Source organism: Paenibacillus sp. sgz302190, assembly GCF_059820445.1.
Genome location: NZ_JBZYAO010000013.1, coordinates 57,672 through 173,014 on the forward strand (window position 1 = coordinate 57,672; position 115,343 = coordinate 173,014).

Genomic DNA, 115,343 nt, shown 5'->3' on the forward strand with positions numbered 1-115,343 from the left:
CCTGTTTCCGGGCGAACAGCATGCCATGTATATGCGGCACTTTTTTGACTATATATTTGATAAAAGTTTTTTATTGAAAGAAACGCTTCTCGGCATTGCGGAAGAAGGCGTGCCGATTGGCGCGGCCAGCGTCGAACAGCCGAACCGGACAAAGGGTGCGGGATTTCTGCTGAAGCCGTCGTTCATGTGGCGGTCCATACAACTTTCTTATCAAATTCCGAAGCGATCGTTCGCTTTCATCCAATCCTACATGCAGTTCACCGAATCCGTCCGGCCGAAGGAGCCTCATCATTACCTGGTATGCATTGGAGTCGACCCCTGGTATCAGGGCAAAGGGATCGGCAAAATGCTTTTAAATCACATCCACGAGCTCGCAGACAACGACCCGTCTTCCACAGGTAACGGCCTTGATACGGAAAATCCGGAAAACGTCAAGCTGTACGAGCGCTTCGGATACCGGGAGGTCGACAGCAAAAAAATCGGAGACATAACCGTTTACTGCATGTTCAGGCCCAAATCATAGAGCTCGCATGCGGTTGTTCCTCGGGTTGTGCTCGACCTCAGCCAGTCCCAGCTCTTCGAGCAAAGGAGGCACATACATGCCAAAGCGGCCGCGAAACCCTTTTTTCAAGCCGTACCAGCCGCCGATCGGATTGTCGGCCGAACGGCCCCATGCTTCGACGGTGCCTTCTTTGGCGGGCTTTTGCTCGTCCGCGCTGCCAAGTTCCATCCAGTCACCGTGGTTTTTAAGCATCGCGTGCAGATCGGCAATGCAGCGGTAGTCATAGTGCAGCACTGTTTTGCCGACTGTGCAAACTAAAATTTCGCTGCCGTCCTTTTCGGCTTTGTACATTTCATATTCGGATGTTTGGGGTGGAGTTTGCAGCTTCCACGGATTTTCTTTCGTTCCTTTTTCAGCGGACATGTCGTTTCTCCTTTAAGAGGCGTTTTCAATCTTCCATATTATACAACATTTGAAAGACCTCAAACAGGCGGAGGCCTGACCGGATACAAGAAACGGAGGCTTCCTTTCGCATATCTGGACTGATCGTTCCGTATATGGTAAGCTTAATGGCAGAGGAGGTGAAATCCATCGCCAGGACAAAAGAATTTGACAAAGACCAAGCGCTTCACCAAGCCATGCTGCTGTTTTGGAAGAAAGGATACGAGGCGGCAAGCATCCCCGACCTGCTGCAAGCTATGGGGCTGAGCCGTTCCAGTCTTTACGACACTTTTTCCGACAAACACGCTCTGTACATTGCCGCGCTCGAACATTACAAAAAAATCAGCTTCGACAAGCGGGAAATTCTTGAACACGCATCCGGCGTGAAGGAGGGAATCAGGCAATTTTTTGCGCGGCACATCGCAATGGCATTCGATCCGGGCCGTCCGGGCGGATGCTTCGTCACGAATACGGCAATTACGATGGACTCGCCGGATGAGCGGATAAACAAGCTGGTCAAAGAAAGCTTTGTAAATTTGGAGCAATCTTTTTACGAGCTTCTGCAAAGGGGACAGCAATCCGGGGAAGTCGGCGAAGACACCGACATTCGGGCGCTAGCGTGCTTACTGCTTCATCTCAATCACAGCATTAATGTGATGGCCAGGGTGGATGCCGATGAGCAAGCCATTAAACAAATGATCGATATGGTTATCAGTAAGCTATAATTTTTTTGGTTATTCAGGAATGGTCGTTCCGTTATTGGGCGTACAAAAAGAATGGAGATGATGCAAACATGAAAATAGCATGTATCGGATTTGGCAATATGGGCTTTCCTATGGCACAAAACTTGCTGAACGCAGGCCACGAATTAATCGTATACAATCGTACTTATGCCAAAGTGGAGCCCTTCATTGCGCAGGGGGCCCAGTATGCCGAAACACCGCGGGAAGCGGCAAAAGAGAGCGATATAGTCATCACGATGCTTGCCGATGATGCCGCTTTGGAGCAGGTCGTGATGGGGCCGGACGGAATTATGCACGGACTGCCGGAAAAAGGCGTTCATCTGTCCGCAAGCACGATCAGCGTGGATATGGCGAGGAAGTTGACGGCGGCGCATGAAGAGAGGTCGCAATATTTTGTATCCGCGACAGTGCTCGGACGCCCGGATGCGGCCAAGGTGGCCAAACTGCGGATCATTGTGGCCGGCCCTGAAGAAGCGCGGCAGCGTGCGATTCCGATATTGGAAACGTTGGGGCAGGAAATATTCGTGATCGGCGATCAAAGCGAAAGCGGGAACGCCGTCAAAATCGGCGTGAACTTCCTTATCGCGTCCATGCTGGAAGCTTTGTCGGAAGCGCATGTAATGGTGCAAAAGCACGGCGTAGAGCCTGCCGCATTTATGAACGTCGTGAATGCGCTCTTCCAATCACCGGTGTATCAAAATTACGGCGCCATCATGACGGAACGCCGCTTCGAGCCAGCCGGCTTCAAGATGAAGCTGGGCTTGAAGGACGTCGAGTTGGCCGTCAAGGCCGCCGCTGCCGTCGATGCTCCGCTGCCTTTGGGCCGTCTGCTGCAGGCGCATTTTGGCGAAGGCATAGCCCGCGGCTACGGCGAATTGGACTGGACGGCGCTGATCCGCTGCCTGGAGGAGCCTTGACTTTGCTCCCCTTGTACGGGGATGCCGTCAACCTCCAAATTTCTCAGGCTCTTCGACTTTCCAAGAAATAACTTCGCCGCATGCCAAGCAAACCGTTGCGATTAACCTGGATCCGATAGTGAAAAACTTATTTACGGGATAAAGCCTTGCATCTCCTTTTAGCTCGCCCAAACCGACGGACTTCCCCCCGCATCTAGGGCAACCATCATTTTCTTTCATGGATAGTTCCTCCTTAGGGTACTATTTCTTTAAAATTCGCTTTTTCCGAGCCGCCTCAAGCCAACTTGGGAATTCCTGGAGCAACCTGTCATATAATTCGTCATCGCTAATGGAATCGAAGTCATCCAGAGCAAAAAAACTGGCGTTATCAACCACTCTTCCAGGCAAGTTGTCCAGCTCTTCCAAGACTCCGTAATATCCGTATCCTAAGCCGACGAACTGCCAAAATATGTTGAACTTCGAGCTTTCAATTAATATGCTGGAAATTCTTCTTGTCTCATCTATGCCTCCGTCGCTGAAAAAAATAATATATGCGGGCAGCTTTTTGTTGCGTGATTCTACAGTATATTTTTTTATGACATCTTTCATAACATCAGGTTCATTATTTCCAAATCCGAGACTGCCCGATCTATGGGTGCGGATAATGTAATTTTGATAATCGGCTGCCGTTACGCTGCCTGCCCGCTTGTATGTATCGGCAAAAAACCAAACATCCAGCTGTCCGTCATCATCCATACTCGCAGCGATGGCTAATATTTTTTCAAATGCCCGTTGGACAACCCCGCTCTCATACAAATGTTGCATGGAACCGGAATCGTCAAACACGACCGCGACGCGGGCTTTTTGTCCGGCAATATTTTTTTTGCCAAGAGATATGTTAACCTTCTCTTTAAGCAGATCGATTTTACTTAAATTTATTGTGGGTTCCGGTTTAGGCGGAGCGGCAGGGGGCGGCGGGGCAGGAGAGGCCGGCGGGGCCGACGGAGCAGAAGACTCGACCTCTAACCCGTAATTTGTACAAAGATCGGCTAACCCGCCAAAAAAGCCGCTGCCAATCGCGTTGAATTTCCACTCTCCGTTATGGAGGTAAAATTCCCCGACAACTACAGCAGTTTCCCGAGTCAGCTCGGACCCAAACTCAAAGGTGTAATGAGACTGGGGATTTGCTGCATCCCTAATTTCCAGGCGGATTTGCGATATTTGATCAAAATAATACCCTAATTGATCGCCTTCATGGATAGTCAGGGTGATAGCGATCCTATGGATGGGGGATTTTAGAATTGTCCAGTTAATATTAAAACTGCCTTGCTCTGCGTGATCGTGCTTGGTATAAGAAACCGCCAAGTCCGCACTTAAAGGGTTTCCGTAAAATATAAAATTCTCATCCCGCTCACACTTTCCGGAGCTGGACAACAAGAAGGCGGAAGCATCGACTTCCATGTTCGGATTTCTTGAATTCCAACTAAGCCGCACAGAAATATCGTTAAATCCCCATTGTTTTGTAACATCGACTTTTTGTCCTTTTTGCAAGTTCATCCATTCAATCTCCCAAATAGTTCCCCATCGGTTGGGGTACTGGCTATAGCTGGTCGGTCTTGTGGCCTATGGGTTCATTGCAATTGTTACAATAGTAAAATTATACCACAACATCATGAAATCTCGCATCGGAACGAGAGAAACATTGGGGAATTTGTCGAAAATTCCCTGAGATCGTCAATGAAAAAAGATCAAACCCCGCATGCGGGATCTGATCTTTTTCCTGAATGTCATCATTTCTTTTTCAAAATGCCTAAATATTCTATCCAAGGCCCAACGTCCGTCCTGTACCTTTCAGCCATGACCCGTACGATCTGAGCCATGTGCGTTAGATCATGAACGACCCACGTAGAGAGCAGCTCTCTTAACTTCACTACACCGAACGCAGGGTGGTAACCCGTCAATTCAAAATGCAGCTCAGGATCGATAAGATCCTTAAGCTTGGCTATGTTCGAGGCTCTAATCGTTTTGAATTCAAGCAGCTTCTGTTCAAACGACCTTTCAGAGCTTTCATTTAAGTGAGAATAACGATCGAATGGGGGAAAGGGCTTGCTGTCGCCTTCCTGCAAAATAAATTCCAGCCTTGGCATCCAATTTAATTCCTCTCCCTCAATGAGGTGCTCAATCACTTCAGAGACGTTCCAGGTCCCGTCGCCTTCATTGCATTGCAGCCATCCATCGGACAAACCCGATAAAAAATACTCCAACGTTTGCGGCGTTCGCTCCAGAACCTCAATAGCTTCTTTCATATTAAGATTCATCTAACTGCTCCTTTCTTGCTAAAAATTACACTCATCTGTCGTATTGGTTAACTCCGCCCATCTTGCCGATAACAGCTTCGCATAATCCAAAGAAAATAATCCGTAATGCCCTAAGGAGTACCCGTCATTAACTTCTACTAATAATGTTTTCTTTTTTATCATCAGATAGCTCATGTATATTTTTAAAATATTGAATTTCAAATCCCATCTGTTTAAATCCATCAAAAGCTGCATAAAAATTATGACTTGCAATCTCGTTATCAAAACTTTTTCTAATGTACACCTTCATAAAAAATCACCTCATGGTCATCGAGATAACCTTCAAGCCGCTTCTTTACGTCAGGCCATTCCGAGTCGATAATGCTATAAATGATGTAGTCGGTATTGTTATATTTTTTTCTGAATAGTCCTTCTTTGGTTGCCCCAATACGTTCAATTGCACGTTGCGACCTGATATTATCAGGTGTTGTTATGATTTCTACCCGCACTACTTTTAAGCATTCAAATGCATAGTTTAATAGCAGATATTTGGTCTCTGTGTTGACCCTTGTCTTCCATACTTTGGGGGTATACCAAGTGAATCCAATGCTCAAGTTATTATTCTCATCCGAAATTCGCAGATAACGCGTAGAGCCGATGACTTCTTTCAATTCTTTATCATAAACGACGAACGGATATTGATCTTTTTTGTCTCGTCCCTTAATTGCTGTTGTAACAAAAGATTCCATCTCATCTATTGTTTTTATTTCAGCAGGATAATGAGCCCATATTTCCGGATGACACGCGCACTCGTACAATTCTTGAATATGTGCTAACTCCATAGGAATAAGACTAATCCGTACGCCTTCTAATCTGCCAAAATGCATGAGATTCAATTCCCCTCATTATCGATTATGTTGCAGAAAGTAGATAATCTACTGCATTACTGTATCTTTTTAATCGCTCAAAATCTTTTTCCGAAAGGTTTTTAATTCTCCTAACGTCTCTGTTATCTTCTAAATCTAAAAGTTTCACATACCGCGCCAAAGGATTTGGTTTTATTCGTTGAAGGAATTCTTCATAAGTCTCATTACTTCTGCGGGTCAGACAATCAAGCGCTTCTAAAATAACATTAGAAAATCCTTCTTCTTTAAGTTGTTCCAACGTTACATCCGAATCTTCGATTGCATCATGCAAAACGGATACTATTTTGGAGTCATTGTCCGGGGCTAGCAGCATCAAACGCAATGGGTGCAGTATGTATGAATTTCCACCCTTGTCCACTTGGCCTTCATGAGCCTGAGTAGCAATAATAATTGCTTTAGATAAAGTCGACATGTAGTTCCCTCATTTCCATTACAAGAATTGATACAATCATTCGTTCAGATTAATAATCGCTAATGCCCTCATCCTCAGTATATATTCACGACATCAAATTATCCATTAAACTCCTGCCAAAGCTACAGTTCACGAAATAACTTTCCAGCCCCTCCTAACAAAATTAGCATACACACACTTGAAGAAGGGAAGGGGAGAGACACTATGGAAGATGGGCATGAATGGATTGTGAAGGGTTTGTTAGAGGTTCAAAAACAAGCGGATGAATCTGTTTGGAATATTGCTGGAGTGAGAGGCAGATCATTATCAGTAATCAGCTAAAAAGAAAGAGTGGCTTTATTTGAGAGGTGGAAGGAAGGCATGGGTGATCATGAAAAGCGTGGTGGCATGAAATGATATTATTGCATTAAATCTCTATTCACATGTCCCATATAATTATCTGCCGCAGATCGTCACGTGAAGTTTGTTATGTCTTCAGTCTCTTCTTTATCATTCTGATTTGACCTCTGTGATTGATTTCATCTTCAAAAACGTGAAACCACATAAAATAATGATTAGCTTGTTTTTCATACCAGAACTTTTCTTCTTTATATAACCAGTCATCATCAACGCTTTTGAATAATTCAAATGTTCGATTTCTGACTTTATTCAATTTATCTACATAATAATTCAAGTCGTTTCCCTTAATCTGTTCCCGTCCTTCTTCACCGAGATTCAAGGCCGCTCCCCAGCATGTTTTCCTCCGCCACACAATATTAGCCAAACTCCCGGTGCATTTCTTGCCATTTTACCATGTTATAATTTTGACATATGCGCCTGAGTTCATCCCGCACTTCCATCAAAGCGAATCCCAACAAGTTCTGACCCTTCCATTCAAAAGGATTGTTAACTCCCTTATCCTCGGCTGACATGCCAATTCCCCAAATTCTATCATATGGGCTGGCTTCCACTAATATTTTGTTTTCTGTCTCCAGTAGAAATTGCATAAGCTTTTCGTTTTGAAGAAACTTGGCAAAATTACCGTTTAAAACAATGTTGTATCGTTTACTTGACCATATGGCTTCATTAAAGTTTCTTACTTTCCTTCCCAGTTCCTTTATTTCTTTCGGATTCTCGTTCTTCAAAATTTTTGCTTCTATCTCTTCATCATCAAAAAGCCTTGCTTTCTCAGCCATCATATATTGCTCCATACAGCAATAACTATTTATGTCAATAGCAAATTCCGCTTTCCACCATTGGCTCAAACAAGCTTTTGTAATAGCACCGTCTCTACTCGGTTGGTGCCCCCAGAAAAACAAATACTCAAATTTTTCACCTTTCCGTAAATTCTCGTTTATCCAATCAAGGGAATAAGTTGGTTTTCCATCTATATTCCAAAGCAGATTCCCGTCATCATCGTAAATGTCTTCATCAAGAAATTCTTCTTCATACCAACCAAGCCAACCTTTTGGAGGAGGAAACATGTGATGAAACTTATTCTGTTCCTCAATATTAAGTGTAGAAAACCATTTTCCAAATTGCATAATATAATGCTCTCCATATCCCATTCTCCAGCCTATACTGTATCTTCCTATGTAAGGATACATTAGCCATGGAGGACCCATAGGATTATCTATATCAAATGGTACATTCAAACTCATCACTCCCTGAAACATTCAATTAAGCCCCAAAATCGTGTAGCCACCATTTAAAGATTACTCCAATTTAAGACAAGATGACAGGAAAAAATTAGTTATAATCAAATTTCCGTTGTCGTTTACAAAACAAAAAAGAGTCAGATCACAGAAGATGACCTGACCTGTACGGCGGCTTGTAATTGGCGGATTTAATTAGTATGGTTTCAAACCAAAACTTCCTGCCAATTCAGATCATTTCCTCTTGTCAATGTAGCTTAGCAATGTGAGTATAAACAACCCAAATGCAAACATGATTGAAAGAGATTGAAATATATCCATGCTCATAGCCTCCACCTTTCCAGTAAGGTGTCCGCCTCTGTACAAGTCGTCTTATTGTAAATTATAAAATAAAATGGATAAAAGTGGAAGTGTCCTTCGAACTAGTTCTTATGACTTTGCGTTGTCTACATATTTCGATTTAAATGACTGTTCCAAAGGGATTGTGACAAATTTCACATAAAAATTTTGCGAAATGTGCAAACATTCCATTGAAATCACGAAGCCATGAACTTGGTGTTTGTCGAATACATGGAAAATGGGCAATTTCCCCAGATGAGAAGGGGAATTCACCGTTGGAAACGCGTTACGGATGTCGCTAATGAGCTGCTTCGTGTATGATAAAACTCACATTTATAGAACAAACTCATTAGATCATTGGCCTAAATAGCCTTAACTCCCAAATAACCCACATTTATACGCTATAATAAAAAATTCTGTAAACGCGTATTCACATACATAAAAAACCTCCGCCGCGTGATGGGGGAGGTAGAGATTAATATTCGGCTTAATTCAGATTCACTTTACCTTCCGCAGCATTTCTTATATTTCTGACCGCTTCCGCAAGTACAAGGGTCATTGCGACCGATCTTCACTGAAGCCTTTACTTCATTCACACTGTCGGAGTTATTATCTTGAATCTTGGTCTGGCGTTTAAACAGCTTATAATGTCTTTTGAGTCTGTTCACATAGTTATGGTCTCTCAAAACATCATTACGAACAACATCCAAAATTAATGATTGCAACTAAGCTTCTGTTCTCCGCTGATAGGACATGGAGCATCACTCTTCTGCAATCACATTTCGGATCCTTGCAATAATATTCCACCAACCCGTAGTGTCCTGATGGAACATTATTTGTGGAGCCTGCATCTAGCCAAATCGACCTGGTTTCTTTGTCGGCAATTTCCGGCAAATATTCATTTAATGATGCATAATGCACGCAATATCGCCTCCTTTGTACTACGACATATTTATTTTAACCCATTACTTCCCGCAGCATTTCTTATACTTGATCCTCCCGGCATATTAGGCATTTTTATTATATCAAGCTTCCTGCTCACTTCAATATCGTTTTCTTTTCCTAAATCAATCCTCAATCTCCTTCTTCATTAAAAAAAGAAGCAAGAAGTAGAAATCAGCGGCAAGTGCCAACATCGCGATTATTAGATTATTTATTTTTAGCATTGTAGAAAAAAGGGTGGCTGAAAGAAGCAAACTGATGATGATCATGCGATACAGCACCGTATCTTTAAAAACGATTTTCTGCTGACTAACAAATGTAAAGCCCCATCTCTCCCGCGAAATTTTCATAACAATTGCTGCAGTAATGACAATAGAGATAAATTGTACTAATAAACTGGAAAACCCAATTCTAGTAACATCTTCTATTGATACTATCTCTACAGCAACAAAAAGGTTTACGAGAGCGATTTGCAAAAATCCATATCCAACATATCCTACTATTGTTACGAGCAATGTTGGCAAGATACGAAGGCCAAATAAAAATTTTACGGATAAGAAAAACAATAAGTACATAAGCATGGGTTTGAAGGACTCCAGCGGAGGTGTAAGTCGAATGTATAAAGAAACGATGCTCATCGGAATCGCTATATAAAGAAGCGGCAATAGATTAGGGAGAAGCTTGAAACGAAACAAAGAAAGCATAAAAGCAAATATAGATACGATCTCAAGGTAGACATAGAAATACAGAGCAGATTATCGATCATTTCAAGCGCCGTTCTCCTTCACAAACCAACTGTTTGAACTCTTTCAAAGATAAAACATCCATTCATCATTTCAGACGATTAGTCACTAATACCCGCATCCTCAGTATATATTCCCGGCTTTAAAATATCCATTAAATTCCCACTCGAAGAAGGGAAAGGGGAGAGGGACTATAGAAGATTAGTGGTTTTGCTAGAGTGGGAGGAAACGATCGGGCTGAAAAGAAATGGCTTTATTTGAGAACGGTAAGGTCTTTTGGGTTTTGCCTCTATTTCGATTTTTAAGTGCATATTCCCACGCAGAATAGAATTCAGAAATGGATGAATACCTCTTATCTCTACTTGTTTCCACTGCCTGTACTACTACGTCATAAAGTTCTTTCCCTGCTTCCCATTTTTCAAATGAGCGATCTAATTCCCCACCTAAAAGACAGAAAGCTACGGCACCCATATTAAAAACATTCGTCTTTGAATCAATTACTGCATTTAGTTCAAATTCTTCTGGCGACATAAATCTTGACGAACCCCAAAGCCTACCCATTGAATTTATATATGGCTTTCTCTGATATAAATCTATATCACAAATTTTCGTTATGTTGTTTTTAAAATCGTATAACAAGCTGCCGTCGTAAAAATCAACCGCAACAAAATCTTTGGATTCAACATGAACATGAAAAGAAAAAATGCTATCTAAAGATCGTAATCGTAGTTCAATTGGTAATTGTTTGTAACGAAAAAAAGGGGACTCGGGATGAACATACTTTGCAGGTGGCGGAAAAGACCAATGCGGGTGGAGGCATTCCCCGTCAAACCATTCATAAATAGCAGCGCAGCCATCTCCTACTTCAAAGAAGTCAAATAATTTGACTAAGTTTTCATGATTTAATTCCCGGTAAAGAGAAGTTGCATGTTTTAGGCGTTCAATTGCTTCTTGCGGTTCGCCAGAATACTCTAATGTTCTTGCACCGGCATATTTAACAAACTTTTTTATACCGTGTCTTTTGACACCAAAGCATATATTCCCTGAATCTTGTTCGTCAAATACGGTAAATACTTCGCCAAGTGATGCCAGCCAATCAAAATCATGATTTTCTTTCAGGCGGAAAGACACATTATCTATACTGATTGTAGTTGAACTCATTATTTACCCCCAATTTTAGTATTCAACATTTCCATTTTATTGGATTTTTTGGCTGCTTCCTATGGGGACTTTATGTTTAAATGAACTTTCCTGTTATATAAATTCATGCTTTCATTTAGTGCATTAATATACTCTCATATTATTGAAAATACGAAAAAGACATTCAAATCAAGTCCTCATTCAATTAAAATCATTCTTTCGTTGCTATCTTAATGGCTCCCCGAAAGCTATATGAAAATGCAAATGCTTGGAATCTTGATACTTACCAAGGTTAGTTAGCACACGACAAGCACCATTTTTGCTTGTTACATCTGCCGCCACTTTTTTGATTACCTCCAACAACTCTAACAAAAGAGCATTATCACTATCTTCAAGCGCAATTAATGATGGAATATGCTTTTTCGGAATTACTACGATATGAACAGGGTAATAAGGGCGAGTATGATGATAAGCAAGTACATGATCCGTCTCTAAAACCTTCTCAACTTCTGTTTTGCCGTTCAATACCTTTTCACAATAAAAGTCCTCAGACATACATCAACCTCCAAGCGATGAGCATTTCCCTCATAATCCAACTTGGTACATTATACCATTAAATCCAACGAAAAATGCTTTAGTATCGAATTAAAATGAACTTGTCATCCCCTCCCGTTAGAGTTAACATACACACACTCGAAGAAGGGAAGGGGAGAGGCACATGGAAGATTGGCTGGGATGGATTGTTAAAGGTTTGCGTCAGAGGTTTGATGATGTATCGCTCATCGTTGAGCAGCAGGAACACATTATTCCAATAATCGAGAAATCATCGAAATTACTGCCGAATTTGAAAAGCCAAGTAGATGAATCTGCTTTAGTGATAGTGATGGAATGGGAGGAGGCTGTTCAATATCAGCAATCGGCTGCTTGAGACTGTAGACTACTCGATGATTTCCTCAATCTCCAGTCCGCTTTTCAGGGTAAAACAAAATGCGCCGGCGAGAGAAGGGTGATCTTCTCGTTTGCGAATAGAAAATAACCCTCTCTGTGATCAGGAGGGCTGAGTAAATATGGTATGCTAGGGTCAAATTAATTTGATTGTTTTAATGAATTTTTCGCTCCACATTTTGGACAGCGATCATTGTTATGTTTGTAAGTATATGTTGCCCCTTGTTTAATAGCCTCTGCTATTGCCAAGAACATTACATCATGCTCTTTGGTCTTATAGTTACATTTATCGCAATAGATATAAACTTTCAACACAGATTCCTCCAATATTGTATTTTTAACAAATCCCGCTGTGTAACCAAATCGTCCTTAGACAGCGTGACACCTTTATCCATTTTCTCAAGGTCAGGCGAATGGATATTTTGCATGGGGTACTAACACCGAAAACATTACTAGCGGTTATTTCCATTGTAGTGAGCGTACAGCGGCGGATAAAAGAAGTCCCAAGAGAGTGTCAACTCGCTTGGAGTGAAGTTTAATAAACTACTATTTAACCCCCTCAATATAGCCCTCTCTGCGATCAAGAGTGCTTCACAACCTAATAGTCTATTCAGTTAATCTTCCCGATATATCCTTACCACGCACTCGACATGTGTCTCATTGAAGCCATCTCACTTTTATATGATAAAAGAATTGTTTTATCACTAAAATGTTGCACCTGTTCAAAATAACTTACTTTAATTCTTTTAAAAGGTTTTCAAATTTTTTAGGACTCAATATCTCGTGTGTGATGAATCTTCCATTATAGAAAACACTAAAAGTTGTCCATGCACTTGGTGCCTTTTGAGCCTCTTCCCTAGTTTGGAAACAGTAAGTATAAAAATTAATTCCTCCATTAGTTGCAACTTCCTTTAGTTCTTCTAATACGCCAACAGCAAATGGACATTGTGCTGTATAGTAGATCAGAACTCCATTGGTAATAGAAGCTTGTGAAAAGATGTTGAATGATGGGGTAGCGGCAGAATCATTCCATCTCAATGCCATTAAATCAAAGTAAGGCTCTGATTCATCCACCACTTCAAAACCCATGTATTCAAAGTATCGCTTATCACTTAAAAAAGGATGTTTCTTCTTCCCAACAATATGTACAATGCCATCCATTCCAGACGCCATTGCATCTTCCTTGCATTTATTTAATAATTGTTTTCCATATCCTCTGTTCTTATATCTTCCAGAAACCCATAAACAATTGATATACATGTAGTTAGGTGCCTTGATTGGTATCCACGCTTTTTCCGCTGGAAGGTACTCTATAAATACCTTTGCACGTTCATTTAAACGATAAAACGTTAACCCTTCTTCCATCCGATCCTTAAGCCACTGTTTCTTTTCAAGCACGGCTTTTTCGTACTGGCTGGCTCCTAATGCACAACAAATGTGTTCTCGATCAATATTTTGTTTTGTTATTTCCATAAAACTCATTCTACACACCTCCTTGATCACTCCTTTATCATTCACCTGCTCGTTAAACAATGAAAGTATTATTTTATCTCAATTAATCTGGAACATCGATGTACTCCGATACTCTAGACTGCCGTGCGACTTGCCTTTCCCAAAGTTAGTTCCTCCACATTCAGGACAATATTCTTCGTTTCTCATCTCGAACCTCCAATTTAAGTGATTGCTGACTTAAAAGTTGTGTGCCTCCGACTCTCACGTCAGAGTAATAATATTGTTGTCTAATTGGCATTATTTTCTAAATGTTCTTTCATAATCCTCAAAACGGATCTTCCTTATCTGTTTACGATCAAAAGTGCGTACGATAATTCCTTCGGACTTTCCACTCGCATCGATTCCAACTTTTGTGTTCTCAAACTTCTTTAAAAATGAAATTGTACTTTCTAGAGAGATAGGGAAATCTGAACCCTTAATATTCTCAACAAGTGGAGCAAATTCCAAGTCTAGACTCTCAACAAACCTCTTCTTTTCATTCTCATCGTAAAAAGGTTGGTTGCCATGATCACGCCACTCCGCAATCTTATCTAGAGGCAACTCAAGAATCTTATTTAATTCATCTTGAGTTAAAGAGAACACATCGAATACTCGATATCCTTGAGTTTTATTGTCTGTATAGTTCTTTGCTGCTTTCGTCTTACCACCGTATGATTCCTGATAAATTACAATTAAAGCCCAATCATCATTTAGGAACACATCTGAAATAATCTTCTCAGCAAGTGGCTTTAAGAATTCTGCGATATTTCCATAAGGATTACCAACTCTATCTCCTTTTGCAAACAACAATTCTTCTCTGGAACCAATTAGATAATCGATCTCATTGTATTTATCTTTTAATAGAATAATTCTTGAATTCTCACCATCGACTTTTTCATAGACGTATACATCGTCTATATCAGTAAAGCCTCTTGACTCAGATAATCCGTCCATTAAACGTCCTCTATCACCCAATTGATGGTATGTAAGGATACTTGGATACTTAGTTAAAGAGTTAATTTTTTTCAAATCCATCTATTGTCATCTCCCTTAAAATTATCTTTTTATTTGATTATCAATAAATTTTAAATTACTTTTGTGTCAGGAAACTTTTTCAAAATTTGTTTAGCCAGATAATAAGGGATTTCCTTTATGTTTTCTTGAACACTCTCTCGATTCTCAAATTTATTAATAAACTTTTTTGTGTAATCTTCAAATCTATCTAATCCATGATCCTGTTTAAGAAACATATCTATTAGTGATCCAATCCCATTCGGAGGTAATTTTATGTCTTCTTTTATAAATTCTTTCTTTATTGCAAAGCCAATGCTTGTTTTACCTGCCAACTCACCTAGTACCCACTCTTTTCGCTTCTTAGTATTATCTTTTATTATTTTATTAATATCGTCTATTGTTACTGTATTGTCCCCACCCTTTTCATAATTGTAGCCAAACCTGTGATTATTGGTTTGAAACTTGTTAATATAATACACTTCAAGACAATTTAGTGTTTCTTGTAACTGTTTTCGATAAAGTTCCAGAGTTATAGAAGATTCACCCAATAAGTTTACGTTAAGTATTTTTTCAAGTATGAAATACTGGAAGTTTTCCGAACCATATTTATTGTAATCCTGTTGCAGAGATTTTTTGAACATTGTACCTAATCTTAATTTTTCTATTCGTTCTTTTCTGAGGTATCTTTCAATATATTGACTGGTTTGACCAATGTACATCTTTCCGTTCACCGCATTTATAATTGCGTAAATCCCACTTGTCCTATGTTCATTTGGATAGAACATCTTTGCTCTTTCATCTAAAAACCTTAAAGTTCTCAGTCTTTTTTCAACATTTTCGTCCACGTTATCACCTTTTTGTATGTTCGATGAAATTAAACCTTTCAATGCTGTTTATACAAGTTACTATATTTCTGCTCTAAAACCAATATTGTTAGTTTCGTTTATATTGTTCAAGAAATTGAATCATTTTCTCAGAATTATATGATTTCGCAATATCTATTGGGGATAATCCACGATTATCCTTTATATCGACATCAGCTCCATTGTCTAGTAGATACTCTATCATGTCCACAAGTTCTTCCCCTTGCTTCCCTCCAGTTTGAATTGTTCCATCAATAGAAGCGTCTACAGCTTGATGTAAAGGAGTCCATCCGCCAAAACTTTGAAAATTTACATCAGCTCCATGATTAAGCAGTAATTCAACCATTTCTTTTCTTTCATTTTCTACCGCATACATCAGTAAAGCCCAACCCGTTTCCTCACAATATTCATATCCATACCTTTTGATATAGAGTTTTCTATATATTCGATGTCGCCCACTGCAGCAGCCGTAAAAATATTGTAATTTTTATTATTCATACCAGACCTCCTGCATTATTTTTTCTTGAACGAATGCAAGTTATTCTTATACCCCCTACAGTAGAGCCCTGAAAAGAACCTTCGAATCAATGAATATTCTCTTTTATCAAACATATTACAAACTTCTGAATGCAAGGTCTAAAGCAAGTCAGATCTTACACTACGAACAACCTCAATTATGTGGTTAACCTTTTCTGTTGATTGAGTAACTTCAATCATGTGTCCTGCTTCGTTAGTCATGAATTTTCGTTTCACCTTATATTGTACCCCTTCAAACATAATAAGCTTTCCTGCTTCCAAATTCTCGTTTGACTGAACTTTTATAAAATTCTTTTGCTTGGGAAGTTTTAGATTATAGCCTATCAATTAGGGACTTCCTTTCATTCTAAATCTACAAAGGGCATTCCTTAATCAAATCCATGTTTATCTACATTTTCCCTTGTTTTTATCCAAGATATTATTCTAAAAGTACCAAAAAGAGCAACAAATAGTAGGATTATCATCATTACAATCCATATACCTAGACGATTTATGTCATTCAAAGTAGAAGCATTAATAAGTACAAATACACTAGTCACGACAAAGGCAATATACATACATATGTTAGGTATCATCCAAGCTCTTCTTAACTTAATTCTTCATTTGCTTGAATCCCTTCCTATCCATAAAATTGTTCTTCTATCTGTATTCTAAAACAGTATCATCCCAAACTTGTGCTTCTATATATCTTTCAGGTGCCAATTTACCATCATTATTCCAATCTTGAGGCAAACCATAAGTTTCAATCAATTCTGGAAGTTCCTCTAATGTGTATACTTGTCCTCTATAGGGTTTACCATCTTGAAAACGCATGGCTGGAAATGAATCACCGTAAGTGAAACTGATTGATTTCGAATTGAGCAAAGTTAGCGGTATTTGAATTAAACTGCCTTCTATATACCATTCCTTTAACCAAGCGCATAAGCCTAGTGTCATGTAATAGGGAAACTTAGTTCTAGGTTCGCCACCCTTTTGAATAAACAACTGTCTAATCTTGCTCTCCAACTCAAAGCGTACTTCAATATAATTATCTGCTCTTTTACTTGCGAATGTATTATTTTTTTGACGTATTCCGTTAAGAACTTTCTCTGCTTCGCAAACTGATAAACTTAATAAGCTCTTGAATGCCCCTTGGGATTTCTCAAAATAGTGAAAAAGATATTGAGGTACTGAATTGGTCATCAGTTCATTTACCTACCCCTTCATTAAAATCGTGCTTTCATTGAAAACAGCCGAAGGCTAGTTCCTTGACTATTGTTATCCGTTAGTTGAGCGGTTTAACGATTAAAAAAACAATGGATTGGCTCCAACGAATCGTTTGATAGTGACTGCCAATAGATGCGAACACTGTTTCTTACTCGATGTTAATTAAATTCAACTAGGATACCGTAAATTTCATACCTATCGTTTGTATTACATTTCCGTCAATCTCAATAAAGCCTTCCTCTACAGCGACAAGAATATCTAGTGATGACATCAGCTTTGCCCAGAATTTAACGGCTTTTGCATTCGATTTGAACATCCCCACATCGTACCGACCCGAATAAAGGTTAAATATTTGCATGACAGCATCTTTGGCAATATTCGTGCCTCTATATTTGGGCAATACAAATAATTCCTGTACCGAATAGTCCACTTCTTCTGCAACATAAGGAGGGGAAGTAATCAGGATAAACCCGACGATTTTTTCATTAATCTTAATGAAGTAAGGATGCAGTCGTTCATCCCTATAATATGGCGAGATATCTTCCATTTCGAATGTACCTTCTGTTCCGATATCCTCATGTGAGTAAGCTGACAGCTCATAGAGATAATAATTAAATAAGTTTACAAATTGTTCTTTGCTAGCATCTGTTATTTGTTGAATTTTCGTCGTCATCGTACATCCCCCAAAATAAACTCCTCATTATATACTTATCTCCCGTTACTTCAATAAAATCATTCTTTCAATTTTCAAAATCACTAATAACCCACATATGACCACATCCTCAGTATATATTCCCGGCTTCAAATTATCCATAAAATTCCTAGAAGAAAACTTAATTCACGAAACAACTTGCCATCCCCTCCCATCAGAGTTAACATACACACACTCGAAGAAGGGAAGGGGAGAGGCACATAGAAGATTGGCCGGAATGGGTTGTTAAGGGGTTACGCCAGAGGTTTGATGATGTATCGCTCATGGTGGAGCAGCAGGAGCACATTGTTCCATTAATCAAGAAATCATCGAAATTGCTTTCGAATTTGAAAAGCCAAGTGGATGAATCTGCTCTGGTGATTGTGCTGGAATGGGAGGAGGCTGTTCAATATCAGCAATCAACTGAAAAGGAATGGCTGCATGTAAGAGGGGTTAAGGATGGCATGGGGATGATGAAGGAAATAAATCTTTATCTGAGCAAGAATCGATTGGAATTCTAACAAGCAAACAGCATGGAATCGACCCATGCCATCTGTCGCTATTGGTTACTTGAGACTGTAGGCTACTTGTAAGATTTGTAAACTCTCTTTGCTGTTAAAACAACTTAACTTCTTCAAATTTTATGCTTGGTAGCTTGGCCCCTCATTTTAGTTTTTCAGCTTCAATCTCCCATTGTTCTTTGCTTCCTAGAAAAAATCTAAACACAGTTGGGGAGTCTTCTCTTCGGCCGTCTGCGTAACCTATACTATAGCTACTCGTGCCTATTGAATGAATAGACTCCTCATAACGACCAGTTTCCGTAAGATTGCCGTCGCTGTCAAGATAGAAAACCTGCATGTCTCCTGATTTCATCGGGGAAGATGTTTTTAGTTTTCCGCTAGACGGAACATGGTACACGTAAGTTCGGTTTTCTTTCTCAAGTGCCGGAAAATCCACTTGGTCAAACGTTACCTCAATCCAGCCAGTATAGCCCTCTGGAACAATATATTTGTGATGTTCAGGTGACACAGTATACATCCAGATTGCACCTAACAAAGCGACAAAAATGATGGGAAGAGTAAGTGATGTTTTCATTTTCTTCACTTTCTATCTTAGTTAATTTTATGTCTACCTTATTAAACGAGAAGAATGGAAATAAGTCGCAGTATTTATTCTACTCATTCGTATAGTTGACTGATATTTGTTGCAAGTGATCCATCCATTTTAGCTCCTGTCAATTCATAAATTCTATCCTGTTCCAAGTCATTAAATACTATATCTCTTTATAATATCCATTATTTTTTCTGACATTTGTTAAGTAGGTTTCTGATCAAGCTTTTCTTTAGTAGCAATCAACAAATCCTGTAGTCCAATACCTTTATACATAAACATCCTTATGAAGTTGTTTTATTTAAATAAGCCCGCCCAATCGGGTGGTTCACCTTTATCAACTTTTTCCTTCCATTGTGCTCCTCCATAAAGAAATTGAAAATTAACTTTCTACAAATTTTACCATCATACGCTATATTTTCACAATGATCGTGCTATAATTTTCTTACTACTTATTAAGGAGAATAGGAACTATGATCTATGTTTGGATTGCTGTTATGATCGTCCTTATTATCATTTTAAAATCACCGGTAGTAAAAGGTAAAATAGGTGAAAAATCAGTCTCCTATCAATTAAACAAACTTGATACAGACAAATACATTATTCTAAATGATATAACCATTCCAACAAGCTCTGGTAAAACTACTCAAATCGACCATATCGTTGTTTCGACATATGGCATATTTGTTATCGAAACGAAGAACTATCGTGGATGGATCATGGGCGATGAAAAAAGTGAATATTGGACACAAGTTATATATAAACGTAAAGAAAAATTGTATAATCCAATACGCCAAAACTACAGTCATGTGATGGCGCTCAAAGGACTACTCCCTGAACATTCAGCACCCCCATTTATACCCATCGTATGTTTTAGCTTTCGAGCTGACCTTAAGGTAAATGTTAATTCAGAAGTGATTTATACTTCTAGATTGGTGAAAACAATCAAAAAATACAATCAAGAAGCTATACCTGCTTCTGATGTGAAACTAATTGCAGATACAATTACTGGAGCAAATATCGCAGATAAAGCTGTGAAGAAGCAGCATGTAAAATTGATTAAGCAAGAGATTGCCAATAAAAACAATAAGATTTCCAATGATGTATGTCCTAAATGTGGTGGGAGCCTTGTACTTCGTAGCGGAAAGTTTGGGCAATTTAAAGGATGCGGTAATTATCCAAAATGCAGATTTGTATTTAACATGAAGTAATCGAACTTGAGGTGGCTTTGAATAATTCCAAAAACTTCTCATCCATTTCTTTACGTAATCGTTTATGTTTTTCATCACTTGTGGTTGATTATACTCTCTGAGCGGTTATTTGTGTTGTTAGCGATACAGCGGCGGATAAAAAGAAGCCCCAAGAGAGTTGTTTGCTCGCTTGAGGTGAGGAAGGAATAGTATGGATTGTATTAAACTTATCTATCAATGATGCATCCAGATAATGACTATCAATATGCATAACATTCCTGCAATAATTAATGGCGGGATTAAAGCAATTTTGCCGAGCCATCTCTCTTGTAATTTTATCATGCTGAAAAAATAAATTACTGCTACAACACCACCAATATAGTTGGGGAATGGGGGGAACAGAACTCCTACTATAATATGTAGCGCTCCAGAAACTATCTTATTGTTTGACTTAAATAAATTTAAGATCCAATCAACTAATAGGGATGAAATAATACCATAAGAATAAATAATGAGAGAAGAAGCAATAAAAGACGTAACCATAGCTACAAAAGAATTCATTAATGAAAAAGTGTTGAAGTAGAGATAAATCCCCGCAACTATCACAAATATAGTAGCAGTAGCAGATGCCCCCGCTAATTTCCTTTTCAAATACAAGAGGTTCAACACCCTTTCTATCGTTTAGTAAATGAAGAGGGGAAAATTCCCCTCTTTACCATCCCACCATACCTGAAACATCGTATAAATCTAAAATTCCCGGATTAACATTTGTTCCCGGAATAGTCCAGGTTGATGGCATATACTGGGACAATAAGAAAAAATTTCCATCGTTTATTGATCCATACGCTTCATACGCAGGAAATTTGTTATGACTTCCTGATATACTCATACTTGAATCATTAATAGTAATTGTAGCATTATAGTCAATTTTGGGGGTAGCCCATTTTGCATATCCATAAGTTATGGGATCTGCTACGTTGGCTGAGGCATTTACGACAGTTGAGCTTCCATCCTTACCTGCTCTTGCACTCTGGAAGTTAAACGCAGTGAACCGTTCATAAGTAGGACGAAAAATCTGGTGATGGGAAGTGGGGAAGCTTGTTATAAGGTACTGCATAGATATGTTGTCCCTCTATAGTTGGGACATAGAAGGGATGTAAGGGAATTCGACAATTTTTCCCAACTTTATGGTATGATTATGGTTAGGAAATAGGTGTCAATGCTTGCGTACATTCATGGATTTTGAATTATCCAACCTTGGATGAAATTCGGCAGCGGTGATTCCGGAAATTATCAAACCTGACTGGGTGGCAGGAGGTACTAACGATGAAAATCGGTCGCAACGATCCTTGTCTTTGTGGAAGCGGGAAGAAGTACAAAAAGTGCTGTATTGATAAGCCCATACGAAACGTCTCAAATACAAATACAGTTCCAATTGAGAATTGTGTTTCTGACTTCGAATATATTGAGGCTAATTCTAAGGAACTTGAGAAAATCATATCCCAGTATGCCATAGATGATGTCGCAAGAGCTGTTTTTTGTATCAACTCTTGGGCCGATAATCGATCGGCATTGGCGCAAGCATTAACACTTAACCAATCATTAAGTAACACTAAAGAGTTCGGTAATCGAAATATTAAGCAGTATTCCGAGTTTAAAGCGTTTTTTGATGCAGTTGCTATTTATTTGCCGATTACATATAGAGAAGATTTGACATTAAATGACTTTGGCGAAGTTAAAATTAATGTTGATGGCGAAACGTTTCCAGTAATCCTTGGCACTGGTCACGAACATGTATATGCTGCAATGAATTTTCTACCTGAATTAGCAAGAGTCATTGAAATGACAGATGACCTTAAAAGCATATTGCATTATAACCGTAGAATTATAAATACACTTACTGTTAGCAACATTTCTTCTTCTGATGAAAATTATGATATCGTGTTTGAAATGCCTTCAGAACAGTTTTGGCTAGCAGTGAATTCCCTATTTTATTCGAAAGAGTTTATAGAACTTTCCAAGCAAGTGTTTCAAATAATGGGATATCAAAAATGTCCAATTGAAATACGCCATTTCTTCGTGTATAAGGAAGATTGCTATCCGCTTTATAATGCATCAATATTGGTCGATTTCTACAAAAAGCTTCTTTCCTTGGCAACAGTAGAAGAATACCATCGCCATATCAGCTTAACATTGGGGAAGTTGATAGAAAACACTTTCAATTTTTCAAATAATGATCGCTCGCGAGTTCTCGTTGCACCTAGAGTTTTTAATAAAAGCACTGGGAAGCCCTATACGAACAATCGTCTAGCATTTATGACTGTCAGCGAGGGTAGAGTGTTAGTTGCAATAAATAAAGGTGATTTTGATAATCTCGAGAGCATTGACGCTGAAATCAATGTATTTAATTTATTGCATGAAAGAAATCAACTGCGACTTTGCGAAACGTATTACAGGAAAGAACTGCACGGGGGATATGCATTTGATGTTTTGGCCGAAATGTCGGTTCATTTCTTGCTGATTGAACCCTTCACCGATATTACCGCTCATGGAGCATTTTTAGGTGAAGCCGGAGAGCGTTTTTCATGTTTTGCCCTTGATTTGATTTATATGCTGGGATTTATGGAAGATTTTAATGAACTGTTAGATTTTATAGAATATGACAGAACAGAAAAAGCGCAAATAATGGCCATAGGCGGAAAGAGTAATCTATTTTTTACGTGGAAAAAGGCGCATTACCATATTGCATCAGGTGCATTTGAATATAATCTAATTTCTGTTTCATATGGAAGTGCAGATGATTATGTATTTGAATACTTTACAAAGAATCTGACTAATTATCCGTTCAATTTACAATCCAAAATGTTTGCTGACCCACTTAGTTGGAAAGTCAAGGAGGGTGATTGGGGATACTCACATTTTGAACATAAAGGCTGTCTAGGTTTTGGCGGCGAGGGTAAGATAATTGAACCCATAACATTTATTTTTCTCGCACATAATGTTGAGTTCTTTATAAAAGAAGATTTCGCACCGAATAATCATACTGCGCTCAGAACGATTGATGAGTTAAATCAACGCCTTTTTAACAGATATGGGGAAACACTTGCTGCATTCCCAGTTCTATATGGCAAAGTACTGCAAGTTATGTTTATGCCTATGCATTACGCACAAGATGTTGACCATTCTGGATTTACTTTAAACAGGAACAAGAAATATGTTTATAGTGATATTTATGTTGATACAGATACAATAATTATTCGTTATGCTGTAAATTTAGATGAACTGCTGTCCGCTATGATGAATGCTAGTGATAAAAGTATAGAATCTGTATATTTTTTGGAGCTAGTGGATCCTTTAAAAAAACTTAATCAGTCTTTTTTTGCAGAGTTGGAATCGGCTGTTAATAATGATTCATCACTAAAAAAAGAAGTTGGCGTTTTTACTATCGAACAAGATTACTATTACTCCGATATGGCACCTAGTGTTCAAATGGAAGCACAGAACTTTGTGAAAGCAAGGAAAGAAATTGCAAGAGTTTGTTTTGCGGTAGGGGCAGAGCCTGGGGAGTATCGTGGAAAAGCAGCAACTAGTGTTATTAGAAAAATGCAAACAGCCATTGTAAGAGTTTTTGAAGATCAAATCTCACAATACAACAAAGAACATTTACACAAAAAAGCTTTGAACTATTACACCACTCGATTGCACGGAATAATTATTAATCTCAAGCGGTATTCAAGCTTTAATGATTTGGATCCTGTTGTTCAACAAGAATTCGAGGAGAAAACAAGGAACATTCGAGAAGAGTACAGACGCAATTTAAGAACGGCACAGTATCTTTTAGAAAGTAATCTCGCGGTTCAACATCGAGATAACATTTCTGAATGTAAAAATGATGAATTTGAAAATCTTTTGGCTTTTGCTGACTGGCTTGTTGTGCTACAAGACAATGCCGATACATGCTACTTTACAGACTTGGATTTATTGATTCAAATTGATAATGAATACAAAGTTGATAATATTTTTTCTGAGTTTAGCGAACTACAGTATGAGAAAATGATTCTGCGCAAGTACGGGCAAATAGATTACACAATTAAAAATGATGAAACAGATAAAGAATATCTGATCCAATGCACAAGTGCTTTTTTAGTAGATACCGGAATAGAACTGGGTACATTGATATCTTTACTCGAATACTTACAATTAGAAGTTGTAGAAAAGCCCTTTGTTGAGGAAATTTATCCAAATGTATTTGAAGCCCCAATTGATGACTTGATTAATGATTTTCTCAAGTTTTTTGTAGAGCCTAAAGGTGTTGATCAGGAAAAAGCTAGAAATGCCCTACATTTTATAACACTGGATTGTAATAAATTAAAATTCCTGAATGGCACAACTCACGATATTTTACCATTTTGGGACCGGGAAAAACGTGACAACAGATATGATGTTAAACCTGTAGTAATGCAAGATGGTAAATATATATTTTCACCCGTCGTTATTAAACAATTAGCTACATCTTGGAAAAGTGGCTTTTTAGAGTGGTATCTACCATTTGAAGTAGGAATGGAAAATGTGAAAACAGTACTCGCAAAATGGAAGAAGAGATATGAAGATGAGATGGTACAAGATATAGCTAGTGCATTTATAGAAGCGGGATTCTATCCTGTTCTTCCGGAGTTCGAGCTGGCATCGAGATATCCCCAGAGTGGCTTTCCAGATAGCCTAGGTGACTACGATGTTGTCGCTGTCAATAAACTGAAAAAAGAAATATGGCTAATTGAAAGCAAAGTTCTTCAAAAAGTAGGGTCTATCTACGAGGATCAAATGCAACAAAAGAGCTTTTTCTATCAACATAAAGATGATGAGAAATTTCAGAGAAGGATTGACTATATAAGGAATAACCTTGGCAAAGTTACATCTATTTTAGAATTAGAAGCTATGGACTATACGGTTATCCCTTACATGGTGACTAACAAACTATTTACCTCTAGATATAAGAAACTTGATTTTTCCATCATATCGTATCATGAATTATTACGAAAAATTAAGGATTACTAGAAATAAGAGTGACGATTTAATTATAATTAAGACCTCAGACATTCACTGTAGCGAGGAGGCTTAATTTACCCCTACTTTCTGAAACAAAAATGGAATTGAGTTTAAACACAAGAACCTTGATTGGTTTTTCGCCTTTCAAGGTCTTTTTTGTTGCGGTATCGGTAACAATGCAAATTAGCGCTCAGAGTATAATATACACTTCCCCACATGATACACACATCAACAAAACCGAGAGCACCACGCCCAATGTCATTAAGTTAAGCGCGGGGCTTAAAATCAAGTAAACTGGTATCAATGTCGTCTTCCGGAACATAAAAAGAAACTCAACCAAAGCATGAAGAGTTTCTCTTGTTAAGTCTCGTATAATTAAAAGAATATCTTTACAAAGACCCCCCCTCCCGGCCAGGCCTCCCCCGTAGCCTTACATTTTCCATCATTTGTCATAATGTAGTGATACACAATATTCCACATGCCTTGTGCGTAAAAGGGATATATGTTCCTGCACTCAACTCCACTCACATTTTTTGAATGCAGGAACATATTTACTTTTGATCGCAAACCCTTGTACATCAATGATTCTCATCGCGATATATTACTACCACGCACTCCACATGCCTTGTGCGTAAAAGGGATATATGTTCCCGCACTCAACTTCACTCACATTTTTTGAATGCGGGAACATATTTACTTTTGATCGCAAACTCTTGTACATCAATGCTTCTCATCGCGATATATCCTTACCACGCACTCCACATGCGCCGTCTGCGGGAACATGTCGACGGGCTGAACCCACTCGAGGCGGTAGCCACCCTCGAGGAGGGTCCTGCAATCCTTCGCCAGAGTCGAAGGATTGCAGGACACGTACACGAGCCGCGTCGGCTTCGCGGCTAGCAGCGCGCCGAGCAGCTGCGCATCGCAGCCGGTCCGGGGCGGATCCACCACGACGACGTCGGGGTGGAGGCCTTCCCGGACCCACTGCGGCAGCAGCTGCTCGGCGCGCCCGGCGTAGAAGCGGGCGTTGCCGAGCCCGCTGGTTTGCGCGTTGCGGCGCGCGTCCCGGACGGCATCTTCGACGAGCTCGATGCCGCGCACTTCCGCCGCCTGCGGCGCCAGCCACAAGCCTATGGTGCCGGTGCCGCAATAGGCGTCTACGACCAGCTCGCGGCCGGTCAGGGCCGCAGCTTCCTTCACCACGTCGTACAGCTTCACCGTCTGCGACGGGTTCAGCTGGAAAAACGCGCGCGGTGAGAGCGCAAAGCTCAGCTCGCCGAGGCCCTCGCCGAGATGCTCGTCGCCCCACAAAATGAACGTCTCCACTCCGAAAATATGCGAGCTCCGGCCGGGGTTCACATTTTGGGCGATTGTATATACTTCAGAAAGCCGCTCGCGGATACGGCGCACCAGCTGCTCCCGCTCCGGCAGCTCTTTGACTGCCGTTATGAGCGTCACCTGCACCTTCTGCGATTGCAGCCCGACCCGGGCGACAATCGTGCGCAGCACGCCGGTGCGCTTTCTTTCGTCGTAGACGGGGATGTTCAGCTCGGCGGCAATCCGGCTGACCATCTCTACGACGCGATTGATAACCGGGTGCTGAATCGGACAGCCGGTTATGTCCACGAGACGGTGCGAGCCCGCCGCGTACAGTCCGGTAACGAGCCGGCCGTTCTGGCGGCCGACCTGCAGCTGCGCTTTGTTGCGGTACCCCCAGGGCTCGTCCATGCCGAGAATGGGGCGCAGCGGAAGCGAGCCGATGCCGGTGTACCGCTCGAAAGCTTCGCGGATCATCTCCTCTTTGGCGCGCAGCTGGCCTTCATAGCTCAAATGCTGGAGCTGGCAGCCGCCGCATTCCTCATAGACCGGGCAGGGCGGGGCGATGCGCTCGGGCGAGCGTTTTTCCAGCTCCTGCAGGGAAGCTTGAATAAAGCCGGGCTCGACTCTCACGACCTTCGCTTTGACGACCTCATCCGGCAGCGCTCCCGGTACGAAAACCGCTTTGCGCTTAAAGTAGCCGACCCCTTCGCCATTGATCCCGATCCGCTTGATCGTCACGACGAGTAAGTCGCCGATCTGCACATCCTGCGCCGAGGTACGGCTGCTCACATCCACAGCCGGACTTTTACCGCTCCTGAGCGTGACATTTCCGTTTTTTTTGCCGTTAACGCGGCTTGCGTCCGGGCCTGAGTTTGACCCGCGACCCGGTTCCGGCCTTGCTCCCGTACGGCTATCCGGCTTGCCGGACTTGGGCCCGCGCGGTTCGTTTCCTTTATATGTCTTCACGATCTGTTCTCGCCTCGCGTTACAGTAAGTTTTCATTCAATATATCACGTTCGGACCGGGAAAAAAACATCCCGCCCCCGCGGATACTTGTCAAGCCCAAGACCCGCAGGAAATTGTTTACAAGCAGGGAGGGGAATGTTGCACGTTGCGGAGCTGCAAGGCGGTCGGTCAGCCCCCGCGGGTACGAACTGGAGCAACGAACATGTCAAAAAAGTATCGCTTTTGATCAAAATACCGTCATTGCGGGCGCATTTTTTTTCTTATAATGAGAGCAACTCCTTAACTAGACGAGGTGAAAGAAAAATGGAACAACAAGCTGCAACACTGCCTGTACAGTCTTCTTCTCGCAAACGGAGGCGCTCGCTGGCGAAAGGGGAAACGCTCGCCGGATTTTTATTCGTAAGTCCGATGCTTTTGGGCGTGACGGTACTGGTGCTGCTGCCCATCATTGCGACGCTGATTCTGAGCTTTGCCGATTGGAACTTTGTGGCCGGCTGGAACGGCATCAAATGGACGGGGTTTGCCAATTTTGACAAGCTGTTTCACGACTCGATGTTTCTCAGGTCCGTGCGGAACAACGTCTTATTTTTGCTGTCCGTTCCCGCGTACTTGATCATTTCATTAATACTTGCGATTGTGATCGATCGTCACGTCTACCTGAAAAGCTACTTTAAAATAGCGTATTTCATGCCTTACGTTTCCAGTATCGTAGCGGTGGCTACCGTCTGGCAGGTGCTTTTTCAGCCTTCTTACGGGCCGATCAACGAGTTTTTGAAAGCGATGGGAATCAGCGAACCGCCCAAATGGATTGCGGACCCGAACTTTGCGCTTATTTCGATCATGATGATTTACGTTTGGGTTTCCATCGGGTTTAATATGATTATTTACATTGCAGGCTTGCAGTCGATTCCGAAAGATTTGTACGAGGCTGCCGATATCGACGGAGCGAGCGGGTGGACCCAATTTGTCAAAATTACGCTCCCGATGCTGTCTCCGACATCGTTTTTCCTGCTGGTGACGGGTATTATTTCGACCTTCAAGGTGTTCGATATCATTGCGGTTATGACGCAGGGCGGGCCTATCGGCTCCACGTCCCTCATCGTATGGTATTTGTACGATACGGCGTTCGTTAATCTGAAAATCGGGTATGCCTCATCCATGGCGACGATGCTGCTCGCGTTCGTTTTGCTGATTACGGTAGCGCAGTGGATCGGACAAAAGAAATGGGTCAACTACTAATGGATTCGCATTCGCTCTGGAAGGAGAACCGCCATGAATCAACTTGTGCTTTACCGCTTCCGCAAATCGCTGATTACGCTGATTATGTTCGCGGGGAGCGTCCTGTTCCTGCTGCCGTTTTTTTGGATGATCGTCACGTCGTTTAAGCTGGAATCGGAAGTGTTTACATACCCGATCCAGTGGATTCCCCACGAGTGGCGCGCTATCGAAAATTATAAGGAAGTATGGCTCGGCAAAATTCCTTTTTACTTATACTACTGGAATTCGATCAAAGTCAGCGTGATAACGACGTTCATCTCCTGCGCCGTATCCGCTCTGGCGGCCTACGGGTTTTCCAAAGTACAATTTAAAGCGGGCAAGTGGCTGTTCCTGATCGTGCTGATGACGTATATGATTCCGACGCAAGCGGTGCTGGTGCCGCAGTTTATTTTGTACCGTGCGATCGGCCTCTTTGACAGCCATGCCGGCTTGATCGCGCTGGGCAGTTTCAGCGTACTCGGCACGTTCATGCTGCGGCAGTTTTTTATGGGCTTGCATAACGACTATATTGAATCGGCGAAAATAGACGGAGCCGGACACTTTACCATTTTTTATGCGATCGCTTTGCCGCTTGTCAAGCCTGCTGTCGCGACTTACGCCATTTTGCGGTTCATATGGACGTGGAACGATTACCAAAATCCGCTCATTTTTTTGCGCAGCGACAAGCTGTTCACGCTTCAACTCGCCATGGCCAAGTTTACTTCGCTGAGCGGGGAGTTTTATTCCCTGATTATGGCGGGGACCGTTTCCGCGATATTTCCGCTCATTCTTATATTTATCATCGGCCAAAAGAGCGTGATCGAAGGCATTGCCGTCGGCGGGGTAAAAGGCTAAAGAAGTCAAAATATTTTGGAAAAAGTAAATTTACGATCATGAGAACCGGGTTGCGACCTTATATAATTTGGATTGTAAAAAGAGCAATCAACTTCGAGGAGGGTTTCTATGAAAAAGAATTTGTGGACCGGGCTTGTCGCATCGGGTCTTGTGTTAAGCCTTGTGGCCGGGTGCAGCAGCTCGAATGGCGGCGGCACGGCTTCGCCTGCGGCGGGAACGGCGCAATCGGCTGCGAAAGCGGGAGATTCGGTCAATCTGCGGATGTTCGTGTTCGGCACGGAAGCCGCTTACAACTGGAAAAAGACGCTGGCCGCTTACGAAGAGAAAAACCCGGGCACGAAAATAGAGCTTGTACCGCTGAGCGAAAAAGGCGACACCCAGGAATCGATGAAAAAACTCGATCTGGCCGCAGCCTCCGGAGAAACGATGGATATTCTCATGTTCAGCGACCCGGCGGGATATGCGCAGCGCGTAGCACTCGGCATGGCGGCGCCGCTTGACGATTACATCGCCAAGGACGGGTTTAAGGAAGAAGAGGAGTACAAAGTGGATACGCATCTAAACGGCAAAGTGTATGCGCTTCCGGGTAAGTTCAATCCATGGTATGTGCTGCTGAACAAAAATCACCTCGATGAGGCCGGCCTGAAGGTTCCGACGGATTGGACCTGGGACGATTTTGCCGACTATGCGAAAAAGCTGACCAAGGGCGAAGGAGCCACCAAACGTTACGGCACTTACTTCCACGGCCCTCAAAACGGCGGCTGGCTGGAATATCTCAAGCTTTATATGGAAAATCAGCCTAAAGATTCGGATATTTTGAAAGCGGACGGCACATCGAATCTGGACAGCCCGAACTTCAAGAAGACGCTGGAACTTCGCGTGAAGATGGAGAAGGAGGACAAATCGGCCGTTCCTTATGCGGACATGATTTCGCAGAAGTTGGCTTACCGGACACAGCTGTTTAACCAGAACGTCAGCATGCTCGTCATCGGAAGCTGGATGAATACGGAAATCGGCGGCACCGAGCAAGTTCCGCTTAATTTCAACATCGCCGTCGCCCCGTTCCCGAAAAATAGCGCAGGCGATCCGAACGGCTACACGCCGGTTACGACGGATTTCGTGTCCGTAGCCGCAAGCTCCAAGCATAAGGAAGAAGCGTACAAGTTCGTACGCTGGTACACGACGGAAGGTCAAATCGTGCAGGGCAAAAACGTTCCGGCCTGGAGCAAAGTGAAGTCGGAAGATCTCAGCAAGCTGATCGATACGATCGTAAGCGGCACGAAAAACCCGGAAAAAGTCGATAAGGCGTCTCTTATCGCCACGCTGTCGGCGTCCAAAGCGTCGCAGCTCGTACCGGCGGCGTCCTACCAGGCGGAAGTGTTCAAAGCGCTGAACGAAGAGTTCGAGAAGCTCATTTTCAACAAGCAGGATATCGATACGACGGTGAAAAACTCCCAGGACCGCACCAATCAGATTATTGCCGCAAACAAAAAATAGTTTGATATAATGATAGTTATACGGGGCGGCCTGAAACTGCCCCTTTTTCTATTTGGCGAGGGGAGGCCTGCTTAGGCATGTGGAACCGCATCCGAGAGCTGTTCACGTTCCGTTCCATGCGTTATAAGCTGATGTTGGCGTCTATATTGTGCATTTTGCTTCCGGCAGCCTGTTCGCTGTATATTTACAATTACTGGACGCAGGACGCCGTGAAGAAGCAGGCGGTATCCAACTCCCAGGAGTCTTTGCAGTTAGTCAACGGATTAGTGACGAATTTGATCAGAAATATGATTTACATCGCCAATTACGTGCAATTGAACACGGAGTTTAACACTTATTTTAAGCTTTTTCCAAATGAAGGCGTTTCTAATACAAGTGAAGATACGTACCTTAGGTTTCGGGAGGCGAATCGCATTCTGGAACAGGTGCAAAATTTGTCGAATTGGACCGACCGTTTTTACGTGACGATTTTGCTTGCCGACGGGACTTATTTTACAAGCTATTCGCTTACGGAGTACAATCCTTTGAATTTCCGCAAAGAAAGCTGGTTTCCCGAGGTCGAGCATCTGCAGGGAATCCAGTCGTACTGGACGGGGCCGACGCCGACCGTCTTCCAGACAGAACAGAAAACAAGCCCGTACCAAATTTCCATGATCCGCACGCTGCGCAAGGATAACCAGCAAGTATTGGGATACGTTATCGTCACAGTGATGGAAAGCCAGCTTCATGACATTTTTAACCGTCTCGCGGGGGGCGAGGAGCTGATGATCGTAGACGGTGCGAATCATATCGTCTCGCATCCGGATTCGGGCCAAATCGGCCAGCCGTTCGCATATTCCGGACTCGGCGAGAACGAGAAGAGCTCGAACATCGTGCCGATCCGGGGGGAGAACTATATCGTCACGGAACAGAAGCTTTCGCCGATGAACTGGCATCTGGTGTCCTTGCAGCCTTACCGGAAGGCGATTGTCAACATAAGCTCGATTTTCACGAAAGTGATGATCTTTCAATCGATATTTTTCTTTATTATATTAATGCTGCTGCTTTATTTGCTGAGCACATTTACGAAGCCGCTGGTGCGGCTGGGGCGCGTGGCCTCCAAAGTGCAGCGGGGTAATCTGACGATCCGCACCGGCATTCGCGGGCAGGATGAAGTCGGCCGGCTCGGCTACTCCTTCGATCAGATGCTGGATAAAATAGGCGAGATGATTGACGAAGTGTCCGAAACGCATTCCCGCAAACGCAAAGCGGAGCTGGCTATGCTGCAGGCGCAAATCAAACCGCACTTTCTGTTCAATGTGCTCAATTCCATTCGCATGAAGGTGATGAGGCGGGGAGACGAGGAAAGCGCGCAAATGATCGGCTCGCTGTCCAAGCTTTTGCGGATGACGGTCAGCCCGGATAAGGATGTCATTGCTTTGCATGAAGAGATTGACCTTATCGGCAGCTATGTTAGTCTTATGAATATGCGCCAAAAAGAGGAGGCGCGGCTGGAGCTGCATTTTGACCTGACGCCGCAAGCTTTTTTGATCGAGGTGCCGCGATTTTTCCTGCAGCCGGTTATCGAGAATGCTCTCATTCACGGGCTGAACCGAAGTGCGGGCACGATTGCGATCGAAGCCCGCGAGGAGCAAGCGGGGCTGATACTGGCCGTAAGAGACGACGGAACCGGGATGAGCCCGGGACAGCTTGCGGCGTTGCGATTAAAAATCGTGTCGGCGGCAGCCGCTTCGTCCGAAGAGAGAGCGGGCGGCGGCTTTTCGGGAATCGGACTGCCCAACGTCTACGAGCGGATGAAGATGACCTTTGGCGACGAATTCCGCCTGGAAGTCATCAGCGAGCCGGGGAAAGGCACGTGCATTGAGATGTTTATTCCATACAGGGAGGCGGCAGGGGATGTACAACGTGATGCTGGTTGACGACGATTACCCTGTGATCGAGCTTCTCTCCGAAGCTATTCATTGGGAAGCGCTCGGCCTTCGTCTGATCGGCGCGCACGATAACGGGCTTCACGCCTGGGAACAGGCGCAGCGGGAGATGCCGGACATCGTCATTACCGATATCGGCATGCCGAAGATGGACGGTCTGGAGCTGATCGGGCTATTGAAGCAGCGCAAAGCGAACGTGCGGGTCGCGATTCTTTCGTGCCACAGCGAGTTTCAGTTCGCCCAGCAGGCGATGCGTATGAACGTTCAGGAATATTTGCTGAAAGACGCCCTGAATCCGGCCGATCTGGAGCGGCTGCTTGCGCAGTTCAAAGACAGCCTCGATCTGGAGAACCGGCTGAGCGGCCAGCAGTCGAGACTGAAACATATCGTTGACGAAACGAAAGAATTGCGCAAGGAACAGTGGCTCAAAAATTTTATTCATCAACCGCTGCTGTCTCCGGGCGAATGGAGAAAAGAAGCGAACGCTTACGGGCTCTTCGAAGAAGGGACTGCCTGCATCGCCGCAATCGGCTTTATCGAAGGCTACCGGCAGGCGAAGCAGCGGTTCCTGTCGGTTCAGACGCTGCGCTTTGCGGTCGGCAATGTGCTGGAGGAAGTGCTGTCGGGCCTGGAACTGCACAGTGTGCATGCCGGCTACGGCGCCAAAGAATCCATTCTGTTGTTCACCTACCGTCCCGATTTGAAAGTCAGCATGTACGAGCAAATCACAACCGGCCTTAGAACGGTGCAGGCCGCGCTCAAAAGAGCGCTCAAGCTGCAGATGAGCTTCGTGCTCGGCGAGAGCTGCCTGCATCCCGCGGAGCTGAAGCAGAGCCTCCGGCTGCTGCTGGAAAGCGATGCCCAGCGGTTTTATTTGGAACCCGGCGCCATTGTCCGCAAGGGTCCCGGTCCGGCCGCCGATCTCAAGCAGGATCTTTTTGCCCATTATGACCGGGCGAATACGGAACTGCGGGAGCTGCTGATCGGCAAAAAATCCGGAGACGTGCAGAGCGCGGTCGAGGGCTGGATCACCGTCATGCGCCAAGGGGGCTACGCGCCCGAAACGGTGAAGGACTGGATGCTGAAGCTGATCCTTGATCTCAAGCTGAAGCTGCAGTCGCTTCAATTTACGCGCTCTTCTTTCTCAGCGGATACGCTTCATAAGGAAATCGTCGACATCGATTCCTTGTCCGAGCTGAAACAGTGGCTGGTCGACCACCTGCAAGCCGTCGTCGCCCTGGCCGGAAAGGGTGCAGGGGGCGGGCTCCGCGCGGAAGTGATGGAAGCGTGCAAATATGTGTCGCTGCATCTGGACAAGCGGATCGGCCTGGAAGAGGTTGCCGAGCATCTGTTCCTGAACCCCAGCTATTTCAGCCGATTGTTCAAAAAGGAAACGGGCGAGAACTTCATCGAATACATTACCCGGATGAAAATGGAGAGAGCCAAGGAACTGCTCGATCAGACCGCTCATCCGGTCGGCAAAATTTGCGAAATGCTCGGCTACGATAACCAGAGCTATTTTATTAAAATTTTTAAAACTCACGCAGGCGTAACGCCGCTGGAATACAGAGGATAAATTGGCGGCGGCGGGCCAAGAGGAGGAAACGATGCTTTTGCAATCGCAGCATATTCAGGACGGTTTGCGGGATCTGGCTCCCGCAGATTCCCGGATTTTGTACCCGGAGGGCGCGGAGTTTTGGCGTAAGGCTAACGCTTCGCCTTACTATGAAGCCCAGGTGGCGGAGATCAGGGCCGAAGGGGCAAGGCTGCTCCGGGAGCCGCTCCGCGAGCCGTCCTACGCCGTATTCGCGCAGTTTGCGCGCAGCGGAAAGCGGCTGGAGTTCGAGCAGGTTTATTTTGAGAAAAGAAGAAGGTTGACCACATTCGCCCTGCTCTCGCTTTTGGAGCCCGGGAATGAGACGTACCGCGAGGCGCTGCACGACGTGATCTGGTCGGTCTGTGGCGAGTATACGTGGTGCCTGCCGGCCCACCTGAAGGGGACGCTGGAGACGGACGGCGAGCTTGCCTTTTCGCTGGATGCGGAGGCGTGGGGGCGCAAGCAGACGCACACGCAGATCGATTTGTTTGCCGCCGAGACGGGCTTCGCTTTGAGCGAGATTTTGAGCATGGCGGGCGAGACGCTGCCGGCGCTGCTGCGCAGCCGCATGCGGGAGGAAATCGTGCATCGCCTGTTCAAGCCTTATTTGGCGCACGGGCCATACCATTGGGAAACGGCGGAGCACAACTGGGCGGCTGTCTGTGCAGGCTCGATCGGCGCTGCGGCGCTGCTTTTGCTGGAACGATCAGGCGACGTGAGCGATATTGTGACCAAAGCGATAGGCAGCATGGAGTGCTATCTGCGTGGCTTCGGGGAAGACGGGGCTTGTCAGGAAGGTCTGGGTTATTGGAATTATGGGTTCGGTTATTTCGTTTATTTTGCGGATCTCCTGAAGAAGCGGACGCAGGGCAAGCTGGACTTGTTCGAGCACGAAAAGGTGCATCGGATCGCGCTTTTTCAGCAAAAATGTTATCTCACGGACGATTTGACCGCGAATTTCTCGGATTCCTTTGAGCATGCCCGGGTACATATCGGGCTTACGCATTATTTGGCGCACACATATCCCGATATGGCTGCGGCTCCCGCAGCGCTTCGGGCCTCATATACCGAGGATCATTGCGCCCGTTTTGCGCCGGCGCTGCGCAATCTTCTGTGGGCAGACCCGAACACTGACGCCGCTATGTGGGAAGCCGCCGATTATTATTTGGACAACGCGCAGTGGCTCGTATCCAGGCACGTTGCCGCAGACGGCCGCTACGGATTTGCCGCCAAGGGCGGGCATAACGACGAGCCTCATAATCATAACGATATCGGGCAGTTCATCGTGGCCTGCGACGGCGAGTCGTTCGTTTCCGACTTGGGAAGCGGCGAATATACGGCGGACTATTTCGGGGCGGAGCGGTACAGCTATGCATGCAACGGGTCGCAGGGGCATTCCGTTCCGATTATAAACGGCCGCTTTCAGGCGGCGGGGAAACAGTTCGCCGCGCAGGTCGTTCGCGTATCCGCTGGGGAGCACGTCTACGAGCTGGAGCTCGACATCGCGCATGCGTACCCTGTTCCGCAGCTGCAGGAGCTCAAGAGACGCTTCGCCTGGCACAAAAACGGGCGGCTTCCGCGCCTCGTTGTCGAGGACGCCTACGTGTTTACCGAAGCGCCGGAGAGCATCGTAGAGCGCGTCGTGACGCGGACGCGGCCTCAGCCGTCGGACGACGGCGGCATCGTCATAGCGGGCGGCGGGGAGAGCCGCCGCAAGCTTTTGATCCGCTATGATCGCGCAGCGGTTACGCCGAACATTGAGAGCCATGTGTACAGCAATCATTTTGGAGTTGAGACCCCTTGGTATACGGTGGATTTTGCCGTCAAGGACCCGGGGCTTATCAATAAAGTTGTTTTGCATTTCGAATTTATTTAAGCGTTTCAACCGGGGCGGAGGGCGCTTTAGGGGCGCTTGCCTCTGCCGGAATTTTTTCGGAAAAAGGAGCAGGTGATGAAGTATGGTAAATTGGTTGGATGAAGCATGGGAGCAGACGATGGCAAAAACGCTGCGCACGAGCCGGCGGATCGGCGCCGGGTTCCCGCATGCCAGCAACGGCGGAAGCTACACGCTGGAGCCTGCGCATTGGTGGACGGCCGGATTTTGGCCGGGGATGCTGTGGCTGCTTTACGATAATGGCGGCGACGAATCGCTGCGCGCTTTGGCGGAGCAGTGCGAAGCAAGCCTGGATCAGGTGTTCCACGACTTTTACCGGCTTGACCACGATCTCGGCTTCATGTGGACGTTGACGAGCGTAGCGAGCTGCAAGCTGACGCAGTCCGCGGAGTCCAGGCGCAGAGCGTTTATCGCGGCCAATTTTTTGGCTGCGCGCTTCAATATCCGGGGCCGCTATATCCGGGCGTGGAATCCGTGGAGCGAAGGCGAGGACAATGCGGGACTGGCCATTATCGACTGCTGCATGAACATGCCGCTGCTGTTTTGGGCTTCGCGCGAAAGCGGCGATCCCCGCTACCGCCATATTGCCGAGGTGCACATGGAGACGGTGCTGGAGCATTTTATCCGGCCTGACGGCTCGGTCTATCACATCGTGCGGTTCGATCCTGCGACGGGAGAGCGCATCGAGGGGCTGGGCGGCCAGGGCTTTGCGCCGGAATCGGCGTGGTCGCGCGGTACGGCATGGGCGATTTACGGCTTGACGCTGTGCTATCACCATACCGGCAAGGAAGCTTTTCTCGCGGCCGCCAAACGGGTGGCCCACTTCTTCATCGCCCAGCTGCCCGAAGACCGCGTGCCATACTGGGATTTCAGGCTGCCGCCGGAGATCACGAAGTACCGCGATTCCTCCGCAGGCGCGTGCGCGGCAAGCGGTTTGCTGCTGCTCGCGGATAAGGTGACGGCTGCGGAATCGCAGACGTACCGGGAAGCGGGGACGCGCATCCTCGAATCGCTGTATAAAAATTACGGGGCTTGGAACGACCCGAATGAAGAGGGCTTGATCCTGCACGGTACGAGCCATTATCCGGAAGGGAAGAACATCGATGTGCCCCTGATTTACGGCGACTACTATTTCGTGGAAGGCCTGGCGAGGTTGAAGGGCGCGAAGCACATTTTCTGGGAATAAAAACGCGAAGCCGGAATCGTTTATTCGACGGTCTCAAAATCATCGCTGCAGCAGGTCGACCGATCCTGGGGACGTAGAAGTTTTTGCGGGATTTGAGACTGCCGAAAAACTCGCCAGCCCTGTCAGTGCACCATGGCAAGGTTGGCAACGGTGCGCTGACAGGGCTGGTAATGTGGGTAATGCTAGTAAGGTTGGTAATACTGGTAATGCTGGTAATGCTGGTAATGCTGGTAATGCTGGTAATGCTGGTAATGCTGGTAATGCTGGTAATGCAAGTAATGAAAGTAATGAAAGTAATGAAAGTAATGCTGGCAATGCAAGTAATGCTGGCAAGACTGGTAACTCTGGTAAGGTTGGGGACGCTGGCAATCAATGCAAGGTGTTGGCAATGCAGGCAATGCTGAAAATGCTAGAAATGCAACTGGCAATTCTGGCAACGCTGACAAGGCAGTAAGTGCTGACAACGCTCAAAAGCCTGCAAAAGTGCATCTTTTTGCCCTGTAAAACGCTTGCCCTGGAGAATTCCTGCAAATCTGCAGTTTTTTTGACTTAAATTTAAGCTCAGACCCACTTTAATCAATAATTCCTGCACAATCGTAGGCTTTTCCTCCAAACGAACCTTTATCAGAGAAAAAGCCTGCACTTTTGCAGGCTTTTGTGCTGGAAGCTGCAGTTTTACGGGCTATCCGGCCCGATCCGCATCACTAACGGTTGCCCGGCCCCCATCCATACCACGAGCGGCTGATTGGTCCGATGCGCACCACGAACGGTTGCCCGGCCCCCATCCGCATCACGTGCGGCTGCCCAGCCAGCCCAGCCCCGTCCCTCCTATGAGCGTCTGCCCCGGCGGCAATGCGAGCTCCTTAATGATGGTCCATGAATATTTTTTCGAGGGAAGTTTGTTCTACTTCGAGGCCGTAAATTTTTACGCCGTGATGTACAGCTGTCTCCACCACATACGGAATATCTTCTTGATCTCCGGCTACCAGGTGTACGAACGACTCGTCGGCTTGCGTCACTTGCACTCTTGGCCCCAGGCTTTCCAACCACTGCCGCACCGAATCCGGCCTGCCGCTTCCGCAGCTTACCTTCAGCTTGATCTCGTCCGAATGCGCTTCGCGCAGTTCGCTCATCGTTCCCAATTTTTCAATTGTCCCTTGGTGCAAAATGGCGATGCGGTCACATATTTTCTCGACTTCATCCAGGTTGTGCGAGGTCATAAATATGGTAACTCCGCCTGCAGCCAGCTTGACAATCAAATCCCGTATGAGCAGCGACGATTCGATGTCGAGCGTCGAGGTCGGCTCATCCAAAAACACCAGTTCGGGGGAGCCGATCAAAGCCTGGGCGATGCCGAGCTTCTTTTTCATGCCCAATGAGAATTGGCTTGCTTTTTTGCCGATGTCCGCTCCCAAGCCGACGTTTTCCAGCAACTGAACCAGTTCTTTTTTGTCGGGCGAAGTCTTCTTCACTCTGGAAAAAAACACCATGTGCTGCAAGGCGGTCATATCGTTATAGTAATTGCTGTTGTCCGGAAGAACGCCGATGCGCGATTTGATCCGGTTCAGGCTGCTGTAAGGCGTACCAAGAATTTCGATAGTGCCGGAAGTCGGAGGCAGAATGCCTGTCAGCATGTTGATGGTCGTGCTTTTGCCTGCGCCGTTTCTTCCCAGAAATCCGAATATTTCGCCGGCCTTCAATTCAAAGGTGACGTTATCGACAACTTTTTTGCTTCTATACGCTTTCGACAAATCGGTTACTTTCAAAACATCCATTTTACAGTTCCTTTCGGTTAAAAAGAAGAATAGAAACGGCCAGCATGACCCCGATTTCAATGCCGCTCACGATCAGAAGCTCGGGTTTGCTCGTCATGGGATAATAGGGCAGAATGTAGCGGACGACTTGTGCGGAAGCGGATGCCGCGAACGCGCTCCAGACGCCCAGAATCGGCATGGCGATTCCCAGCAGGACGCCTAGAATGACCGTGTAGGTATGGTTGCGCAGACATGTTGAAATCATAACGGCAGCGCTGGCATGATAAGCAAGAAATACCCATAATTTGAGCAGATCGGCGATAACGAACGTTTTTGTAATCAATGAAATGCCGATAAAAGCGACGAGCGTGACGGTTGCCCAGAACAGCCAGACCGCGGCGAATTTGCCGATGATCACGTTTCGCCGCGACGTTTTGGTAATAAGCAATCTCATTCGCTGAAGCTCGATATCCCGGTTTACGATGTCATGTGACAAGGTATAAACGAATATGGCCCCGAGCAGCAGCAAAACAAGCGTAAGCCCGGCTAATGCGGCTTTGTCCGGGTTCGCGTCTTCGCTTAAAGGGATCGGACTGCTGGCGATAAAACGCGCCGACCACAGGGAAACGCCCAAAATAAACAAGACAATAATGATGGATTTAAAACCTTTTACAAGTGCCCAATACTCTCTGAAAACGATACCTTTCATTCAAAGCCTCCCATTTCGTAATACCGAAACGACGATCGGTCTTCTAATTCATACCATATTCATCTATAAAACTACAAGTTTATCCAAAAAAAGCAGTTTGTTCTTCCCCTTTTCGTATGTCATCCCCCGGTCTTGGGGCATACTAGCGGCTAACAGTCTATTTGTGAAAAGGTGGAACTTATGCTGCTGTATCAGTTGACTCAATGGATTGAAGAACGGCTCTCGCTGCAAAAAGCGCTGCTGGGCGAGCCCCAGGATGCCGGCATGCTGCAGATGAAAATCAGGGAAGTGGAGGAACAGCTTTATTCGCAGGCGGAACGCTGGAAACAAGAGATCCAAGCGGCGTCGCCGCTGTACATCCCTTATGAAGCGCCTCACCTGGACGATGACATGGTGCTGTAGCCTTTGTATTTCCTCGTTTTTCGTGTAAAATAAGTAGGACTACTAACGAATAAAGAACGAGGTTTCCCAAGATGAAAGTCATTGTTTCCACGCTGAATGCGAAGTTCATCCACACCTCTCTGGCGCTGCGCTACCTGAAAGCGTTTTGCGAGAAAGATTTTGATGTGGACATAGTCGAATATACGATTAAAGACCCAGCGATGAACATCGTCTCCGACCTGTACCAAAAGGCCCCGGATGTGCTGGGCTTTTCCTGTTATATCTGGAATATCGAAGAGACGATTCAGGTCATCGGCATGATCAAAAAAATCAGACCCGATCTGATCATCGTGCTCGGCGGACCCGAAGTTTCTTACGACACGGAGTATTGGATGAAGCGCATCCCTGAAGTCGATTTTATTGTGATGGGAGAAGGGGAAGAGACGCTGCACCAGTTGCTCCAGGAAATATCGACAACGCGCAAATACCACTTTGTATACGGGCTCGCCTACCGCAAAGGGGAAGAAATCGTCCTGATGCCCGGCAGACCGAAGCTGAAGCTGGACGATATTCCGTCGCCGCACCGTTTTGCCGAGGATATCCCGAATTTGCCGAATCGGGTCGTTTATTTTGAGACGAGCCGGGGCTGCCCGTTTTCGTGCCAATTTTGCCTCTCCAGCATTGAGGTAGGCGTGCGTTATTTCGATATTGAGCGGACGAAAAGGGACATTTTGTACTTGATCGACTCCGGCGCGAAGCTGATCAAGTTCGTCGACCGCACCTTTAACATCAAGCGCGATTACGCGATGGAAATTTTCGAGTTTCTGATCGCCAACCACCACGGCACGGTGTTCCAGTTCGAGATCACGGCGGACATTATGCGTCCCGAAGTGCTCGATTATTTGGCGGAGCATGCGCCGCCGGGCACATTCCGCTTTGAGATCGGCGTCCAGTCGACGAATGATGCGACCAACGAGCTTGTGCAGCGCAGGCAAAACTTTTCCAAACTGACGCGCACCGTAACGAAAATCAAGGAAAGCGGCAAAATCGACCAGCATCTCGACTTGATCGCCGGGCTTCCCGAGGAGGACTACCATTCGTTCCGCAAAACGTTCAATGACGTGTTCGCTCTGGGGCCGGAAGAGCTGCAGCTCGGATTTTTGAAAATGCTGCGCGGCACCGGCATGCGGGCCGACGCGGACAAGTACGGATACGTATACATGGATCACTCCCCTTATGAGATTCTGGGCAACGACATTTTGCCGTTCACCGATTTGATTCGCATCAAACGGGTGGAGGATGTGCTGGAAAAATACTGGAACGCACACCGGATGGATCATACTGTCAACTATTTAATTGCGAATGAATTCACATCGGCGTTCGACTTTTTTCAGGAGTTCGGCGATTATTGGGAAGGGCGCGGCTGGCAAAAGATCGGGCATCAGCTGGAAGATTTGTTTACCCGCTTGAGAGATTTTTTGCTGTTCCGGGGCACGGGGCAGATGGAGATCATCGAGGGATTCATGAAGCTCGATTATTTCCTGGGACATAAATATAGGCCGCGCAAAATTTGGTGGGATTTTACGCTCGACAAGCAGGAGCAGTCGGCGTACCTGAAGCTGCTCGCCGAGCAGCCGGAACTTGTGGCAGGCGGCTTCCGCAGCCTGAACATCAGTGAAAAAGACCTCCACAAGCATGTCATGCTGGAGGTGCTGCCGTTCGATTTGCAGCTGTACCTGCAAAACGGGACGATGGACAGGAGCAGCAAGCAGCTGCTCATCGTGCATTTTCCGCCGGATGCTCAGCAGCCGGTCAGCTTTTACACGCTGCCGCTCGACAGGGCGGCGGCGGTGTAGTGCGAAAGCTTTGCTATCCCTTTGGGGGAGCGAAGCTTTTTTTGCTGCTGCGAAAGCGCGCAGCAGCGGGGCGAAGCGGCATTTTCGGCAGGCCCGCCGGCGGGAAAATGCGCTTTCATTTTTTGTGCAAAATTAGTCATTGACCTCGGTAGAGGTTCAGTGATAAGATTGAAAAAATTTACCCGCGAAAAAACGTGAAAATTGAAGGAGGAATGAGTGAAGTGGCCACGTATTACCTGGAACCGTCCCGCACGTTCAGCGAGTTTTTGCTGATTCCCAATCTGACGACAAAAGAATGTACACCGGCAAATGTTCGTTTGAAAACACCGCTCGTGAAATTCAACAAAGGCGAGGAACCGGCGATTTCGCTGAACATTCCGTTCTCGTCCGCCGTCATGCAGGCCGTGTCGGACCATGGCATGGCGATTGCTTTGGCGCGGTGCGGAGGCATCTCTTTTGTTTTCGGCTCGCAGTCGATTGAGGAAGAGGCGGAAATGATCCGGAAAGTGAAAGGGTACAAGGCGGGCTTCGTCATCAGCCGCTCCAACCTGACCCCCGCACATACGCTCAAAGACGTGCTGGATTTGAAAGAGAAGACGGGACATTCGACGGTTGCGATTACGGAAGACGGAACGGCCAGAGGCAAGCTGCTCGGCATCGTTACAAGCCGCGATTACCGGATTAGCCGCGATTCGCTGGCGAAGCCGATCAGTGAATTTATGACGCCATTTTCGTCTTTGATCTACGGCAAATCCGGGATCACGCTGCCGGAAGCGAACGATCTGATCTGGGAGCACAAGCTGAACTGCTTGCCGATCGTGGACGAGCGCCAGAATCTGGACTATCTCGTTTTCCGCAAAGATTACGACGCTCATAAAGAAAATCCGCTGGAGCTGCTGGACGATAACAAAAGCTATATTGTCGGCGCCGGCATCAATACAAAAGACTATATGGAACGTGTTCCGGCGCTCGTCGAAGCGGGAGTGGACATTCTCGTCATCGACTCCTCGGACGGTTACAGCGAATGGCAGCGCGAGACGGTTCAGTATGTGAAAGCGAACTTCGACGTGAAAATCGGGGCCGGCAACGTAGTTGACCGGGAAGGCTTCCTGTATCTGGTCGAGTCCGGGGCGGACTTCGTGAAAGTGGGGATCGGCGGCGGCTCCATCTGCATTACCCGGGAGCAAAAAGGCATCGGGCGCGGCCAAGCTTCGGCGCTGATGGAAGTGGTCGAGGCGAGGGATCAATACTTCAAAGATACCGGCGTTTACGTGCCGATCTGTTCGGATGGTGGTATTGTTCACGACTACCATATTACGCTCGCTTTGGCGATGGGCGCGGATTTTGTCATGATGGGCCGCTACTTCGCCCGATTCGATGAGAGCCCGACCCGCAAGTTGAGAGTCGGCAACAACTTCGTGAAAGAGTTCTGGGGCGAAGGCTCCAACCGGGCGCGCAACTGGCAGCGGTATGACACGGGCGGCAAGAACAATCTTTTGTTCGAGGAAGGCGTCGACTCGTACGTGCCTTATGCAGGCAGCCTGCAGGAAAATCTGGACAAGACGATCGGCAAAATCAAATCGACGATGTGCAACTGCGGCGCCACCAGCATTGAAGAACTGCAGCGCGTAGCGAGAATAACGCTCGTGTCATCCACAAGCCTCGTAGAAGGCGGCGCGCACGATGTGATTTTGAAAGAAAGCAGCTTGTCCGAGGAATCCTAGATTCCTCTAACGCTGCGCTGCGTCCCGGGTAGGCCTTTGAGCTCACCCGAGCGATGAGAGGGTGGCAAAGGCCGGTGGGAGCGGGCGGGAGAGCCCGCATCCGGGCCTGCGACGGCTCGCCCGTACGATGTGGAACATCGTTAGAGGGCGGGCAGCGTCCCGGTGAGGCGTCGGCGGAGGCAGCCGAAAACCTCCCTCCTTCCTGCGGTTCCGCTAAGTACGATTTATCTCTCCAAGCCATGCTTAATGGATGCCGAAAGGGCTTGGCTAGTTTGCCGCACAGCAGGATGAGGCTTAAAAATAGCGCAGCTGTCGGTGAAGTGACTGGATAGCAGGCAAAACAAGGCCTCCGGCATGTAAAAGGGAGGCTTCCAGCACACAAACAAGGGCCCCGTCATGCAAAGCAGGTCCTTCCAGAACGAAAAGCCTGCGAAAGTGCAGGCTTTTTCTCAGTTATCACCTCATTTTGAGGAAAAACCTGCAATTGTGCAGGAATTCCCGGGCAGAATGGCCGGAGCCCCCAATTTTAGCGGAAAAAACTGCAGATTTGCAGGAATTACCCGCAGCTAGAGCATCGAGTGGCAAAAAACTGCACTTTTGCAGGTTTTCCGCCAATCGTTACTTGTGCTTTTACGTCAGCGACGGTTCATGTCAGCGAGTGCTTCGACGCGCGACACCCATCGCCCCAAAAAAATGAAACCCGAGGCTCTGAGCCTGCGGGTTTCATTGCTTTTTACGGCAAGTAGCTGCGGATCACGGTCATGCTGCCTTCCAGCGCATAGCTGCCGAGGTTTGCCGGCAGGAGGAAGCAGTCACCGGGTTTCGTGATGATACGGCCGTCGGCCCACTCCAGAGAGCCGTCACCTTCCGCGATGACAAGGATGACGAAGCTTTCTGCGGTGGTTTGCAGCTCCCAACGGGGACCGACGAGCCCTTTTTCCACGATGAAGAACGGGGATCGGGCGAGGGTCAGCCAGACGCCGGTCTCGTGCAGATCCGTCTTCATCCGGGTCGAGCCAGAGCCCTCGTAGGCAATGACGTTGAGCGAGTCTTCGATGTGCAGCTCCCGCGGCTTGCCGTCAAGTCCCGGGCGGTTGTAATCGTACAGCCGGTAAGTCGTATCGGAGTTCTGCTGAATCTCTGCGACCAGCACGCCGGCGCCCAGAGCGTGAACGGTGCCGGCCGGGATATAAAAGGAATCTCCCGCCTCAACCGGCACTTCCTGCAGACAGTCCAGGATCCGGTTTTCTTCAATAGCCTGTGCCAGGCTTTCGCGGGTGACGCCGTCTTTCATGCCGTAAATAATTTTGGCGCCGGGTTTGGCGTCCAGTATGTACCACATTTCCGTTTTGCCGAGTTCGCCGGGAGACAGGTTCGAGTAATGATCGTTCGGATGCACTTGAACCGACAGGTCGTCTTCGCAATCGAGCAGCTTGATCAGCAGTGGAAAGCGCCCGTTCTTTTCCAAAAATCCTTTGGTGCCGAACAGGATGCTGCCATACTGCTCGCGGATTTCGTCCAAACCGAGTCCGGCCCATTCGCCGTTAATGACTTCCGTAGTGCCGTTGGGATGGTCGCCGATCATCCAGCCTTCGCCGATCGCTCCTTCAGGAAGCCGGAAGCCGAATTTCTCAAGCGCTCTGCCGCCCCAAACGCGTTCTTTCATTTCGGGTTGAAACTGAAGCGGATATGGTTTCACTACACTCTCTCCCTGCTATTATTTACTATAATTTATACTTTCTACTAGATTATAAGCATTAGGCTATCTTTTTTCTACGGCCAAGAGATAGGGGGCCTGAAGGCTTACATTCGCCATCTGGTACCGCAGCGCCTGGGCGTCCGCAAGGGGAAGCCGGCTGACCCAGCTTTCGACTGCATTGGCTTCCTGTTGGCCTCCGGCATGTCCGCTGTAGAGCACGATCGTGGCGATCCCGCCTTTCCGCAAAAGGCGCAGGGCAGCCTCCAAAGCAGGAATCGTAGATTCCTGCTTTGTTATAGTTTCAGGATCGGCGCCCGGCAAGTAGCCGAGGTTGAACGTGACCGCAGCGACTTTGCCATGTTTGGCGGGCGGCACGATACTTTCCATCTGCTCATGGCTGCACAAGTGCAAATGGACAAAAGAACTAGCGTCCGGCAATTCACCTTGCAGACGCGTTGAGGTATTATCGATGGCCTGCTGCTGGACATCGAAGCCGTACACGCTGCCGCGGGGGCCGACCAGCTTGGCCAAATACAAAGTATCGACCCCGTTGCCAAGCGTGGCGTCGATGACCGTCTCACCCGGCTGAACCCGCTGGGCGATCAATTGGTGCGCAAAACTTAAAACCGAAACAAATCCCATACGTTGGCTCCTCGATAAAAAAACTTGGCGGGTTAGGCTCCCGCACAGCAAAACTTACCGGGTCCGGCTCCCGTCCCCGCAGGCGGATCTTCATCAGGCGGGGTCGTACCGAGCGCAGCTCTCATCGTGCGGTGTTGTACTGCATCCGGCTCCCGTTTCCACAGCCGGATCTTCATCAGGCGGAGTCGCACCGCTCGCAGCTCCCAGTGCGCGATGTTGCGCTGCATGACGGCGGTCCGTCGACCACCGCCCCTGTCCCAGTCCCGGCACTCACCTCCGCGAAGGGTCCCAATGTTTACCCTGCCAGGTGTTTCTTGTTTTCAGCTCGGCGTCAAAGGCGTTGAGCACTTCCCATTTTTTGAGGCTCCACATCGGTCCGATCAGCAGATCGCGCGGCGCGTCTCCCGTCAGCCGGTGCACGATCATTTCGGGCGGCAGTATTTCCAGCGTGTCGACAACGAGCTTCACATACTCGTCTTTTTCCAGGAAGCGAAGAAGTCCTGCTTCGTACTGCTTGACCATCGGCGTTTTGCGCATCAGGTGGAGCAGGTGAATTTTGATCCCCTGGACATCCATCCGGGATACGGCGCGGCCGGTTTCCAGCATCATCTCGTGCGTTTCTCCCGGCAGTCCGTATATGATGTGCGCACAAGTGCGGATATTGTGCTTTCTCAGCTTGGCGACCGCATCCAGGTAACACTGGGTGTCATGGGCGCGGTTGATCAGCGTTGACGTTGATTCGTGAACGGTTTGCAGCCCCATTTCGACCCACAAATAGGTGCGCTGGTTGAGTTCGGCCAAATACTCGATCACGTCGTCAGGCAGGCAGTCCGGTCTGGTGGCGATGGAAAGGCCGACGACGCCCGGCTGCTGCAAAATCACTTCATAATATTCCCGAAGCTCCTCCACAGGCGCGTAAGTGTTCGTATAAGCCTGAAAATAGCCGATATATTTGGCGTTAGGCCATTTTTGATGCTGCAAATCGCGAATTTTGGCGAATTGCGTAACGAGATCGTCGCGGCGGCTGCCGGCAAAATCTCCCGACCCGCGCGCGCTGCAAAAGGTGCAGCCTCCCGTGGCAATTTTGCCGTCCCGGTTCGGGCAGGTAAAGCCGGCATCCAGCATGACTTTGAAAACTTTCTCGCCGAAAGTTTCCCGCATTTCGTAATTCCATGTATGGAAACGTTTATCTCCCCACAGTAGAGGAGTATCCTGAGTGGTTGTATGCATCGCAAAATCGTGCTCCTTTCCTTCACTTATTGTAGCGAAAACGGCTGCCGAAAGCGACCCCCAGGCTTTCCAGCAAGTCCCCCGATAAAAAGATGCGCCAAGGAGCAACATAATCATGCAACACCACATCACTTGTTGAGAGGGGTTTGTACATGAAAAAGCTCCGTACCGTATCTCTGGCGGTAATGTTTACCGCAGCTATTGGTTTTGGCGCAGGAAGTGTCCACGCAGCTACGACAAGCACGACTCCCGGAACTACCGGCACCATGACCAGCGGCTACACGGGCACTGCCACAACGTCGCCTGCGCCTTACCTGGGCACAGACGGTAAGTATGGAACGAGCGCCGTTACCGGCACTGGAACTACGACTCCGTCGGCTTACTACACGGGCAGCAATTATGACGCAACGACGGGAACGGGTTACAGCGCTCCTACCGGCACAGGAAATTATTATAATTATTCGACTACAGGGGTCAAAGGCTACGGCAACAACATGATGGACCGTATGAGCACAACGGGTACGGGCATCAAAAACGCCGGAACCGGCTATTACGACAACACATCCTACCGGGCTTACGGCACGGCGACGACCAACCGCATGGATTGGGGCTGGCTCGGACTTGTCGGTCTGATCGGCCTGGCCGGACTTCGCGGCGGCAACCGCGATAAAACCCACTCTTAACAGCTTCAAGCGCCTTTCCTCGGTTAAAAGGAAGGGCGTTTTTTTCGCCTATCAACTGCCATTTATAAAGTTTGGGATTGGGAGCCACAATAAAGCCGGAAACATAAGAACGGAGTGAGGTGATCCGATATGCACATCCCATCAGCCGGGGGCGGAGAAACGGTGTCCGTCGAGCTTACTGTCCAGGAGGCGTTAGCGCTCGGAAGCGGCGTCAAATTTGCCGATAATCCGGGGCTTTCAGCTTCAGCAAAACGCAAAGTTTTGCGGTCCCTGGAACGCAAGCTGCTGCCCCATTCGGCCAAAACGATCGAGTATCATATGCTGGAAGCGTAATTTCCTTTGATTTTTTCCCGTGAATCGTCTATGATTTGTATTCGATATCGGTTTTGTCCGGAATACGGTCAGGAGGCAAACATAAGATGCGTTTACGGGGAAGAAAAGGAATTCGCGAAGATATTGAACGCCAAACGGAACTGGTCGTGTTGAACGCCAGGGATCACAAGGGGAAATGGTCGGAGCTGTTCGGCAATGACAAGCCCATTTATGCCGAATTGGGGATGGGCAAAGGCCGCTTCATCAGCGAGATGAGCCGGAAATATCCGGACGTTAATTTTCTCGGCATCGACATGTACGACGAGCTGATCCGCAAAGCCGGCGAGAAAGCCAGAGCCGCACATGAAATAAGCCCGGAGGAAGAAAAGCGGAGCATTCCGAACCTGAGGCTTGTGCTTTTTAATATCGAGCAAATTGAAGAAGCTTTTGGCGACGGCGAGCTTGAGCGGATTTTTTTGAATTTCAGCGATCCGTGGCCGAAAAAGAAGCATGTGCGCAGAAGGCTGACCCATCCCGGTTTCGTGGAAAAGTATATCCGCATTCTCAACGATAACGGCGAAATTCATTTAAAAACAGATTCTCAACTGCTATTCGAGTTTTCTTTGAACTCTTTTGCCGATATGGGGCTCAGAATGCGCAACATCTCGTTAAATCTTCATGCGGACGGATTTCATCCGGATCATGTCATGACCGAGTACGAGACCAAATTTGCCGGACAGGGCATGAATATTCACCGCTGCGAAGTCGTAGTCGGAGAGCGGGCGCTTCAGGCGCATATCGATCAATTAAACAAGGAGCGGTCCAAATAGGACGGCTCTTTTTCGTATTTCCCGGCTGCGCCGGCACTAGCGTCGCCTGAATCCAGCAGCTGCAAAATAACGTTGGCGCAGTCGGACGCGGTATGCTGCAGCTTTTTCCGGCTGATCAGCGCCCGCCTCGCTTTTACTTCGTCATAGCTTTCCGCCAGCATGCGCATCCAGCTCTCAATCGTATCGGACGACCGGATCGGCTCGCCGAAACCGTGCACCGTAAAATATTGCAAATTTTCCTCCTCCTGGCCTGGAATCGGATCGTAGAACAGCATCGGAATCGATTTGGCCAAACCTTCGGCGCACGTCATGCCTCCGGGCTTCGTGACGAGCAGATCGGAGACTTCCATCAGCTTGCCGATTTCGTTGGTAAAACCGAGCAGCCGGACGTTTGGATGCCGGTACCGGGCGTCTCGCGCAAGCTTGTTCAGCGCCTTCTCGTTATTTCCCAGGCAAAATATGAACTGAATCCGGTCTCTCCAGGCTTCCAGATAGCTGCCCAGTTGGCCCCCGCCGACCAATCCCCAGCCTCCGCCCATCACAAGAACCGTAGGCATATTCAGCAAACCGAATTGTTCGCGGATCTGCTCCTTGTCGTGCGTTTCGCGAAAGCTCGGATGCACTGGAATTCCCGTAATCTCGATCTGTCCGGGATCGACGCCCCGATATAGCAGCTTGTTTTTTACTTCAACCGTCGATACCAAGTATTTGTTGACCTGCTTGCTGACCCAAGTGCCGTGGGCGTCGTAATCGGTAATTACGGTGCACAGCGGGGTTCGCAGGCCGTTTCTTTTTAATCTGGATATGACAACACTGGGAAAAGGATGCGTGCACACGATCGCGTGCGGCTCGCACTGCTTGATGAGCGCCGCGGTCTGCGCGTAGAAAATCCGGTGCAGCGCCAGTTGGGCGAGCGGATTCAGCGATTTTTTGTACTGCGACCGGTACAGCCTGCCATACAGCTTGGGCTGCGCGACGATCGTTTTTTTGTAAGCGTGGAAAATGAGCGGGGCAATGGTCGGATGCAGGCTGGGGCCAAGCTCCAGCACGCGTGTCCGGATGTCCGGACAGCGCTGGCTGAGCGTAAACGAAAGCGCATGGGCAGCTTGCGTGTGGCCGGCCCCGAAGCCTTCGGACAAAATAAGAACTCTCTTACCGCCGGAAGAGATATTCATCGCGTTTTTACCCCCACAGGCCTACCGCGGCCAGAGATGCGAGCGTGCCAATCAGACACCCTGCCAGGCAATCGGTTGGATAATGCAGGCCTAAATAAATGCGGGAAAGCCCGACCAGAAGAGCCAGTGGAATCAAAACGAAGCCGAGTACGGGCAATAAAGCTACGAACGGCACGATAATAGAAAAAATCGCAGTCGTATGGCCGGACGGGAAAGAATGATCCTGCAGCGGATTTTTTCCGATATTCGTTTCGGGCAGTACCAGATAAGGACGCAGCCGCGGATATTTCTTTTTAAAAACCGCAACAGGAATATGGCTTGCCGCTAGTGCCACCAAGGCTTGAATTCCCGCAGTACGAAGGGCTTCATGACCGAAAAGCGCAAAGCAAAGGGAAATGAAAATCGTCGCTGTTGCTCCCCCCAGGTGAGTGATTGTCGCCGAGAAACGGTCCAGGAATGAGTGCTGTATTTTTTGATTGACAAAACGAAAAACTCGAGTTTCATGATGCTGAAGCCAATGAACGACCCTGCTCATGAGCGCATGACCTCCTTGGGAGCTTTAAGCATAGGCTGATCTTTTCGCAAAAACTTCGGAACTTAATATATATTGTAGCAGGGAAGTATTAATACATTATTAACTCTGCAATAAATATGTTCGGTTTCCAATTTTACTTTGTTCTGATCTGGCGTTAACAGTCGCGTGTTAGCATGACGGATGTATGGCATCGAAAGCAGAAGGGGCTGATATGCGATGAAAGTTGCCTTGTTCACGGATACCTATTTGCCTGATGTAAACGGAGTGGCCAGGACATTGGGGCGATGGACTCAGTTCCTGGAATCCAAAGGAGCGGAGTGCAAAGTTTTTGCGCCTGCCAGTTTTACGGAAGGAGATCCCGATCCTTATCGGGTGGAAAGATTTCTGAGCATCCCCTTTGTGCTGTATCCGGAATGCCGGCTGGCGATCCCGAATCCCCTCCATATACGCAAATCCCTTCACGATTTTCAGCCTGACATCATTCACGCGGCAACGCCGTTTAATCTGGGCTTGTTCGGCATGCATTACGCCCGCAAGCGGCGGATCCCGTTTGTCGCTTCTTACCATACTCATTTCGATCAATATGTCAAATATTATAAAATTCCTTGGGTCGAGCCGGCGCTGTGGCGGTATATGCAGTGGTTTCATCAAAGCTGCCGCAAAATCTACGTGCCTTCCCGGTCCACTTTGGAGCATTTGCAGCAAAAGGGATTGAAGCATTTGGAAATATGGGGCCGCGGGGTAGATACCGATACTTACCGGCCTGTCGTGAACCGCAGCGAGGTGCTGTCTTCCTATCAGGTTAGCGGCGCCAAATTTGTGTTTTTGTACGTAGGAAGGCTTGCCCCGGAAAAAAGTGTCGATGTCGCGATTGAAGCTTTTATGGGACTTCCGGAGCAAATCCGCAGCCGCTGCAGCCTCATTATCGCCGGTGACGGACCTTCGGCGGCTTCGCTTAACGAACTTTATGGAAAGGCGGACGGTATTACGTTCACCGGATTCATTCAAGGAAAACGGCTTGCTGAGCTGTACGCGGCGGCGGACGTTTTCCTTTTTCCGTCGGCGACCGAAACTTTCGGCAATGTGGTGCTTGAATCGATGGCCTCCGGGACGCCGGTAATCGGTGCGGCCGCAGGCGGCGTGCAGGACAACATCGAGCACGGAGTTACGGGCTTGCTGTGCCGGCCGGGGGATGTGCCCTCGTTTGTCGAGGCGATGAAGCGGCTGTACGTTTCGGCGGAAACCCGCCGTTCGCTTTCGATCGCGGGGATCGAATATGCCGGACAGCAGTCCTGGGACCGTATTTTTCACCGGCTGTATGCGAGCTACGAAGAAGTTGCCGATGCAAGAATCGCCAGCAACCTACAAATCGATTCCGTGCGGATGATCCGCTGATCCTGTTTTTACGGCAAAAGTTGTATTTGGCGGGCGAGGTGCATTATAATAATCCCCGTACACCTCGCGGGGTTCGTCTAAACGGTGAACTTTTGGTGCACAATAAAATGAAAAACGATGAAAACGAGACTGTAACGAACTGATTGCAAGTGACGGCGGCCTAAAATTTGACTTTCCCCATAAACGTTGAAGAACTGGCGCAATTTCGGTTTTCGCAGACTTTGACAAATCGCGGGAAAGAGAGGAAAATCAAGAACGTTATTCACCTGTACATACGTGCACACAGAATATACATAGAGAAAAGCTGCGGTGCATACACAAAAAGGGGGACTTTTGCTTCATGCTGGACAAAATCATGCTTTTCTTTCAAATCGGATTGGCTTGTGTAGGAGCATACCAGTTGTTTTTAACTTTCTTTGGATGGTACAGACCGCGCAACAAAAAGCAGTTTGCACCGCAAAAATCTTTCGCCGTTCTCGTCGCCGCTCATAACGAAGAGCAGGTGGTCGGCGCTTTGATCGAAAACCTGAAGGGCCTGGATTACCCAAAAGAGCTCTACGATATTTTCGTCATCTGCGATAACTGTACGGACAGTACAGCTGACATTGCCCGCAGCTACGGCGTATATGCGATGGAGCGGAACAATCCGAATTTGAGAGGCAAAGGCTATGCGATCGAATGGATGCTCAAGGAGCTTTGGAAACGCGAGCGCCAGTACGATGCAGTCGTGATGTTCGATGCCGACAATCTGTCCAGCCCGGATTATTTGACGCATATGAACAACGATCTGTGTTCGGGCTCAAGGGTCATTCAAGCGTACCTGGATACTAAAAACCCCAATGACTCCTGGGTCACGGGTTCCTATGCGATTTCGTATTATTTCGCCAACCGTTTCTGGCAAATGCCGAGAACGAACCTGGGACTTGCCAATTATCTCGGCGGTACCGGCATGTGCTTTGAATCCAGCCTTTTAAAGCAGATCGGCTGGGGAGCTACGAGCCTTGTAGAGGATTTGGAATTCTCGATGCGCTGCATCAAGCTGGGTATTCGACCCACGTTCAATTACGAAACCAAAGTATATGACGAGAAGCCGCTTACCTTTAAAGCGTCGGCCAAACAGCGTTTGCGCTGGATGCAGGGGCATTTCGACGTAGCGAAGCGCTACTTCTTCCCGCTGCTGTGGCAGGGAATCAAAGAGGGCAGCTGGACCAAAATCGATGCGGCGATTTATTCCGCAAATGTGTACAACTTCTTTTTCGGCGCTATTATCAGCGTACTGCTGTGGATCAAACAGATTACTCCCGGCTGGTCCGACACGCCGATGCTTGTTGATGTCAATCCGGTGTTCTTCAACTCGATCAGCGTTGCGATCTACGTGCTTCTCCCGATTTCCATGTACATCGAGAGAGCGCCTTGGAAAACATACAAGTACCTGATCCTGTATCCGATTTTCATGATTTCCTGGTGGCCGATTACGTTCTACGCCTTCTTCACGCAAAACAACAAGCAATGGAGCCATACGGAACATACGCGCGTCATTCGTTTGGAAGAGATGAAGAGCAAGCAGGCAAGTTAGTGTTGACTTCACCGATCTGAAGTGATATAGTAGTTCAAGTAAAAGCAGAGGCGCCCGCTTCTCACCTGACCGACACCTTGGTTGGCTGGTTCTCGATAATCATCATGCACGTAGAATAGGTTTTTGAAACCTGTTATTGATGAAAGATGTGGGCTTCTTGCGCCCGCATCTTTTTTTGTGTAGATATGACGGGCCCTTAAAAGGATACTGTCGTTACATACCTGTGGAGGTGAAACATTATTAGCAAAGACCATATGATTAATGACGAGATTCGCGTGAAGGAAGTACGCCTGATCGGGGCGGACGGAGAACAGCTCGGCATTAAGCCGATTCGCGAAGCTCTTCAGATTGCAGTGGACGCCAACCTGGATTTGGTGAACGTAGCTCCAACAGCCAAGCCGCCTGTATGCCGCATTATGGATTACGGGAAATACCGGTACGAGCTGCAAAAGAAAGAGAAGGAAGCCCGCAAAAATCAGAAAATCGTGGACATCAAGGAAATCCGCTTAAGCGCGACGATCGATGAGCACGACTTTCAGACCAAGCTTCGCAACGCAGTCAAGTTCCTTGGCGACGGCGACAAAGTGAAGGCGAGCGTACGCTTCCGCGGCCGCGAAATCGCGCATGCCGAGATCGGCAAAAAAGTGCTCGACCGCCTTGCTGCGGAAACGGCCGACATCTCTTCGATGGAGCGTGCTCCCAAGCTTGAGGGAAGAAGCATGATCATGATTTTAACGCCAAAAGCTACAACTTAGGCGATTTACTAAATTAGGAGGAACACCCCATGCCAAAAATGAAAACTCACAGCAGCTTGAAGGATCGTTTCAAAATTACCGGCACCGGTAAAGTGAAAAGATACAAATCCGGCAAAAACCATTTGCTGTCCGGTAAAACGGCGCGTCAAAAACGCGTTCTGTCCACAAATCCGGTTATGGCTCCGGGAGACGTACGTCGCCTGAAGCAACAACTTGCTAACATCAAGTAACGATAACGCAACATCACATATACATTCCGGGAGGTAGTTGACAATGGCAAGAGTCAAGGGCGGTTTTATTCGCGCTCATCGTCGCAAGAAAATTTTAAAACTGGCAAAAGGTTACTTCGGTTCCAAACATAGATTATTTAAAACAGCAAAAGAGCAAGTGATGAAATCCTTGCTGTACGCATACCGTGACCGCCGTCAACGGAAGCGTGATTTCCGCAAGCTGTGGATCGTGCGTATTAACGCGGCAGCTCGCCAAAACGGCCTGAGCTACAGCAAATTGATGCATGGCCTGAAACTGGCCGGTATCGACATCAACCGCAAAATCCTTGCAGACCTGGCTGTGAACGACTCCAAAGCGTTCAACGACCTGGCGGCTGCAGCCAAAGCAAAAGTAAACGCGTAAGCTTCGTGCTAGCGTTCGAGGAGACTTGCCCCATGAGGGCAGGTCTCTTTTTTCGGCGCTGTCTTATGTCGCGCTGTCTGGGGCGGCTGTGCGTATAAAATCGCTCGCACTATGAAGCGGCTTCGCAGCCCGAACAGCCCGCCCCAAGAGCGCGCTGCTGAAAAACTCGCGTGCTGGAGCGAGCAGCATTTCAGCCTAGCAAAGCGGTGAATTCCTGCAAAAGTGCAGCTTTTTGCTCGTTAACACGCCTGCAGCGAAAAATTCCTGCAAATCTGCAGGTTTTATCGCTCAAATTCGCACTCAGGCCCAACATGCCCGGGAATTCCTGCACAATCGCAGGCTTTTCAGCCAAACGAGCCGTTTCCATCGAAAAAGCCTGCACTTTTGCAGGCTTTCTCTCCTTAGCCGGAGATGCCTTAGCGCTAACGCAAGTTCCAGTAGGCGAGTTTCTCAACAATTGCAGGCTTTTCAGCTTGCCAAACCGCTGCATGAACGGTTGCGCCCAAACGAGACGTGTCTGCTCCGCCCATGCCTGTGTCCTGCTCTGATCAACCTAACAGAGTGTCGCACTTGCTGCGGAATTTTTATTAGACAAACTATTGACTATAGTGGATGACACGCATATAATTGACTTTAAGTTATATTCTATATGTGAGGAATTGACATTGGATAATCGGCTATGAAGAGGAAGAAGTTGTGAGGGCAATTATGCTCAGAGAGCGTTGGATATGCTGAAACCATCGCCTTAATCCCTTACGTACGAGGTCACCTCGGAGCTGTTTTCCTGAAACTTGCGGGACCGCCGCAGCGTAGTAGGGAAAATCGGAGTAGCACACGTTACCGTGCTAGGGTATCGGTCATCATCGACCCGTACCTGCTAAGGTTATGCGTTGTGAGGCGCGTAGCAAATTTGGGTGGTACCACGGAAGCTCTAACCCCTTTCGTCCCGTTTACACGTCATGTGCGTGTTCGGGATGGATGGGGTTTTTTTGATGGCCTGAAACGATGGCCAGCATAGCGAACTGACTTTTTGAGAGGAGGATCACAAATGAATGTCGAGACACAACAACCGAAAAGATCGAAAGAAGAATTGATGGAAAAACTGAAGCAGCCGGATTTGATTACGGGTTCGGAAATTTTGCTGCGCAGCCTGCTGCTGGAGGGTGTGGAGTGCGTCTTCGGGTATCCGGGCGGCGCCGTATTGTACATCTACGACGCGATGCACGGCTTCTCCGATTTTAACCATTTGCTTACCAGACACGAACAGGGAGCGATTCACGCTGCCGACGGTTATGCCCGTTCCACGGGTAAAGTAGGCGTCTGCATCGCAACTTCGGGACCGGGGGCTACCAACCTGGTCACAGGCATCGCCACCGCATATATGGATTCGGTTCCGCTGGTTGTCATTACCGGCAACGTCGCAACGAACTTTATCGGCACGGACGCGTTCCAGGAAGCCGACATTACGGGAATCACAATGCCGATTACGAAGCATAGTTACCTGGTTCGCGATGTAAATGATCTGCCCCGCATTATTCATGAGGCGTTCCACATTGCCAATACAGGACGCAAAGGTCCGGTGCTGATCGACATTCCGAAAGATGTCTCCGCCAACAAGACCGTGTTCGAGCCTGTAACCGGAGTTAGCGTTCGCGGCTACAATCCGACCGTACAGCCGAACAAACTGCAGGTAGATAAGCTGCTCAAAGCGATCGAAACGGCCGAGCGTCCGGTTATTATCGCCGGAGGCGGCGTCGTGTACGCGGACGCTTCCAAGGAACTGATCGAATTCGTCAACAAGACGCGCATCCCGATCACGACGACCCTTCTCGGGCTGGGCGGATTCCCGAGCGCCCACGAGCTCTGGATGGGCATGCCGGGCATGCACGGCACGTACACGGCCAACGAGGCGATCCAAAATGCCGACCTGCTGATCTCCATCGGCTCCCGTTTCGATGACCGCGTGACGATGAGACTCGACGGTTTCGCGCCAAAAGTGAAAGTGATCGCGCATATCGATGTCGATCCGGCGGAAATCGGAAAGAACGTCAAGACGGACATCCCTTGCGTAGGCGATGTAAAAGCGGTTCTGGAATACGCGAATACGAAGGCGAAGCCTGCCAAGAGCGAAGCGTGGATTGCGCAAATCCAGAAGAATAAAGCGGAATTCCCGCTGAAATACAACGACAGCGATAACGAATTGAAGCCGCAATTTGTTATTGAGATGATCAGCGAAACGACCAAAGGCGAAGCGATCATAACTACGGACGTAGGACAGCACCAAATGTGGGCGGCTCAGTACTACCGTTTCAAAAACCCCCGCTCTCTGGTAACTTCCGGCGGTCTTGGCACGATGGGCTTCGGGTTCCCTTCCGCCATCGGCGCGCAGCTCGGCAATCCGGATAAGCTCGTCGTATCGATCAATGGCGACGGCGGCGTGCAAATGTGTGCGCAAGAGCTGGCGATCTGCGCGATCAATAACATCCCCGTTAAGGTTGTTATTATCAACAACCAGGTGCTGGGCATGGTTCGCCAGTGGCAGGAAATCATCTACGAGAACCGCTACAGCCACATCGACCTCGCAGGCAGCCCTGACTTTGTAAAGCTGGCTGAAGCTTACGGAGTCAAAGGATTGCGGGCGACTACGAAGGAAGAGGCCAGAAGAGTTTGGCAGGAAGCGCTGGATACGCCGGGACCGGTCGTTATTGATTTCGTCGTGCCGAGGGGCGAGAATGTATTCCCGATGGTTAAAGCAGGCGATACGATAAGTGACATGATAATGGGGGATTCGGAATGATGAGACATACGATATCCGTTCTGGTAAACAATCAGCCTGGAGTCCTTCAGCGCGTATCCGGCTTGTTCGGAAGAAGAGGCTTCAACATCGAGAGCATCACTGTCGGGGAGTCCGAAGAAATCGGACTTTCCCGAATGGTTATCGTCACGACCGGCGACGAGAATACGCTGGAGCAAATTTCCAAACAGTTGTACAAGCTGATCGACGTCATCAAAGTCGTGGATTTAAGCGCGAACCCGATGGTCGCCAGAGAATTGGCGCTTATCAAGGTTAACGCCGAGCCGGCGATGCGTCCGGAAATTCTCGGCATTGTCGAGACGTTCCGCGCAGCGGTCGTCGATATCGGACCCAGCTCGCTGATCGTGCAAGTTGTGGGAGATTCGGATAAAATAGATGCTATGGTCGAATTGCTTCGTCCTTATGGCATCCGCGAGCTTTCCCGCACGGGAGCGACTGCGATGATTCGCGGTTCCGTTCGGTAAGCGGAGGTCAACCGGAAAGGAAAAGCCTCCTTGAGTGGGGCTTTCAGCGGTGTACTCTTCCGCTTTTGAAAAGGCCAGGCCGTTGGCAAGCGTCAACCCGCCCGCGCATTCGGGGGTAAACTGTTGAAACACCCACTCAAGGGGTAGAAAATACGGATTTATCATATCAAAGGAGGATTTATTCCAAATGGCAGTTACTACTTATTATGAAAAAGATGCAGACTTGGCGGTATTGAAAGGCAAAACGATCGCAATCATCGGTTATGGTTCCCAAGGGCACGCACAAGCGCAAAACCTGCGCGACAGCGGATTGAACGTTATCATCGGTCTTCGCGAAGGCCGTTCCTGGAATACGGCAAAAAATGACGGTTTCGAAGTCGTATCCGTTGACGAGGCGGCAAGACGCGCTGACGTGATCCAAATCCTGATGCCGGACGAAACTCAAGCCCGCGTATACCGCGAGTCCATCCAGCCTAACATGAAAAAAGGCGCAGCATTGATGTTCTCCCACGGTTTCAACATTCACTTCGGACAAATCGTTGCTCCTGAAGGCACCGACGTGTTCCTCGTAGCTCCTAAATCTCCAGGACACATGGTGCGCCGCACGTATGTAGAAGGCTTCGGCGTTCCTGGCCTGATCGCAATCGAGAAAGACGCTACAGGCAACGCAAAAGCGATCGGACTTGCTTATGCAAAAGGTATCGGCTGTACACGCGCCGGCGTTATCGAAACGTCTTTCCGCGAAGAAACCGAAACGGATCTGTTCGGTGAGCAAGCCGTTCTTTGCGGCGGTGCGACTGCACTGGTTAAAGCCGGTTTCGAAACATTGGTTGAAGCAGGCTACGCTCCTGAAATGGCATACTTCGAGTGCTTGCACGAACTGAAGCTGATCGTCGACATGATGTACGAAGGCGGACTTGCTTCGATGCGCAGCTCCATCTCCAACACAGCCGAGTACGGTGACTATGTAACAGGACCTCGCGTGATCACAGCCGAAACGAAAAAAGCGATGAAAGAAGTTCTTTCCGACATCCAACAAGGCAAGTTCGCACGCGATTTCATCCTGGAAAACCAATCCAACAACGCGTTCATGAATGCAACGCGCCGCAACGAGTCCGAGCATCCGATCGAAGTCGTTGGCGCACAATTGCGCGAAATGATGCACTGGATCAAGAAATAATATAAGCTTTCACAATCGCAGGGAGTGATCGGAGCATGGTTTGCCCGTTCACTCCCTGTGAATACTATAAAGACGAGTAAGGCCTTTTAACAGCCATCAGGAGGTGACATACTGTGCGTAAAATTTACATCTTTGATACGACGCTGCGGGACGGCGAACAGTCGCCGGGAGTGAACCTGAACGTCCAGGAGAAGGTCGAGATCGCCCTTCAGCTGGAGAAGCTGGGGATCGACCGTATGGAAGCCGGATTCCCGGCAGCTTCACCAGGGGATCTGGCAGGCGTGAACGCCGTTGCCAGAGCGGTCAAGAATGCCTCTGTCATCGGGCTGTCCCGTTCCCGGGAGCAGGACATCGAAGCCGTCAGAGAAGCGCTGCAAGGGGCACAGGACCCGTGCATTCACTTGTTCCTCGCAACTTCGCCGATCCACCGCCAGCACAAGCTGCGGATGGAGAAGCATCAAGTGCTGGAAACCGCAGAGGCGGCAATCAAATACGCCAAAAAATATTTCAGCAAAATCGAATTTTCGCTGGAGGACGCAGGGCGCACTGAGCTGGATTTCATCGCCGAAGTAACGGCTATGGCGATCCGCGCAGGCGCAACGGTAGTCAATATCCCGGATACGGTCGGGTATATGACCCCTTACGACTACGGCAACATTTTTAAAATGCTGAAGGACACCGTGCCGGGCATTGAAAAAATTCAGCTGAGCGCGCATTGCCATGACGATCTCGGCATGGCTACGGCTAACGCGCTCGCGGCGGTATTGAACGGTGCCGATCAAATCGAAGGCACCATCAACGGCATCGGCGAGCGCGCAGGCAACACCTCGCTCGAGGAAGTGGCTCTGGCGCTTGAGACGCGCCAGGAATTTTTCCAAGCGAAGACATCGCTTGTACTGAGCGAGATCTACCGCACCAGCCGTTTGGTCAGCAAGCTGACCGGCATGGTGGTGCCAGGCAACAAAGCGATCGTAGGCGCCAACGCGTTCGCGCACGAATCCGGCATCCATCAGGACGGGATGCTGAAGGAAAAAACGACGTACGAGATCATCTCCCCTGAAACCATCGGTGTCAAGGAGAGCAAGCTCGTACTGGGCAAACACTCCGGACGCCACGCGTTCCGGGAGAAGCTGGTCGACCTCGGCTACGACCTCGGAGACGAGCAGGTCAACGCCGCATTCGCCAAATTCAAGGATTTGGCGGACCGCAAGAAAAACGTGGCGGACGAAGACATCCGCGCCCTGATCGAGGAGAAGCTGATCGAGACGCCGGAAGTATTTTCGCTCGGCGCCCTGCAGGTAGCCTACGGCAACCAGATGACCCCGACGGCAACGGTGCACGTACGCCTGCAGGAAGGCGGCGAAATTGCGGAAAGCGCAGTCGGCAACGGCTCCGTAGACGCGATTTACAATGCCATCGATAAAGCGACGAAGGAAGAAGTCGAGCTTGACGATTACTCCATCAAGTCCGTTTCCCACGGGAAGGACGCGCTGGGCGAAGTGCATGTCGTCCTCAAGCAAAACGATATTTCCGTCCAAGGCCGCGGCATCAGCACGGACATTCTTGAAGCCAGCGCCAAAGCTTATCTGGATGCGGTGAACCGGCTTATCGACAAGCGCAAAACGCCGACGAGCAATCGCCGGAATGTCTCTTTGATTTAACGCACTTTGCTTTAGGCTCATCACGTTAAGCACCTCAACTGGCTGTAAGGGCTGTGGGGTGCTTTCTACAAATACGAAAGGATGCGTCCGTTATGAATTTTCGATTTTCCAAATCGCTGGATGGTTTTTCCTCATCGGCGGTGCGAGAAATTTTGAAGCTGACTCAGGGCAGCTCCATCATTTCTTTTGCCGGCGGACTGCCTGCAGAAGAGTTTTTTCCTCTGGATGCGGTGAGCGAGGCGTTTCAAAGAGTCATCGCCCAGGGCAAGGGGGCGCTTCAATACGGTTTGACCGAGGGCTTCAAGCCTTTGCGCGAGACGCTTTGCCGCCGTATGGCGACCAAGAATATGCACGTTACGCCGGACGAGATGCTGCTGACGACAGGCTCGCAGCAAGCTATCGATCTGCTGACCCGCGTGTATATCGACGAAGGCGATATTATTCTTGTCGAGAGACCGACTTATCTTGCGGCGCTGCAGGTGTTTCAGGCAAAAGGGGCACGCATTATTTCCGTAGACAGCGATAATGACGGGATGATTCTTGACGATCTGTCCGCGAAAATCGCCGCGCATAATCCTAAACTGGTTTATGTCATACCGACGTTCTCCAATCCGGCCGGCCGGGTATGGAGCCTCGAGCGCCGCAAGGGCTTGCTGAACATTTGCCGCGCGGCTGACGTGCTGATCCTCGAAGACGATCCGTACGGTGAGATCCAGTTTGACAGCAGCGCCACGTACCCGACGGTATTTTCGCTGGGAGGCCGTGCCGAAGGAGGCTGCGTCGTGTACACGAGCACCTTCTCCAAAACGGTCGCTCCGGCTTTCCGCACAGGCTGGGTCATCGGCGATCAGACGCTTATCCGTCAAATGGCGCGGTTCAAGCAGTCCGCCGACCTGCATTCCAGCAGCATCGACCAGCAGACGCTGTATCATTTGCTGGAGCATTTTGATCTGGACGCGCACATCGCTTTGATCCGCGAACATTACGGACAGCGCATGAAGCTGATGGCAGGCTTGCTGAACGAGCTGAGCTGGCCGGGAATGAAATGGGAGGAGCCGAAGGGAGGCATGTTCTTCTGGGTGGAACTTCCAGAGCATATCCGCGCCGAGGAATTGCTCAAGCAGGCCGTTCAGGAAGGCGTCGCATTCGTGCCGGGGTCGACGTTTTTTGCCGAGAACCCGCAGTACAACACGATGCGTCTGAATTACACGCATACAGACCGCGACAACACGATCCTCGGGATGCAAAAACTCGCCAAAGCGATGGCATCTTATCTGCAAAATGTATAGCCGCTGAAAATGAAGCGGAAAAACGCCTCCAAACCTAATCGGGATGGAGGCGTTTTTTTTTGCGGGCGGCGTGCCTGCGGGAAAAGCGGCAGCAGCGCTGTGGCGGATGCGCCGGAGCGCTTTGCCCGCTTATTGCAACGCTTGCAACGCTGGCTCCGCAGCGAGGCGGAGCGCTCCGCGCTGCCTCACAGGAGGAAGGCGCGGCATGAGCGCTATCGCCGCAGCCTCACAAGCGGAATCGCCGCCCGAGCGCTCATCGGCGCAGCTTCACAAGCGAAAGCGGTGGCGTTGTGGCGGATGCACGGCGGTGTTTCGCGGAATGGAAAGGAAGGTCGCCAGCCGCACTACTGCAGCGTTATTTCACATCCGGCACGATGCTCGGTTTTTAGAGTCTGCAGGAGATTGGCACTCCCCCTGGCTTCACAGCACATCAAAAAACCTGCAAAAGTACATCTTTTTGCTCCTTGAAGCTCCCGTTTCGGATAATTCCTGCAAATCTGCAGTTTTTTTCGCAGGTTTATGGGTCCAGCCCGCTCTTCGGCGGAGATTCCTGCACAATTGCAGGCTTTTCCCAAAAACGGGCCGATTCCAACGACAAAGCCTGCACTTTTGCAGGCTTTCGGGTTACCAGCAGTTTCTAACGAACGGATGTGCTGCGCAGCGAATCAAAAACCTGCAAAAGTACATCTTTTTGCTCCTTGAAGCTCCCGTTTCGGATAATTCCTGCAAATCTGCAGTTTTTTTCGCAGGTTTATGCGTCCAGCCCGCTCATCTGCGGAAATTCCTGCACAATTGCAGGCTTTTCCCCAAAACGGGTCGATTCCATCGACAAAGCCTGCACTTTTGCAGGCTTTTGAGTTATCAAGCCGTTCATGCAGTCGACCGACCGCGATCATAATCGCTGAAGCCGGCGGATGTTGGAAACTTTTCGCGATTGACAGTGGGCGTATATAGGAAAAGAAGCAGTTCCGCCTGCGGTATACGCTTGCGGGACTGCCTCTTCGGGTTTAATTCATGGCGCTTACGCGGATGTCGGCCAGGGAGACCGGCTGACCATGCGGATGCCGGATGCGGATCACTTTGGTCTCGCCTGCGAGCAGGTCGAAGAAATTGTCGCTGAACCGGAGGTTGCCCTGCGGTATGTCGATTTTGACCATGCGCGCATGCGCTCCGTTTGCGGTGATGGCGACGGTCTGTTCCGCCGGATCGACTTCTACGCTGAGGTTCGCGGCAGGGAGCCTCAGATCTTTCTGGTCGCGCAAGTAGAACAGATTGTCCGGCGCCGCCCAATCCGCGGTGCTCAATTTCACGACGACTTGCGCAGGGTCCGCGCCGTTTAAGACCTCCGCTTCGTTCAGGCTGCCGAGGAAGCTTGCGGAATTGGCCTGCACGTTTGCGTCGAACGAGTGCATGAACAGCTCTTTGCCGAAGTAGTCGAACACGCTGAGCTTGACTTGCCCTTGCAAAACGTCGAGCGTATCGTTGACCGCCCAGACGCGCAGCGGCTGCCCTGGCTCATGGTCGAGCGAGAGAAGCAGCGGATGATAAAATTTGGCCGCATAGTAGAAAGACGCTTTCGGCAGCAGCTCATAGTCGATCAGCGACCAGCTTGTGCCCGGCCAGCTGTCGTTGTGCTGCCAGACGAGCGATCCGCTCGTGCAGTGCTTGTTGCGGCGGTAATGCTCGATGCCGTATTTGAGGCCTTCGGCCTGCGTCAGCATGGAGAAGTTCATATATTCCTCAATATCGCTAGGGATACCTGTGAATCCTTCCATCAGGAGTATGCCTTTTTGATGGTTCGTATCTTTGTTGCGGTAGGCCATCTCCACGCTGTTCCAGTAAAATTGGCCCAGCGGAATATTTTTCTCCAGCGTATAGCGGTTTGCCGATGCGTGCATGCCGAATTCGCTGCTGAACAAAGTGGAGTCTTTTTTGTAGTTTTTAAAAGTGACGCCTTCAATGCTGTAATCGAGCAGCGGCGCTTCGCCGAATTTGCGGGGATACACGGAGCCGTGCCATACTTGCCAGTTGTGGCGGTCGCCGATATCCGGATCGTTCGCATCATTGCCGCCGAAAGGCGAGGAAGGCCAGTAAGCCCGGCTGTCGTCAAGCTCTTCCAAAGCTTCGGGAATCAGCTCGTGATAGATCGCCTCTCCATAGAAGGGACAATCGATGTCTCCGCCGGAAGATTTCATATCGTAGAGCCAGTCAATTTCGTTGTTGCCGCACCAAAGGGCAAGCGAAGCATAGTTTCGCAGACGCATGATGTTATACACAACTTCATTGCGGACATTTTCCATGAAATCGCGGTTAAAATCAGGGAAAAGCGCGTTGGCGAACGCAAAATCCTGCCAAACGAGCACCCCTCGTCTGTCGCACTCCTCATAAAAGACGTCCTTCTCGTAAATGCCGCCGGCCCAGATGCGCAGCATGTTCATGTTGGAGAGGACCGACAGGTCGATCAGATCGCGGTAGCGCTCATCCGGAATGCTGCCGATAAAATGGTCGGCGGGAATCCAGTTGGCCCCTTTGGCGAACAGCTTGACTCCGTTGAGCACAAAAGCAAACGCAGGCCGGCCCTGCTCGTCTTCGAGCTGCAGCTCGATGGTACGGATGCCGAACGGCATGCGGTACTGATCCGCGAGTTCCCCGTCCGCGTACAGCAAAACTTCCAGCTCGTACAAATACGGCTCGCCCAAATCGTGCGTCCACCACAGCTGCGGGCTCTTAACCTCAATCGCGAATGAATGCGAGCCGCCTGTTACGGGGCTTGCGGCGGAGGCAACGGCGCGGCCCTCCCGATCGAGCAAACGGATGCGGCATTCGCGCCGGCCGGCGTTGCCCTTGCTGCCTTTGCCCCGGCTCTCCTTGACAGTGCGGTAAGTTTTCACTTCCACATCAACTTGCACATCGGCCTGCTCCTTGGAAGCCGTGCGCGCTCTGGCAAAGACGCTTTCCAGCTTGGCAAGCCGCCTGCGCTCGATGCGGACGCCGCCCCAGACGCCGACAGTTACCATTCTCGGGCCCCAGTCCCAGCCGAAATTCATTGCGGCTTTACGCAGCCAGGGCCGTTCTTTGGTGTAGGACGACCATTGGAACTGCTCTTTTTCGCGGTTGTGCAAATTGAGCGGATCGAATTTTACGGATATCGTATTTTTGCCGTTTTGCAGGATGCGGGTGACGTCAAACGTATGGGCCATCAGCATGTTGGCGGTCGTGCCGATCTCGTGCCCGTTTACGAAAATCGTGGCGAACGTATCGAGCCCTTCGAAAATCAGCTCGTGGCGCTCCCCGCTGCCCTCATTCAGCTCATATGAAAAGGAATAACGGTACCACCATTCCTTTTGCTCGATCCATCTGCTTTTTTGATCGTTGTGTCCAAAATAAGGGTTATCGATAATGCCTCTTTCGATCAATGCGGAGTGCACGTCGCCCGGCACTTTGGCCGTAATCCAGAAGCGGTCGTCCAATCCGGCCGACGCGATGTCAAGCGCTCTGGTTTGTCCTGCTTCAAACTGCTGAATTCGCCATAAACCTGATAATTCCATGAAAGTTCTCTCCCTTAACTCCATTTGGCATCCGTTCCGCCTGGCATCAAATTTTGGGTGATGATCCTGCTTGCTGATTCGCTTCTTCCCGGAACTCGCTGGGCGTTTTTCCAGTGAATTTTTTGAACACCTGGCTGAAATATTTCATATCCTCGAATCCTACGGCCGCGGCCACTTCGGCGATTTTGACGGGGGATACGGTTAAAATTTCCATGGCCCGGTTCATTTTTTGCTTCGTTACGTAATCGCTGAACGTAATTCCGGTTTCTTTTTTGAACACTTCGCTCAAATGATTCGGGTGCAGATGAACAAACCTCGCCACCTGCTGCAGTCCGACATCGCCGCTGAGGTTTTCCTGAATATAAGCCATCGCTTTCTGGGCGTGGGTGGCTTGCCCTTCCGCGAGCTTGTGGTGGTACAGCTCCATCAGGGAGAGCAGATGCTGGAACAAGGCATCCCTGGGGGCGGAGCCGCGCTTTATCGCAAAGCCCGTTACATGCTCATCGATGTTTGCCGAACGCCCGGTTGCCGCCAAAACCCGTTCCAGCCAGCGGTGGGCGGACAGGGCGGCCGAGCGGATCAACGATTCCAGGGACTCGATAGTCATCTGGGAATTGTCCAATTCCTGCTGGATATACCGCTGAACCCAGCCTTTCAGGGCAACGGAATCGCCTTCCAGCATAATGGAGGAAAGCTCGATCTCCTCCTCGTGCGAGCAGACCGTTTTGCCGCCTTTGCGTTTGGAAATGTGCGCATAATCCAGCACCGGCTCTTCGATCAGGTGTTTATAGCTGAACGCGTAGTCCGCCGCGGCATACGAATGGTACAGCTCGTCCGGTTGGCCGACGGGCTCGCCGATGGCCGTATAAACCTTGCATTTCAAAAGCCGCTCGATCTTTTGAAATGCCGCGGGACGCGCCGCGAAGCGCTCGTTCGGGCTGCCAAGCCGCATCGCCATCACGATTCGCTTGCGATGAATCAAAGTCTCGCACGGCAGCAGCTCGTGGAGCATGTTGGCGGCGGCAAACAGCAGCAGCGATTCCGCCGAGGCCGTCTCGCCCCAGCCTTCCGCCGCGATGATATAGACGAGCAGCTTGCCGCTTGCCGTCTCGCCTTCGTTGAACAGGAGAGGCAAATAGTCGGGGAGCAGCGCGGCATCTACCGATTCGGTCTCTCCTTCAATAATCCAGCGCTCGAACAGCCTGCCGCGCATTTCCTTGTTTTTGTACAAATCCTGGTTATGGTGTTTCCATTTGTCCTCAATGCTCTGCTTGACTTTCAGCACCGTTTTAATGATTTCTTCCGGTCTGCTCGTTTTCAGCAAATAGTCGCTGACCCCTTGCCGGATCGCTTGCTGCATGTAGGCAAAATCGTCATACCCGGAGAGGATGATCGCTTCGATCTCAGGCAAAATTTGCTTGGCTTCCTCAGCGAGCTGCAGGCCGTCCTTGCCCTTCATCCGGATGTCGGTCAGCAAAATGTTCGGCTTCTCCAGCGGGATTCGCTGCAGCGCTTCCTCGGCGGAAACGGCCGGCTCCAGCAGCTCCAGCCCGATTTCGCTCCATTTGATGACTTTAGCCAGGCCGGTGCGGATAATAACCTCGTCATCAACGATCATGATTTTCATGAGTGCCCTCCAAAATAGGAATGGAAAAAGAAACGCGCGTGCCCACATGCAGCCTGCTTTCGATCTCGATCCCGGATTCGATGCCGTAATGCAGTTGAAGACGTTCGTGCACGTTCCGCAGCCCGTAGCTGGCGTCAGGCGAATACGAGCCTTCCTGCGGGCGCAGGCTGTCTTTGACGAGCTGCAGCTGCTCTTCGGACATGCCGATTCCGTCATCAAGCACCATGAAGTTCATGCTGTTCCCTTTTTTCTCCGCGTAGATGGAAATCAGGCCCTTCTGATCGTTCTTTTGGATGCCGTGGATCATCGCGTTTTCCACGATTGGCTGCAGCAGAAGCTTCAGCATGTATGCGTCGTTCAGGTCCGGATCGATCGTAAAATCAACTTCAAACTGATCCGGGAAGCGTATCGCCTGCACCTGAATGTAATTCCGGATATGCGCGAGCTCCTGCGACACCGTGCAGTATTCTTTGCCTTTGTTCAAGCTGAAACGAAGAAAATCGCTGAGCGCGCCGACCATTTCGGCGATCCGCTCTTCCTCCTTCAGCAGGGCGATCCAATGGATCGAAGACAGCGTGTTGTACAAAAAATGCGGATTGATTTGCGCCTGCAGCGCGCGCATATCGGCTTCTTTTTTGCGGGCTTCGTTTTGAATGAGCTGCTTTTTCAACGTATCGATATGTTTGCCGAGCATGTTGTAGCTTTGCGCCAGCCGCCCGATTTCGTCATCCGTTTCCGCCGGATAGAGCGGCAGCGGCTCGGACGGATTCACTTTGGACAGCAGACGGGTCAATGCGCGAAGCGGGTTCGTAATTTTTTGAATGAAAAAAATCAATAGTATGGCGGTCGTCAAAACCGATATGACGACGGCAATGCCCGTCAACTGCAGGATGTAGCGGTTTTGGGCGCTGTAAAGCTCGAAGGGAATGATGCCGATAAGCGTCCATCCGGTGCGGACATCCCGATAAAACAGCACGTTTTGCTTGGCGCTCCCGCTGCCGCTTGCCCATTCGCCGGATACCTTGCCCGCAACAAGCTCCGCTATTTCCGGAAACATCGCCCCGGCAGGGCGGGCCAGCCAGCTTTTATCCGTAGATGAAATGACGTCATAGCTGCCGTTCAGCAGCGCCACTTGACCATGGCCTTCGGCAAGCTGCGTCTCCGACCAGATGCGGGACACCGTCTGCTCGTCCAGGCTGATCGACAGCCAGCCCAGCGTCTGATAATTGTTCACACTGCGCAAAGGGCGGATGAAGGAAAAAACATGGCGGTCCCCTGCATAGTTTCGTATCGTGTACAGTCCGGTCCACAGCTTGTCCTGCACCTGTCTGACATCCATCTGCTTGCCCAGGTCGCTGCTATAGATCGTCGTCGTGGACAGGGGATCGCCCCCGTTTGCCGGATAAATCGTGATGTTGGACAAATAGTCTTTGGAATGCATAAGGTTGGTCATCAGGCCGAGGATGCGGGTTTGCGCGGCCACATCATTGTCGGGCTTGTTCATATACTCCTGAATGTCCCGCAGGCCGATCAGGAAAATTGAAATATTTTCGACATCGCCGATAATAAAACGGAACTTGGCATCCATTTGCGCGAGAGTGTCAAGTCCGGCCTGCTGCGCTTTCTCCTGCGTAATGTTCGAAGAAATGACGAAGGCGAACGAACCGAGAAACAGCAGCGGAATTAGCGCCGTTACAAGCAGCATGAAGGATAGCTTACGCCGCAGGGAGTATCCCATCCATCGCCACATTCATGTATCCTCCTTAGCTTTTGCCTGTACGATCAGCCCTTTACGGCTCCGGCCGTCATTCCTTTCATAACCTGTTCCTGGAACATCAAATACACGGCAATGGTCGGAAGCACCGCAATCGTCATCGCAGCCAGCGTCAGGCCGTAATCGGTCTGATAGCCGTCGGCGAACGTAGCGATGCTCAGCGGCAGCGTTTTTAGGCTGCTTTTGCTAATGAAAACAAGGGCAAAGGAAAAATCGTTCCAAAAGTGCAAAAAGCTCAAAATGATGACCGTAGATAAAGCAGGCAGCGAAATCGGCAGCATAATCCGCCAAAAAACGCCCCACAGCTTGGTTCCGTCAATATAAGCCGCTTCCTCGATTTCTTTGGGCACCGAAGCCAGATAAGCGGTCAGCACAAAAATGGCGGTCGGAAGGGCGAAGGCGGTATAAGGAAGAATAAGTGCCCAGTACGAATTCAGCATCGAAAGCTGCTTCATCAAAATAAACAGCGGCACCAGCGTACTGTGAATCGGAATCAGCATGCCGATGACGAAAAAAGTTAAAATGATTCCCTTGAAGCGGAACTTAAATCTGGCCAGAACGTATGCCGCAAGCGAAGTAATAAACAATGTCAAAACCAGCGAGACGGCGGATACGATGACCGAGTTGACGAACGCGAGGCCCATCTTGGAGGTGTTCCAGGCTGTCACGAAATTGGTGAAATGCCAGCTTTCCGGCAGGCTGAAAGGCTTGTTGAAAAACTCCGCATTCGATTTAAACGAACTGATCACCAGCCAGAAAAGCGGGTATAACGTTAAAATAGCATATAAAGTCAAAAACGTCCAAAATATGCCTTGTCTCCATTTTTTCATGGAAGAACCCGTTTTATTCGCACTCGCTTGCGGCCGGGCTGCTGCCAAATAGCTCATCTTATATTGCTCCTTTCTTTACGCTTTCGCGCTTTTGTTCGTTAACCATTGGCTGATGCCGATAAAGACAAGACTGATGAGGACAATCGACGTGGATATGGCGCTGCCGAATCCGTAGCGGTACGAAGAGAAGGTTGAGTTGTACATATAAGTTGCTAGCAATTCGGTCGCATGCGCCGGACCGCCCTTGGTCATTACGTAAACGAGGTCGAACGATTTCAGACTTCCGGAAATACAGAGGACGATGGCGATTTGCACGGTGCTCCAGATCATGGGCAGCGTCACGGAAACGAGCTTGCGCGCTCCTTCCGCGCCGTCAATTTGCGCGGCATCGTGGATTTCTCCGGGAATGTTCTGAAACGCGGAAATAAAGATGATCAAATAAAGGCCGACGAAGCTCCAGACGAGCGGGGGAGCAAGGGCGAAAATCGCGATTTTCGCGTCGGACAGCCATTGCAGCTTCCAGCTTGACAAACCGAGCTTGTCCAGCAAAAAGTTCAAAATGCCGATCTGCGGGTGATAAATATATTGCCAGATCATCCCGATGACGACGGAGGAAAGCACCATCGGCATAAAGACGGCGGAGCGGATGAAACGCTGCAGGGCATTGCTTTTATGCAGCATGATGGCAAGCACCAGAGCGATGGGAAGCTGGCCGAAGACCGCTACGGCGACAAAAATGATGTTGTTCTTGAACGCTCTCCAGAATACCTCATCGTGAATGATTTCAACATAGTTTTTGAGGCCGATAAACTTGGCGGCGCCGATGCCTTTCCAGTCGAAAAAACTGTAGTAGCTGGACCAGATGACCGGAACAAATACAAATAGAGCATAGATCAAGACGGCGGGGAGGAGGCTTAACACAACGAACCTGCGGACATACGCTGTATTCATCTTTTCACATCCTTCGGGAAAGTAGCCAGCCCTGCCACAAACGTGGAGGGCTGGGGGTGTTGCAGCAGTTCCTTTATTTGCCCAGCGCGCCTGCTTGCGCGTCCTGGATTTTTTTGGCGATTGCTTCCGGGTTGCCGCCCATGAGCAGCTCTTGCAGATTGTTGTTGATGACATCAACGGCAGCGGAACTCAGCTTGGAATCGTAGACGGGAGTAATTTTCACAGTTTTCATCAGCTCGTTCAGCTCCACGAACAGCGGTTGAGCTTTGCTTTTGTCCAGATCGATTTTGTAGCTGACGAGCGTGCTGCTGTTCAAAGTCGCCTGCTGGCCGTCCGGACCGGAAAGCGCGTAGAACAGCTTCATCGCCGCGTCTTTTTTGGCGCCGGTCAGCTTTTTGCTTACGCCCATGCCCGTGCCTACGACGCCGGAAGTGGATTTGGCCTCGCCTTTGCCGCCGTTAACAGGAGGCAAAATCGTAACGTGCGTTTGGTCCAGCACTTCTTTCGGCGCATTCGTTACAACGTCGGCCATCGCCCAGCCTCCGTCGATAAACATAGCCGCTTTGCCTTGGAAGAAAAGCTGTCTCATCTGGTTTTGATCGATACTGTTAAAGCCGTCCTGGAAAGCTTTCGCGTTGCTGAGATCCTGCAGCGTTTTCAAAGCTTCGACGAACTGCGGATCTGTAAATTTGGCGCCATCTTGTTTCGCCGCTTTCAGGAACCAGTCCGTTCCGGTCACGCGGTCGGCGATCGCGCTGAAAATGGTGGATTGGACGGCCCAGTTCGCTTTATTGCCGAGGGCGATCGGGATTAATTTATTTTTGTTGAACGTGTCGATTGCCGCTTTAAGCTCGTCCCATGTTTGGGGAACCTGTACATTGTATTTGTCGAACAAAGCTTTGTTATAGTAAATGAAAGAGGTAGGTGACAGGTTCATCGGAACGGAATAAATGTTGCCGTCCACGGTATAGCCGTCCAGCGCGTTCGGAATGAAATTGTTTTTCCACTCCGGCTTGCTGTCGAGGAAATCGTTGATCGGCTGCACGAGATTGCCGCTCACAAATTCCTTCGTCATGGCGTCGGGCCACATCACGAACAAATCCGGCATTTCATTCGCCGCGGCTACGGTTCTGAGGCGCGTTTTCAAGCCGTCTGTCGGGAGACCCTCGACCTCAAGCTCGATATCGGGATTTTGCGTTTTGAAATCGTCCAAAATCTTTCTCATGGCGATGGCTTTTGCATCCTGGCCTGTCCAGTTATGCCATACGGAGAGCTTGACTTTGTCCGTGGACGTTCCTGCCGCCGCTCCCGCCCCCTGCTGATCCGCAGGTTTTTCGCCGCTGGCGCATCCGGCAAGCAGCGTAGTAGCGGCAAGCAGCGTTGCAGCGATTTTTATCATTTTTTTCATGATATTACTGACCTCCTGTATTTGCGATCTATCTTTATTCTACGGATTCCGGTTGTTTACGTAAGATGAAATGGATAAGGAACAGGGTAGAAAATGATCGGATTCGCCGGTGCCGCTCGGGTCGAATCATATCGGCACCGGCGAATCTGCGCGCAGCTCCCGGCGCGCGGTGCTGCACGGCATGACGGCGGTCGGTCGGCCACAATATCCCGGAGTGTACGAGATACATTATTACTAGGGTATCCAGAAGGGCTGAACCCTAATGGATGTCAAAGCCAGCGTGTGGTTGCGGTGCGATGCGGTGGGGCAGGGTGACTTACGGCGATTCGTGCAGCGAACGGAGGGAGGGATAGCCTGCCGACCGTGGGGAAAACCTGCAAAAGGCGCACACCCGCTTGGCAAAGCAGGGAAAACCTGCAAAAGTGCAGTTTTTTCCTCGCTGGTACGCCGGAAACGAAAAATTCCTGCAAAAATGCAGTTTTTTTCGCGCATACATGAGTTCGGACCCATCTGGGTCGGAAATTCCTGCACAATTGCAGGTTTTTCCTCAAAATGAGCCTCTTTCAAAGAAAAAGCCTGCACTTTTGCAGGTTTTTGCCGCGTCAGCAGTGATGTGCTGCTCCGGCGGTGAGTGATTCAACCACGTTTACATGCTTCTTTATAGGTGTAGCCTATTAAAGCGATAGATTTTATATCTAAGTGACCTGGCCTAAGTATGGTACAATATATAGAAGTCTTTTTTCGACGTTAACGAAGGATGTCTGACCGCGCCAAGCGGCAGGAATATGAAACCAGGGAGTGAATGAAAGTCATGGCAGAAGTGAAAAAAATCGCTGTAATCGCCGGAGACGGAATCGGTCCGGAAGTTGTTGCAGAAGCGGAAAAAGTATTGAAGCGTACGGAAGAATTGTTCGGTTACCAATTTGAAACCGAGCATGCGCTGTTCGGCGGTATCGCCATCGATCAAAAAGGCACCCCGCTGCCGGAAGAAACGCTTGCGGTGTGCCAATCGGCTGACGCCGTTCTGCTGGGCGCTGTCGGCGGTCCGAAATGGGACAACAATCCGAAGGAGCTGCGTCCGGAAACAGGGCTTCTCGGCATCCGCAAAGCGCTCGGACTGTTCTCGAACATTCGTCCGGCTGTTATTTTCGATTGCCTGAAAGAAGCTTCCACTTTGAAACCGGAAGTATTGGAAGGAACCGACCTGATCGTCGTTCGCGAATTGACAGGCGGCATCTATTTCGGTGAGAAATTCCGCCGCGAAGGCGCAAACGGCCAAGAAGCAGTGGATACTTGCGTGTACAACGTCGCTGAAGTCGAGCGCATCGCCCGCCAAGCTTTCGACATCGCGCGCACCCGCAGCAAGAAGCTGGCGTCCGTTGATAAAGCGAACGTTCTGGAGACGTCCCGCTTGTGGCGCGAAACGGTAATCCGCGTTTCCGCGGATTATCCGGATGTCGAGCTGGAGCATGTGCTCGTCGACAACTGCGCGATGCAGCTGCTCCGCCGTCCGTCCAGCTTCGACGTCATCGTCACCGAGAACATGTTCGGCGACATTTTGAGCGACGAAGCTGCGATGCTGACAGGCTCGATCGGCATGCTTTCCTCCGCATCCCTGGGCGAAGGCAGCTTCGGTTTGTACGAGCCGGTGCACGGCTCCGCTCCGGATATCGCCGGTCAAGGCATCGCGAATCCGATCGCTACGATTTTGTCCGTCGCGCTGATGTTCCGCCTGACGTTCGGCTATCACGATGCGGCTGATTCCATCGAGCGCGCGGTCAAAGAAGTGCTCGACGCGGGCAACCGCACAGGCGACATCGCCGTCGACAAAAGCAAAGCCATCGGCACGGTTGCGATGGGCGAACTGATCGTTAACGCTATGCGCAAATAATTTCATGCAATATAAAAAGCCTGATTGCTGAGCGAATAACATCGCCACAGCAGTCAGGCTTTTTACATAACGCAGCTTATGTGTTGCGCATAATTCGGTCGGCGATCGATGGCGATAATCGGTAGATCAAACTCTATTTACTGTATTGATTAACCTCAAAATTTTGGATCTTATCGAATACAAAATTATCTTTTCTACTTTTGAAAGGTCCAAGGTTATAGGTTTTGTTCATCGTATAGAATGCTGGTCCCGTTCCTGAAGCGCGATTGTTGTACCAGTTGATAAAATCATTTACTTCGTCCATAGACAAGTCATATTCAAATGTTTGACCGCTAACCATGGTAATTTCCAATAGAGCCCGATTATTTTGAATTGGAGCTGTCGGGGTTGCCTCTACAGAGTTTGAATTATTACTTTCATTGTTTCCAATAACAGCGGATACTACGTAGTAATATGTCGTTCCGTCTGTTACTGTCGTATCCGTATAACTCGTACCTGTAATTCCCAATGCGATTTGGGTATACGGACCACTATTGGATGTGCTGCGTTTAACAATATAACTGGATGCTCCCGTTGCGGCTGTCCAAGTTAAGGAAACCTGTTTGCTGCCGGATGTAGCAACCAAGTTTGTAGGATAAAGCAATCCCGGCGAAGACGGGGTCACAGTAACCACGTTGGAGTTTGAGCTCTCGCCACCTGCATTTGTTGCTGTGACAACATAATAATAAGTCGTACCATTGGTAGCCGTGGCGTCAATAAATGAAGTCTGAGTTACGTTGCTTGCCACAGCGATGAAAGGCCCATTTGCAGTTGCTGCACGTTTTACCGTGTAACTTGTCGCTCCAGCCGATGCAGTCCAAGACAGGCTCGATTGATTGTTGCCCGCGCTTCCTGTCAAATTGGTTGGAGCTTGCGGCGTTTGTGGCAATGGAGCTTTTGGAGTAACTGCAACCTCATTCGAATTGCCGCTTTCCCCCGCGATATTAACCGCACTTACAGTAAAGTAGTAAGTCGTACCGTTTACAACTGAGTTATCCGTAAAAGATGGTAGATATACATTATTAGCAATAACAGTATATGGTCCGCCCGCAGTCGTTGATCTTTTAAGAACATAGTATGTGGACTCTGCTACAGAATTCCAGGTCAGACTTACTTGTGCATTTCCAGCTGTTGCTGATAATCCCGAAGGAGTTGCCGGCAATGGAGGAACAGGAGTTACATGGATGGCTGCAGATTTGGCCGATTCAAACCCCGCTTTATTAACCGCCGAAACTTGGTAGCTGTAGGTTGTTCCATTGATCAATCCGGTCACATTAAAACTAACCGCCGAAACAGGTGTCGTATTCAGTTTCACTCCATTTTGATATACATTATAGCCGCTTAAATCAGTTTCTGAATTCCCTTTCCAATTAAGATTTACCGTCCCGTTCCCTGCCACTCCAGTTAATCCGGTTGGCGTAACTGGCGGGTTCGTGTTCACTGGTGTGACCGATACCGCTGAAGACAAAGCAGATTCATTCCCTGAGGTATCAACAGCCGAAATCTGAAAAGAATAGGAAGTCCCGTTCGTAAGGGAACCAACGGAATAAGATGTTCCGCTGATAGGAGTATTGGAAAGTTTTACTCCATTTTGGTAAATGAAATATCCTTGTAAATTAGAATCGGTATTCGCATTCCAAGTAAGGTTAGCAGTACCATTAGCACCAGTACCATTCAAACCAGACGGGACAGCAGGCAAAGCCTCATCATTTTCCACATACCATTCAGAATCCATTCGATAACCACTAGTTTTAAATTTGTACCTTCCTGCTGGTAAATGTTGCACAAACTTTTCAGCCTGTAAATTGGTAATTGCTGAGGTAGGAAGAGAATACGTAGAAGTAACATCTGTATAGCTACCGTCAGAACTGTTAAACTTCAAAATGTTCAATTGAGCAGTATAACTGCTCCATCCAGTAGTCCCATATCTCCAAATATTAACTGATCTAGGGAAAGAAACTTCCACATATGAGGAGGAACCATACCAATAAAAAACTTGATTTGTATTCCAATCATTTGCCGGAATTCCATCGAACAACCCTGCACCATTCTGATTTGCAGCATTTGCAGAAAAGCCATTAATCAATGTAGCAGTAACCTTCCCGCCAGTAGCCTGACTAGGAGGATATCCTGTAGTCGTCGCAAATGTGGAACTTGAAAAAATAGTAAAAAGTAAACTCATAAACATGCAGCAGAAATAAATCTTGCTATTAAAAAGAGATTTTTTGAAGGTTGGTATCATAGTTGCACATCCTTTTCCAATTAATTTGCCGAGCATCGAGTCATCTGATGAACTTGAATCATAGAAAGATAGATAAATAGTCCTTAGTGCTAAAGTTGATGCTCTCCCCTTTCCTATAAATGCAATGACTCCTTTTGGGTAATTTATATCAACTTTCTCATAATATCACTTAAAGGAAAGGTTTACCATGTTATTTTGTCTATAAAAGTTGAAATTTGTAATTTTTTAAAAAATAAATGAGAATTAAGGCTCATTTCCAAATTGATAATTAGGATTATTAAACTAGTTCCTTCTGGGTGAAACATATAACGCCTCAACCGCCAGGCTTTTTACATAACGCAGCTTATGCGTTGCGCATAATTCGGTCGGAAAGCGTTGGCGATAATCGGTAGATGATATTCAGCAGCTTGGTTTTGCCAATCAGCATTTCGAAATGCCCCTATTCCAAATGCTTTTCAAACTAATTGTCAAAAATCCCCCACAATTAATAATAATTATTAGTTAATATTCGATCTAATTATTGACTTTCATCTAGGCGAATGTTACCATTTTATACGAAGAATTCAGATTAGAGGAGGAGTTTTGCACATGGCAGAGCGTTTAGTCGGTAAACAAGCGCCGGATTTCACAATGGAGACGGCATTAGGCAACGGTCAAGATTTCGGTAAAGCATCTTTGTCCGATTATAGAGGAAAATGGTTGGTATTATTCTTCTATCCATTGGATTTCACATTTGTGTGCCCAACAGAAATTACAGCTTTGAGCCACGCTGCCGCTCAATTCAAAGAGCTGGACACTGAGATTCTGGGTGTTTCCATCGACAGCATTCATACTCATCGCGCCTGGATCAACACTCCGGTTAACGATAACGGCCTTGGCAAGCTGGAATTCCCTCTTGCTGCGGACATCACTAAATCCGTTGCCCGCGATTATGGCGTTCTGATCGAAGAAGAAGGCATCGCGCTTCGCGGCCTGTTCATCATCGATCCGGAAGGCGAACTGAAATACGAAGTTGTTAACCACAACGACGTAGGCCGCAGCGTAGAAGAAACGCTTCGCGTGCTTCAAGCGCTTCAATCCGGCGGATTGTGCCCAATGAACTGGAAACCTGGCGACAAACACCTCGTTGCGAAATAATCATAGTTAAAAGCGATAAAGCTCCTTCGGTCCGTTTGATGCGGCGGAGGAGCTTTTTTGATAATAAAACGCAAGCGCCTGGTTTAGCAGGCACTGGCGGCTTTGCAAGCTTTTGCACCTGGGAGGATAATGAACATGACAGTTCCGGAACATCTTCGGTACACCAAAGACCATTACTGGATTCGTCCGGAAGGGGAGCATGCCGTCGTCGGGCTTACCGATTGGGCGATCGCCACAATTGGGATGATCGTCTTTATCGAGCTGCCCGAAGCAGGGGATGAGCTGGAGCGGGGCGGATATGCAGGCAGCGCGGAAACCGTGGAGGGCGACCGGGATTTGCCCGCTCCGTTATCCGGCAAAGTAACGGCCGTGAACCCATTGCTTGAACGGGTGCCGCAGCTGCTGCACGACTCGCCTTATGAAAAAGGATGGATGTATAAAATTCAGCTATCCCATCCGCAGGAGCTCGACTTGCTGCTCGGAGCCGGGAGCTACAGCGAGCTGGTGCAGTAGGGAGTTTGGCCCACCCGCCCAGGCTCCGAGTGCGGCTCCTAGATTAAACTAAGGCTCTCTTCAAAGCCGAGCATCAGGTTCATATTTTGAATGGCAGCACCGGAAGCGCCTTTTCCCAGGTTATCGTACCTGGTTAAAATATGGATATGCTCGCCCTGGCCGAAAACAAACATGTCGACTTGGTTCGTAAGATTGCACTCGCCGATCAAAAAGTAGCCGTCGTCCAGGTAGCGGCCGGATTCGTACGGCATGACACGGATGAAAGGTTCGGACTCATAGCGGGCCGCCAAGATGTCGCGAACGTCCTCGGCCGACACGCTTTTGTTCAAATTCCTTTTGATCAGCGGCACGGATACAGCCAGTCCCTGATAGTAATCGGCAATAACGGGCGTAAAAAGAGGCTCGTAGAGCAGGCCGGAGTACATTTGCATCTCGGGGATGTGCTTATGCAAGCGATCGAGCGCATAGTGCCTCGGGATATGCAGTTTTTTTTCGTCTGCGGCCGCAGCGTTTTCGTACAATTCTATCTTTTTTCTTCCGCCTCCGCTGTACCCTGTAACCGAGAAACTGGTGACGGGGTAGTCCCTCGGCACAATGCCGGCATCGATGAGCGGTCTGAGACTCAGTATAAAGCCTGTTGCATGGCAGCCGGGGACGGAAACTTTGGAAGCGCCGCGAATGAGATCCCTCTGGCCGGGGACTAGCTCCGGCAATCCAAAGACCCAGCCCGGATCCGTTCTAAAGGTGGTGCTGGCATTGATGATTTTGGTTTTCCCGCCGGCAATCAGCGAAACGGATTCCCTGGCGGCATCGTCGGGCAAACAAAGGAATGCAATATCTGCGGCGTTCAGCAATCGGCTGCGGGCATCCGGATCTTTTCGTTTGGAAGGTTCGATTTGAAGCACTTCGATCTTGGCGATCCGCGATAAATATTCGTTAATTTTTAATCCTGTAGTGCCGTCTTGACCATCGACAAAAACTTTAAAGCCCAATTTCATCACTCCAATAAATGCAAAATGGTTTTAATAATTATAAAATTTTATGAATAATTATACAATGCAAAAATTTACTCCGCGCAAAAAAAAGCTATCCCCTGTCGAAACCGACTTCAGGATAGCTTTTGTATTTGCAGCACTACTGTTTGGCAAGCTGCTTGTATTTGTTCAAGTATTTCACGACGGTCAGCACATAAGTGGCGTGGGACCAGGTGAGCGGAGCGACGGATACGGGCTCGCCTGAAAAAGGATCAAGCTGCTCGGGCAGCACGCCGCTTTCCATGGAATGCCGAACGACCCACTCCAGCGTCCTGCGTGGTGTCTCCAGGTCGGCCAGCGATTTGGCGCACTCGATTTCCCACTCGGCGATCCAAAGCGTACAGATGATCCAGGGGTTCCCCGGAATGTTATCGATGTCGGTGGAGCGCTGGAAGTAATAATCGTGATGATAGCGGGCGATGCCTCCGACGTCGGTTTTGATCGCCAGTCCTGCTTTGTTCGCTTTCATAGTCGATACGACCTGCTCGTCGTCGGCCGGCAGCACGCCGAATTCGAAAATGCCGTAGACGGAGCTTTCCAGCGTCATATCCTTAACCCATTCCCCGTCCTCAAGGTACAAACCGCGCACAAAACGGCCTTCTTCTTCATCCCACAAATGCTTGAGCATGCCGGCTTTAATTTTCTCGGCCGTGTGCTTGTAGCGGTTGCTCCGCTCCTCATCGCCGAACAAATTGCTGAAATTCGAAGCGGCGATCAGCCCGCCGTACACTGCAGAAGCCGTGAAAGTATAAATGCCGTACCGTTCTTCCCAAAGATCGTAGCTCGGCTTAGGCAGGTTCAGCTCCTGATCGATATAAGTCGACATAAACCGGGCCGCTCTGCGAATTAACGTGCGATAAAGCGATTGGGCGAATTCCAGGCTGCCGTGCTTCTGAAAGTCCTGCCACAGGGCAAAAAGGACAAGTGCGGTTTCATCTTCCTGGATCGGCAGCTGCACGCGTCCCGAATGAATGTAAGGATGCCAGCTGGAGCCGACCGTGCCGTCCGGATTGTATTTATGATGCAGATAGCCTTCCGGCGAAAGCACATTAGCGCAAAAGTTGAAGAAAGGAATGATCATGCCCTGATAACCGGCCATGGACATCGCATAGGCGATCAATGCGCCGTCGCGGGGCCACATGTAGCTGTAATGGTCACGATTGCTCTGCATAATGTCCGAGTCGTTGGCGGCGATGATGGCGCCGTTCACATCGGTCTGCGTTCTGACGATCAGCAGGCTCTGCTTATACAAGCGCACTACGTCCTCCGGCAAGTCGCCGTAATCCCGCTCGGACTTGTTAGCCCAGCGCTGCCAGTACACGGTAACCCGGTCAAGCAGCTTGCCGGGGTGGCTGTCTTTGACGTAGGCGTCGAGCTTTTTCACTTCCTCGAGCGTTTTGCCGGCCGTCATCCAGTAGTACATCGTCTGGCTGGCCTCCGGCGGCACGAACAGCCGGAAACTGATCGTGCTGTCGACCGAGCCCTGAGCGATCGCATTGCCCATCAGATGGCCGTCTTCGGCGTCGCGCCAGGTGCCTTCGGCATTGTAGAACCTTTTGACACCCGTAGAATACTGAAAAATACCCTCGGTTCCGGTGCTTCCGTTGAACATGAAATACTTGTCTTTTTTATAATGGAAAACGGTATTGGATGCCGGGTAATAGGCAGCGGTGTCGCCCACTTCCGTTTCGTTAATGAGCAAATCCTGGTTAAAAAATACCCGTACCTCGCGCACCGTATTTCGGTGATTGGTAATTTGAATCCGCTTCAAATAAATGTCCTCGCGCTGATGGACACCGTCGTTTATGAGCAGGGTGATTCCCAGATCCGGATGCGTAGCCGTAACCTTTGTAACGAGAGAATCCTCCACATAAGCGAGATGAAACTGCCATTCCGGTGCGTTCAGCCAAGCAAAGGCGCCATCGACCCAGATGCCTACCCGGCACTGGTATCCGCCGATATGATTGAGCTGGCCGACGAAAGGATAGTACAGATCCCGCATGTAAGAATGCTGATCGAGGTTAATAAGAAATTTTCCGTTTCCGATGACCAGATGTCTAGGCATAAAATCACTTCCCCACTCGTAAGTTTGATCGCGGTAAAACCATGCTCCAAGGGAACTGAAAGAGGTCTACGCGTCTGATGGATCAGCCTACGCTTCATAAGGACACATAGGGCTTTGCCAATAGGTTACCTAATTCTTCCCAAGGAATCAATGATTCTTTGAAAATATTCTGAAAATTGCATGTGACCGCGCTTTCAAAATGGGCACAGTTTCACATATTATTTTATTATTTCCTCGCCGCTATGAAATATACGTGAATTCCGGGGCTTCCAGGAAACGCGGGGAGGCTAGAACGAGGCCGGCATAATCAAAGCAGCGCAATCCTGGTTGCCCAGAAACGCGGAGGCCGGAGCCGGACCGCCCCAATCAGCCTGGTCGCGTGAAGAAGAGCAGCAGAAGCCAGGCTGCCGCGAAACGCGGAGGCTAAAGGCGGACCGCCCCAATCAGCCCGATCGCGTGAAGAAAAGCAGCAGAAGCCAGGCTGCCGCGAAACGCGGAGTCTAGAGGCGGACCGCCCCAATCAGCCTGGTCGCGTGAAAAAAGCAGCAAAAGCCAGGCTGCCGCGAAACCCGGAGTCTAGAGGCGGAATCGTCACAATCAGCCTGGTCGCGTGAAGAAGAAAAGCAAAAGCCAGGCCGCCGTGAAACGCGGAGTCTAGAGGCGGATCGCCTTAATCATCCTGGTTGCTCGGAGAAAAGCAGCAAAAGCCAGGCTGCCCTGAAACCTGCACGCCAAAGCCGGACCCCACATTCAGCCGAATCACGCGAAAAAAGCTGCAAAAGTGCAGTTTTTTGCTCATAGATGGGCTGGAAACGAAATATTCCTAGCAATTGTGCAGGCTTTTCGCCGCGAACGTGGGCTCAGATTCATTTTCATCGAAAATTCCTGCCACAATCGCAGGCTTTTCGCCAAAACGAAACATTTTCATAGGAAAAACCTGCACTTTTGCAGGCTTTAGTCTGGTTCGCTAAGCTGCCTGATGTCTCCCCGCTATGCAGCCTGCGCAATGAGAGACGCGCGTCGGGAAAAGGCGGGCTGCACAGCTGCACCTCAAATTAGGGTTCTTCCGGTTCCCTAACCCTCACAAAGTTACCTCATTTGCTCAGCAATTTGAAATTCCGCTTCATTTTGATAAAACGGTATGGGCTGCCTGCCGATACACGTCTACGGTCGCCTCGCTGATGCCGGTCCAATCGTAGGAAGCTTGAACTTTACGTGCTGCCGCTTCCGCAAGCTGCTTCGCGGACTCGGGGTGCTCCAGCAAATCTGCGATTTGTGCGGCGAGCGCCCGGGCATCGCCCGGGGGAACTTTGCAGCCGTCGACGCCGTGCTCGACGATTTCGGCCAGACCGCCGACATCGGAGACGACCAGCGGCGTTCCACTGGACATCGCTTCCAGAGCGACGATGCCGAACGGCTCGTAAAGGCTGGGAAAGACGCACAATTCGGCGGCTTCCAGCAATCGTTCTTTATCTGGCCCGTCAACAAAGCCGGTGAAACGGACCCGGTCTCCGTAATGGGCGGAGCGGGAACGCAGCTCTTCCAGAGCCGGACCGGTCCCGGCGATGACGAGGAGTGCGTTAGCGAAACGCTTGAGCAGCGGCCGCATGGCGTCGATCAGAATGTGCGCGCCTTTTTCGTGCACGAGCCTGCCCAGGAAGCAGATGATCCGGTCGCGGCCTGCGGTATCGCCAATGGCTTCCGGTAGCGACTGACGGATGGGGGGAGCGGTAGAAGACGTTCCACGATGCGCGCGTACGCCGTTGGGAATAAGGACCGCTCTGCTTTCCGGCAGTCCGAAAAGGCGCTGCATTTCATGCTGCATAAACCGGCTGCAGACGATGACGCGGTCCGCTTCCTTGGTCAGCTTACCTTCCAGGCGATGAATCCGCTGCTGCACTTCGGTCTCCAGCCTACCTTGGCTGCGCCCGTATTCCGTGGCGTGAACGGTGGCGATGAGCGGGATGCCGAGAGTTTGCCTGCTTTCTTTGGCGGCGTAAAAGACGAGCCAGTCGTGAGCGTGAACAAGATCGAAATCCGCATCGTCCCGGAAAAGGCGCTGAATCACTTCTATAAAAGCCATATTCATTTGAAAGACCCAATCGAGAAAATGAACCGGCGCCATCGACTGCAAAATTTGCACCCGATGAATATGCACTTGCCCGGACACCTCGTAGACCGGACTGTCGGTCGCATGGCACGTAATGACATGGACGGTGTGTCCGAGCGTGGCGAGCTGTTCCGATAAGTCGCAGACCGCCCGGGCCAAGCCGCCGATCACGCGCGGCGGATATTCCCAGGCGAGCATGAGGATGCGCAGCTTGCCACTGCCGGGAGCGGCGGGAAGAAACGCTCCCGCTCGTACCTCCTCAAGCTCGCTCGAAGCTGCGTATATGCGGTAATCGAGATCGGGCAAAAACGGCGAGCTGTGCTCCAGCCGATCGAGCAGGTCGCCGGCAGGCTGAGCGGGCGGAGACAGAGCGGGCAAGCCGTTGTCGGTGCAGTGATTGCCGGTGGGCTCCGGTCTGCAGGTCAAAGCATCGGCGGGCTGGGCAGGCGCAGACGAAGCGGACAAACTGGCACCGGCACTGCGTTCATCAGCGGGCTCAAGCATGTCGAGCAGGGCGTGAAAATGCTCCAGATGGCTGTGAATGCGGCCCTCTGCATATTCCGTCACCGTGCCGGCGTCGAGAATGAACGTCCAGTCGCTGCTTTGAGCGAGCAGCAGCTCCCGTGCCGCCTGATTGAGCGCCCGCTTCCGCCAGGCGTCGGGCGGCGAAAGCTCGCACTGCACCCGGGCGGCGGCGCGGATCATCCGGTCCTCGGCTGCATGGAGCCGAGGATGCACCCACTGGCTGCGCGGCTGCAGCCAGACTTCGGCGAAGCCGCCGCGGCCCCAGCTCGATACGGGAAGCTCCGCTTCCGTATCGGGCGGCCAGGCGGCCGCGTAAGCGCTTAACGTAGTCGTCTCCACGACTACGCCCGGGCTAAAGCTGCGCGCGTCATGCAGCCCGCGCAGCACGGCCTCCAGCCACTGGGTACCTTCGTACCACCAGTGGCCGAACAGCTCGGCATCGTATGGGCATACGATGACCGGGGGCGCCCCCTCGCCTGCGGCGGCGAGGCGGCGGATCTGCTCCGCCCGGGCCGCGATGAAATGACCGGCGTGCTGCCGGGCTTTCCGGGCGGCACGTTCCGGGCGGTAGGGCTGTTTGGCGTCTCCGCTGCGGCCGGTGACGCGGTGATACTTCAAGCCCGTATGAATCCGCTTGCCGTCCGGCAGCATATAGGGCTTGATGTACTCCCACTCGGCGCCGCCGTCCGCGCCGAGGTCGTAGCCGATATCGCGGTAATACTCGCGATATTCGCCATCGCCCGGGTACCCGGCCTCCGCGCTCCACACTTGTGTGGAGGCTTCGGGGTCCCGGGCGAAGGCACAGGCGCCGCCGCGCGTGCGCAGGGGCCGGCCTGCGGCGGCTAGCGCGTGTGCGTGCGCCGGAGCGACGAACCAGCGCAGGCCCAGCGACTGCAGGTGGGGCTCCACCGCGGGCGTGTAGCCGCACTCCGGCAGCCAAATGCCTGCCGGAGCAGAGCCAAAATGCCGCCGAAATTCGAGAACGGCGGCTTCCAGCTGCGCGCGCAGCGCGGCTGCGTTCTTGACCAGCGGCAAGAACGCATGCGTCGCGGCGCACGTGATCAGTTCGACGCAGCCGGCGTCGCGCAGGCTGCGAAGCTTGGCGATCAGATCGCCGCCCAGGCGATCGTACAGTTCCAGGAGCCGGCGGTAGCGGCTCCGGTACATGGCGGCAGCGGGCGCGAAGTCGGCATCGCCGCGCAGGCGCGACGCTTCCCGGCCGGCCAGCTCGCTCAGATCGGTCAGGTACCGCTTCATTTTGCGCTGCATGAGCGGGTCTTCCATCATCGCGAGCAGAGTGGGGGAGACGGAGAGCGTCAGACGGAAGCCGACGCCGTCCCGCAGGAGGGAATCCATCATATCGATCAAGGGAAGGTAGCTGTCCGCGACAGCTTCGTAGTACCAGCGCTCTTCCAGGGTGACGTCGTCATCCTCCCGGCGGACATACGGCATATGAGCATGCAGGAGAAAAGCGATGTAACCGTGAGCAGGGGGAGTCATTCGCTGTCGCCTCCGGAGCTGGCATCCGTTTCCTTGGCCGGATAGACGGAATACGCTGAGAATTGGTCATAGCTGAACGGCTTGATCAGAGTGAAGGCGAGCGGAGCTGCGGAGAGGGCATTCCCTTCCGACAGGGAAGGGGTGGAAGCCGTTTCTTTAGCGCCAGCGGGCGTCATGACCGTATTGGAGCGCAGAAGGGGGAGAAACTGGCCGTGACCGTTCACAATGCCCAAATCGGCCGCATAATGCCTGCCTGGGCGGAACCCTTGCAAAAAGCAGGATTCCTCCTGCGGCAGCGGAAGCTCCCACGCCTCATTGGCGACGCTCCCGTCAAAAGATAAACCGGTAACGTCATAAATGCGCAGGCTGGGCAGCAGAGCGAGCCAGTCTTTTCCGAAATGCTCTTGGATCATCGCGGCTTTCCGTGAGGAGAGCTGCCAGTATGCAAACAGGACAAAAGGCGATTGCACGAGCAAATGCAGCGTATCCCGGTCCGTATAATCGGCGTGTACAGTTGGAGTTGAAGTGGAAATCCGACTCACCTTTTCTTTAGCGTGGTTGTTTTGAAGCAACTGCTCTTGAACTGGATTGATTGAGCAACATTGTAGCATACGCTGCGCACAAACGAAAAATCTCCACTTTTGCGAAGTGGAGATCGTGTATGTCATTCACTCTTCCGGCAGTTGACCTTGAGCGTACCGCATTCCGGTAAGCTTCACTAAAGAGTCGTAGCCATTCGTCGAGGTCGCGATCATCTGATAGTCGTCCTGCTTCACATTGGGAAAAGATGCCTTGTAACCGGTATGATATTGAACGATCATACTGGATGATTGATCGTCGTACAGTACATAGGCGATCTGTTTGGAAACGATGGGAATTATGTTCACGCCGCTCTCTCCTTCATCGTGAGAATCGAAAAAAAAATCAACGATATATGTATATGCTCATTGAAGAAGGTTTAGAATTTGTTCTCGGTAGTTGCGGACGAGCGCTTGCGCCAGCATCGGATTATCCGACTGGGCGACGACTTGGAAAGCGGGATCGTCGGCATCGGGAAGCAGCAGAACCCAACCGTCGTCGTGAAAAAATTTAATGCCGTCCAGCAGCTCGACGCGCGAATCTTTCGTGCGCTCCATCATGTTCCGCATCACCCGTCCTTTAACATCCCACGGACATGCAATCCGCTCGCGGTGCAGATGAAAGTCCGGCAGCAAAGAGAGGAGCTCGCTGAGCGGCAATCCCGTTCTATGCAGATGCAGCAGCACGAGTCCGGCCGCAAAAAGCGAATCGAACAGCGGATGCATATTCGTTTCCCGAGTCGCTTCCATTACCGCTCTGGCCCATTCCTTCGTGCGCACAATGCTCGCTCCGAGCCCTTCGGCCATGCTTTCCAGTAGATGCGGCGCGCTGACCGGGGCTCCTATCGTCGATCCCGGGCGGCTGTGAAGGTAGCACAAGTAGAGAAGCACTGTCTGCACGTCTTCGTTCACAAGGTCGCCACGCTCTGTGACGAGCCGCATGCCGCGCCCGTCATCGCTTAGCCGCAGCCCGAGGCTGGCCTGTGAGAGAGGCACAAAGGCGTGGAGCGGCTCCAGCAGGCTGGCCGCCGTCACATGGATCGCTTCCGTACCCAGCTCCTCGAAAAAGGGGATCGCCCATTGCTGAAACCAGGGGCTGGCTTCGATCACGATTTTCAAAGGAGGGACAGCGGTGCGCTCGTCAGCGATTTCTTTAGCCAATGCGCGAACATACGCCATGGTCCATTGGTGGTCCTCTTTGCAACTCCCAACCTGCCCGATAGGAGCACGGGCGTAATCTTCCTGCCAAAAGCTGTTTTCGACTTTACGTTCGGCGTTTCTGGCTATCGGCAGCCCCGAGCCGTCCAGGCATTCGAGAGAGCAGTCGGCGGCTTCGCTGCCTGACCAGGCGATATGAATCCCTCCCGCCGCTCCAAGACTGCGAATGGCAAAAGCGGCTGCAGGCGGCATGCAGTCGCCCAAATCGATCACATGAGTGCCGACCGACTGCAGGCTCGCGATGACGATGCGCTTGAGCAGCCGGCAAAATTCATGCGGGGCGCCGCTCACAGTCAAAACTTTGCCTGCGGCTAACGTCGCGCCGTATGCGGTGGCGAATCTGGCGACGATTTCCGGCGTAAGATCGAGATTCGGGAGTCCGCTGACCCCGGATGTTTTGTATAAGGATTTGGAGGCTTGGTCGCCCCATATAAAAGATGTATGAAGCCGGGTATTATCGCGAATTTGTTTGCCCGGCCATATTTTCACATTCGGCTGAACCGTACTTCCGGAGCCGATTACGACATGATTGCCGACGACGGACCCGTCGCCCAAACTGGACGCCTCCTTGCAAACGATCCGGCTCGTCAAAGTCGACCCCGCTAGCTCGTTCCGTTCGGCGATGTGGTTGTGGTCCCACAGCACGCTGCGGGTCAGCACGCTGCCTTTGGACACACGGTTGTTTTTGCCGATGATGCAGTATTCGCCGATTTCCACATCATCCTCGAGCCGGCTGCCCTCCCCGATGTACGCCGGGCCAAGAATCTTCGCTTTGGCGCTCACTTCCACATTGTCGCCGACGTAAACGCCCGGCTGAATTTGCTTGCCCGGCAGGTTCGCCTTCACTTTGCCCCCAAGCATATCGAACTGCGTTTGCCGGTACTGCTGCAAATTGCCGATATCCGACCAATACCCGCTGCCGACATAGCCGTACAGGGCAAGATTATCGCGAAGCAGCGCCGGAAACAGCTGCTGGCTGAAATCAAATTCCGTACCGGAGGGAACGCGTTCCAGCGCCTCGGGCTCCAAAATATAAATGCCGGTATTCACCGTATCGCTGAACACTTCGCTCCAACTCGGCTTTTCCAAAAAACGCGCGATACGGCCCTGCTCATCCGTCATGACCACGCCGTATTCAAGCGGGTGTGCGACCCGAGCAAGCACCAGAGTAGCGAGCGATTGCTTTTGTTTGTGAAACGACAACGCCTGCTTCAAATCAAAATCGGTCAACGCATCTCCGCTGATGACAACAAAGGTATCGTCCAGAAAATCGTGGGCATTTTTGACGCTGCCCGCTGTACCAAGCGGCACGGTTTCGTCAAAATAGCGTATATTCACGCCGAAGTCCCGGCCGTCTCCGAAATAACTGCGGATCACTTCAGGCAAATACTGCATCGTAACGGCAATTTCATGAATGCCATGGCTCTTCAGCAGCTCGACGATATATTCCATGCAAGGCTTGCCTACAAGAGGTACCATCGGTTTCGGGAGATGACAAGTCAAGGGACGAAGCCTCGTCCCCTTGCCTCCGGCCATAATTACAGCCTTCATTGTGTAACCTCCTAAGGATAAGCTAACAGTTTTCCGAAGGAAAACTTTTTTCGTGGTACCCTGAACGGCCACCAACCGTGATGACCTTTTGACCCCAGCACCGTCCCATGCATCTTCTGCATCCAATCATTGCGAACGCCGCCAACAAACACCGCACCAGTTGCATCCCGACTCACTTTCTCCACGTGAAAAGAATAGTTTCTTCGCAGCAAAATTTCACACCTCAACAAATGGGAACGTCGGAACGGGAATTCCTGCACATTGTATTTGTGTAGAAAGGCGCCTTCCTTTTCAACCGGTTCCGACAAGTAAATTTTGCCTTTCTGAGGCACAATAATTTGTTTGTCGCAGCCGTTCGTGCCAGCGGGCAAGTGGGCAAACGGTGTCAAAAAACTGCGAAGTCAGGCTGTTGAGAAACCCCCTTTTTTCCTGGATGCTCAAAAAAAGTACCAAAAGCATGAGCCAAATACCCCTCTCAGATCGTTTTAAATCAATTTTTTCTCTTCAAGATGAGTGCCCCCACATAAAAATTGATCTGAGAGGAAACCCGTTAGACTTTCTCAACAGCCTGGAAGTGCAGGTCTTTTCAGGTAAAAGCCTGTAATAGTGCAGGAAGTCCCGGTCCTGAAGGTCTTGCTAAAAAAAGCACCGTGCACAGCTCCCAGCCCGTGGTGTTGCGCTGCATGACGGCGGTCGGTCGACTGTATAATTGCAGGAAACCGCGAAGTCGGGGAGCTAATGAGCAAAGATGTACCTTTTACGAAAATAAACAGCAGTTGACCCGTTTATTTTAATTCTGTAGGGTGACGTCTACTGCGTCATGAGAGTATTCGCAGGTTTCCTGCCCGCGCGATCGAAGGTAGCAGTCGATTCGACCGCCCCGACGAGTAAGATTAGCCGTTCCAGAGCTAATTTGTTTGTCGCAGCAGTTCGTGAAGCGGGTATGCAGCCTCGAAAAACTGCAAAAGTGCAGGCTTTTTCCCGGTAAACAGCTTATTTGGAGAAAAAGCCTGCAATAGTGCAGGAATTTCAGGTCCCGAAGGCCCTGAGCGAGAAAATTAGCCAAAAAACCTGCACATTTGCAGGAATTCCGCGAAACCGGGGCATTAATGAGCAAAAAGATGTACTTTTGCAGGTTTTCTGCCCGCATGATCGATGGTAGCAACCGGCTTGACTTGCCCCGACGAGTAAGATGAGTCGTTCCAGATCAGAGCTAATTTGTTTGTCGCAACCATTCGCGAAGCGGGTATGCAGCCTCGAAAACCTGCGAAAGTGCAGGCTTTTTCCCGGTAAACGGCTCGTTTGGAGAAAAAGCCTGCAATAGTGCAGGAATTTCAGGTTCCGAAGACCCTAGGCGAGAAAATTAGCCCCAAAACCTGCACATTTGCAGGAATTCCGCGAAACCGGGGCATTAATGAGCAAAAAGATGTACTTTTGCAGGTTTTCTGCCCGCACGGTCGAAGGTAAGCGATCGATTCGACCAGCCCCGAGGAGTAAGAGTAGCCGTTCCAGAGCTAATTTGTTTGTCGCAGCAGTTCGCGAAGCGGGTAAGCAGCCTCGAAAACCTGCGAAAGTACAGGCTTTTTCCCGGTAAACGGCTCGTTTGGAGAAAAAGCCTGCAATAGTGCAGGAATTTCAGGTCCCGAAGGCCCTGAGCGAGAAAATTTGCCGAAAAACCTGCACATTTGCAGGAATTCTGCAAAACCGGGGCATTAATGAGTAAAAAGATGTACTTTTGCAGGTTTTCTGCTCGTACATGGTACCAGCCACGCCCCTAACCTGCACATCTGCTATCGTACCTTTGGTGGCTCTTAGCGCCCGACGCCCCGGGCTTTGACCGCGCCTTCGGCGGCCTATGACGCCCCGGCCTTTGACCGTGCCAGCGGCGGACCATGTCGCGCCGGGCTTTGACCGCGCCTTCGGCGGCCTATGACGCCCCGGGCTTTGACCGCGCCTTCGGCGGCCTATGACGCCCCGGGCTTTGACCATGCCATCGGCGGACCATGACGCCCCGGGTCTTGGCCGTGCCTGCGGGGGTCTATGGCACTCCGCGGTTTGACCTGCCATCGGCGGCCCATGACACCCCGCGCCCCCGCGCCATCGTTCCTTACTATGCCCATGTAAGGAAAATCTTATTGCGGCAATCCCGGTGGCGGCGGCCGGCCGTGGGCCGCGGGCTTACGCGTTGAGCCGCTGAGCTTGCGCGCGGTCGCCGGCTGCCGCTGCTTCGCTCGGCTCGGGCTGGTAATGATCCAGCTTGCGGTATTCGCTTTGCAAGCTTGCAGCAATTTGATTCCACTGATAGCGTGCCTGCACGAGCCTATAAGCGGAATCGGCCATGCCTGCCGCCTGCTCGGGGTGCAGCAGCGTTTCGCTGACGTGCCAGGCCAGCGATTCGACATGGCCTGGCAGTGCTTTGAATCCGTCGACTCCGTGACGGATAATTTCCGCGAGGCCCCCCGTATCGGATAAGACGAGCGGTCGCCGATAGGCCATCGCCTCCAGGGCTACGATGCCGAACGGTTCGTACAAGCTGGGGATGACGCAGACGTCGGCGGCTTGATAAAGCCGGGAGCGTGCGGCGTCATCGACGAAGCCGGCAAACCATACCCGGTCGCCCAAATGAGCCGCCCGGCTGCGAAGCTCCTGCTCCATCGGCCCGGAGCCGGCGATGACCAACTTGGCGTCCGGGATTTGCCCCAAAATAGCGGGCATGGCGTCGATCAAAATCTGGACGCCTTTTTCATATACGAGCCTGCCGATATAAAAGATGACTTTATCACCGTCGCTCAAAAATTCCAGACCGTGCTCCTGGCGGCCATCCAGGTGGTGATCCAGGTGGTGATCCAGACGGTGCTCCTGGTGGCCCTCCAGTCGATGATCCAGGCGGCCCTCCGTCCGTTCGTCCGTACGGCCCTCCGGGCCACCTTCAGTCCGGCCGCCCAAGCCGCCCACGGCAGTATGGCCGAGCCGGATGCCGTTCGGATAGATGCCTACTTTGTCGTGGGACAAGCTGAATATTTGCTGTACCTGATCTTTCATATACTGGCTGCACACGAACACCCGGCTTGCTTCGTAGGTCAGCTTCCATTCGGTCCGGTGGATTTTGTGCTGGAGCTCGGTATGCAGCCGCCCCTGATTTCTTCCCCATTCGGTGGCATGGATCGTGGCGACGAGCGGGATGCCGTAGCTGTGCTTGATTTCTCTGGCCGTATGCATGACCATCCAATCGTGCGCGTGCAGGAGGTCGATTCTGCCTCCGTGCTCTTTCCAGCGGACAAGATGGTCGATCATCGCCAGGTTCATCTCGAACGTCCAGTCGTAAAAGTGAGTATCTCCCGAACAGTCGATGGGCAGCCTGTGGACGTATACGCCGTTCATTTTTTCAAAATAGGGCGCTCCGTAGTGGGAAGTCGTAACGACGTGCACGATCTCGCCTTCTGCGGCGAGTGCTTCGGACAGCTCGTGAACGGCCCGCGACAAGCCGCCGACATGTTTGGGCGGGTATTCCCAGGCGAGCATGAAGATGTTCGGCCGGTGCCCGGTTTCGGCCAGCAATGCTTCCCAGTCTGTCAGACTGGGAATGATCGGGATGGGCGACAGGCGGTCGATGGCGGCATAGTCCCGGTAATCGATGTCCGGGAAGCAGTTGTCGTGTTCCTCCAGCCCGGCCAGCGCCGCCTCATCAATGGCCCCGCGTTCAATCTGCTCGCACAGGTGATGGAAGCAGCCGAGATGAACCTTGGTCCGGCGAACCGCGTAATCGACGACGGTCTGGGCATCCATAATGAATGCCCAGTCGCTGCTCTGGGCGAGCATAAGCTCCCGGACGGCCTGGTTAAGCGCCCGCTCCAGGAGATCCGCCATCGAATGCTCGCGGCTTTTCAGGTGCTTATGCCTGGTGGCGAGGCGTATCATTCGCTCTTCGGCTTGATGCAGATGCCGGTAGATCCAGTCGTTGTTCCCCTGCAGCCACACTTCAGCCGAGTGATTCCGTCCCCAACTGGATTCGTTCAGCTTGCCGACATCGGCGACAGGATACTCCCGGAGGTATTCGCCGGGCGTAATCATGGCGATTTCGTGCTGGTCGTGAAACGTTTTGCGGCACAGCATCTCGATCCAATCAGGCCCTTCATACCACCAATGGCCGAACAGTTCGGCATCGTAGGGAGAGACGATAAGCGGTTTGCGGTCCAGCCAGCGATGCCAATGCTCGGCCTGTTTTTGGCGGTTGAACAGGAAGTTGCCGGCGTGTTCGGCAGCTTTGTCCAGCGCCCGCTGCGGCCGGTAAGGCTCGCGATGGCTGCCTTTTCCGGTAATGCGGTAGTATTTGATGCCGGTGTTCACCCTCTCGTGCGTAGGCAGCACATACGGGCGTATATAATCCCACTCGCCGGCGTCGTTCCAGCCGAGATCCCAGCCGATATCGCGGTAATATTCCCGGTAGTCGTAGTCGCCGGGATAGCCTTCCGTCGCGCTCCATACCTGGCTGGCCGATTCGGGATCGCGGGGAAAGGCGCTGACGCCGTAAGGGCTCATCAGCGGGGCGTACAGCTCCCGGTTCGGCTGGGGCGACGCGAAGGCGACCGCAGTCGAATCGGAGAAAAAGTAATCGATCCCGTACTGCTTCAGAATCCGGTCGATCCCCGTGGTGAAGCCGCATTCCGGCAGCCAGATGCCCCGCGGCTTGCGGCCGAAATGCCGCTCGTAATCGCGCACCGCGGTCGCAATCTGCGCCTTGATCGCTTCTTCGGTTTTCATCAGCGGGAGGAAGCCGTGCGTAGCCGCCGAAGTGACGATTTCAATATGGCCGCTGTCCTGAAATTGCTTGAATTTGCGCACGAGATTTCCGCCGCAGCTTTCAAACAGCTTCTGCAGTTCGCGAAATCGCCGCGCGTAAAGCTTGGCGAGCGGGAGCAGCGTTTTATGGTTTTGCAGCCGAATCTGCTCCTTATCCGCAAGTCCGATCAGTTTGCTCAAGTATGCGCGGTAGCGCTCCTGCATAAGGGAATCGCCGAGCAGGGCCAGCAGCGTGGGCGTCATGGAAAACGTAAGACGAAAGCCGACCTGATCCGCCGCCAGCCGGTCCATCATCTCCGCAAGCGGCAAATATGTTTCGGTCATCGCCTCGTAAAACCAGCGTTCCTCCATGTAATCGTCCCGGTCGCGATGGCGGATGAACGGCAAGTGGGCATGCAGCACGAGCGCGAGATAACCCTTCAGCTCCGGCTTCTGTTTTATACGGTTCATCATAAAGCAGTTCACCTCGAGTAGGGGGTATAGGGCGTGAAATTTTCAAAAAAGCGCGGAGGAATGCGCCCGCCGGCTGCTCCTGATTCAGCTTCCGGAACGACGCCGAGGATCGCTTCCCCCCATGGGGCTTCCTGATCTTTTGGCGTTGCCGCACAGTTCGAGCGCAGCAGCGGGATAAACTCGCGGTTCCACGTATAAGTGCCGAAATCGAGCAAATAAGTGCGGTCCGCATTCAAGCCATGGATGTACCAGCTCGCTGCTTCCGGTGTCGTCCAAATATCGAAAAAACGGTGCGCGTTGCTTCCGGTAAAATAAATGCCGGTTACATCGTAGACGCGGACGATTTTGGGCATGGTTCCGTAATCGCACTCAAAATGCTGCGAAACGAGCCATCTCCGCCTGTCGCTGACTTCCCAATACGTGTAAAGCGAGCGGGCGTTCACCGGCATGACGTGCAGCAAATCTTTGTGATACCGCTCCGGAACTTCGAAGTCAGCCAAAGGCAATGCTTTCAATCCAAATCCCTCCTTGCGCCGCCGGCATAAGCTGCAGCAGCATCCGTTGTTTGCCGTGTAAGGATGACTGTTTCAGGATTCGCAGGAGGCAAGCAAATTATGCGCGCACTGACAAAAACTGCTGCGGCCGGAAAAAAGGAATTTTGCTTGTTCGAAGCGAATATATTGGGGTATTCCGGGTAATCAGTAAGGAGGGAAATCCATGAGTTTTTGCTGTGGAGCCAGCATGATCGGTACAAAAGGAACGTTAAAGCACATTCGCACCCAAATTCACAATGTGCCTATACTCTTTTGCCCGGTATGTCACCGCATTGAAATTCATTATCTTGTAGAGAGCGAATACGAGATATTGGCGGAATACGCTCATGGCGACGGAGCGGCCGAGGTGGATTTCGCAGAGTATGTGGATGGCAAGGATCACATTCTGCACGATAATTGTGTCAATCACGAGGGCGAAGAGCCTTTGGATATCGTACGCAGCCAAATCGATATGGGGCTTGACCTGCTCAGTGTCGCGAAGACGATCGGCGATACGGAGTGGGAAGAACAGCTGAAAAAAAGATTGAAAATGCTCAGTGCCCGCCGAGACAAGCTGAAAAGCAAAAAAGCTTCGAAGCGCACTTAAACGATAAACAGCCGCTTTCGTTCCGATGAGGAACAAAGAGCGGCTGTTTCTTTTTGGGAGGCTGCCGTTTCCGGTCTAGCGAAGCTCCTGAAGCAGTTTGGCGAACTCCTTTTGCAAATTGCGGCTCAATGGAATTTTGACCTGCGTATGCTGCAAATGGATCAAAAACCGCCTGGAAGCGGGGAAGACGCTTTCTTTTACGTAGGAAATGACATAGCGCATATTGACGAGAAATCCTTTATACGGACTGAACATATAGGTGCTGGACTGGGCCAGGATGTCGGTCAAGTTGGTGCCGGATTCAATCGTTTCCCCGTTCGTCAGGTAGAGCATGGCATGCCGCTTGTCTTCTTTTTCGACGAACAAAATGGATTGTTCCGCGACTGGAATTTGCGACTTTTGATTTTTCACCGTGATCCACGTTGTTCCTTCGCTTCCTCCGGCTCCGGCTTCGAGCGCCGCTGCCGCTGCCCGTTCCGCTGCAATTTCCGCCACTGCCCGTGCGATCGCGGATTGGAATTTGGGGAACAGGACCGGTTTCGATAAAAAATACAAGGAACCGAGATCGTGAAAGCTGGTCAAAATATGGTCGATATTCGTCGTCCCGCTGACCATGATCACTTTTTGCTTATGGCCCGCCTGTCTCAAGGACTGCACCGTAGAAATGCCGTTCAAATACCCGCGCAAGCCGATGTCCACAAGCAGGATGTCCGGTTTGATCTCGTTAAATGTATCAAGCAAAGCTTCGCCGTCGGAAGCCGTAAAAACGACCTGCAATCCGCACTGCGCGCAGTAGTCCTCAAGCATTTTTCCAGCCCAATGGTTATCTTCCACGATAGCAACTGTAAAATGGCCATTCATATGAATTACTCCTATGCCAAAAACTGTTAAACTTTTTATTTCTGTGCCTCTCGAAATGTCAATTTGCACGCAGAAACGGCCAACTTAGTCCGGGAAGCGTCCGAAAGCCCGGATTTGATGTATGATAGTTTCATAGAACGACAAACTTCGAAGCGATTACCGAGTTGAAAAGAGGGGAAACTCTTGAACGCATGGATGCAGGGGGTCATTTCATTGTTGGAATTCGTCCCCATGATTATACTGTCTTTCGTATTGTTCAGGCAAAAAATACAGCCGCATCTGAAAGGAATGGCCTGTACTTCACTGGCCGCAGGAATTCTTGGCGCCTATATGGGCCCGCTTACATACATCGCCGGCATATTTGTGCTTTTTTGCGGATATTTGAAGTTCAGACCTGCAGCCGCCTTGCTTGTGTCGCTGTCCGGGTACACCCTTGCCGTCATCGTCACCACAGGCGTTATTATTACGAGCGATTTGACCGGTGTGGTAGCTTTCTCGGCTGTGACTGAGGATCTTCTGGTATCCAGGCTAATGTCGATGCTGACGTTTCTGGCGAATCTCGCGGCTGCCGCGGTCATTGTCAAATTCAGATGGGGATTTACTTTTTTGGCGCATTACTCGAAATTAACGTTCTGCCGGGAAAATATCGGCTGCTACGGCTTCATGCTCGTCGTTATCGTCGGCATTGTGTTCCGCGATACGCTGCCGGTCAGCATGCTGGATGCGGTCATGCCTTTTCAAATGCTGAGCATGGCGACGGTTCTGTTCATTTATATGACGTTACGAAAAGAACTTTGGTTTTAAAGAAGTGGGGCTGGGCCCGCCTCCCGGTTTGGTGCCTGTATTAGCCGCAACGGATTCCGTAAGCAGCAGGTGAAATTTGCGCTGCGGCAGCGCGGCGATCGTTACGAATCTTCCATTTACCGAGTCTTCGAAATAAAGTTTGCCTTCTTGCGGGGCATACTTTTTTATTTTGTGCAAATTGACAAATAGATGCGTATCCATCTTAATAAAGTTATGCTCTTGTAAAACCTCCAGCAAATCCGTGAACTCGATGAGAGAATCCACATTTTGCCTGGTGATGCGGTCGGAAGCGAAATAGCGGATATCTTTATTGCCGAATTCGACGTACCAAATGTCGCTCAAATCGTGTTTCATTTGTGAAGAACTGACCGGGTGCTCTTCCAGGTAGCCGGCCCGAATCAGCATGTCCGTGTAGGGATAGTCGTAAGCTTGTGACAGCTTTCTTAACGTATCGGGGGACGGTTTGATCACCTCGTTCGTGCTTCGGTTGCGTCCCAGCTCCAGATCCCGGATGTAAGCGTGGGACAAGCCGCTTTTATTCGCCGCTTTGCGAAGTGACATTTTCCCGCGAAGCTGTTCAAGAAATTTTCCGAAACTGTTTGTGAGCTCCAAATAAATCGCCTCCAATATGCCATTATTTTATAGGAAACTGCGAAAAATAGAAACTCCATGTCAGGTTTATTTTGCCATTAGGTGCTGATTTGCTCTGGTATGGTATAATAGGTTTTGTTTTCTGACGGAATTACATAAAGAGTACCCCCGAATATGAAACGTTTATGACGAAATACCTATACTGTGAGGTGGAACGGTGCTACTGGTACTATTCAAGAAGTTTCTCGGAAAAAAACACTCCGGCTCGCCGGGTGAACTCCATTCCTCTCCGCTGGAAGAAACAGTTCATCGCATACAAAGTGGGGATTTGCGGCTGCGAAATCAATTCATCGCCGATTATCAGCCTTATGTGGCAAAAGTAACAAGCAGATTCTGCAAGCGGTATATCGATCCGGCCAGAGATGACGAATTTTCAATTGCTCTCGGAGCGTTCAACGAAGCCATCAGCCAGTATTCGGCGGCAATGGGGAGATCGTTTCTGGGCTTTGCGGAGACCGTCATCAGGCGGAGGCTAATCGACTACTTACGGAAGGAGCAGCGGTTTCAGGGACAAATCCCTTACAGTTCCTTTGAGCAGGAGGATGGCGAGGACAACTTCGTCAATCCGATTGAGATTCATCAAGCGATTGAAGCTTATGAGAAGCAAAAGGGATTAGAAGAGCGCCGGAGTGAAATCATGGAATTCAACCGGTGTCTGAAGGATTTTGACATTGATTTTTCCGAACTGACGGAAGCCTCTCCGAAGCATGACGATTCCAGGCAGATGCTTTTTGGCATCGGCTATACGCTTTCACAGGATGCAGAGCTTATGCGCACTCTGCTGACTAAACGGCAGCTGCCGATCAAGGAGCTGCTTGCCAAGGTTCAAGTTTCCAGAAAAACTTTGGAACGGAATCGCAAATATTTGATTGCGATCGCACTGATTTTTAACGGGCCTTACCCGTATTTGCGGGATTATTTGCAAATTCGTGTCGATGATTGAGGTTACAGAAAGGAAGAACTGCGCATGAACAAAGGAATCGTAATGGAATTGGGCGATAGCACAATCATTGTCATGAGTCCGGACGGTCGGTTCGAGAAGATCCCGCGAGGCACCCGAAACTGCGAGGTCGGGGAAGAAATTGTATACGCTCCGGCCCCGAAAAGCATGAAAATCCCGCGGATGGCCATCTTGTCGGGGTTGACTGCGGCGATTGTACTGTGCTTTGTACTGGTATCGACCCTGTCGGGCAAGGTGCCGAGCGGCCAGGTCGTCGCTTACGTTTCGATCGATATTAATCCTAGCGTAGAGATGGGCATTGACAACAAGGAGATCGTTCAAGATTTAAAGGGGTTGAATTCGGACGGAGAAGCGCTCATCCAATCTATGGTTTACAAAGGAAAGTCGCTGACTAACGTCACTTCGGAAATTTTGGACAAGGCGGAACAGGGGCCGCTTGCTAGCGGAGAAGGGGACATCATCATCAGCAGCACGCTGGTCGAGGATAAGGCGGGTATCGACGATGAGGCGATCGCGACCCAGTTGAAGGAGCAGGTAAACAAACACATTCGGGACGCTCATCCCAATCAGGTCAAAAATTATGAAGTAACTGCGTTTGCCGCACCGCAGGAAGTCAGGCAGGAAGCCAAGGCAAACGGGGTCTCGGCGGGCAAGTACGCGATCTACCTGAACGCGCTCGATAATGGCGCGAAAGTGTCGCTCGACGACATCAAGTCGGTTTCGATTCATCAGCTTGCCAAGGAGAACGGCGGAATCGACAAGATCGTTAAACCCGATAAGCCGATTAACAAGACCAGCCTGAAAAAGCTGATTGAAGAAGAAAAGTCAGGCAAGCTGAGCGAAAAGGTTCAACAAATGGCCAATGAGCGGGAGAACGACGATAAGAGCTCCAAAAACGGCAAAAATGACAAGACAGACAAAAACGGGGACAAAAACGGCAGCGGCAAAAACAACAATAATAACGGCGCCAGCAGCAATAAAAACAACGACAGCGGCCAGAAAAACGCCTCAAATGTCAAAAACAGCGCCAAGCCGACCAAAACGCCTACACCCAAAAACGGCAGAGACGACAACAACTCGGATAAAAACAACAATGACGACGGCCGAAATAATAACGATGATAAAAAGTCGACGAGGAGTCAAGACGATCAGGGCAACCAGGATCGGGATCCGCGAAAAGACCCATCGTCAGGGCCGTCTTTAAGTCCGAACGGGAAACCGTCGGCAAAGCCGTCGGCCAGAGCTTCTTCCACGCCCAAGACGGGCGATTCCCGTTCCAAAGACAATCAGGACGATGGAGACGGCAATAAAGACGACGGGAAAGACAACAAAAAGGACAATAATAAAAACGACAATAAAGACAATAAAAGCAATAAAAACGACAGATCGGGCAAAAACGACAACAATTCCGACGACAACAATTAATAGAGCAGCCCGAAAATCGAGCAAAAGGACTTCAAATTCCGCTGTCAAGCGGAGGATGAGGTCCTTTATTGCCAATTTCATAGAAACTGCGTTCATGCTAACGGAGAGATTTGCTTAATCTAATAATTCGTAATAGACGGCATTTACATAAGAACGTACGTGCGATATGATGGTTTTGCATATATATCCCAATATAGATTTGGTGTTGGATTATTTGGTTACATTTGGTGAATCTCATTTGGGGAGGGACGGCATGGACAAGAATTCTGTTTATAGAACAAACATTATAGGCGGTGGTGAGGTTGGCGCCATCTCGGTCGACATGGATAAGAGTGTTGTTCATGAAACAAACAGCTTATTTTGGGATACAAAAGGAAATGATGTTTTAGGAGCAACCTCACTTCCTTTTTATGGAGCATTTGTCTCAGAAGAGAAATGCCAGCTTTTTGGCGATGTCTCAGGGAAAAAGATTATTTTGACTATGTTTATTCGATTTATGCAATAGGCTGGACAACCGACCTAGAGGGTACTTTTCGCCGGATTGCTTCTTACCTAAAAAAAGACGGCGTATTTATTTTCAGCTGGTCTCACCCTATACACAAATGTGTTGCTGCAGAAAATAATATGCTTGTTTTTAAAAAATGTTATTTCGATGAATCTTGGTATTCGGTATCTCTTGACGGAAGTACGCTAACATTATCGGACCGTAAACTATCAACCTATGTGAATGCGTTGGCAAAAGCGGGATTTGTCATTGAGCAAATGATTGAGCAATCTGATGATGAAATTGTGCAATCGCGTAACAGCGATTTTGCAAAAAAAGCAAAGATGCTTCCTGTAACTTTTGTAATCAAGGCAAGAAAACTATAGTATCCGCCTGATGGTTTAGCAATTCAGAAATCCGCGTAGGATCAACAAATCCAGTCTATAACTTTATTTTCTTCGGACACAAGTTGTATTACAATAGAAATACAGGCTGTTGAAAATAAACGCGCCGGAACCGATAGACGCCAATCCGCCTGACGGTGCGAAGAAAACCTGCAAAAGTACATGAATTTGCGCCCTTGATACGCTGGTCACGAGCAATTCCTGCAATTGTGCAGGTTTTTCGTTGCGCACACGGGCTCAGGTTCATTTTCACCGGAAATTCCTGCACTTTCGCAGGCTTTTCGCCAACATGAAGCATTTTCGCAGGAAAAACCTGTACTTTTGCAGGCTTTCCTCCGGTTCTGGGAGTCTGCCGTTGAACCACGTATGCCAAATGAAGGGTATTTATGCAGCGTTAGCGGCAGTATAGCAGTCATTATTCACCCGGTATGCACAAAAGCAACTCCGTCGGACAGACTCCCGGCTTGCCAAATCGTTTGACACCTCCGCCATGAAGCAGCGTAACCCGCTATTAGCACTATTTTCATATTTGGTAACAGGAAGGGAGTTTTCCAGTTTGAGATACAGTACGTTCGGCCAATCAGGCTACAAAGTATCTTCGCTCGGCTTCGGGGCGATGAATCTTCCTGGGGTGCCGCTGGATCAGGCAAGGGAAGCGTTGAATTACGCGCTTGATCAAGGTATCAACTATATAGATACCGCGGCCGCTTACCGCAACAGCGAAGAGATTATCGGCGAGTGTATCTCGCATCGCAGAAATGAATACTTTTTGGCCACTAAAACGGGCAAGCGTGATTATGCCGCAGCCAAAGAGGAAATTGACCGCAGCCTCACCCGGATGAAAACGGAATATGTAGACCTTTTGCAAGTTCATTATGTCAACTACGTTCACGAATTCAAGCAAATTATGGGCGAAGGCGGCGCCTATGAAGCCGCGCTGGAAGCGCAGCGGGAAGGCAAGGTGCGCTTTATCGGCATAACCGGGCATCGTCCCGATCTGCTGGCGAAATGGATTTCCAAAGGGCAGTTCTCGCAAATTTTGTTCCATCTGAATTTGGCCCAGCCGTTTGCGCTGGATGAGCTGATTCCGAAAGCAACGGAGCTTGATTTGATGAAAGTCGCAATGAAACCGCTATCCGGGGGCTTTATTCAACCGGTAGACCGCGCGATTCGCTACCCGTACAGCCAGAACGTGCATGTGACGATTTCGGGCATGGTGAGCGTCAAAGAGGTGCAGGAAAATTTGGCTGCGCAGGAGCGCGAGGTAGGCGACGAGGAGCGCAGGGAGCTGGAGCAGCTTGCGATTGAACTGGGCGGGCACGACTGCAGACGCTGCAACTATTGCTCTTGCCCGGTGGAAATCGCGATTCCCGACGTGATGATTTCGAGCAAAATCCGCGACAAGTTCGGCTTGCTGCCGAAAGGAAGCGGGTTTTTCGACCGGCAGAAAGACAAGATACTCGCTTGCGCCGATTATGATCCTTGCAAAGAAAAGCCGTTGTGCGAGGAAAAATGCCCGTACCATCTGCCGATGCAAAGCGTCATTCAAAAAGCGGCCCGCTACTACGCGTAGCGGAAAGCCCGGCAATCACGCTGCAGCAGCGCCTGGACCCGTGTCCGTGAGCTTGGCTGCAGCGTATTTTTTTGCTTTTGCAAGGCGGAAAATGGTAGCATGGTTAACAACAAGCGATAAGGAGTAATGCAGCGTATGTTTGAAAAAACGATAAACATAACCGTGAACGCGTTTTCTTCGTTCATGCACGCGGATGCGGAGGCGGACGCCATCGTCGTCTGCCTGACGGAGGCGGAGCTGCGGCAGGACGCGATCCTCGGCCAGCCGCAGCTGGACAGCGCCCTTCGCCGCCTGTGCGAGAAGGGCGTCTTCACTGGCGCCTCGGGCGAGCTTGAGGCGCTGCCCACGCACGGGCTGCTGCCGTACGCGTACGTGCTCGCTGCAGGGCTCGGCCCTGCAGCCACGCGCGATACGCTGCGCGCAGCCGCGGTCTTCGCAGCGCGCGAGGCGCTCGCGCTGCGGCTCGACCGCTTGGCGCTGAAGCTGCCAAGCGGCGTCGACGCGCGGTCAGCGGCAGGCGCGCTGACCGAAGGGCTGCTGCTCGGCGCGTACCGCATCCGAGCGTACCGGCACGGCCGGCCCGAGCGGGCGGAGATCCGCCGGGCCGTGCTGCTGACAGAAGCGGCTGCCGAGGCAGCGCTTCTGGAGGAGGCGATCCTCCGCGCCGAGGCGGTGGCGGAGGGCACGAACTATGCCCGGGATTTGACGAACCTCCCGGGCAACAAACTCATTCCGGCTTCCCTTGCGGAGGAAGCCGTCAAGCTCGCCCGGCACTACGGCTTCGCCGTAGAAGTGCTGGGCGAGCACGACATCGCCGCCCGCGGGATGGGCGGCCTGAGCGCGGTCGGCGGCGGCAGCGTCCACCCGCCGCGCATGATCACCCTCCGCTATGAGGGTGATCCGGGGAACGCCGACGCGCTGGGCCTCGTCGGCAAGGGCGTCACCTTCGACACCGGCGGCGTGTCGATGAAAAAGCCCGAAGGCATGGAGGAAATGATCAGCGACATGGGCGGCGCGGCCACGCTGCTTGGCGCCATGCACATCGTCGGCAAGCTGAAGCCGAAGATCAATCTGATCGTCGTCATTCCGGCGGCGGAGAACGCGACTTCCGGTTCGGCCTACCGCCCGGGCGATATCATCACTTTGCTGAGCGGTCATTCCGTGGAAGTGCTGAATACGGACGCGGAGGGGCGCATTATTTTGGCGGAGGGCGTCGCGTACGCCAAGCAGCTCGGCGCGAACCGGCTCATCGACGTCGCCACGCTGACGGGCGCGATATTGGTCTGCCTGGCCGACGTGGCGACAGGGGCCGTGACGAACGATGATGAGTTCCTGAAACCGCTGCTGAAGGCTGCGGCGGAAGCCGGGGAAAAAGTATGGCAGCTGCCGAACTATCCGGAATACAGAGCGATGCTCAAAAGCGACGTCGCCGACATCAAAAATTCGACGACCGCAGACCGTTGGGCGGGTGCGATTACAGGCGGGCTGTTTATCGGCTATTTTGCCGAAGAAACGCCATGGATTCATCTGGATACGGGCGGCACTGCCTGGCTGTGGTCGGAAAAAGGCATCGAGCCCAAAGGCGGCACAGGCGTGATGGTGCGCACGCTCGCCGCTTACTTGTGCGGCATCTAGCGGCAAAAAAAGTCACCTCGCTTCGAGCCGGCTCCCATTCCCCGATAAGGGAATGAGGGCGGCGTCTAGCGTGGTGACTTTCGTTTTGCCGGCGGAGCTCAGGCTCCCAGCGATTGTCCGCGCGTCTTGGCGCTCTTGCCCGGCACGCCGAGCAGCTCTTGCAAGTCGGCCATGCGAATGACGAAGCGGTTGATTTCGCTCGTCGTGTAGGAAAGCTGGTAAGTGCGCTCGACGAGCTGTTTGAGCGAAATGCCGATCCAGTTTTTTTTCCGTGGATGCGGCTTGAGGTCATGTTTTAATACGGACATGGAGGCGGCATACGGGTCCGGCTGAAAAGAGCCGGCGACCTTAACGTCGTCCAGATTAAAGTAGAGCTTGCTGCGGTTCCACTGCACATATCCCGGTTCAAACAAAATAAAGAGCAGATCGGCGTCCGCCGTTTCGCTGCCGGGCTGCTTGATTAAGCGCACGGCATGGCCTTTGTCCGGCCTGATATATTGATTCGACTTGCTGTCCGGCAAAAAAGGGACGATCAGCAGCGGACAAACGCTGGCGATGTACAAATAATCAGTTGACTGAAAAACTAGAGAGAGTACAATAAAAATCAAAAAGAGCAGAACACTGGTGAAAAGTCCAAAGTTGTTCGGTTTCATAGATTTTCGATAATCCCGCCTGACGTGATAGATTCGTCTAACGCTAACAGAACTATTTTACCACAAGAGACTTGCAGATTGCAGCTTTAAAGATAGGCCGATAGGCACAAACCCCACAAGACGGCTACAAGAGGTGACAGCAGCTATGAATATTTGGAACAAATTGCGTAATCCCAGGAAAAAAATGTCGCCTAAACGAAAATACTTGACGATAGCAATCTTGGAAGGTTTTCCGGCTGTCGTTATTTTTCAGCTACTGGGAGGCCCTTTTCTGACCGGGTATTTGCTTTATCTGGGCGCTTCCTCCCAGGAAATCGGGTTCGTGCTGGCGATAACGACGGTCGTGAATGTCGTTCAGATTTTAATGGCGGTCGTGATGCAAAAAATTCATAACCGCAAAGCGATGCTGCTCGTCTTCGGCTCGCTGCACCGCCTTCTGTGGCCTGCCGTCGGTCTGATTCCCTTTCTTTTCCCCAAGGATTTGTGGGTGGTCATGTATATCGTGCTGTACACTTCGGCTCACGTCTGCAATGCCGCGGGAACCGTCGTCTGGACGTCCCTGATCAGCGACGCGGTGCCGTCTGCGGTGCGCGGAAGGTATTTCGGCATCCGCAATACGGTGCTCGGGGCGATGAGCAGCTTGGCCTTGTTCGTCGGAGGCCAGGTGCTTGACCGGTTTCCGGGCGGCGAAGGCTTCCAGTATTTGTTCATCATCAGCGGGGTATGCGCGCTTTTGAATATTTTGGCGTATTGCTTTTACCCGAATCCGCCCTTCGAACCGTCTGTGGAGGCCAATCCGCTCGGGATGATCGGCAAGCCGCTCAAGGACCGCGGTTTTGTGCGGGCGATTGCCTTTCTGTCGGTCTGGCTGTTCGTGCAAGGCGTGACTGTGCCGTTTTTTTCATATGTAATGCTCAAGCTGATGAACGTCAGTTATGAAGAAGTTTCGCTCATTACGGTCGTCCATACGCTTGTTATGATGGGGAGCTACTATGTTTGGGGCAACTTGAACGTCCGCTACAGCGCACAGCGCCTGCTCTTGTGGTCGCTGCCGATTATCGCCGCGGCTTGCCTGCTTTGGGGCGGGCTGGCCGTACTGCCGCCGCTTGTCGTGCTGTATGCGGTTCATATTGTGCTCGGCATCGGCCTGGGCGGCTTTAACCAGATGGTATTCGCGTTTACGATCGGTGACACGCCCAAAAGGGAAAGGCCGATGTACGTGGCCGCATATTCCGCTTTAACCGGATTTGCCGCATTTCTGGGCCCGATTTTCGGGGGCAAAGTGTACGAATGGATCGCCGAAATGCCGATGTGGGTTCAGGTATACGGCGTGTCCGTGCTGGCCGGCGCTTTGCTGCTTGTTTTCGGCTTGACGGTAGGCCGTCTTGTGCTTGGGAACGAATCATGGAAGAGGAGAGAGTATACACAATGAGACGTAAAAGAATCGGTCTGATCGGTCTTGGAGACATTGCGCAAAAAGTGTACCTGCCTTTGCTGTCGGAAAGCGAGCAGGTGGAAATCGCCGGCATTATGAGCGCTACGCCGGCTACTGTGGAGCGAATGAAGGCGAAGTACCGCATTCCTTTCGGAACGGACAAGCTTGACGAACTGCTTGGACTCGGTCTTGACGCCGTATTTGTCCATAGCCCGACTCCGACGCATTTTGATATCGCGATGCGCTGCATCGATGCGGGAGTAGCCGTATACGTCGACAAGCCGCTGTCCTACAATTGGGAGCAGTCTGTAGAAATGGCTTCCTATGCGGAGCGCAAAGGCGTCCTGCTGGCGGTGGGCTTTAACCGCCGGTTTGCCCCGCTCTATGCGGAGGCCCGGCAATGGCTGGCGGAAACGGGCGGGTTCGATTGGTGCTCGGCCGCCAAGCACCGCATCAAGCAGCAGACGAACAGCGCCAAGGAAACGCTGTACGACGATCTCATTCATATGCTGGACCTGCTGCTGTGGCTGGGCGACGGCCCGTATGAACTGAATACGTACAATCAGCAGGTGGATGGAGAAGGCAGGCTGCTTCACGCTTCGGGAAGCTTGTCCTTTGGCACGGCGACAGGGACGTACAGCATGGTCCGGCTGGCCGGCGCCGACTTGGAAAAAGTCGAGCTGCACGGCAGCGGACGGTCTGCGGAAGTGACGAATCTGGAATCCGCCATCCTGTACGAAAAGGGGGCCCCGCCGCGCATCCGTACGTTCGGCAGCTGGGATTCGGTGCTGGAGCGCCGCGGCTTTGCCGGAATCGTCGGGCATTTTGTGGCCGCCCTGGACGATCCGCAAGCCTGCTCCATCCGCGCCGATCTTGTCCTCGGTTCGCATGAGCTGGTGGAACGGATATCGCTATAAAGCGGCGCCGGCTTGTTTACCCTCTGGGCGCCCACAGCATGACCGAAACGCCGACAAGGCATATCCCGGCCCCGATCCAGTCGTAGAGGTCGGGCATTTTTTTATCGACCCACCAGCCCCACAGAACCGCCAGCACGACAAAAATGCCGCCATATGCCGCATATACGCGCCCGAAAGACGGGAAGCTCTGCAAAGTCGGAATAATGCCGTAAAGGATCAATATGACTCCTCCAAGGATGCCGTACCCGTAAGGTTTGGACTCCCGGAGCCACAGCCAGATGAGGTAACCCCCGCCGATTTCGGCGAGACCTGCGACAATAAATAACAAGAGGGCGGACACCATTTTGCAAGCAGCTCCTTTTTGCTTTTCATTGTAGCTTGATTCGGAATAACAGGCAATCCTGTCGGAAAAGGAGCATACGCCCGATGTCCAAGGCCGATCATATGCTGTCGATTTTGTGGATGTTAAAATCAGGCAAACGGGTCACCGCCAAGCAGCTGGCGGACAAGCTCGAGATCAACGTTCGCACCGTTTACCGCTATATTGACGCATTGTGCGCCAGCGGGGTTCCGATCATATCGGATTCCGGCCATCATGGCGGCTACAGCTTGTCGGGGCCGTTCGCCGATTCTCCGCTCGTTTTTGACCTGGAAGAGCAAAAAGCGCTGACCCATGCCGCGCAATTCGCCCAGGAAGCCGGGTACCCGTTTGGCGAGCAGTTGGAGAGGGCCATTGCGAAATTAAAGCTGTACACGAACCAGGAACAGCAGCACGCAATCCGCCGCCACGAGCTGGGCTTCGATGTGATCAGCCCGCAAGCGGATGCGTCCGAGGTTTCCATGCTGAGAGACCTGGAAGGCGCCGCAGCCGACAGCCGCAGCCTTGTTTTGGACTATCAAAAAGGATACGGGAGCACGACCCAAAAGCGCGAACTGAACCCCTACGGCCACGTCAACTGGAAAAACAAATGGTACGTCGTCGGCCAGTGCCGGCTCCGCGGTGAAATCCGCAGCTTCCGCGTCGACCGCATCCGCAGCTTGAGCTTGACCGGTGAACGCTTTGAGCGCCCGGCGGACTTTTCAGCCAGACAGTTCTTTCTGTCCAACCTGCTGCCGCCATCGGATCGGCCGGAAGAGCTCATGCAGCTAGTGATTCAGGGCAAGGAGCAGGCCATCGACGATTTGTGCGGACATTGGTATCTGGGAGCCGCCATCGTCAAGCGTACCCGGACAGAGGCATATTTTATGATTGAAACAAGGGCGATGGACGGGCATCTTCCGTATCTTCTGCTTAGTTATGGAGGGACGATCCGGGTTATGGAGCCCGACAGTCTCAAAAAAGCGCTGGTCGAAGTCACCGGCCGCCTTCTCGATTTTTACCGGGCCCGTTATCTTGACTGACTGCAGTTGTCAGTGAAGACTGGCTATGATGTAAATATGAAAATCCAGGGAGGGACAAGCCGATGTTTCAACAGACTTTGAAAAATTACGAGTATCACATCTGGGCGAACAAAAAGGTGTTCGGGCGGTTAAGAGAGGTGCCTCAAGAAGTGCTGCACCAGGAGCTTTCGAACGTGTTTCCGACACTGTACGAAGGTTTGGTGCACATCTACCGAACGGATTCCGTCTGGCTGGCCGGGATGAAAGGCTGCAGCTACGAACAGGTCGTAGCGCTGCTTGAAGGAGTCAGCGAAAGAACGAGCGGCAAAACGCTGGAAGAACTCGACGCCGCATACGATGTGCTGGCTGCGGAGTATAAAGATTTTTTGGCAAACGAGGCAGATTTGCTGGCGGTCAAGGAGTTCCCGCATCCGACGTACGGCGTGCTCCGCGCCAGCATCGACGAACTCATCCACCATATCGTCAACCACGGAACGTACCACCGCGGCAACATTTCGTCGATGCTCCGCCAAGCGGGACACGCCGGGGCTTCCAGCGATTTTGTGTTTTATTTGTACGAGGTGAATAAGTAGAAAACACCGCTCCGGACCTGCCTCTCTGCTCAAGAAGGCCGGTCCGGGGCGGTGTTTTTCCAAAATCAACTCATTTTAGTTAACTGATAATTGATAGTAGTCTGGACTAACAGTGTTTTGAGACGTATAAATATGTATTTTGTACTTGGTGTTGGGCTGAGGATGAATTTGAACCTGCGATATGGAATTGTTATCAACAAGCCATTCCTTAGAAACAAAACCGCCCCATTCATCAGTGATTCCCCAATTGTACGCCTGTCCGCCAGGAGGCATGACTAGTGTTATTGTTGCAGTAATTCCTGGAAAATAAATAGAAGAAGGGAATTCGAGAGAATACCAATCATGGTCGGTTGGGCTGCTTAATGTACCCAACTTGGTGAAGGTGTAAGGATTTGTGTCGGTAGTTCCTGCAAGAAACGATTCCGGACTGCTAAAACTGTTATTCCCAACGTCATTTTGCTCCTTAATATTAGTGTTTGCAGCAAGTGCGGAGTTTGTACCGAATGCCAGCATGGAAACTGTTGCTAATGCTACTGTGATGGTTTTTAGATTCACGGCGTAGAATCCTCCTAAATAAATATAATATATGGTATTAATTAACAAGTAAAATATTACCACAAAAATTGTAAATTTCATCGTACAAATTGACTATAATGGAAAATTAGGAAAATATACCTATTAATATATAATATTTTCATAGATTGTTTATTTTAAGGATTTATTGAGGTTTTGTTGTTATTGTAAAAAACACTTGATATTTAAGTCTTTTCCTCAAAAACAACTTTGAGATTGTAAGTTTAAACGATGGGGGCAGGGAATACCGCTCCAAAATGCCTATGGACTTGTCTGTTGAGGAAGTTTGCGGTGGTAGGAGAATCAAAAGGGGAGCCTAATGTTTGGCGAAGCCGCTCTTTCTTAGCGCGCGCTTCTCCCTTGCAGGTTGCAGCCTTCTCAGCAAAGGGGGATTAGGTGAATCGATAGAGAGAAAACCTGCGAAAGTGCAGGTTTTTCCTCCGCAACTGGCTTATTTTGGCGAAAAGCCTGCAAAAGTGCAGGAATTTTCGCTGAAAGTGAACTTGAGCCCATGTTCCCGCTGAAAAGCCTGTACAATTGCAGGAATTCTTCAAGGCCAGCGATCAAGGACGCAAATTCATGTATTTTTGCAGGTTTTCTTCGTGCTGCCAGGCAGATTGTGGTTATCGCCACTGACACAGGGGTTTTTCAGCAGCCTGATATGTAGAGTGTCCTTGCTTGCTTGTCTATGCCATAACAACCGGGGCTTTCCCATCGATGTAGTTGGATGCGGGAAAGCCTCGTACGTTTGATGGCGCTGCCGGCTAAGACGCTTACTGAAGCCGAAATTCACTAGGCGTAACTCCGGCAACCTGTTTGAAAATTCGGCTGAAATAATACGGATTCGGATAACCGACCCGTTCCCCGATCTCTTTGACAGACAGTTCTTTTTGGTTTTTCAATAAGTGCCGCGCTTCGTTGATGCGAAGCGTTATCAAATATTTGGAAGGCGGCTCGCCTGTATGCTTGATAAATAACTTCGTCAGATAGGAAGCATTAAAATTAAATTGCTTGGAAATTTGCTCTAATGTCAGTTCTTGCCGGTAGTTATTTTTGATAAAGAGCTGAATCATGTCAACGATCTGTTCGGGAGAGTAAGTGCGGTTCTCCGGGATGGAGAGTTTATGAACCTTGGCTTGGTTCCTCTCTTTATCCAACTGCATTTTGATTCTGCCCAACGCTTGCTCCAGTTCAGTCTGTTTAACGGGCTTTAACAAGTAGTCTGCAGTCTCGTACCGGAGCGCCTGTCTGGCGTACTCGAATTCGTCATAGCCGCTCAATACGATTTTTTTAACATGGGGAAAGAGCAGAGACGTTTGTTTTAAAAGCTCTAACCCGTTCATGACCGGCATTTGAATATCGGTGATCAGCAGGTCAGGGCTTGAATCTTCCAGCAAATGCAGGGCTGCCGCACCATCCTGTGCGGTACCGCATACTTCGAAAATAGGATCGATCTGCTGCACCTTTTTTACGAGATTATGCAAAATTAGCTGCTCATCCTCCGCTATAACGACTCTAATGGGACCCATGAATTGCATACACCTCCTTACATCCTTTATAGATTTCCGCCTATGGTAACTTGAGCGCCGCCTTCAGGCAGATTGGCGATCTCAAATACCATTTGCGGTCCGTAGCTCATTTTTAAACGAATATATATGTTCATGAGACCCATTCCATCGAGCTGCAGATTCGGAACTAGCCCCGTTTGCTCAATATGGCTTACTTTTGCGTTCACTTCCTCAAGAACCTCCGATGAAAACCCCGGACCCTTATCCCTTACGCTGACTATCCACCTGGAAGAATCCGCATAGCCTTGTATGTGTATATGCCAGGGCGGGGACAATTTTGTACTGTATTTTAATGCATTTTCTACAAGAGGCTGGATGATCAGTTTGGGGACATGGATATCCCGCAGCTTGTCATCTATCTCGAATTCGTAGTGCAGACTGCCTCCATAGCGATATTTTATACATTGAAGATATTTTTCGGTATAGGATAGTTCGGTATCCATTGCAACCAGATTGGAATCGTCGGAAGAAATGTAACGAAGCATGTCGGACAAGTTTTCAATCATGCCCACAATTTGTTCGTTCATATGCTCTTCTGCCATAACGCTAATGGTAGTCAGCGTATTATAGAGAAAGTGCGGGTTCATCTGGGATTGCAGCGCCAGCATTCGGGCCTGCAGCTCTTGAGATTGAGATAACAGTACCTGGTCCATAGATAGTTTCAGCCGCTCGCTCATTTTAATAAACGCAAGCTTCAAACGATCCAGTTCGTTAAACCCGCTGTTCAGCTGCAATTGGGAGTTGGAAGATATCGTTTCGAGATTGGTAGACTTGATGGCTGCATGCATGGAAGCAATCGGCTTCGTGATTCTCCTGGCCGCCAGATAAGACAGGAAAATGGCCAATGTCAGAATAATTAAGCTCAGCAGCAAAAAAGCTCTTGTAAACGCTGTCAAAGGTGCTAAAAGTTTTTTTTCGGAAATGATGACGGCTGTATTCCAACCCGTGTAGTCGGAATGATTCAGCGTGTACAATTCCCGGTTTTTTGTTTGCGGATTCATGATGTAGCCGTCGGATATATCTGAATGGCTCAGAAAATGACGAATATACTCGTTTAAATTCTGACTGTTCGCGTGAATCGGATAAATTAAATTTCCCTGATCGTCGTAAACGATCAATTTCTCGCTCCCGTCCGTTTGTGCGATCTGATTGCTTACCGATTTAAACGCATTGCTTACGGATTGTTTGACCTCGGCTATTCCTTCCGGCGTATTGTACTTGTCGAAGAAAACCCTTAATAACGAAATGGAGCTGGCGTCATCCTGGGAAGAAAGAAATTGAGCTAATTCTTCATCTTTTTCCGGAATGGTGATCACTTTTCCTTTTTCATTTTTCAGCACTTCCTGATACCACGGTTTATCTGCCAGACGAATAACGGATTTGCGGTTATCGTAGCCGGAACCGAACATATTGCCGTCGAAATCGTACAAATAAATTTGCTGCGCCGGAAAAGCAGGGCCGTTGGCTGCGACGAGTATTTCGGCCAAATCCTTTGAATTAGTAATAGCGTCACCGGCATTGTAAGACGGCTTTCCCAACTCTTTAGAATCTTGGGTGAACTGGAGGAACCGTTCCTTGACCAGATTGGAATACAAAATATTGAGAGAAACCGTATCCATCTTCTGTATTTCCGCATTCAGCTTTTCGTTCACCGTGGCGGACGTGCTGGCAATTGAATCTTTGGCTTTATTCTTGAGCCAGTAGGAGGACCAGGAGTAAAAGGCAATGAACGAAATGGTCAATACGATAACGATGATCATCGAGTAGGTCAGAAACAGAATGGATCGGATGGATTTCTGCCTGAAATTCATAATCGCACCTCCCATCTTATTTTGCGGTTTGTGTCGACTATTGTCAAAATATTTAGGCAGGTAAAATATGTGCAAACGAATAGCTTGATTTGTGCATGGTTTAGGGAAACATATAAAACTATAATGAAAGCGTAATCATCGATGAGGACAATGAAGGCTAGAGAAATAAAACGAGTGGAGCTGTCAGCTATGAATAAACATATGTACCCTTTCTATTTCACGTTGGGAGCGTTTCTGCTGTATGTGCTGCTTTTCGTATTGCCCGGTTTCATGGGAATCATGTATTCGTTTACGGATTGGAACAGCTATACTTCCGATATTAACTATGCGGGGCTGGAAAACTTCAAAACCATTTTTTCTGCGGATGAAAATTACTTGTTCTACGTAAAAAATACGCTGATCTTTACGGTATCGACCATTTTGCTGAAAACGGCAATCGGTCTTGCGCTTGCTTTGATGCTGAATCACGGGATCCGTATGAAAAATTTCCATCGAGTCGTTATGTTTATGCCGGCTGTTGTGCCCATGTTGATTGTAGGGCTTATTTTCAAATCGGTGCTTCATCCGGACAATGGCCTGCTGAATGAACTTTTGCGGTCAACAGGGTTTGGCTTTCTGGCAAAGCACTGGCTGACGGATATACATCTGGCATTTAAGTCCATTATCGGAGTGGATGTCTGGAAAGGTTCCGGGTATATCATGGTCATTTTGCTGGCGGGTTTGCAAACGATTCCAAGCATGTATTATGAAGCGGCTTCCATCGATGGCGCAAGCTATTGGCATAAGCTCAGACATATTACGATCCCGCTTCTAATGCCTGCGATTACGATCACTACCATATTGAATCTGCTCTATGGAATGAAAGTTTTCGATACCGTTTACGTGCTCACCAATGGCGGCCCGGGATATGCAACGGAGGTGCTGTTCACAGGGGTATTCAAAGAATTCTCGATGGGGCGTTATGCGGTGGGCACCGCCTTATCGACCTTGATCTTTTTGGTAATGGTTGTCATCGGATACTTCGCCATTAAGCTGATGAACAGAGAGGAGGAAGCGGCAAAATGAAGGTCAGCTGGTTGCAAAATGTTTTGAAAAATGCGGCAGCTTGGATATTAAGCCTGGTTACGATGGCACCGCTAGTCGTCATTCTCGTCAATTCGCTCAAAGACAAGGTACAGGCAAGCTCGATGGGCTTGGAACTGCCGAACAGCCTGCACTTCGAAAACTTTTTGGTAGTGTTCGAGAAGGGCAAGCTGGGACAATCGCTTTGGAACAGTTTGCTCTATTCCGGAGTTTCAACCGTTCTGTGCATTGTTTTGTCCGCGATGGCCGCGTATGTGTACGCCAGGAACAAAACCGGATTGAATCGCTTTTGCTATTTGTTCGTCATTTTGGGGATCGCCATGCCCTTGAATTATTTTACACTAACCAAAGTGATGCAGATGACTCACTTAATCAACACGCAAATCGGTATCATTATCCTCTATGCGGTCGTGCAGATTCCATTCACCGTATTTATCTTGTATGGCTTTGTCGGAAGTGTCCCCAAGGAGTTGGATGAATCGGGCATCATCGATGGCTGCAGTCCTGCAAGACTGTTCTATTCCATCATTTTCCCTCTGCTTAAGCCTGCGGTGGTGACTGCATTTATCTTGGCGTTTCTCAATTCCTGGAACGAATTTTTGCTTCCGCTTTATTTTTTAAATACAGCCGTACAATGGCCGATGACGCTGTCGGTATACAATTTTTTTGGGCAATACCAGATGGAGTGGAAC

105 protein-coding genes and 1 pseudogene (2 of these 106 cut by a window edge) are annotated in these 115,343 nt (G+C 49.8%); 50 read left to right on the forward strand and 56 right to left on the reverse strand.

Annotated elements, in window-relative coordinates; genetic code table 11:
• Nucleotides 1–523, forward strand: the 3' portion of a protein-coding gene (locus AC6RNO_RS16190) for a GNAT family N-acetyltransferase (protein ID WP_497106041.1). The gene continues 116 nt to the left of window position 1, outside the view; 523 of the gene's 639 nt are visible here — the last part of the coding sequence; its start codon lies off the left edge, out of view; its stop codon occupies nt 521–523.
• Here AC6RNO_RS16190 and AC6RNO_RS16195 read toward each other — a convergent pair.
• Entirely contained in the window at nt 518–925 is a 408-nt protein-coding gene (locus AC6RNO_RS16195; protein WP_474684092.1) for a DUF6855 family protein, read from the reverse strand. The genes AC6RNO_RS16190 and AC6RNO_RS16195 overlap by 6 nt on opposite strands.
• Before the next feature lie 146 nt (nt 926–1,071).
• On the opposite strand from AC6RNO_RS16195, the gene AC6RNO_RS16200 reads away from it, so the two are divergent.
• Complete coding sequence (locus AC6RNO_RS16200; protein ID WP_497106042.1) at nt 1,072–1,668, forward strand: TetR family transcriptional regulator C-terminal domain-containing protein; 597 nt, start codon at nt 1,072–1,074, stop codon at nt 1,666–1,668.
• Nucleotides 1,669–1,679: 11 nt separating this feature from the next.
• Nucleotides 1,680–2,603: an NAD(P)-binding domain-containing protein gene (locus AC6RNO_RS16205; protein WP_497106124.1), complete on the forward strand. Its 924-nt coding sequence runs from the start codon at nt 1,680–1,682 to the stop codon at nt 2,601–2,603.
• A gap of 27 nt (nt 2,604–2,630) precedes the next feature.
• On the opposite strand, the gene AC6RNO_RS16210 is transcribed toward AC6RNO_RS16205, so the two are convergent.
• From AC6RNO_RS16210 to AC6RNO_RS16270, 13 genes are all read right to left on the reverse strand, one after another.
• Nucleotides 2,631–2,822: a transcription initiation factor TFIIIB gene (locus AC6RNO_RS16210; protein WP_497106043.1), complete on the reverse strand. Its 192-nt coding sequence runs from the start codon at nt 2,820–2,822 to the stop codon at nt 2,631–2,633.
• Between the two features lie 21 nt (nt 2,823–2,843).
• Entirely contained in the window at nt 2,844–4,139 is a 1,296-nt protein-coding gene (locus AC6RNO_RS16215) for a VWA domain-containing protein (RefSeq protein WP_497106044.1), read from the reverse strand.
• Nucleotides 4,140–4,372: 233 nt separating this feature from the next.
• Nucleotides 4,373–4,900, reverse strand: a complete 528-nt coding sequence (locus tag AC6RNO_RS16220) for a DinB family protein (protein ID WP_497106045.1) — start codon at nt 4,898–4,900, stop codon at nt 4,373–4,375.
• 127 nt (nt 4,901–5,027) lie between these two features.
• Complete coding sequence (locus AC6RNO_RS16225) at nt 5,028–5,189, reverse strand: hypothetical protein (protein WP_497106046.1); 162 nt, start codon at nt 5,187–5,189, stop codon at nt 5,028–5,030.
• Complete coding sequence (locus AC6RNO_RS16230) at nt 5,173–5,766, reverse strand: GNAT family N-acetyltransferase (protein ID WP_497106047.1); 594 nt, start codon at nt 5,764–5,766, stop codon at nt 5,173–5,175. Before AC6RNO_RS16230 ends, AC6RNO_RS16225 begins: the two co-directional genes overlap by 17 nt.
• Before the next feature lie 25 nt (nt 5,767–5,791).
• The gene (locus tag AC6RNO_RS16235; protein WP_474684099.1) at nt 5,792–6,217 is read right to left on the reverse strand and encodes a GTP pyrophosphokinase; all 426 of its coding nucleotides are present in this window, start codon (nt 6,215–6,217) and stop codon (nt 5,792–5,794) included.
• A gap of 466 nt (nt 6,218–6,683) precedes the next feature.
• On the reverse strand, nt 6,684–6,980 hold the full coding sequence (locus AC6RNO_RS16240; RefSeq protein ID WP_497106048.1) for a hypothetical protein: 297 nt from the start codon (nt 6,978–6,980) through the stop codon (nt 6,684–6,686).
• Entirely contained in the window at nt 6,973–7,851 is an 879-nt protein-coding gene (gene ybiA, locus AC6RNO_RS16245; protein ID WP_497106049.1) for a riboflavin biosynthesis intermediates N-glycosidase, read from the reverse strand. Before ybiA ends, AC6RNO_RS16240 begins: the two co-directional genes overlap by 8 nt.
• Nucleotides 7,852–8,085: 234 nt before the next feature.
• Nucleotides 8,086–8,178: a putative holin-like toxin gene (locus AC6RNO_RS16250; RefSeq protein WP_474684101.1), complete on the reverse strand. Its 93-nt coding sequence runs from the start codon at nt 8,176–8,178 to the stop codon at nt 8,086–8,088.
• 515 nt (nt 8,179–8,693) lie between these two features.
• Entirely contained in the window at nt 8,694–8,858 is a 165-nt protein-coding gene (locus AC6RNO_RS16255; protein WP_488434425.1) for an SEC-C metal-binding domain-containing protein, read from the reverse strand.
• Between the two features lie 399 nt (nt 8,859–9,257).
• The gene (locus AC6RNO_RS16260) at nt 9,258–9,713 is read right to left on the reverse strand and encodes a hypothetical protein (RefSeq protein ID WP_497106050.1); all 456 of its coding nucleotides are present in this window, start codon (nt 9,711–9,713) and stop codon (nt 9,258–9,260) included.
• A 375-nt stretch (nt 9,714–10,088) separates the two neighbouring features.
• Nucleotides 10,089–11,036 carry a serine/threonine-protein kinase gene (locus AC6RNO_RS16265; RefSeq protein WP_497106051.1) on the reverse strand — a complete coding sequence of 316 codons (948 nt, stop codon included), beginning with the start codon at nt 11,034–11,036 and terminating at the stop codon, nt 10,089–10,091.
• Between the two features lie 204 nt (nt 11,037–11,240).
• On the reverse strand, nt 11,241–11,570 hold the full coding sequence (locus tag AC6RNO_RS16270; RefSeq protein WP_488434410.1) for an HIT domain-containing protein: 330 nt from the start codon (nt 11,568–11,570) through the stop codon (nt 11,241–11,243).
• 163 nt (nt 11,571–11,733) lie between these two features.
• Here AC6RNO_RS16270 and AC6RNO_RS16275 point away from each other — a divergent pair, with 163 nt between their 5' ends.
• Nucleotides 11,734–11,943, forward strand: coding sequence for a hypothetical protein (locus tag AC6RNO_RS16275; RefSeq protein ID WP_474684106.1), 210 nt, complete (start codon nt 11,734–11,736; stop codon nt 11,941–11,943).
• 158 nt (nt 11,944–12,101) lie between these two features.
• On the opposite strand, the gene AC6RNO_RS16280 is transcribed toward AC6RNO_RS16275, so the two are convergent.
• From AC6RNO_RS16280 to AC6RNO_RS16320, 9 genes are all read right to left on the reverse strand, one after another.
• Nucleotides 12,102–12,272, reverse strand: coding sequence for a hypothetical protein (locus tag AC6RNO_RS16280; RefSeq protein ID WP_474684107.1), 171 nt, complete (start codon nt 12,270–12,272; stop codon nt 12,102–12,104).
• A gap of 420 nt (nt 12,273–12,692) precedes the next feature.
• Entirely contained in the window at nt 12,693–13,442 is a 750-nt protein-coding gene (locus tag AC6RNO_RS16285) for a GNAT family N-acetyltransferase (protein WP_497106052.1), read from the reverse strand.
• A 267-nt stretch (nt 13,443–13,709) separates the two neighbouring features.
• Nucleotides 13,710–14,486: an RNA ligase family protein gene (locus AC6RNO_RS16290; RefSeq protein ID WP_474686034.1), complete on the reverse strand. Its 777-nt coding sequence runs from the start codon at nt 14,484–14,486 to the stop codon at nt 13,710–13,712.
• Nucleotides 14,487–14,536: 50 nt separating this feature from the next.
• Complete coding sequence (locus AC6RNO_RS16295; protein WP_497106053.1) at nt 14,537–15,310, reverse strand: GIY-YIG nuclease family protein; 774 nt, start codon at nt 15,308–15,310, stop codon at nt 14,537–14,539.
• A gap of 88 nt (nt 15,311–15,398) precedes the next feature.
• Nucleotides 15,399–15,755 carry an ankyrin repeat domain-containing protein gene (locus AC6RNO_RS16300; RefSeq protein WP_497106125.1) on the reverse strand — a complete coding sequence of 119 codons (357 nt, stop codon included), beginning with the start codon at nt 15,753–15,755 and terminating at the stop codon, nt 15,399–15,401.
• The gene (locus AC6RNO_RS16305) at nt 15,704–15,826 is read right to left on the reverse strand and encodes a hypothetical protein (protein ID WP_497106054.1); all 123 of its coding nucleotides are present in this window, start codon (nt 15,824–15,826) and stop codon (nt 15,704–15,706) included. Before AC6RNO_RS16305 ends, AC6RNO_RS16300 begins: the two co-directional genes overlap by 52 nt.
• 138 nt (nt 15,827–15,964) lie before the next feature.
• A complete protein-coding gene (locus AC6RNO_RS16310) occupies nt 15,965–16,192 on the reverse strand; it encodes a hypothetical protein (RefSeq protein WP_497106055.1) in 228 nt (75 codons plus the stop codon).
• 312 nt (nt 16,193–16,504) lie between these two features.
• On the reverse strand, nt 16,505–17,047 hold the full coding sequence (locus AC6RNO_RS16315; protein ID WP_497106056.1) for a hypothetical protein: 543 nt from the start codon (nt 17,045–17,047) through the stop codon (nt 16,505–16,507).
• A gap of 196 nt (nt 17,048–17,243) precedes the next feature.
• On the reverse strand, nt 17,244–17,744 hold the full coding sequence (locus AC6RNO_RS16320; protein ID WP_497106057.1) for a GNAT family N-acetyltransferase: 501 nt from the start codon (nt 17,742–17,744) through the stop codon (nt 17,244–17,246).
• A gap of 302 nt (nt 17,745–18,046) precedes the next feature.
• On the opposite strand from AC6RNO_RS16320, the gene AC6RNO_RS16325 reads away from it, so the two are divergent.
• Complete coding sequence (locus AC6RNO_RS16325) at nt 18,047–18,283, forward strand: hypothetical protein (protein ID WP_497106058.1); 237 nt, start codon at nt 18,047–18,049, stop codon at nt 18,281–18,283.
• Nucleotides 18,284–18,425: 142 nt separating this feature from the next.
• Here AC6RNO_RS16325 and AC6RNO_RS16330 read toward each other — a convergent pair whose 3' ends face one another.
• Nucleotides 18,426–18,857, reverse strand: a complete 432-nt coding sequence (locus AC6RNO_RS16330; RefSeq protein ID WP_497106059.1) for a DUF6843 domain-containing protein — start codon at nt 18,855–18,857, stop codon at nt 18,426–18,428.
• Nucleotides 18,858–19,345: 488 nt separating this feature from the next.
• Between AC6RNO_RS16330 and AC6RNO_RS16335 the strand changes: the two genes are divergently transcribed.
• Entirely contained in the window at nt 19,346–20,083 is a 738-nt protein-coding gene (locus AC6RNO_RS16335; RefSeq protein ID WP_497106060.1) for an NERD domain-containing protein, read from the forward strand.
• A 213-nt stretch (nt 20,084–20,296) separates the two neighbouring features.
• Here the strand turns inward: AC6RNO_RS16335 and AC6RNO_RS16340 are convergent, their stop codons facing one another.
• Together AC6RNO_RS16340 and AC6RNO_RS16345 are read right to left on the reverse strand one after the other, a co-directional pair.
• Nucleotides 20,297–20,719, reverse strand: coding sequence for a hypothetical protein (locus tag AC6RNO_RS16340; RefSeq protein ID WP_497106061.1), 423 nt, complete (start codon nt 20,717–20,719; stop codon nt 20,297–20,299).
• 55 nt (nt 20,720–20,774) lie between these two features.
• Nucleotides 20,775–21,179 carry a hypothetical protein gene (locus AC6RNO_RS16345; protein ID WP_497106062.1) on the reverse strand — a complete coding sequence of 135 codons (405 nt, stop codon included), beginning with the start codon at nt 21,177–21,179 and terminating at the stop codon, nt 20,775–20,777.
• A 209-nt stretch (nt 21,180–21,388) separates the two neighbouring features.
• Between AC6RNO_RS16345 and AC6RNO_RS16350 the strand changes: the two genes are divergently transcribed.
• Nucleotides 21,389–25,117, forward strand: a complete 3,729-nt coding sequence (locus AC6RNO_RS16350) for an SEC-C metal-binding domain-containing protein (RefSeq protein ID WP_497106063.1) — start codon at nt 21,389–21,391, stop codon at nt 25,115–25,117.
• A gap of 711 nt (nt 25,118–25,828) precedes the next feature.
• On the opposite strand, the gene rlmD is transcribed toward AC6RNO_RS16350, so the two are convergent.
• Complete coding sequence (rlmD, locus tag AC6RNO_RS16355; RefSeq protein ID WP_497106064.1) at nt 25,829–27,394, reverse strand: 23S rRNA (uracil(1939)-C(5))-methyltransferase RlmD; 1,566 nt, start codon at nt 27,392–27,394, stop codon at nt 25,829–25,831.
• A 303-nt stretch (nt 27,395–27,697) separates the two neighbouring features.
• On the opposite strand from rlmD, the gene AC6RNO_RS16360 reads away from it, so the two are divergent.
• From AC6RNO_RS16360 to AC6RNO_RS16395, 8 genes are all read left to right on the forward strand, one after another.
• Complete coding sequence (locus tag AC6RNO_RS16360) at nt 27,698–28,633, forward strand: carbohydrate ABC transporter permease (RefSeq protein ID WP_488438395.1); 936 nt, start codon at nt 27,698–27,700, stop codon at nt 28,631–28,633.
• A gap of 33 nt (nt 28,634–28,666) precedes the next feature.
• Nucleotides 28,667–29,506 carry a carbohydrate ABC transporter permease gene (locus tag AC6RNO_RS16365; protein WP_474686007.1) on the forward strand — a complete coding sequence of 280 codons (840 nt, stop codon included), beginning with the start codon at nt 28,667–28,669 and terminating at the stop codon, nt 29,504–29,506.
• Between the two features lie 108 nt (nt 29,507–29,614).
• Nucleotides 29,615–31,003: an extracellular solute-binding protein gene (locus tag AC6RNO_RS16370; RefSeq protein WP_497106065.1), complete on the forward strand. Its 1,389-nt coding sequence runs from the start codon at nt 29,615–29,617 to the stop codon at nt 31,001–31,003.
• 77 nt (nt 31,004–31,080) lie between these two features.
• On the forward strand, nt 31,081–32,922 hold the full coding sequence (locus AC6RNO_RS16375) for a histidine kinase (protein WP_497106066.1): 1,842 nt from the start codon (nt 31,081–31,083) through the stop codon (nt 32,920–32,922).
• Nucleotides 32,900–34,507, forward strand: coding sequence for a helix-turn-helix domain-containing protein (locus AC6RNO_RS16380; RefSeq protein ID WP_497106067.1), 1,608 nt, complete (start codon nt 32,900–32,902; stop codon nt 34,505–34,507). The genes AC6RNO_RS16375 and AC6RNO_RS16380 overlap by 23 nt, the downstream gene beginning before the upstream one ends.
• Before the next feature lie 31 nt (nt 34,508–34,538).
• Complete coding sequence (locus AC6RNO_RS16385) at nt 34,539–36,404, forward strand: hypothetical protein (protein WP_497106068.1); 1,866 nt, start codon at nt 34,539–34,541, stop codon at nt 36,402–36,404.
• Between the two features lie 82 nt (nt 36,405–36,486).
• Entirely contained in the window at nt 36,487–37,608 is a 1,122-nt protein-coding gene (locus AC6RNO_RS16390; RefSeq protein ID WP_497106069.1) for a glycoside hydrolase family 88 protein, read from the forward strand.
• A gap of 172 nt (nt 37,609–37,780) precedes the next feature.
• The gene (locus AC6RNO_RS16395) at nt 37,781–38,062 is read left to right on the forward strand and encodes a hypothetical protein (RefSeq protein WP_497106070.1); all 282 of its coding nucleotides are present in this window, start codon (nt 37,781–37,783) and stop codon (nt 38,060–38,062) included.
• Between the two features lie 409 nt (nt 38,063–38,471).
• Here AC6RNO_RS16395 and AC6RNO_RS16400 read toward each other — a convergent pair whose 3' ends face one another.
• Entirely contained in the window at nt 38,472–39,383 is a 912-nt protein-coding gene (locus AC6RNO_RS16400; RefSeq protein WP_497106071.1) for an ATP-binding cassette domain-containing protein, read from the reverse strand.
• Nucleotide 39,384: 1 nt separating this feature from the next.
• Nucleotides 39,385–40,071 (reverse strand): ABC transporter permease, encoded by a 687-nt coding sequence (locus tag AC6RNO_RS16405; RefSeq protein ID WP_488438399.1) that lies wholly within the window; start codon nt 40,069–40,071, stop codon nt 39,385–39,387.
• A 180-nt stretch (nt 40,072–40,251) separates the two neighbouring features.
• On the opposite strand from AC6RNO_RS16405, the gene AC6RNO_RS16410 reads away from it, so the two are divergent.
• The 3 genes from AC6RNO_RS16410 (at nt 40,252) to AC6RNO_RS16420 (ending at nt 44,032) form a co-directional block, all read left to right on the forward strand.
• Entirely contained in the window at nt 40,252–40,473 is a 222-nt protein-coding gene (locus AC6RNO_RS16410) for a hypothetical protein (RefSeq protein WP_497106072.1), read from the forward strand.
• Between the two features lie 71 nt (nt 40,474–40,544).
• Entirely contained in the window at nt 40,545–42,308 is a 1,764-nt protein-coding gene (locus AC6RNO_RS16415) for a DUF4080 domain-containing protein (RefSeq protein WP_497106073.1), read from the forward strand.
• Between the two features lie 221 nt (nt 42,309–42,529).
• Nucleotides 42,530–44,032, forward strand: a complete 1,503-nt coding sequence (locus AC6RNO_RS16420) for an IMP dehydrogenase (RefSeq protein WP_474685987.1) — start codon at nt 42,530–42,532, stop codon at nt 44,030–44,032.
• Nucleotides 44,033–44,765: 733 nt separating this feature from the next.
• Here AC6RNO_RS16420 and AC6RNO_RS16425 read toward each other — a convergent pair.
• The 3 genes from AC6RNO_RS16425 to mnmL form a co-directional block, all read right to left on the reverse strand.
• The gene (locus AC6RNO_RS16425) at nt 44,766–45,731 is read right to left on the reverse strand and encodes a type I phosphomannose isomerase catalytic subunit (protein WP_497106074.1); all 966 of its coding nucleotides are present in this window, start codon (nt 45,729–45,731) and stop codon (nt 44,766–44,768) included.
• A 63-nt stretch (nt 45,732–45,794) separates the two neighbouring features.
• Entirely contained in the window at nt 45,795–46,373 is a 579-nt protein-coding gene (mnmM, locus tag AC6RNO_RS16430) for a tRNA 5-(aminomethyl)-2-thiouridylate-methyltransferase MnmM (protein ID WP_497106075.1), read from the reverse strand.
• Between the two features lie 270 nt (nt 46,374–46,643).
• Entirely contained in the window at nt 46,644–47,603 is a 960-nt protein-coding gene (gene mnmL, locus AC6RNO_RS16435; RefSeq protein ID WP_497106076.1) for a tRNA modification radical SAM protein MnmL/YtqA, read from the reverse strand.
• 152 nt (nt 47,604–47,755) lie between these two features.
• Between mnmL and AC6RNO_RS16440 the strand changes: the two genes are divergently transcribed.
• The 3 genes from AC6RNO_RS16440 to trmB all read left to right on the forward strand — a co-directional run bounded on the left by AC6RNO_RS16440 (nt 47,756) and on the right by trmB (nt 49,428).
• Nucleotides 47,756–48,286: a WGxxGxxG-CTERM domain-containing protein gene (locus AC6RNO_RS16440; protein ID WP_474685977.1), complete on the forward strand. Its 531-nt coding sequence runs from the start codon at nt 47,756–47,758 to the stop codon at nt 48,284–48,286.
• Between the two features lie 129 nt (nt 48,287–48,415).
• Nucleotides 48,416–48,619 carry a hypothetical protein gene (locus AC6RNO_RS16445; RefSeq protein WP_497106077.1) on the forward strand — a complete coding sequence of 68 codons (204 nt, stop codon included), beginning with the start codon at nt 48,416–48,418 and terminating at the stop codon, nt 48,617–48,619.
• An 86-nt stretch (nt 48,620–48,705) separates the two neighbouring features.
• Nucleotides 48,706–49,428, forward strand: a complete 723-nt coding sequence (gene trmB, locus AC6RNO_RS16450; protein ID WP_497106078.1) for a tRNA (guanosine(46)-N7)-methyltransferase TrmB — start codon at nt 48,706–48,708, stop codon at nt 49,426–49,428.
• On the opposite strand, the gene AC6RNO_RS16455 is transcribed toward trmB, so the two are convergent.
• Both AC6RNO_RS16455 and AC6RNO_RS16460 read right to left on the reverse strand, forming a co-directional pair.
• Complete coding sequence (locus AC6RNO_RS16455; protein WP_474685973.1) at nt 49,401–50,603, reverse strand: MGDG synthase family glycosyltransferase; 1,203 nt, start codon at nt 50,601–50,603, stop codon at nt 49,401–49,403. The two genes, trmB and AC6RNO_RS16455, sit on opposite strands and share 28 nt — an antisense overlap.
• 7 nt (nt 50,604–50,610) lie before the next feature.
• Complete coding sequence (locus tag AC6RNO_RS16460) at nt 50,611–51,138, reverse strand: phosphatase PAP2 family protein (protein ID WP_474685972.1); 528 nt, start codon at nt 51,136–51,138, stop codon at nt 50,611–50,613.
• A 216-nt stretch (nt 51,139–51,354) separates the two neighbouring features.
• On the opposite strand from AC6RNO_RS16460, the gene AC6RNO_RS16465 reads away from it, so the two are divergent.
• The 11 genes from AC6RNO_RS16465 (at nt 51,355) to AC6RNO_RS16515 (ending at nt 63,804) form a co-directional block, all read left to right on the forward strand.
• A complete protein-coding gene (locus AC6RNO_RS16465; RefSeq protein WP_474685970.1) occupies nt 51,355–52,533 on the forward strand; it encodes a glycosyltransferase family 4 protein in 1,179 nt (392 codons plus the stop codon).
• 340 nt (nt 52,534–52,873) lie between these two features.
• Nucleotides 52,874–54,109, forward strand: a complete 1,236-nt coding sequence (locus AC6RNO_RS16470) for a glycosyltransferase family 2 protein (protein ID WP_474685968.1) — start codon at nt 52,874–52,876, stop codon at nt 54,107–54,109.
• Nucleotides 54,110–54,363: 254 nt separating this feature from the next.
• A complete protein-coding gene (gene infC / locus AC6RNO_RS16475) occupies nt 54,364–54,864 on the forward strand; it encodes a translation initiation factor IF-3 (protein WP_474685966.1) in 501 nt (166 codons plus the stop codon).
• A gap of 29 nt (nt 54,865–54,893) precedes the next feature.
• The gene (gene rpmI, locus AC6RNO_RS16480; RefSeq protein WP_474685964.1) at nt 54,894–55,094 is read left to right on the forward strand and encodes a 50S ribosomal protein L35; all 201 of its coding nucleotides are present in this window, start codon (nt 54,894–54,896) and stop codon (nt 55,092–55,094) included.
• Nucleotides 55,095–55,137: 43 nt separating this feature from the next.
• The gene (gene rplT, locus AC6RNO_RS16485; RefSeq protein WP_474685962.1) at nt 55,138–55,497 is read left to right on the forward strand and encodes a 50S ribosomal protein L20; all 360 of its coding nucleotides are present in this window, start codon (nt 55,138–55,140) and stop codon (nt 55,495–55,497) included.
• 1,048 nt (nt 55,498–56,545) lie between these two features.
• Entirely contained in the window at nt 56,546–58,294 is a 1,749-nt protein-coding gene (ilvB, locus tag AC6RNO_RS16490) for a biosynthetic-type acetolactate synthase large subunit (protein WP_497106079.1), read from the forward strand.
• Nucleotides 58,291–58,776 (forward strand): acetolactate synthase small subunit, encoded by a 486-nt coding sequence (gene ilvN / locus AC6RNO_RS16495; RefSeq protein WP_474685958.1) that lies wholly within the window; start codon nt 58,291–58,293, stop codon nt 58,774–58,776. The genes ilvB and ilvN overlap by 4 nt, the downstream gene beginning before the upstream one ends.
• Nucleotides 58,777–58,963: 187 nt before the next feature.
• Nucleotides 58,964–59,956 carry a ketol-acid reductoisomerase gene (ilvC, locus tag AC6RNO_RS16500; RefSeq protein ID WP_474685956.1) on the forward strand — a complete coding sequence of 331 codons (993 nt, stop codon included), beginning with the start codon at nt 58,964–58,966 and terminating at the stop codon, nt 59,954–59,956.
• Between the two features lie 113 nt (nt 59,957–60,069).
• A complete protein-coding gene (locus AC6RNO_RS16505; protein WP_474685954.1) occupies nt 60,070–61,617 on the forward strand; it encodes a 2-isopropylmalate synthase in 1,548 nt (515 codons plus the stop codon).
• Between the two features lie 92 nt (nt 61,618–61,709).
• On the forward strand, nt 61,710–62,906 hold the full coding sequence (locus AC6RNO_RS16510; protein ID WP_488438409.1) for an aminotransferase-like domain-containing protein: 1,197 nt from the start codon (nt 61,710–61,712) through the stop codon (nt 62,904–62,906).
• A 205-nt stretch (nt 62,907–63,111) separates the two neighbouring features.
• Complete coding sequence (locus tag AC6RNO_RS16515) at nt 63,112–63,804, forward strand: hypothetical protein (protein WP_497106080.1); 693 nt, start codon at nt 63,112–63,114, stop codon at nt 63,802–63,804.
• Nucleotides 63,805–63,913: 109 nt separating this feature from the next.
• On the opposite strand, the gene AC6RNO_RS16520 is transcribed toward AC6RNO_RS16515, so the two are convergent.
• The 6 genes from AC6RNO_RS16520 to AC6RNO_RS16545 all read right to left on the reverse strand — a co-directional run bounded on the left by AC6RNO_RS16520 (nt 63,914) and on the right by AC6RNO_RS16545 (nt 73,044).
• A complete protein-coding gene (locus AC6RNO_RS16520; protein ID WP_497106081.1) occupies nt 63,914–66,454 on the reverse strand; it encodes a glycosyl hydrolase 2 galactose-binding domain-containing protein in 2,541 nt (846 codons plus the stop codon).
• A 46-nt stretch (nt 66,455–66,500) separates the two neighbouring features.
• Nucleotides 66,501–68,081, reverse strand: a complete 1,581-nt coding sequence (locus AC6RNO_RS16525; RefSeq protein ID WP_497106082.1) for a helix-turn-helix domain-containing protein — start codon at nt 68,079–68,081, stop codon at nt 66,501–66,503.
• Complete coding sequence (locus AC6RNO_RS16530) at nt 68,062–69,831, reverse strand: histidine kinase (RefSeq protein ID WP_497106083.1); 1,770 nt, start codon at nt 69,829–69,831, stop codon at nt 68,062–68,064. Before AC6RNO_RS16530 ends, AC6RNO_RS16525 begins: the two co-directional genes overlap by 20 nt.
• 32 nt (nt 69,832–69,863) lie before the next feature.
• Complete coding sequence (locus tag AC6RNO_RS16535; protein WP_474685943.1) at nt 69,864–70,742, reverse strand: carbohydrate ABC transporter permease; 879 nt, start codon at nt 70,740–70,742, stop codon at nt 69,864–69,866.
• Between the two features lie 18 nt (nt 70,743–70,760).
• Complete coding sequence (locus tag AC6RNO_RS16540) at nt 70,761–71,636, reverse strand: ABC transporter permease subunit (RefSeq protein WP_497106084.1); 876 nt, start codon at nt 71,634–71,636, stop codon at nt 70,761–70,763.
• A gap of 73 nt (nt 71,637–71,709) precedes the next feature.
• Entirely contained in the window at nt 71,710–73,044 is a 1,335-nt protein-coding gene (locus tag AC6RNO_RS16545) for an extracellular solute-binding protein (protein WP_497106085.1), read from the reverse strand.
• A 395-nt stretch (nt 73,045–73,439) separates the two neighbouring features.
• Between AC6RNO_RS16545 and AC6RNO_RS16550 the strand changes: the two genes are divergently transcribed.
• Both AC6RNO_RS16550 and leuB read left to right on the forward strand, forming a co-directional pair.
• Complete coding sequence (locus AC6RNO_RS16550) at nt 73,440–73,679, forward strand: hypothetical protein (RefSeq protein WP_474685937.1); 240 nt, start codon at nt 73,440–73,442, stop codon at nt 73,677–73,679.
• A 176-nt stretch (nt 73,680–73,855) separates the two neighbouring features.
• Nucleotides 73,856–74,935, forward strand: coding sequence for a 3-isopropylmalate dehydrogenase (gene leuB, locus AC6RNO_RS16555; protein ID WP_488438253.1), 1,080 nt, complete (start codon nt 73,856–73,858; stop codon nt 74,933–74,935).
• 133 nt (nt 74,936–75,068) lie between these two features.
• Here the strand turns inward: leuB and AC6RNO_RS16560 are convergent, their stop codons facing one another.
• Nucleotides 75,069–77,216, reverse strand: a complete 2,148-nt coding sequence (locus AC6RNO_RS16560) for a fibronectin type III domain-containing protein (protein ID WP_497106086.1) — start codon at nt 77,214–77,216, stop codon at nt 75,069–75,071.
• A gap of 588 nt (nt 77,217–77,804) precedes the next feature.
• Between AC6RNO_RS16560 and AC6RNO_RS16565 the strand changes: the two genes are divergently transcribed.
• Nucleotides 77,805–78,353 (forward strand): peroxiredoxin, encoded by a 549-nt coding sequence (locus tag AC6RNO_RS16565; RefSeq protein ID WP_474685931.1) that lies wholly within the window; start codon nt 77,805–77,807, stop codon nt 78,351–78,353.
• 135 nt (nt 78,354–78,488) lie between these two features.
• Nucleotides 78,489–78,866 carry a glycine cleavage system protein H gene (locus AC6RNO_RS16570; protein ID WP_488438251.1) on the forward strand — a complete coding sequence of 126 codons (378 nt, stop codon included), beginning with the start codon at nt 78,489–78,491 and terminating at the stop codon, nt 78,864–78,866.
• A gap of 38 nt (nt 78,867–78,904) precedes the next feature.
• On the opposite strand, the gene argC is transcribed toward AC6RNO_RS16570, so the two are convergent.
• From argC to AC6RNO_RS16610, 8 genes are all read right to left on the reverse strand, one after another.
• Entirely contained in the window at nt 78,905–79,864 is a 960-nt protein-coding gene (gene argC, locus AC6RNO_RS16575) for an N-acetyl-gamma-glutamyl-phosphate reductase (RefSeq protein ID WP_497106087.1), read from the reverse strand.
• Between the two features lie 136 nt (nt 79,865–80,000).
• Nucleotides 80,001–81,965 carry a glycoside hydrolase family 15 protein gene (locus AC6RNO_RS16580; RefSeq protein WP_488438249.1) on the reverse strand — a complete coding sequence of 655 codons (1,965 nt, stop codon included), beginning with the start codon at nt 81,963–81,965 and terminating at the stop codon, nt 80,001–80,003.
• Nucleotides 81,966–83,088: 1,123 nt separating this feature from the next.
• On the reverse strand, nt 83,089–86,100 hold the full coding sequence (locus AC6RNO_RS16585) for a 1,4-alpha-glucan branching protein domain-containing protein (protein WP_497106088.1): 3,012 nt from the start codon (nt 86,098–86,100) through the stop codon (nt 83,089–83,091).
• Nucleotides 86,097–86,672, reverse strand: a complete 576-nt coding sequence (locus tag AC6RNO_RS16590) for a DUF4912 domain-containing protein (protein WP_497106089.1) — start codon at nt 86,670–86,672, stop codon at nt 86,097–86,099. Before AC6RNO_RS16590 ends, AC6RNO_RS16585 begins: the two co-directional genes overlap by 4 nt.
• A 96-nt stretch (nt 86,673–86,768) precedes the next feature.
• On the reverse strand, nt 86,769–86,987 hold the full coding sequence (locus AC6RNO_RS16595) for a KTSC domain-containing protein (RefSeq protein WP_497106090.1): 219 nt from the start codon (nt 86,985–86,987) through the stop codon (nt 86,769–86,771).
• Between the two features lie 57 nt (nt 86,988–87,044).
• On the reverse strand, nt 87,045–89,447 hold the full coding sequence (locus tag AC6RNO_RS16600) for a sugar phosphate nucleotidyltransferase (protein WP_497106091.1): 2,403 nt from the start codon (nt 89,445–89,447) through the stop codon (nt 87,045–87,047).
• A gap of 2,178 nt (nt 89,448–91,625) precedes the next feature.
• A complete protein-coding gene (locus AC6RNO_RS16605) occupies nt 91,626–94,700 on the reverse strand; it encodes a 1,4-alpha-glucan branching protein domain-containing protein (RefSeq protein ID WP_497106092.1) in 3,075 nt (1,024 codons plus the stop codon).
• 8 nt (nt 94,701–94,708) lie between these two features.
• Complete coding sequence (locus tag AC6RNO_RS16610; RefSeq protein WP_497106093.1) at nt 94,709–95,215, reverse strand: DUF4912 domain-containing protein; 507 nt, start codon at nt 95,213–95,215, stop codon at nt 94,709–94,711.
• Between the two features lie 202 nt (nt 95,216–95,417).
• Between AC6RNO_RS16610 and AC6RNO_RS16615 the strand changes: the two genes are divergently transcribed.
• Entirely contained in the window at nt 95,418–95,840 is a 423-nt protein-coding gene (locus AC6RNO_RS16615) for a hypothetical protein (protein ID WP_474686642.1), read from the forward strand.
• A gap of 75 nt (nt 95,841–95,915) precedes the next feature.
• Here AC6RNO_RS16615 and AC6RNO_RS16620 read toward each other — a convergent pair whose 3' ends face one another.
• Nucleotides 95,916–96,701, reverse strand: a complete 786-nt coding sequence (locus AC6RNO_RS16620) for a response regulator (RefSeq protein WP_497106094.1) — start codon at nt 96,699–96,701, stop codon at nt 95,916–95,918.
• A gap of 183 nt (nt 96,702–96,884) precedes the next feature.
• On the opposite strand from AC6RNO_RS16620, the gene AC6RNO_RS16625 reads away from it, so the two are divergent.
• Nucleotides 96,885–97,505 carry a hypothetical protein gene (locus AC6RNO_RS16625; RefSeq protein WP_474686644.1) on the forward strand — a complete coding sequence of 207 codons (621 nt, stop codon included), beginning with the start codon at nt 96,885–96,887 and terminating at the stop codon, nt 97,503–97,505.
• Here AC6RNO_RS16625 and AC6RNO_RS16630 read toward each other — a convergent pair.
• Complete coding sequence (locus tag AC6RNO_RS16630) at nt 97,482–98,117, reverse strand: helix-turn-helix domain-containing protein (RefSeq protein ID WP_474686645.1); 636 nt, start codon at nt 98,115–98,117, stop codon at nt 97,482–97,484. The genes AC6RNO_RS16625 and AC6RNO_RS16630 overlap by 24 nt on opposite strands.
• Nucleotides 98,118–98,313: 196 nt before the next feature.
• Between AC6RNO_RS16630 and sigI the strand changes: the two genes are divergently transcribed.
• The 5 genes and pseudogenes from sigI to AC6RNO_RS16655 all read left to right on the forward strand — a co-directional run bounded on the left by sigI (nt 98,314) and on the right by AC6RNO_RS16655 (nt 104,638).
• Nucleotides 98,314–99,099 (forward strand): RNA polymerase sigma factor SigI, encoded by a 786-nt coding sequence (sigI, locus tag AC6RNO_RS16635; RefSeq protein ID WP_474686646.1) that lies wholly within the window; start codon nt 98,314–98,316, stop codon nt 99,097–99,099.
• Nucleotides 99,100–99,123: 24 nt separating this feature from the next.
• The gene (locus tag AC6RNO_RS16640; RefSeq protein WP_497106095.1) at nt 99,124–100,542 is read left to right on the forward strand and encodes an anti-sigma-I factor RsgI family protein; all 1,419 of its coding nucleotides are present in this window, start codon (nt 99,124–99,126) and stop codon (nt 100,540–100,542) included.
• A gap of 253 nt (nt 100,543–100,795) precedes the next feature.
• Nucleotides 100,796–101,412, forward strand: a pseudogene (locus AC6RNO_RS16645) (class I SAM-dependent methyltransferase).
• Between the two features lie 574 nt (nt 101,413–101,986).
• On the forward strand, nt 101,987–103,003 hold the full coding sequence (locus AC6RNO_RS16650) for an aldo/keto reductase (RefSeq protein ID WP_497106096.1): 1,017 nt from the start codon (nt 101,987–101,989) through the stop codon (nt 103,001–103,003).
• Nucleotides 103,004–103,138: 135 nt separating this feature from the next.
• Nucleotides 103,139–104,638, forward strand: a complete 1,500-nt coding sequence (locus tag AC6RNO_RS16655; protein ID WP_497106097.1) for a leucyl aminopeptidase — start codon at nt 103,139–103,141, stop codon at nt 104,636–104,638.
• A gap of 98 nt (nt 104,639–104,736) precedes the next feature.
• On the opposite strand, the gene AC6RNO_RS16660 is transcribed toward AC6RNO_RS16655, so the two are convergent.
• Complete coding sequence (locus tag AC6RNO_RS16660; RefSeq protein ID WP_497106098.1) at nt 104,737–105,291, reverse strand: hypothetical protein; 555 nt, start codon at nt 105,289–105,291, stop codon at nt 104,737–104,739.
• A gap of 145 nt (nt 105,292–105,436) precedes the next feature.
• Here AC6RNO_RS16660 and AC6RNO_RS16665 point away from each other — a divergent pair, with 145 nt between their 5' ends.
• Entirely contained in the window at nt 105,437–106,723 is a 1,287-nt protein-coding gene (locus AC6RNO_RS16665; protein WP_497106099.1) for an MFS transporter, read from the forward strand.
• On the forward strand, nt 106,720–107,643 hold the full coding sequence (locus AC6RNO_RS16670) for a Gfo/Idh/MocA family oxidoreductase (protein WP_497106100.1): 924 nt from the start codon (nt 106,720–106,722) through the stop codon (nt 107,641–107,643). The genes AC6RNO_RS16665 and AC6RNO_RS16670 overlap by 4 nt, the downstream gene beginning before the upstream one ends.
• Nucleotides 107,644–107,659: 16 nt before the next feature.
• Here the strand turns inward: AC6RNO_RS16670 and AC6RNO_RS16675 are convergent, their stop codons facing one another.
• A complete protein-coding gene (locus AC6RNO_RS16675) occupies nt 107,660–107,986 on the reverse strand; it encodes a YnfA family protein (RefSeq protein WP_474686654.1) in 327 nt (108 codons plus the stop codon).
• Nucleotides 107,987–108,069: 83 nt separating this feature from the next.
• On the opposite strand from AC6RNO_RS16675, the gene AC6RNO_RS16680 reads away from it, so the two are divergent.
• Nucleotides 108,070–109,044, forward strand: a complete 975-nt coding sequence (locus AC6RNO_RS16680; RefSeq protein WP_497106101.1) for a WYL domain-containing protein — start codon at nt 108,070–108,072, stop codon at nt 109,042–109,044.
• Between the two features lie 62 nt (nt 109,045–109,106).
• Entirely contained in the window at nt 109,107–109,616 is a 510-nt protein-coding gene (locus tag AC6RNO_RS16685) for a DinB family protein (RefSeq protein WP_497106102.1), read from the forward strand.
• A 75-nt stretch (nt 109,617–109,691) separates the two neighbouring features.
• Here the strand turns inward: AC6RNO_RS16685 and AC6RNO_RS16690 are convergent, their stop codons facing one another.
• Complete coding sequence (locus tag AC6RNO_RS16690; RefSeq protein WP_497106103.1) at nt 109,692–110,171, reverse strand: hypothetical protein; 480 nt, start codon at nt 110,169–110,171, stop codon at nt 109,692–109,694.
• Nucleotides 110,172–110,512: 341 nt separating this feature from the next.
• On the opposite strand from AC6RNO_RS16690, the gene AC6RNO_RS16695 reads away from it, so the two are divergent.
• Complete coding sequence (locus AC6RNO_RS16695; RefSeq protein ID WP_474686658.1) at nt 110,513–110,713, forward strand: hypothetical protein; 201 nt, start codon at nt 110,513–110,515, stop codon at nt 110,711–110,713.
• 249 nt (nt 110,714–110,962) lie between these two features.
• On the opposite strand, the gene AC6RNO_RS16700 is transcribed toward AC6RNO_RS16695, so the two are convergent.
• Both AC6RNO_RS16700 and AC6RNO_RS16705 read right to left on the reverse strand, forming a co-directional pair.
• The gene (locus tag AC6RNO_RS16700; RefSeq protein ID WP_497106104.1) at nt 110,963–111,718 is read right to left on the reverse strand and encodes a response regulator; all 756 of its coding nucleotides are present in this window, start codon (nt 111,716–111,718) and stop codon (nt 110,963–110,965) included.
• A gap of 26 nt (nt 111,719–111,744) precedes the next feature.
• Nucleotides 111,745–113,568: a histidine kinase gene (locus tag AC6RNO_RS16705; protein WP_497106105.1), complete on the reverse strand. Its 1,824-nt coding sequence runs from the start codon at nt 113,566–113,568 to the stop codon at nt 111,745–111,747.
• Nucleotides 113,569–113,757: 189 nt separating this feature from the next.
• Between AC6RNO_RS16705 and AC6RNO_RS16710 the strand changes: the two genes are divergently transcribed.
• Together AC6RNO_RS16710 and AC6RNO_RS16715 are read left to right on the forward strand one after the other, a co-directional pair.
• Complete coding sequence (locus tag AC6RNO_RS16710) at nt 113,758–114,633, forward strand: carbohydrate ABC transporter permease (RefSeq protein ID WP_488438236.1); 876 nt, start codon at nt 113,758–113,760, stop codon at nt 114,631–114,633.
• Nucleotides 114,630–115,343, forward strand: the 5' portion of a protein-coding gene (locus AC6RNO_RS16715; protein WP_474686662.1) for a carbohydrate ABC transporter permease. 108 nt of this gene lie beyond the right edge of the window; only the first 714 of its 822 coding nucleotides appear in the window; the start codon lies at nt 114,630–114,632; its stop codon lies off the right edge, out of view. The genes AC6RNO_RS16710 and AC6RNO_RS16715 overlap by 4 nt, the downstream gene beginning before the upstream one ends.

What these genes read in the sequence shown, in the direction of transcription:
- infC (WP_474685966.1), top strand. Translation starts at nt 54,364, where the DNA reads ATGATTAATGACGAGATTCGCGTGAAGGAAGTACGCCTGATCGGGGCG.
- AC6RNO_RS16370 (WP_497106065.1), top strand. Translation starts at nt 29,615, where the DNA reads ATGAAAAAGAATTTGTGGACCGGGCTTGTCGCATCGGGTCTTGTGTTA.
- AC6RNO_RS16415 (WP_497106073.1), top strand. Translation starts at nt 40,545, where the DNA reads ATGAAAGTCATTGTTTCCACGCTGAATGCGAAGTTCATCCACACCTCT.
- AC6RNO_RS16460 (WP_474685972.1), bottom strand. Translation starts at nt 51,138, where the DNA reads ATGAGCAGGGTCGTTCATTGGCTTCAGCATCATGAAACTCGAGTTTTT.
- AC6RNO_RS16675 (WP_474686654.1), bottom strand. Translation starts at nt 107,986, where the DNA reads ATGGTGTCCGCCCTCTTGTTATTTATTGTCGCAGGTCTCGCCGAAATC.
- AC6RNO_RS16375 (WP_497106066.1), top strand. Translation starts at nt 31,081, where the DNA reads ATGTGGAACCGCATCCGAGAGCTGTTCACGTTCCGTTCCATGCGTTAT.
- AC6RNO_RS16700 (WP_497106104.1), bottom strand. Translation starts at nt 111,718, where the DNA reads ATGGGTCCCATTAGAGTCGTTATAGCGGAGGATGAGCAGCTAATTTTG.
- AC6RNO_RS16680 (WP_497106101.1), top strand. Translation starts at nt 108,070, where the DNA reads ATGTCCAAGGCCGATCATATGCTGTCGATTTTGTGGATGTTAAAATCA.
- AC6RNO_RS16345 (WP_497106062.1), bottom strand. Translation starts at nt 21,179, where the DNA reads ATGCAGTACCTTATAACAAGCTTCCCCACTTCCCATCACCAGATTTTT.
- AC6RNO_RS16285 (WP_497106052.1), bottom strand. Translation starts at nt 13,442, where the DNA reads ATGAGTTTTATGGAAATAACAAAACAAAATATTGATCGAGAACACATT.
- AC6RNO_RS16270 (WP_488434410.1), bottom strand. Translation starts at nt 11,570, where the DNA reads ATGTCTGAGGACTTTTATTGTGAAAAGGTATTGAACGGCAAAACAGAA.
- AC6RNO_RS16225 (WP_497106046.1), bottom strand. Translation starts at nt 5,189, where the DNA reads ATGAAGGTGTACATTAGAAAAAGTTTTGATAACGAGATTGCAAGTCAT.
- AC6RNO_RS16275 (WP_474684106.1), top strand. Translation starts at nt 11,734, where the DNA reads ATGGAAGATTGGCTGGGATGGATTGTTAAAGGTTTGCGTCAGAGGTTT.
- AC6RNO_RS16320 (WP_497106057.1), bottom strand. Translation starts at nt 17,744, where the DNA reads ATGACGACGAAAATTCAACAAATAACAGATGCTAGCAAAGAACAATTT.
- trmB (WP_497106078.1), top strand. Translation starts at nt 48,706, where the DNA reads ATGCGTTTACGGGGAAGAAAAGGAATTCGCGAAGATATTGAACGCCAA.
- AC6RNO_RS16250 (WP_474684101.1), bottom strand. Translation starts at nt 8,178, where the DNA reads ATGAGCATGGATATATTTCAATCTCTTTCAATCATGTTTGCATTTGGG.
- AC6RNO_RS16530 (WP_497106083.1), bottom strand. Translation starts at nt 69,831, where the DNA reads ATGTGGCGATGGATGGGATACTCCCTGCGGCGTAAGCTATCCTTCATG.
- AC6RNO_RS16470 (WP_474685968.1), top strand. Translation starts at nt 52,874, where the DNA reads ATGCTGGACAAAATCATGCTTTTCTTTCAAATCGGATTGGCTTGTGTA.
- AC6RNO_RS16210 (WP_497106043.1), bottom strand. Translation starts at nt 2,822, where the DNA reads ATGAAAGAAAATGATGGTTGCCCTAGATGCGGGGGGAAGTCCGTCGGT.
- AC6RNO_RS16325 (WP_497106058.1), top strand. Translation starts at nt 18,047, where the DNA reads ATGGTGGAGCAGCAGGAGCACATTGTTCCATTAATCAAGAAATCATCG.
- AC6RNO_RS16710 (WP_488438236.1), top strand. Translation starts at nt 113,758, where the DNA reads ATGAATAAACATATGTACCCTTTCTATTTCACGTTGGGAGCGTTTCTG.
- AC6RNO_RS16685 (WP_497106102.1), top strand. Translation starts at nt 109,107, where the DNA reads ATGTTTCAACAGACTTTGAAAAATTACGAGTATCACATCTGGGCGAAC.
- AC6RNO_RS16405 (WP_488438399.1), bottom strand. Translation starts at nt 40,071, where the DNA reads ATGAAAGGTATCGTTTTCAGAGAGTATTGGGCACTTGTAAAAGGTTTT.
- AC6RNO_RS16440 (WP_474685977.1), top strand. Translation starts at nt 47,756, where the DNA reads ATGAAAAAGCTCCGTACCGTATCTCTGGCGGTAATGTTTACCGCAGCT.
- AC6RNO_RS16260 (WP_497106050.1), bottom strand. Translation starts at nt 9,713, where the DNA reads ATGCTTATGTACTTATTGTTTTTCTTATCCGTAAAATTTTTATTTGGC.
- ilvN (WP_474685958.1), top strand. Translation starts at nt 58,291, where the DNA reads ATGATGAGACATACGATATCCGTTCTGGTAAACAATCAGCCTGGAGTC.
- AC6RNO_RS16655 (WP_497106097.1), top strand. Translation starts at nt 103,139, where the DNA reads ATGTTTGAAAAAACGATAAACATAACCGTGAACGCGTTTTCTTCGTTC.
- AC6RNO_RS16265 (WP_497106051.1), bottom strand. Translation starts at nt 11,036, where the DNA reads ATGAGTTCAACTACAATCAGTATAGATAATGTGTCTTTCCGCCTGAAA.
- AC6RNO_RS16290 (WP_474686034.1), bottom strand. Translation starts at nt 14,486, where the DNA reads ATGGATTTGAAAAAAATTAACTCTTTAACTAAGTATCCAAGTATCCTT.
- mnmM (WP_497106075.1), bottom strand. Translation starts at nt 46,373, where the DNA reads ATGGGATTTGTTTCGGTTTTAAGTTTTGCGCACCAATTGATCGCCCAG.
- AC6RNO_RS16335 (WP_497106060.1), top strand. Translation starts at nt 19,346, where the DNA reads ATGATCTATGTTTGGATTGCTGTTATGATCGTCCTTATTATCATTTTA.
- AC6RNO_RS16545 (WP_497106085.1), bottom strand. Translation starts at nt 73,044, where the DNA reads ATGAAAAAAATGATAAAAATCGCTGCAACGCTGCTTGCCGCTACTACG.
- AC6RNO_RS16195 (WP_474684092.1), bottom strand. Translation starts at nt 925, where the DNA reads ATGTCCGCTGAAAAAGGAACGAAAGAAAATCCGTGGAAGCTGCAAACT.
- AC6RNO_RS16560 (WP_497106086.1), bottom strand. Translation starts at nt 77,216, where the DNA reads ATGATACCAACCTTCAAAAAATCTCTTTTTAATAGCAAGATTTATTTC.
- AC6RNO_RS16515 (WP_497106080.1), top strand. Translation starts at nt 63,112, where the DNA reads ATGAGCGCTATCGCCGCAGCCTCACAAGCGGAATCGCCGCCCGAGCGC.
- AC6RNO_RS16220 (WP_497106045.1), bottom strand. Translation starts at nt 4,900, where the DNA reads ATGAATCTTAATATGAAAGAAGCTATTGAGGTTCTGGAGCGAACGCCG.
- AC6RNO_RS16525 (WP_497106082.1), bottom strand. Translation starts at nt 68,081, where the DNA reads ATGAAAATCATGATCGTTGATGACGAGGTTATTATCCGCACCGGCCTG.
- AC6RNO_RS16510 (WP_488438409.1), top strand. Translation starts at nt 61,710, where the DNA reads ATGAATTTTCGATTTTCCAAATCGCTGGATGGTTTTTCCTCATCGGCG.
- AC6RNO_RS16445 (WP_497106077.1), top strand. Translation starts at nt 48,416, where the DNA reads ATGCACATCCCATCAGCCGGGGGCGGAGAAACGGTGTCCGTCGAGCTT.
- AC6RNO_RS16465 (WP_474685970.1), top strand. Translation starts at nt 51,355, where the DNA reads ATGAAAGTTGCCTTGTTCACGGATACCTATTTGCCTGATGTAAACGGA.
- AC6RNO_RS16380 (WP_497106067.1), top strand. Translation starts at nt 32,900, where the DNA reads ATGTACAACGTGATGCTGGTTGACGACGATTACCCTGTGATCGAGCTT.
- AC6RNO_RS16400 (WP_497106071.1), bottom strand. Translation starts at nt 39,383, where the DNA reads ATGGATGTTTTGAAAGTAACCGATTTGTCGAAAGCGTATAGAAGCAAA.
- AC6RNO_RS16535 (WP_474685943.1), bottom strand. Translation starts at nt 70,742, where the DNA reads ATGAGCTATTTGGCAGCAGCCCGGCCGCAAGCGAGTGCGAATAAAACG.
- AC6RNO_RS16665 (WP_497106099.1), top strand. Translation starts at nt 105,437, where the DNA reads ATGAATATTTGGAACAAATTGCGTAATCCCAGGAAAAAAATGTCGCCT.
- AC6RNO_RS16390 (WP_497106069.1), top strand. Translation starts at nt 36,487, where the DNA reads ATGGTAAATTGGTTGGATGAAGCATGGGAGCAGACGATGGCAAAAACG.
- AC6RNO_RS16455 (WP_474685973.1), bottom strand. Translation starts at nt 50,603, where the DNA reads ATGAATATCTCTTCCGGCGGTAAGAGAGTTCTTATTTTGTCCGAAGGC.
- AC6RNO_RS16235 (WP_474684099.1), bottom strand. Translation starts at nt 6,217, where the DNA reads ATGTCGACTTTATCTAAAGCAATTATTATTGCTACTCAGGCTCATGAA.
- AC6RNO_RS16360 (WP_488438395.1), top strand. Translation starts at nt 27,698, where the DNA reads ATGGAACAACAAGCTGCAACACTGCCTGTACAGTCTTCTTCTCGCAAA.
- AC6RNO_RS16585 (WP_497106088.1), bottom strand. Translation starts at nt 86,100, where the DNA reads ATGACTCCCCCTGCTCACGGTTACATCGCTTTTCTCCTGCATGCTCAT.
- AC6RNO_RS16620 (WP_497106094.1), bottom strand. Translation starts at nt 96,701, where the DNA reads ATGAATGGCCATTTTACAGTTGCTATCGTGGAAGATAACCATTGGGCT.
- ilvB (WP_497106079.1), top strand. Translation starts at nt 56,546, where the DNA reads ATGAATGTCGAGACACAACAACCGAAAAGATCGAAAGAAGAATTGATG.
- AC6RNO_RS16330 (WP_497106059.1), bottom strand. Translation starts at nt 18,857, where the DNA reads ATGAAAACATCACTTACTCTTCCCATCATTTTTGTCGCTTTGTTAGGT.
- AC6RNO_RS16570 (WP_488438251.1), top strand. Translation starts at nt 78,489, where the DNA reads ATGACAGTTCCGGAACATCTTCGGTACACCAAAGACCATTACTGGATT.
- AC6RNO_RS16365 (WP_474686007.1), top strand. Translation starts at nt 28,667, where the DNA reads ATGAATCAACTTGTGCTTTACCGCTTCCGCAAATCGCTGATTACGCTG.
- AC6RNO_RS16580 (WP_488438249.1), bottom strand. Translation starts at nt 81,965, where the DNA reads ATGCCTAGACATCTGGTCATCGGAAACGGAAAATTTCTTATTAACCTC.
- AC6RNO_RS16305 (WP_497106054.1), bottom strand. Translation starts at nt 15,826, where the DNA reads ATGAATAATAAAAATTACAATATTTTTACGGCTGCTGCAGTGGGCGAC.
- rpmI (WP_474685964.1), top strand. Translation starts at nt 54,894, where the DNA reads ATGCCAAAAATGAAAACTCACAGCAGCTTGAAGGATCGTTTCAAAATT.
- leuB (WP_488438253.1), top strand. Translation starts at nt 73,856, where the DNA reads ATGGCAGAAGTGAAAAAAATCGCTGTAATCGCCGGAGACGGAATCGGT.
- argC (WP_497106087.1), bottom strand. Translation starts at nt 79,864, where the DNA reads ATGAAATTGGGCTTTAAAGTTTTTGTCGATGGTCAAGACGGCACTACA.
- AC6RNO_RS16640 (WP_497106095.1), top strand. Translation starts at nt 99,124, where the DNA reads ATGAACAAAGGAATCGTAATGGAATTGGGCGATAGCACAATCATTGTC.
- mnmL (WP_497106076.1), bottom strand. Translation starts at nt 47,603, where the DNA reads ATGCATACAACCACTCAGGATACTCCTCTACTGTGGGGAGATAAACGT.
- AC6RNO_RS16230 (WP_497106047.1), bottom strand. Translation starts at nt 5,766, where the DNA reads ATGCATTTTGGCAGATTAGAAGGCGTACGGATTAGTCTTATTCCTATG.
- AC6RNO_RS16540 (WP_497106084.1), bottom strand. Translation starts at nt 71,636, where the DNA reads ATGAATACAGCGTATGTCCGCAGGTTCGTTGTGTTAAGCCTCCTCCCC.
- AC6RNO_RS16350 (WP_497106063.1), top strand. Translation starts at nt 21,389, where the DNA reads ATGAAAATCGGTCGCAACGATCCTTGTCTTTGTGGAAGCGGGAAGAAG.
- AC6RNO_RS16565 (WP_474685931.1), top strand. Translation starts at nt 77,805, where the DNA reads ATGGCAGAGCGTTTAGTCGGTAAACAAGCGCCGGATTTCACAATGGAG.
- AC6RNO_RS16410 (WP_497106072.1), top strand. Translation starts at nt 40,252, where the DNA reads ATGCTGCTGTATCAGTTGACTCAATGGATTGAAGAACGGCTCTCGCTG.
- AC6RNO_RS16705 (WP_497106105.1), bottom strand. Translation starts at nt 113,568, where the DNA reads ATGAATTTCAGGCAGAAATCCATCCGATCCATTCTGTTTCTGACCTAC.
- AC6RNO_RS16605 (WP_497106092.1), bottom strand. Translation starts at nt 94,700, where the DNA reads ATGATGAACCGTATAAAACAGAAGCCGGAGCTGAAGGGTTATCTCGCG.
- AC6RNO_RS16520 (WP_497106081.1), bottom strand. Translation starts at nt 66,454, where the DNA reads ATGGAATTATCAGGTTTATGGCGAATTCAGCAGTTTGAAGCAGGACAA.
- ilvC (WP_474685956.1), top strand. Translation starts at nt 58,964, where the DNA reads ATGGCAGTTACTACTTATTATGAAAAAGATGCAGACTTGGCGGTATTG.
- AC6RNO_RS16660 (WP_497106098.1), bottom strand. Translation starts at nt 105,291, where the DNA reads ATGAAACCGAACAACTTTGGACTTTTCACCAGTGTTCTGCTCTTTTTG.
- AC6RNO_RS16615 (WP_474686642.1), top strand. Translation starts at nt 95,418, where the DNA reads ATGAGTTTTTGCTGTGGAGCCAGCATGATCGGTACAAAAGGAACGTTA.
- AC6RNO_RS16315 (WP_497106056.1), bottom strand. Translation starts at nt 17,047, where the DNA reads ATGACCAATTCAGTACCTCAATATCTTTTTCACTATTTTGAGAAATCC.
- AC6RNO_RS16200 (WP_497106042.1), top strand. Translation starts at nt 1,072, where the DNA reads ATGGCAGAGGAGGTGAAATCCATCGCCAGGACAAAAGAATTTGACAAA.
- AC6RNO_RS16670 (WP_497106100.1), top strand. Translation starts at nt 106,720, where the DNA reads ATGAGACGTAAAAGAATCGGTCTGATCGGTCTTGGAGACATTGCGCAA.
- rplT (WP_474685962.1), top strand. Translation starts at nt 55,138, where the DNA reads ATGGCAAGAGTCAAGGGCGGTTTTATTCGCGCTCATCGTCGCAAGAAA.
- AC6RNO_RS16600 (WP_497106091.1), bottom strand. Translation starts at nt 89,447, where the DNA reads ATGAAGGCTGTAATTATGGCCGGAGGCAAGGGGACGAGGCTTCGTCCC.
- AC6RNO_RS16385 (WP_497106068.1), top strand. Translation starts at nt 34,539, where the DNA reads ATGCTTTTGCAATCGCAGCATATTCAGGACGGTTTGCGGGATCTGGCT.
- AC6RNO_RS16215 (WP_497106044.1), bottom strand. Translation starts at nt 4,139, where the DNA reads ATGAACTTGCAAAAAGGACAAAAAGTCGATGTTACAAAACAATGGGGA.